Genomic DNA, 93,837 nt, shown 5'->3' on the forward strand with positions numbered 1-93,837 from the left:
TTGTGGGCACGTCGTTTGTGTATGAGCTGTTCAAGCGCCTGTTGTGCTTCGGCTGAAGGCTGCTCGCTAAGGTGCAGCGTGGTGTTGAACAGGCAGAAGGTGAACGGGTAGTCGTCTTGGAATGTCTTGTTGCTGAGCACGAGGGCTTCCTGCCTGCTATCAAAGTGATGGCATTTTACGTTTCATTACAAATTCATGACAATATTTTCACGCCAATTTCACGTCTATTTGTAACAAGAAATAAAAAAGCGCCCTCAATGGAAGGGCGTTTTTTGGTTCGGCGGTTGCTTAAAAAGGCGCAGGACACTCGAAGCGCAAGCGTTCGCCGCTTTGCGGGTGAGTAAAGCTCAGCATGCTCGCGTGCAGACATAGTCGTGGCCAGGCGGCCAGTGCTTGCTCGTGGGCATACAGTCCGTCACCCAGGAGTGGGTGGCCGATGGAAAGCATGTGCACGCGCAACTGATGGGAGCGGCCGGTGATCGGCGTCAATTCGACACGACACCAATCGCCGCAACGCTCCAGTACGCGCCAGAAGGTCAGGGCATTTTTGCCGAATTCATGGTCCACCACATGGCGTGGCTTGGTCGGCGGGTCGTAGCGCAACGGCAGATCGATGCTGCCACTGTCCAGTTCCGGTTGTCCCCAGCACAGGGCGGTGTAGGCCTTTTCGGTTTCGCGGTCGTGAAATTGCCGAGACAGCTCGCGATGAGTGTCCGGGTCACGGGCCAACAGAATAATGCCGGAAGTTTCCCAGTCCAGACGATGGACAATTCGCGCTTCCGGGTAGCCGTTTTCTTGCAGGCGGGTAATCAGGCAGTCCTTGTTGTCATCGGCCCGGCCAGGGACAGAGAGCAGCAGGGTCGGTTTGTTCACCACCAGTACGGCGGCGTCCTCATGGATGATGCTGATGTTGGACAGCGGCATTAAAACAGCCTCGTAACAAACGCCAACGGCGGCTCAGAACCTTCATTGTCCCGTGTAGGAGCTGCCGCAGGCTGCGATCTTTTGATTCTGTTTTAAAACAAGATCAAAAGATCGCAGCCTGCGGCAGCTCCTACAGGGGCTCAAAGATTCTGAGCCGCCGTGGCTCCTGTCTGATCGACTAGCGGTCAGGCAGGGTGATATTGAGTTCTAGAATCGAGCAACTGCCCTGGTTTTCCAGAGCGACGTGCACGTCATCGGACCCGATATTGACGTACTTGCGGATGACCTCGACCAATTCCTTCTGCAAGGCTGGCAGGTAGTCCGGTGTACTGCGTTGGCCGCGTTCGTGCGCCACGATGATCTGCAGACGCTCTTTCGCTACCGACGCGGTGCTGACCTTTTTGCTGGCACGAAAGAAGTCAAAAAGATTCATTATCTACCTCCAAACAGGCGCTCGAAGAATCCCTTCTTCGTTACATCGAGAAAACGATGCTCCACGTTTTTGCCCAGCAGACGATCGACCGCATCGCTGTATGCCTGACCGGCATCGCTCTGGTCGTCGAGAATGACCGGCACGCCCGAGTTGGAAGCCTTGAGTACCGCTTGGGATTCCGGAATGACACCCAGCAGGGCGACCGCCAGAATCTCTTTGACGTCTTCGACGCCGAGCATCTCGCCGTCACTGACTCGTTGCGGGTTGTAGCGGGTCAGCAGCAGGTGTTCCTTGATCGGCTCTTCGCCTTTTTCAGCGCGGCGCGATTTGCTGGCCAGCAGGCCGAGCATACGGTCCGAGTCACGAACCGAGGACACTTCCGGGTTGGTCACGATAATCGCTTCGTCTGCGAAGTACATGGCCAGGTGGGCGCCTTTTTCGATGCCGGCCGGAGAGTCGCAGACCACGTATTCGAAGTCTTCTTTCAGCGCCATCAACACTTTTTCCACGCCTTCCACAGTCAGCGCGTCTTTATCGCGAGTCTGACTGGCGGCCAGTACGTAGAGGTTTTCCAGGCGTTTGTCTTTGATCAGGGCTTGTTGCAGGTTGGCTTCGCCGTTTACCACGTTGACGAAGTCATACACCACGCGGCGCTCGCAACCCATGATCAGGTCGAGGTTACGCAAACCGACGTCGAAGTCGACGATAACTGTTTTGTGACCGCGCAGTGCGAGGCCGGTACCGATAGCAGCACTGGTGGTGGTCTTACCCACACCACCCTTGCCGGATGTAACCACGAGAATCTTGGCCAAGGTGTTTCACCCCTAAGGAAAAAGGACATTTAGCCCCTGAAAAACATCTCTAGAAAAACTACTGCAGTCGGACAGCCTTGGCTGGAATTCGGTCCAGAACGGCGCTTACCTCGGGTAAACACTGCTTATGGCCTTTTTCCTACTTCGTTTGAGCCGTTTTCGCTACGTTTTAGAGATGTTTGGAAAATGCGGCAGTATCCGTTAAAGCCGAATGATGTTCAACACATCGCCCGACAGGCTGACCTGTACACCCGCGCCCCACAAAGGGTCGCGACGCAGATCCTCCGAAACCTTGTAGTGGCCTGCGATGGAGACCAGTTCAGCGCTCATTTGCTGACAGAAAATCCTGGCTTTCGTGTCGCCTTTGACGCCGGCCAACACGCGACCACGCATCGGGCCGTATACATGGATGTTCCCGTCGGCGAGAAGTTCCGCCCCCGGGCTGACCGACGAGATCACCACCAGATCGCAACCCTGGGCATAAATCTGCTGCCCACCGCGTACGGGTGAGGTGATGATCTTCGTTGGCTTGATAGTCGGCTCCGGCGGTTTTTCCGGTTTTTTCTGGACTTGGCCTTCGAACGGGTCCAACGGACGCTCACGGGCGCCGGACGGTGGCAGCACCGGCAGGTCGACCGCGATGGCCGCGGCAATGTCTTCGATGCGGCTGGCACGGATCGCCAGGGTGCGCAGGCCATGCTGGCGGCAGACGCGCATCAGGCCCGGTAGATCGACCGCACCTTCGCTGGCCGGGAGTTTGTCCAGGGCCAGCACCAATGGCGCGTTACTAAAGAAGTTAGGCGCCTGGGCAACCTTGGCGGCCAGTTGACGATCGAGGTTCTCGAGGTCGTTACGGGCCAGTTCCAGCACCGTAATGGCGAGCATGCTGCCCTTCAGCTGGAACACGGGATCTTGGTCTAGCGGTTCGGTTTGGCTCATGGTCGGCATACAACGACTTGTCACTAAAAGTGCCGAGACTTATAACGAGAACGCCCGCGAGCCGCAAGCCGGGTCGAACGATGTAGAATGCGCGGCCATTGTCTTTCCGGAACCTTTAATGGATCGCCCGCGTTTTCGAACAGCATTTCTATCTCCACGTTTCTGGCCGCTGTGGTGTGGCTTGGGGCTGTTGTGGTTGATTGTGCAGTTGCCGTATCCGGCGTTGCTGTCGATCGGTCGCGCCCTGGGTACATTGATGTATCGAGTAGCGGGCGACAGACGGCGCATTGCCAAGCGCAATCTCGAACTGTGTTTCCCTGAAAAAACCGCTGCCGAGCGCAAGCGTCTGCTCAAGGAAAACTTCGCCTCAACGGGCATCGCGTTTTTCGAAATGGCCATGAGCTGGTGGTGGTCGCGCGAGCGTCTGGCGAAGCTGGCCCATGTCGAAGGCTTGGAGCATTTGAAAAAAGCCCAGCGCGAAGGCAAAGGCGTGATCCTGATGGCTGTTCATTTCACCACACTGGAAATCGGCGCGGCGTTGCTCGGCCAGCAGCACACCATTGATGGTATGTACCGCGAACACAAGAACTCGCTGTTCGATTACATCCAGCGAAATGGTCGCGAGCGGCATAACCTCGACTCATTGGCCGTGGAGCGCGAAGACGTGCGCGGCATGCTCAAATTGCTGCGCGCAGGCCGGGCAATCTGGTACGCACCGGATCAGGACTATGGCGCCAAGCAAAGTATCTTCGTGCCACTGTTCGGGATTCAGGCTGCGACCGTCACCGCCACCAGCAAGTTTGCGCGGTTGGGCAAGGCGCTGGTGGTGCCGTTCACTCAGGAACGTCTGGCGGACGGCAGCGGTTATCGGCTGGTGATTCATGCACCGCTCGAGGGTTTCCCCGGCGAAACCGAAGAGGCCGATTGCCTGCGGATCAACCAATGGATCGAAGGCGTCTTGCGCGAATGTCCGGAGCAATACCTTTGGGCTCATCGCCGCTTCAAGAGCCGTCCGCCGGGTGAGCCGAAGCTGTACGCAAAACGCGGTTGAACCACCGTCCTTATAAGCACCATGGAGTGTTGCGATGAGTCCTGCTGAACCGGTTACAGGGTTGATTCTTTCCGGCGGCGGGGCTCGGGCGGCCTATCAGGTGGGTGTGCTGGCGGCGATTGCCGAGCTGTTGCCGGTCGGCGCGAGCAATCCGTTTCCGGTGATCGTCGGCACCTCGGCCGGCGCAATCAACGCGGTCAGCCTCGCCAGTGGGGCGATGGATTTTCGGGGTGCGATTCAGCGTCTGACAGCCTTCTGGCAGGGCTTTCGCAGTCATCTGGTGCTGCGCAGCGACTGGCCGGGCGTGATCCACCAGGCCAGCCGTTTTGTCAGCCACAGTTTGCTCGGGATTGGCGCTCAGGTGCCGGTGGCCTTGCTCAACAGTTCGCCGCTGCGCGGATTGCTCGACGACAAACTGCAGATGAGCGGGATTGCCGAGGCCATTGCACAGAAGCAGTTGCAGGCGGTTGCGGTGACTGCGTTCGGCTACGAGTCCGGTCAGGCGGTGACCTTTTATCAGGGCGGCGGCACCATCAATGCCTGGTTGCGCCATCGGCGAATCGGCGTCCCCACGCAATTGACCGTCGATCACTTGCTGGCCAGCTCCGCCATTCCGTTGTTGTTCGCGCCAGTGAAAATCGGTGAAGAGTATTTCGGCGACGGCGCGGTTCGTCAGTCGGCACCGATCAGTCCGGCGCTGCACCTGGGCGCCAACCGAGTGCTGGTGGTGGGCGTCAGCGGCAACCCCCGCAGCGTCGACCCGGAACAACCGCTGCAGCGCGTCTACACCGGTCAGCAGCCGAGCCTGGCGCAGATCGGTGGGCACATGCTCAACAGCACGTTCATTGACAGCCTGGAAAGTGACATCGAGTTGCTGCAGCGGCTCAATCAGTTCAGTCATCTGCTGCCCGATGGCACGCCGACGCGCGCGCTGGGTGTGGCGCCGGTAGACGTGCTGGTGATTTCGCCGAGTCAGCCGATCGATGAGATTGCGGCGCGGCATCGGCAGGAATTGCCAGCGGCGCTGCGCCTGTTTCTGCGCGGGCCGGGGGCGACCAAGACGAGCGGGGCGGGGGTGCTGAGTTATCTGCTGTTCGAGGCGGGGTATTGCAGCGAATTGATTGATTTGGGGCGGCGGGATGCGTTGGCTAAGCGCGGGGAGTTGTGCCGCTTTCTCGGGTTGGCGGAGCCTGTGGTTCCAGTTTGAGATTTTTTGTGTTGCGGCCATTCGCGAGCAGGCTCGCTCCCACAGTTGAAATGTATTCCAATGTGGGAGCGAGCCTGCTCCGGGCGGCGTTCCGACGATGGCGTCCTTACAGACGCCGCCGGATCAGAAGTGAATCTTGACCAGGAAGCTGGTTACGCTCTGATCGGTTTTGAAGCCCTGGCTGTCTTCAATACCGTACTTGTTTTTCCAGTAGTCATATTCGACGCCGACGTACAACTGCTTTTCGCCAAGGTTCAGCGCCTTGCCCAAGTCGTACTTGACCTGTGGATTGAAGTGCAGGTTGGCGTGGTATTCGCCTTTTTTGTTGACGTCGTTGTCGACCACCCAGTCCATGAAACCGTCGATCAGGATGTTCGAATCACCCACCGGGATGGTGTAAGACCAGACCGGAGTGACCTGCCAGATATTGTCACCTGGGCGGTCGCCTTCGGTATGACGGTTGTAGAAGTTCAGCTGGAAGTAGTCGAAGCCCGGGATCGCCAGGTCGAAACCGGGACCGATCAAGTAGGACTCGGTATCGTTTTCACCGAACTCGTAGGTCATGGCCAGCAGTACGTCTTTGATCGGGCCGAATTCGAGCTTTTGGTCGAAGATCTTGCCGAACGACAAGCGTGGGCTGATCTCGCCGTAGTAGGTGTTCGAGCCGGCGTAGCTATCGTCCTTGCCGTTGTAGAAAATCTTGTCGACGAACATGAAGTTGTCGCCGTACTTCCAGCCATCGACGTGTTCGAAGGTCACCGTCTGCTGAATGCGCGGATTGACCTGGAAGTCCTTGCCATACAGGTAGGTCAGGCTGTTGTTCTGCCATTGCAGCAAGTCGCCGGCCATGGCCTGGCCCCCGGCCAGCAAAGATCCCGCCAGCATCAGGCTAGTGCACGTACGTTTCATTCGGTTGCTCCCAAAAAGTAGGTGGTTCCACGTTATTTTTCTAAGGTCGGCGCTCTGGTGTGGCGCCTTTTTCTGTAGCTGTAAAAAATCATCCAATCGGTCAGCTTCAGTGCTGTTGGCAAGAGCTGAGCCAAGGCTTTTGAAAAGCCAAAAAACTCCCGTTCGGCGGCTCAAGAGCAGTCGATTGAGAGTGGTTTTGGAGTGCCTTGGTACCGTCCAGCGCCGGGATAAGTTGGCTTGCTGGTCAGGAATTAAATCCGGGCTTTTTTTTAGACCAGATTCGGGCGGCCGCGGAGAATACTGACTCCTTGGCCAGGTCTCAAGTGCCCCGCAACAGCGCACCGACGACAGGTTTGGAGCACGGTTGCGGATCATCTAGAAATGCACCTTCACCAGCAGGCTGGTGGTGTTCTCGTTAGTGTCGAGGTTGGCGTTGTTTTCGATGCCGTATTTGTCTTTCCAGTAGCTGTATTCGACGCCGACGTACACCTGTTTCTCCCGCCAGCCCAAGGCCTTCCCCAGGTCATATTTGATCTGCGGGTTGAAGTGCAGGTTGGCGTGGTAGATGCCCTGTGAGTTCTGGTCGTTATCCACGACCCAGTCGATGTAGCCGTCGATCAACAGGTTCGAGTTGCCCAATGGCAGGGTGTAGGACCAGGCCGGCGTGATCTGCCAGACATCGCCGCCGGGACGCGAGCCTTCGGTCTGGCGATAGTAGAAGTTCAGGGTGAAAAAATTGAAGCCCGGTACCGCGAGGTCGAAACCGGGGCCGATCAGATAGGCCTCGGTGTCGTCTTCGCCATTCTCGTAGGTCATGGCCAGCAACACGTCCTTGATCGGGCCGAATTCGAAACGGCGGTCGAGGATTTTGCCGAAAGACAGGCGCGGACTGAACTCGCCGTAATAGGCGTGAACGCCTTTGTTCCGGTCTTTCTCGCCGTTGTAGTAAGTGCTGTCGACGAACAGGAAGTTGTCGCCGTACTTCCAGCGGTCGGCGTGCTCAAAGGTTATCGTCTGCTGGATCGACGGGTTGACCGCGAAATCCTTGCCGTACAGATAGCTCAGGCTGTTGGTCTGCCACAGCAGTAAATCGCCGGCCATGGCCTGACTGGCGGCCAACAGGCCACCGCCCAACAGCATGTTTGTCTGTGTCCGAATCATCTGTTGCTCCCTCTTGTTTTTATTGTTTGAGGCGCAGGCATCCACTGACCTGTGGGAGCAGGCCAGCTCCCACAGGTTTTGTGGTTTTAGTCAGTTAATGCGGGTGGGCGTGGCAGTCGTTGATGGCCGCGCGCTCGGCGCCGCCGAGGATGTTGAACAGCAGGTTCAGCGACAAAGCACTCAACGTCGCCATGGCAATACCGCTGTGAGTGATGGGACTCATCCACATCGGAAGGTGCGCGAAGAACTCCGGACGCACCACCGGAATCAGCCCCATGCCGATGCTCACCGCCACCAGCAACTGGTTGCGACGGTCACCGATGTCGGCTTCCTGAAGAATCTTGATGCCGGTGGCGGCGACCATGCCGAACATCGCAATCGCCGCGCCACCCAGTACGGCCGGTGGAATCGAGGCAACGAGGAACGCGGCTTTGGGCAACAGGCTCAACACCACCAGCAAACCACCGGCAACGATGGTCACCGAGCGGCAACGCACGCCGGTCATCTGCACCAGGCCGATGTTCTGCGCGAAAGAGGAGTGGGTGAAGGTGTTGAAAAAACCGGCGAAGAACGAGGCGCCGGCATCACACAACAAACCGCGACGGAGCATCCGTGGGCAGACTTCCTGACCGGTGATTTTGCCCAGGGCCAGGAACATCCCGGTGGACTCGACGAAGATGATCACCACCACCAGGCACATGGAAAGGATCGGTGCGAGTTCGAACTTCGGCATGCCGAAATGCAGCGGGGTCATGAATTGCAGCCACGGCGCCTGGGCCATGCCACTCAGGTCGACCATACCGATCAGGCCGCAGAGCACGTAACCCAGGCACATGCCGATCAGCACGGAAATATTCACCCAGAAACCGCGCATGAAGCGGTGGACCAGCAGAATGGTTGCCAGCACCAGCGCAGCGATGGCCAGGTAAATCGGTGAGCCGAATTGAGCAGCGCCAGCACCGCCACCCGCCCAGTTCACGGCAACGGGGAACAGCGATAAACCGATCGAGGTGATGACTGTGCCGGTCACCAGCGGCGGGAAGAAGCGTACGACTTTGGACATGAATGGCGCGATGATCATGCCGAAGAATCCGGCGGCGATGGTTGCACCGAAGATCCCTTGCAGACCGATGCCCGGCATGCCGGCCATGGCGACCATGCTGCCGACGGCGGCGAAACTGGCGCCCATCATCACCGGCATACGGATGCCCATGGGGCCGATTCCCAGCGACTGCACGATGGTAGCGATCCCGGCCACCAGCAGGTCGGCATTGATCAGGAAGGCGATTTCTTCACGAGTCAGGCCAGCGGCCTGTCCGATGATCAGCGGCACCGCGATGGCTCCGCCGTACATCAGCAGAACGTGTTGCAGGCCGACCAGGATCAGTTGCAAAAGGGGTAAACGCTGAATGGCGGGTGCGTCGGGGATGCGCGCTTTGGATAGCTCGGACATGCAACACCTCGGATCTTTTTTATTCTTGTGATTTTTGTATCAGGGGACCGCGTTGCGGCCATTCGCGAGCAGGCTCGCTCCCACACAAGCAATGCAAAACCTGTGGGAGCGAGCCTGCTCGCGAAGCTTTTCAACGGTTAGTTGGTTGGAGCTCCCTGAACAATCCACGCGCCGATCAGGTCACGTTCCTGCTGGGTCATCTGGGTGATGTTGCCCAGTGGCATGATCTGGCTGGTGACGGCTTGCGCCTGGATGCGTGCCGCGTTCTGGCGGATCTGCTCGGGGGTATCGAACATAACGCCGGCCGGTGCAGCACTGAACAGCGGGCTGGTTGGTTTGGCCGAGTGGCAAACCGCGCAACGTTCCTGAATCACACTGTGCACTTTGTCGAAACCGGGGCCGGCGTTGGACGCCTGAGCCGGTGCAGCGGCAGGCGCAGCAGGTTTCGCCGCTTCAGGTTTCACACCGCCACCGAGGGCAGTTTCCGGCAGCGGCTGGTACTCGATGGTGCCAGGTGCCTTGGCCACTTCAGGAGCGCTGGGCATCTGCGCCGGGCCAGTCACGTAAGCCAGGCAGATCATGCCCACAGCCGCAACGGGCAGGGTCCAGGCAAATTTGTGGCTGTCATGACGAGTGTTGAAGTAGTGACGCACCAACACCGCCAGCACCGCGATTCCGGCCAGGATCAGCCAGTTGTATTGGCTGCCGTAGGTGCTCGGAAAGTGGTTGCTGATCATGATGAACAGCACCGGCAAGGTGAAGTAGTTGTTGTGACGCGAACGCAGCAAGCCTTTGGCCGGCAGCGCCGGATCCGGCGTGCGGTTTTCGGCAATCGCGGCCACCAGTGCGCGCTGCGCCGGCATGATGATGCGGAACACGTTGCCGACCATGATGGTGCCGATGATCGCGCCGACGTGCAGGTACGCACCACGACCGCTGAACACTTTGCTGAAGCCGTAAGCGGCGCCAATGATCAGCACGAACAGGATGAAACCGAGCAGGGCAGGGCGTTTACCCAGGGCCGAGTCGCAAAGGAAGGAGTAGACGAACCAGCCGACGAACAACGAGGCAATGCCCAGCGCGACACCTTCAGGGCCGGTCAGGCTGCTGCCTGGTGCCAGCAGGTACAGCGTCGGGTTGGAGTAGAACACCACGCACAGCAGCGCGATCCCCGACATCCAGGTGAAGTAGGCTTCCCATTTGAACCAGTGCAGGTTGTCTGGCATGGTCGGTGGAGCCAGTTTGTATTTTTCCAGGTGATAGATACCGCCGCCGTGGATCGCCCACAAATCGCCCGCCAAGCCACTTTTCGGGTTGACCCGATTGAGGTTGTTTTCCAGCCAGACGAAATAGAACGACGCGCCGATCCAGGCCACGCCAGTAATCATGTGAACCCAGCGCACGCTCAGGTTCAGCCATTCCAACAGATGTGCTTCCACAGTCTTTACCTCTCGCCTGTCACTCTGTTGTCGAGTGATCAGACCTTCTCTTATTGGTGGGGGGCGAGGATCAAACGCTCATCCTCTTTGAAAAAATGCTCATCGCAGTTATTGCCTGTGCCACTGCGATCAACCACCAGGAAGTCATCCCGCTTTTCGATCGTCAGCACCGGATGGTGCCAAACGCCGCGATGGTAATTAATGCCCTGCCTGCCGTTGGTGACGAAGGCGCGGACCAAGCCTGATACAGGTTCATCGCCAAGTGGCGCGACCACGATCAGAAAGGGGTTGCCGAGCAGCGGAATGAAAGCCTGGCTGCCCAGCGGGTGACGCTCCAGCATGCTGACGGTCAGCGGCATGTCCTGCGCGTCGGCGCGGAAGATACTGATGATCGCGTTGTCCTCTGGCGTGGCGGTTTCAACCGTCGCCAGTTTGTGAAAGCGCATGGTCGAACCGTTGTTGATCATGAAGTGATCGCTGCCGTCGGTTTCGATCACGTCACCGAAAGGGGCGAAGGCTTCTTTGGTCAGCGGTTCAATCGTCAATGTGCGCATGCTGGTCTTCTTTTCCGAGTTCTGTGTTGTTGGTTCTATCGCCTTCGCGAGCAAGCCCGCTCCCACATTTGAAATGCGTTCCCATGTGGGAGCGGGCTTGCTCGCGAAAAGCGCGCCGCTTAATTAGCTACCTTGCCCAAAACGCGCAGGCGGCTCACTCCACCATCCGGGAACACGTTCAGGCGGATGTGAGTGATCGGGCCCAGCGCTTTGATCTGCTCGGCGAAGGTGTGTTCGGCGTGCATTTCCAGTTTCTGCGCCGGCAGCAATTCGCGCCAGAACAGCGATTGGGTTTCGATCTGGCTGTCAGTGCCGCCCTTCACGAACGCGCCCTGGATCGAGCAGGTGTCCGGGTAGTTGCCCTTGAAGTGCAGGGTGTCGACGATGACTTTCTCGATCTCGCCGGCATGACCCAGCGCGACGATGACCCAGTCATTGCCTGGCGTGCGACGACGTGCGGTTTCCCAGCCGTCGCCCATGTTGATGCCACGGCCCGGGTTGAGGATGTTGCTCATGCGACCGAAGTGTTCGTCGGAGCAGGCGAGGGCGCGGCCACCGTTCAGGGCTGCTGCCAGGTCAACTTGCTCGTTGTCGCCGACAGCGGACCAGTCGCGGAACGGAACACCGTAAACACGCAGACGGGCCACGCCACCATCGGGGTAGATGTTGAAACGCAGGTGGCTGAACGCTTGGTCGTTGTTGATTTCGTGGTAGTGGTGGCTGTTGCCTTGCAGCTCGACGGCGGACAGTACTTCAGTCCACTGGGTGTTGTCGTCTGGCTCGCCCGAGGCCAGGAAGCACGCTTCCAGGGAGGCCGACGGCGGGAAGTTGCCGGTGAAGAATGAAGTGTCGATGTCCACGCCTTTGATCGAACCCGGTACGCCCAGGCGGATCACCGCGCTGTCGTAGCCTTCGAAGCGCTTGCGGCGCGACTCCCAGCCGTCCATCCACTTGCCGTTGTCATCGAACACGCCCTCCTTCCACACAGCCGGGGTCGGCTGGAACAGGCGGTTGGCATCAGCGAACCAGTCATCGGTGACCGAGATGATTTTGGTGCCCAGGCGGGCGTCGGCCAGGTTGACGAACTTCTCGAAAGGTACGGCGTAAGCTTTCATTCTTCTTGTCTGCCTTTAATTAGTTGGCTTGGGATGCTTGCGAGGCCCTGGGTGCTTTTTGCGTTTGAGAGCACTCGGGCCAGGCTCGCTATAGGGTCAGTAATCGGAACAGGGCAATCTTGTTGATTTCCGCCAGCGCGCATTTGAACTCGGTGTCTTGCGGGTTGTGAATGCGCGTTTCGAACGCCGCGAGGATCTGATGCCGGTTGCTGCCTTTTACCGCCATGATGAAGGGAAACTTGAACTTGGCCTTGTAGGCGTCGTTCAGCTCGGTGAAGCGTTGAAACTCTTCGGCCGTGCATTGGTGAATACCCGCGCCAGACTGTTCTTCAGTGCTGGCTGCGGTCAGCTGGCCCTGGACGGCGGCTTTGCCGGCCAGGTCCGGGTGAGCGACGACCAGCTCAAGCTGGCTTTCGTGATCGGCACTCAACAGGATGTCGCTCATGCGCTGGTGCAGGGTTTCGATCTCGTCGATCGAAGCGTCCTGGCCCAGGTCGAAGGCCTTCTCGGCCACCCATGGCGAATGTTCGTAGATGTCGGCGAAGGCTGCGACAAACGCCTCGCGGCTCAGGGTCGATGGCTTCAGGGTTTGGAACTGGCTCATTTCGAGGCCCCTTGATACGGGTGGGTTTCGTGCCAGTGGCGAGCGATGTCGACGCGACGGCTGAACCACACCTGTTCATGACTTTTAGCGTATTCGATAAAGCGCTTGAGCGAGGCCAGACGCGCCGGACGGCCAATCAGACGGCAGTGCAAGCCGATCGACAGCATCTTCGGTGCTTCGGCGCCTTCGGCATACAGCACGTCGAAGGCGTCTTTGAGGTATTCAAAGAAGTCGTCGCCCTTGTTGAAACCCTGGACCTGGGTGAAGCGCATGTCGTTGGTGTCCAGGGTGTACGGAATCACCAGGTGCGGCTTGCCGGTCGGGTTGTTCGGTTCCCAGTAGGGCAGGTCGTCGTCGTAGGTGTCGCAGTCGTAGAGGAAACCGCCTTCTTCCATCACCAGTCGGCGAGTGTTCGGACCGGTGCGGCCGGTGTACCAGCCCAGTGGGCGCTCGCCGGTGATTTCGGTGAGGACGCGGATCGCTTCGAGCATGTGCTCGCGTTCCTGCGCTTCGTCCATGTACTGATAGTCGATCCAGCGATAGCCGTGGCTGCAGATTTCGTGGCCGGCATCGACCATCGCGCGGATCACGTCCGGGTGGCGCTGGGCGGCCATGGCCACGGCGAAGATGGTCAGCGGAATGTCGAATTCCTTGAACAGTTTCAGAACCCGCCAGACGCCGGCGCGGCTGCCATACTCGTAAAGGGATTCCATGCTCATGTTGCGCGCGCCTTGCAGCGGCTGCGCCGAGACCATTTCCGAAAGGAAGGCTTCGGATTCTTTATCGCCGTGCAGGATATTGCGCTCGCCGCCTTCTTCGTAATTGAGCACGAAGGACAAGGCGATACGGGCATTGCCCGGCCAATGTGGGTGAGGAGGGTTACTGCCGTAACCGATCAGGTCGCGTGGGTAGTCAGCGCTCACTGCAGTCTTCCTTCTTATTCGTTCGACTTGTTCAAGGTCAGATTTGTGAGGCGGCCTGCAGTGTGATGACAGGCTGGCGTCACAGCGATGGGCTGATTGTATACAACTTTATATCCACTTTGTAAGCCTGTTTTTTTGCATTTTTCAAAACTGTCATCTTCACATGTTATTGCAAGAAACCTGCCTGATTGGTCAGCTAATGGATGGAAGGTCCTTTGATCCTATGGTTCGGTGGCAGATTCGTCGGGAATCACTGAATCACGGGTATAGCGGTAAATATGTTGTTTTTATTGTGTACAATTTTTTTGAAAAGTGTCTTAATCAGTCGCTCGCCGCAGCTTTTCGTGCTCCGAATCGGTGCGGTCTCCTTTTCAACTGACTTCGGGAGGCGCGAGGTCTGACTGCTCCATGCAGGCAGGCGCGCAGAATCAATGGGACGTTTGACTACTCACGTTTTAGACGCTGCACACGGTTGCCCGGGCAGCTCGATCAAGGTCGAGTTGTACCGCGTTGAAGGTTCGCAGCTGGAATTGGTCGCCACTGCGATAACCAACAGCGATGGCCGGGTCGATGCACCGCTGCTGCAAGGCGATGACTACCGTTCAGGGGTCTATCAGGTTCAGTTTCATGCGGGCGATTACTACCGCGCCCGTGGCGTTCAGCTGCCAGAACCCGCGTTCCTGGATGTGGTGGTGCTGCGGTTTGGCATCTCTGCAGAGCAGGATCACTACCACGTGCCATTGCTGATTTCGCCGTACAGCTATTCGACCTACAGAGGAAGCTAGGACTTTCCCCCCAGAATCCTGCGCATATAGCTTCTTTGGTCTTTCGCCCGCTCACACTGCGGGCTTTTTTTTGCCTTCAGAAATGGGGTGCATGTGCCGACGCCTTCGCGAGCAGGCTCGCTCCCACAGGAGTACGCATTCCAATGTGGGAGCGAGCTTGCTCGCGATGCTTTTGCTCTTTAGCGGCTCAACAACGACGCCGCGCCCGCACCACTGAACAACCCCGCACTCACCCGGTTAAACCAGCTCTGCCCCTTGCCGCTGCGCAGATACCGCGCCGCACCATGAGCACCCAGCCCATAAGCCAACTTGCACAGCAAATCCAGCACGGTCCAGGTCGCAATCATCACCAGCAACTGCGGCAGGAACGGTTGCTCGGCACTGAGGAACTGCGGGAGGAAAGCGGCGAAGAACAGAATGTCTTTCGGGTTGCTGGCGCCCAACATGAACGCGCGCCCGAACAGTGCGCGAAAGCGTGGAACCGGCGCAGCCTGGGGCACTTCAGCGCCGTGGGAGGGCTGACGCGATTGCTGCCAGCTCTGCCAGGCCAGGTAGAACAGGTACAGCGCACCGACGATCTTCAAGGCGCTGAACAGCTGTTCCGACGCCAGCAGCAAGGCGCCCAAACCCAGCGCCGACGCACTGAGCAAGCAGATCGACGCAATCACGCCACCCAGAAACGCCGGGTAAGAACGGCGCAAACCGTAATTCAGACTGTTGCTGATCATCAGCAAAGACAGTGGCCCCGGGATCAGGATTACCACCAGCGCAGCGCCGCTGAACAGCAGCCAGGTTTCCAGACTCATCACTTTCCTCCATTTGCACAAAAGCCTCACCCGACGGGGTGAGGCTGTTTTGAAACACCGTTTTTGAAACGTAGACGGCTTACAAGAAAATGAACTTGGCGATGAAGATCGCGCAGAGCACCCACAGACTGATGGAAATTTCCTTGTGCTTACCGGTGCAGGCCTTCAGTACCACGTAAGTGATAAAGCCCAGCGCGATGCCGTCGGCGACCGAGAAGGTCAGGGGCATCATGATCGCGGTAACGATCGCCGGAATGCTGTCGGTCGCTTCGTCCCATTCGATGTGCGCCATGCCGCCCATCATCAGCATCGCCACATAAATCAGCGCACCGGCGGTTGCGTAAGCGGGGATCATGCCAGCCAGCGGTGCGAAAAACATTGCGGCAATAAATAGCACACCTACGGTCACTGCGGTAAGACCAGTCCGACCACCAGCGGCTACACCCGCGGCACTTTCCACGTAGCTGGTGACCGGCGGAACACCGACCATCGCACCGAATACGCTGGAAGCACTGTCGGCTTTCAGGGCGCGGGAGAGGTTTTCGATCTTGCCATCCGCGTTCACCAGGCCGGCGCGCTGAGCGACGCCCATCAAGGTGCCGGCGGTGTCGAACATGTGCACGAAGAGGAAGGCCAGCACCACGCTGATCATGCTGACGTTGAACACGCCCGCGATGTTCATGGCCATCCAGGTCGGCGCCAGGCTCGGCGGGGCGGACATGAGGCCCTCGTAGTGCACCAGGCCCAGGCCCCAACCCGCCAGGGTGACGGTGATGATGCTGATGAGGATCGCGCCGAACACTTTGTGATAGCTGAGTACGGCGATCATCAGGAAGCAGATGGCGGCCAGCAGCGGACCAGGTTCGCGCAGGGAGCCGAGCTTGATCAGGGTGGCCGGGCTGTCGACCACGATGCCCGCGGTTTTCAAGCCGATCAGCCCCAAAAACAGGCCCACACCGGCGCCCATGGCAAAGCGCAAACTGACCGGGATGCTATTGAGCAGCCATTCGCGGATCCGCGAAAAGGTCAGGAACATGAACAACACACCGGAAACAAACACCGCGCCAAGGGCGGTTTCCCAGTTGTAGCCCATGGTGCCGACCACGGTGTAAGTGAAGAAAGCGTTCAAGCCCATGCCCGGCGCCAGGCCAACCGGCCAGTTGGCGTACAGGCCCATCAGCAAGCAACCCAGCGCGGCGGCGATGCAGGTGGCGACGAACGCGGCCCCGTGATCGATCCCGGCGTCGGCCATGATGTTGGGGTTGACGAAGATGATGTAGGCCATGGTGATAAAGGTTGTCAGACCGGCAATCAACTCGGTCTTCACCGTGGTGCCATGCAAGCTGAGTTTGAAGATGCGCTCCAGCCAGCCATTGCGTAATGGCGGCGAGAGTTCCAGCGTAGGGGCTTCGGATTTGCGGCTTTCCACAGCGAATACTCCTCAAGAGTTTTATTGTTATTTCCAGGGCCGGACCCATGAGGGTGGCAGCGACCCTTTGAGGTACTTGCGATTTGTTGACCGCTTGGTCAGGAACTCGCACGAAGTGGATTATGCTTTTGTATACAAATAAAGCAAATAATGTTTTTGATTTTGTAGACGAAAAGTTTGTTGATCGGGATATATCGGCTATAGACGATCGGTTACTCGGTTGGCGCTTGGGATTTTCCTAAAGCCAGATTCACCGCCAGCCACCCATTCACCGCAGTCTCACCTGCCTCGGCAAACACCCGCTCCAGCAATTTCACCTGCTCACGGCGCAATGACTGCTCGAAACGCGCGCCATCGTCGGTCAGCTCCAGCAACCGCTTACGCTTATCGGTCTGGGACGCGACACTGTTCACCAAATGCATTTCCACCAATTGACGCAGCGGAATGTTCAGCGCCTGCTTCGTTACCCCGAGCAGCGCCAGCAACTCCTTGACGCTCAAGTTCGGGTAGCGCGCGATGAAAAACACAATGCGTTGATGCACCCGGCTCAAGCCACGACGCTCGAGCATTTCGTCGGCTTTCGCGGTGAACGCCTGATAACCGAAGAAAAACGCTTCCATCGCTTGTTGCTGAGTCGCGGGGTTTTTAAGGTCAAGCATATTGACGTATCCGTCCGGTCTGTCGTAATTTCGGTCAATCAGTTTGACTCATTTTTCTCAGGCCTCGCTACCGGTGACCCCATGGCATTTTCCGAACGTGTCTCGCGCCTTAAAAGTTCTTTGATCCGTGAAATTCTCGCCGCCGCCCAACGCCCGGAAGTGATGTCGTTCGCCGGCGGCTTGCCCGCCGAAGCCATGCTGCCAAAAGTCGAGTGGGCCGATATGCCGTTGTCCATGGGCCAATACGGCATGAGCGAAGGTGAGCCGGCGCTGCGTGAAGCGCTGGCAGCAGAGGCGCGGGCGCTGGGCGTACCCTGCGAGGCGAGTCAGGTGTTGGTGGTCAGCGGCTCCCAGCAAACCCTCGATCTGGCGGCCAAGCTGTACATCGACCAAGGCACCGAGATTTTGCTCGAAGCGCCGACTTATCTGGCGGCGTTGCAGATTTTTCAGCTGTTCGGCGCCGACTGCATCACTGTCCCGCTGGAGGCTGATGGCCCGAACCTGGCGCAACTGCGTACTCGTCTGGAAAAACACCGTCCGGCGTTCATCTACCTGGTCCCGACTTTTCAGAATCCTTCAGCCGTGCGCTACAGCGAAGCCAAGCGCGATGCCGTGGCAGCCTTGCTGGATGAGTTCGGCGTGACCTTGATCGAAGACGAGCCTTACCGCGAGCTGACGTTTGATGGCGGCAGCGCCACACCGATTGTCAGTCGCTTGAAAAAGGCCAGCTGGATCTACACCGGCACCGTGTCGAAAACCCTGTTGCCCGGATTGCGAGTCGGCTATCTGATCGCCAGTCCGGATCTCTTTCCGCACTTGCTGAAACTCAAGCAATCGGCCGACCTGCACACTAATCGCGTGGGCCAGTGGCAAGCGCTGCAGTGGATCGGCACCGACAAATTCCAGCATCACTTAAGCGAGCTGAGGGACTTCTACCGGGTTCGTCGGGACGCGTTCCAGTCAGCCCTGGAAACGCATTTTGCTGATTTGGCGGACTGGAACGTGCCGCAGGGCGGGCTGTTTTTCTGGCTGACTCTCAAGCAGCCGCTGGACACGCGTACGTTGCTCAAGGCCGCACTGGCAGCGGATGTGGCGTTCATGCCGGGCGAGCCGTTCTTCCCCGAACCGGACAGCAATCCGGGGCATTTGCGCTTGAACTTCAGCCACATCGACCCGGCACGGCTGGACGAAGGGCTCAAGCGGCTGGCAGCGGTGCTGCGTCAGGCTCAGGCAGCGCAAGCAGCTTGAAGCTGCAGGTAGGAGAGGGTGCAAAAACAAATAAACCGGCCAATGGGCCGGTTTATTTTTATCCGAAATCTGTACGGCTTCAGGCGGCGGCAAACCGCTTGTCCAGATAATCGATGATCACCTTGGACTCATACATCCAGGTCGTCTGGCCATTCTCTTCGATGCGCAGGCACGGCACCTTGATCTTGCCGCCCTGTTCCAGCAGGGCCTGACGATCCTGTTCATTGTTCTTCGCATCGCGCAACGCCACTGGCACGTTCAAGCGGCGCAGGGTACGGCGGGTTTTCACGCAGAACGGGCAGGCGTGGAACTGATACAGGGTCAGGTCCTTGGCCGCTGTGTTGATCTGAGCCTGAACCTCGGCAGGGCGCTGTTTTTTGCCCGGACGGGTAATGAAGTCGATGAAGATGATCAGTTGGCCAAGGCCGACACGAAGCGCTTTAACGAACACGGTATAAGCCTCACAGGGGCAAACAGAAGGCGCGCAGCTTACCTGATTTTTCACCGGCGAAAAAAAACCGGCGATGAATGCCGGTTTTCTTCTGCTGCGAATTACTTGATCAGGCTGAGAAACTCGCTGCGGGTGGCCGCGTTTTCGCGGAACTCACCCAGCATCACCGACGTGATCATCGACGAATTCTGTTTCTCCACACCGCGCATCATCATGCACATGTGCTTGGCCTCGATCACCACAGCAACGCCCAGGGCGCCGGTGACTTGCTGGACCGCATCGGCGATCTGGCGGCTGAGATTTTCCTGGATCTGCAGGCGGCGGGCGTACATATCGACGATCCGCGCGACTTTCGACAGGCCCAATACCTTGCCGCTCGGGATGTAGGCGACGTGAGCCTTGCCGATAAACGGCAACAGGTGGTGTTCGCACAACGAGTAGAGCTCGATGTCCTTCACCAGCACCATTTCGCTGTTGTCGGAGCTGAACAAGGCACCGTTGGTGACCTCTTCCAGTGTCTGTTCATAACCGCGGCAGAGGTACTGCATGGCTTTGGCGGCACGTTTTGGCGTGTCGAGCAGGCCCTCGCGGGAGACGTCCTCGCCCAATTGGCCGAGAATCGCGGTGTAGTTCTGTTCCAGTGTCACAGAGGCTGATTCCATACGGGTTTCAGAGGGGTACTGTTTCTGTCTGTACCAATTGTGTACCAATCAAGCTCTTTTCAATCTTCCCGGGCTCACCCCAGTCGGTGCTGGTGTTGATCCATCGGGTGCAGGTCGATAGCAATATCTGAACGCTATGACCGAGCTGAGTGGCAATAATCGCAGGGTTCATCCCCGACATGGGGCACATGGTAGCGTATGTGTGCCGGCAGTTGTATTGCCGGCGGGCGCGAATCCCCAAATCGGTCATTTCGGGTTTGCGCATCCCGCTACACCCTGGCGCCAAGGTGCAGCAGTGATGCTTCCCTGAAGCCTGTCTTGCTCATCAGACCGAACAGGTCGTATCAGGCGTGAGTGATCGACAGATCGCTGATGATGCAGACAGAACCGTCTAGCGGATCGGTAGTGTCGGAGTAATCGATCTGGTTGTACACGCCACCGTGGAAGGCGAGGGTTTTCGTGTCCCAGGTGTTGTCGAGGCGCATGATCGCGGAAGTGGATTTAACCCCGTTACAGCTAGCCGATACAGAGACGGCGCCGCTCGAATTGGCGTGAATGTTGATTTTGAAAAGTGCACCGAGCGGCACGTTCTCCAAAATCGTCGAGTTGACCGGATCGTCCTGGAGGTAACTGGTTCGGAACCCCATGGTGATTTTTCCTTTGTTCCAGAACACCTTTACCGGAGGTCGCTCTGAATCCTTCACATGGATCTGGCCGATCACGACTTTCTGTAGCGAGTTGACCTTCGTCAGTCGCATTTCTTGTCGGCTCCAGTGGTCCGCTGCGCTGGAGAACAGCCAGTAACCTGGCTCCTTCCACTCGCAGCGAGTTCGTAGCGTGCTCTTGCTCGAGGCTCCAAGTGTCGGCGCCGTCATCTGCAGCGAGCCATCGTCAAGCATTGAGATGACGTCGGGGCATTCGAGAAGTGCGCGCCAGCCGATGAGCTCAAGCGCAATCGGGTTGGTGTCGGAGATTGGAAGCGGGGTAGCGATGGTGAAATTGCTGATGTCTACAGTCATGGTTTTTGCCTCAGTCCATTGATGTCGCTTTTTGCTCTGGTGAGCCTTGCGTTTGATGCAGGCCTACATCCCACTGCCCACTCAGTGAATGGGCAGAAGTGATGCCTGGCAGCTTCCGATCGATTTCCCGTTGGCTCGGATACAAATATGGGTGTTCCCATATTTTGTGTCAATGGGTATTCCCATATTTTATTCCGTACCTATATTCCAGGTACAAAAAAACCCGCGCTTGGCGGGCTTCTCTTGGATGGGCGTCTTGTCCTGAATAAGGTTTACACGTTATGGCACTAAACGCTCACGAATCACCGCAACTCAGTTCACCGCGAATACATCGCCCACCAAAAGACATGACCCAGGATCGCAAGCTGCTGCTCCTGGATCTCGGCGAAGGTGTAGTCCTCGTCCGGATGCTCGTCACGGTTGAAGCTGCGGAGGCGGATGCCACTGGGCAGTCGGTAGACCTGTTTCACGCGGAGCTGGCCGTTGTGGTTGATCGCGTACATGTCGCCGTCGACGATGTCGCCCAGCGAGTTCTTTCCGACGTTCATGCCAACGGTAGCGCCGTCGCGCAGTACCGGGAGCATGCTGTTTCCGCTCACCACCACGCACTTGGCGTTGTTGAACTGCACGTTGTTGTGACGCAGGTCTTTCTTGAAGAAACGCAGCCGGGCGCTGTCGTTTTCTGCGATCACGAAACGGCCTGAGCCGGCCGCCAGTTCAACTTCACGCAGGAAGGGGACATAAACCTCGTCGTCATCCAGGGGCGTGCTGTCGTCCCAAGGCTGGATGTCTGACATTGAAACGCTTGGAGGGGGGCGATTCAACGGAACAGCATCGGACACCCCTTTAAGCATGTCACCGACACCTTCAGCCAGCCACATCGGTGAAACGCCACACACTGAAGCGATCTGGGCAGCAAAGGCTGTTGCCTTCGATTTCCCGCGCTCGAGGTCGGAGATTGAGGTTTGCGTCAGGCCTGCGCGTTCGGCAAGCTCGGTCTGATTGAGCTTGGCGTGTTGGCGGGCTGCTTTGAGTCGTTCTTTAAATTCCATCTGCGAAGTATTACGGGAGCTCCCATATCATTGCAAATCGTTATCCCGATAATTTGTCAGGCGACCGCTTTACTCGTCGCGACCTTCCATCATGGTTCGTTTGAGCATCACATAAACCGCTCCGGCGCCGCCGTGTTTCGCTTGGCACGAGGTGAAGCCGAGCACTTGTGAATGTTGGCGCAGCCAGGTGTTGACGTGGCTTTTGATCATCGGCCGCTTGCCGTCCAGACGCACGGCCTTGCCGTGGGTGACGCGTACGCAGCGGATTTCGAATTTGGTCGCTTCGGCCAGAAACGCCCAGAGGGTTTCCCGAGCCTTTTCCACGTTCATGCCATGGAGGTCGAGGCTGCCTTCGAACGGAATCTGTCCGATCTTGAGCTTGCGCATCTGGCTTTCCTGAACACCGTCACGCGCCCACATCAGCTCGTCTTCCGGGCCAACATCGATAACGAACTGATCGGACAGCCCGTCAACGGTGGTGGCATCGGTGCGTACGGTGGCGGCTTGTCGCAACTTGGCGATTTGTGCGCGGTCAGCCTTGGGTTTGCCGGTTTCGGCGCGATCGTGTTTGATCGGCTTGACGCCTTGGATCGCGCTTTTGAACAGGGAAAAATCGTCGTCTTGCATGTCAGCCTCCGCGAAGGGCGGCCAGTTTACCCAACTCGAGGCGAATGGGGCGCGAGAAAACACGCAGCACTCGGCTCAGTCGTGCTTTTTCATCAAATGCGGGGAGATGTTCAGTTCTTGCGACTGCCGCGAGCGGCGACGGCAGCGGCGCCACAGCCACACGCCGAGGTACAGCACGAACAGGCCAATCGCCAGAATCACTGCCGAACCGACCCGGTTGGTATTTAACTCGCCCAGGGCGGGCGCGTGGCCAAGCAGGCTGGCTATGCCTGCCATCGCCAGCAACACACCGCTCATCGACAGCAAGGCAGCAAATGCCGCGCCGATTCGAAAACGCCAGTTGCGTTGGCCTTTGGGCCGCAAGCGGCGAGCGTCAAAACCATCGGATAACTTCATTCCGACCTTCCTCAATGGGTATCGGCCCTTCGACCGGGAGTTGACCGGGATGTTCCTGAGGCTAAGACAATTACAGCAAATGATAGGTTTTTGCGGATGAGCGGCGGCATGGACCGCTCATCGAGCGTCAATCAGATCAGTTCGTGAGTCAGCGCGAGGGTGGCGAAGTTGTCCGCCATGATCGCCATTTCGGTCTGCTGAACGTGGTCTGCGCTCAATACGCCGCCCTTGTAAGGCAGGTCGCGAGTGGCGCAGGCGTCTTCCACCAGCGTGCAACGAAAGCCCAGGTTCTTCGCGGCGCGCACCGTGGTGCTGACGCTGGAGTGGCTCATGAAACCGCACACGATCAGGTCCAGCGAGCCGAGATTCTGCAGGCGTTCCAGCAGTTCGGTGCCGTGGAACGCACTCGGTAGCAATTTACCGATGATGGTTTCGTCGCCCTGTGGTTCCAGGCCCGGGATGAACTCACCGCGCTCACCTTGTGGATCGAACAGCCCACCAACGGTGCCGAGGTGGCGGACATGGACGATCGGCCGGCCGGCTGCACGGGCAGCGGCCACCAGTTGCTTGATGTTCGCGACGGCAGCATCCATGCCGATCAGGGCCAACGGGCCGCTGAGGTATTCTTTCTGGGCATCGATGATGACAAGGGTCGCATGGCTCAGAACGGCTGCTGCATAACCGCGGCCGCTGAGTTGAAACATCGTTTTTGGAACGGACATTCTGGGGCTCCTTCGAGTGGGGCTTTTGCGACATTGTCCTCTGGCTGAGCGCTTCTGTGAATCGCTACCATCGTAGGCGCCGTCTTTGCTGGCTCGCAGCCTTGTCAATAGGCTCGTTTTGTTCAATAGCCGGCCGAAAAAATAGAATAGTCCTACATTTGCGCCGGTAGTTTTCCCGCGTCGTCGAGACGCGTTTTGGCTGTTAGAATCGCCAGTCGTTTTTTTTGGAGTTTGCCCCGTGATCACTTCCCGACTTCGTACCCTGCGCGACCATATCCGTTGGGCCGTCAGCCGCTTCCATGGGGAGGATCTGTTTTTCGGCCATGGGACCGACAACGCCTGGGACGAAGCGCGTCAGTTGGTGTTGGGTGCCTTGCACTTGCCGTGGGAAATCGCCGACAGCTATCTCGACTGCAATCTTGAAGAAGACGAGCTGGTCAAGCTGCAACGCATGCTCAAGCGCCGTATCGAAGAACGCATTCCTACCGCCTACCTGTTGGGTGAAGCATGGTTTTGCAGCATGTCGTTCATTGTCGATGAGCGCGTATTGATCCCGCGTTCGCCGATTGGCGAACTGATCGAAAAACGTTTCGCGCCGTGGCTGGGTACCGCACCTGCGCGGATTCTCGACCTGTGCACCGGTTCCGGCTGCATCGGTATCGCCTGTGCCTACGAGTTCCAGAACGCCGAAGTGGTGCTGGCCGACCTGTCGTTCGAAGCGCTGGAAGTGGCCAACCAGAACATCGAGCGCCATGGCGTCGATGAGCGGGTGTACACGGTTCAGGGCGATGGTTTCGATGGTTTGCCGGGTCAGCGTTTCGACCTGATCGTGTCAAACCCGCCTTACGTCGATGCGGAAGATTTCGCCGACATGCCGGACGAATACCAGCACGAACCGGAGCTGGGCCTGGCCTGCGGTGATGATGGTTTGAACCTGGTGCGTCGCATGCTCGCCGAAGCGGCGGATCACCTGACCGAGAAGGGCTTGCTGATTGTCGAAGTGGGCAACAGCCAGGTTCACGTTGAGGCCTTGTACCCGGAAGTCGACTTCGCCTGGCTTGATTTCGAGCGCGGTGGGCATGGCGTGTTCATGCTGACGGCGGAACAGTGCCGCAACCATCAGGCGCTATTCGCTTCCCGAGTTTAACCCGTAACAATCGTTCCCACGCGGAGCGTGGGAACGATCAGGTCTGCGCGATCACCGGTGCGTGGCAATCCAGATCAACAACCCCGCCTGAAAAACCGCAAATGCCACCAGACAGGTAATGGTAAAGCGCAGTCCGGCGTCTTCGCGCTTGTACTTGCTGACCTTTTCTTCGTGTTTCTTGAGTTTGACTTCCTGCTCGGCGAGATTTTGCTCGGCTTGCTGGAGCATCTGCGCCGCCTCAAGAATTTCCACGACCTGCAGTTTTTCCGTACTCCAGTCACCCAACAGGTCGCCGACCTGCACTTCTTTGACGCTGCCCTTCAAATGCTGGGCGTCGGCGTAGATCACGTCGAAACCATGCATCCGCAAAAAGTGATCGCGGCGCAGGCGAGTGTCTTCGTTCAGCGCATCCTTGTTGTTCAGGTCTGTGCCATCGACGGTGTAGCCGGGCCATCTCTTTTTCGCCCAGGTAATGCCCTGAGCGGCCATGTAGCGACCGATGCCGCGGTTCATCGGTTCGATCTGCAAGCCGCTGTCAGGCCCGAAATGCACGCGCTTGGTGGCGTGATCGACCCACACGTCCAGATGATTCTGTTCTTTGCGCACGCGCTGGCCGGGCAGCGAAATGCTCATGCGCATCAGGCTGTGTTCCTTGTTGTTGCGCTCGGCGTAACCGAATTCAACAAAGCGCAGCGGCCGTCCACCGGTGTTGCGGTCGGTTTGCAATGGCGCCAGACGGAGCATCTTGTGGTGCTCGGCGTGGACGTCCGCCCACGGCAGTTCGACCACTGGTGGTGCGTCTTTTTCAGCAGTGGTGTCGGGTGAAGTCTGGGTATCAGTCATAACGGCGAGATCCTGTCCAAGCTCTGCTTGCCGCCAGTCATAGCGCTGGCGACAAAGGCTTATCGGCCGTTTTTTTCAGGACTGGAGGGTTAGGGGGCGTTCTCAACCAGTTTTCACGCCCCTAACACCGCTTAACTGGTGCGAAGTCCGTCAATAAACCCGAGGATTCGCGTGCCGAGTTCGGCCGCCAGCGGCAATTGCGGATCCTTATAAGAGGCCAATTGCCGTTTTACATCGTTGGGCACGATGCGCATCACGTGGTTCATGCCCTCGATCAGCGCCAGTTCGGCGTCCGGTTTGGCGGCCTTCAACAGCCTGGCGTCACCGACGCCGACCTGGATGTCGTTGCTGCCCTGGATGATCAGCGCCGGCATCTTCAACTTGGCGAACGCCGCCGCCGGGTCCTGGCGGAACAATGAAATCAGATACGGCTGCACGCTCGGGCGGAAAATCACCTGCAACTGCGGCGGCACGTTGTCGTCGGTGTGGCCGGCCTTGAGGCTGTCGAGCAATTCATTGCTGCGCAGCATCAGTGCTGGCGGCAGGCGATTGCTCAATTGCTGGCGTAGCACCTGATCGATCGGCCGGGCGCTGCCGGACATGGAGATGACCGCGGTGGCGTCCAGGCTCGGCGCCGCGAGGCTGGCGATCAAGGCGCCTTCGCTGTGGCCCAGCAGGATCAACTGGCCAAAGCGCGGGTCGGTTTTGAGTTTCTGACCCCAGGCCTCGGCGTCGGCCACATAGGCTTCCACCGACAGATTGCGTTCGTCCGGGGTCGCCGCAAGGCTCGCCGCCACGCCGCGTTTGTCATAACGCACGCTGGCGATGTTGTGTTTGGCCAGGACCCAAGCGAGACGCTTGAGGCTGTCGTTGCGTCCGCCGTCGGGGTTGTTTCCGTCACGATCCGTAGGACCGGAGCCGGAAATGATCAGGACAACCGGTACCGGCGTGTCGGACTTGGGCAGCAATAACGAGCCGAAAAGCTCACCGGTGCCGGTGTCCAATGTGATCGGGCGTTGCAGGACAGTGGCCTGTACAAAGCCGGTAAAGAGGGTAAGGCTCAAGGCTATAACTCGCAGCATCATCACGCCATCATGAACAAGGTGCCGGTTGGACTCGCAGGCACCCATAAGGTTCGAGGATGAACTAGTTGGGTAGCCTGCGTATACTGGCGCGCATTACGTATTTGGTTCGAATTCACGGAGCGTCCTGCATGTCCGGCAATACCTACGGCAAGCTGTTCACTGTCACCACCGCGGGCGAAAGCCATGGCCCGGCGTTGGTCGCCATTGTCGACGGCTGCCCGCCGGGCCTGGAGATCTCTCTGGAGGATCTGCAGCGTGACCTGGATCGCCGCAAACCCGGCACCAGCCGCCACACCACCCAGCGCCAGGAAGCCGACGAAGTCGAAATCCTCTCCGGCGTGTTCGAAGGGCGCACCACCGGTTGCCCCATCGGCCTGTTGATCCGCAACACCGACCAGAAGTCCAAGGATTACTCGGCGATCAAGGACCTGTTCCGCCCGGCCCACGCCGACTACACCTATCACCACAAATACGGCGAGCGCGATTACCGTGGCGGCGGTCGCAGCTCGGCCCGTGAAACGGCCATGCGCGTGGCCGCCGGGGCGATTGCGAAAAAATACCTGGCCACTCAGGGCATCGTCATTCGTGGCTACATGAGCCAGCTCGGCCCGATCGAAATCCCGTTCAAGACCTGGGATTCGGTGGAAGAGAACGCTTTCTTCAGCCCTGATCCGGACAAGGTCCCGGAGCTGGAAGCCTATATGGACCAGTTGCGTCGCGACCAGGATTCGGTCGGCGCGAAGATCACCGTAGTCGCTGAAGGCGTAATGCCTGGCCTTGGCGAGCCGATCTTCGACCGTCTCGATGCCGAACTCGCTCACGCGCTGATGAGCATCAACGCGGTCAAAGGCGTGGAAATCGGCGCCGGTTTCGCCAGCGTTGCCCAGCGCGGCACCGAGCACCGCGATGAAATGACCCCGCAAGGTTTCCTCAGCAACAACGCGGGCGGCATTTTGGGTGGCATTTCGTCGGGTCAGCCGATCGTCGCGCACCTGGCACTCAAGCCAACCTCGAGCATCACCACGCCGGGTCGTTCCATCGACATCCATGGCAACCCGGTGGAAGTCGTCACCAAGGGTCGCCACGACCCGTGCGTCGGCATCCGCGCCACACCAATCGCCGAAGCGATGATGGCCATCGTGCTGATGGATCACCTGTTGCGTCACCGCGGGCAGAACCTGGACGTGCGCGTGAGCACGCCGGTGCTGGGTCAGCTTTAATGGCTGACCTCAGAGCCGCTGCGGTCTGATGACGGCAGCGGCGCTCCCGTACTGGCGGCTCTCCAGTTTCTATCTGTTCTATTTCGCCTTGCTCGGTTCGACAGCGCCGTTTCTGGCGCTGTACTTCGATCACCTGGGCTTTTCCAGCGCGCGCATCGGCGAGCTGGTGGCGATCCCGATGCTGATGCGCTGCGTGGCGCCGAACATCTGGGGCTGGCTCGGTGATTACACCGGTCGACGCCTGGCCATCGTGCGTTTTGGCGCGGTGTGCACGCTGCTGACGTTTTCGCTGATCTTCGTCAGCAAGACCTATGCTTGGCTGGCGATGGTCATGGCCTTGCACGCGTTTTTCTGGCACGCGGTGTTGCCGCAGTTCGAAGTCATCACGTTGGCGCATTTGCAGGGCCAGACTAACCGTTACAGTCAGATCCGCCTGTGGGGCTCCATCGGTTTTATCATCACCGTGGTTGCGCTTGGCCGGCTGTTCGAATGGTTGAGCCTGGATATTTATCCGGTGGCGTTGGTGCTGATCATGGCCGGGATCGTGGTCAGCAGTTTGTGGGTGCCGAACGCCCAACCGGCTCAGGGCAATCGAATTGCGGGAGATGGGTTTCTCAAGCAATTGCGCAATCCCGGGGTGCTGGCGTTTTACGGTTGCGTGGCGCTGATGCAGATGAGCCACGGTCCTTATTACACCTTTCTGACCTTGCACCTGGAACGACTCGGGTACAGCCGTGGGTTGATCGGCGTGCTCTGGGCGGTCGGTGTGGTCGCCGAAGTCTTGATGTTTCTGGCCATGAGCAAGATCCTCGCGCGTTTCTCCGTGCGACGGGTGCTGCTGGCGAGTTTTCTGCTGGCAGCGTTGCGTTGGTTGTTGCTCGGTTCGTTCGCTGAGTTCCTTTGGGTGCTGTTGTTTGCCCAGGTGCTGCACGCGGCGACATTCGGCAGCTTTCACGCGGCTGCCATCCAGTTCGTGCAACGTAGCTTCGGCGCACGCCAACAAGGGCAGGGCCAGGCGTTGTATGCCGCACTGGCCGGCACTGGCGGCGCACTGGGCGCGTTGTATTCCGGCTACAGCTGGAATGCCCTCGGTCCCGCATTGACCTTTAGTATTGCCAGCCTCGCAGCCTTCGCGGCAGCCGTTATCATTGCCACACGTATGCAAGAGGACAGGCCATGAGCCTTACCCGTGAGCACCTCGCCCAGGAAATCATCGATGCCGGGCGTTTTCTGTATGGCCGCGGCTGGTCGCCGGCCACCAGCAGCAACTACTCGACGCGCCTGTCGCCGACTGAAGCGCTGCTGACGGTGTCCGGCAAGCATAAAGGCCAACTCGGCGTCGACGATGTGCTGGCTACCGATCTGTCCGGCAACAGCCTGGAACCGGGTAAAAAACCGTCCGCCGAAACCCTGTTGCACACCCAGCTCTACAACTGGCGCCCGGAGATCGGCGCGGTGCTGCACACGCATTCAGTGAGCGCCACGGTGCTGTCGCGCCTGACGCCGCAAGATTTCATCGAGTTCGAAGACTACGAACTGCAAAAAGCCTTCAGTGGTGTGTCGACCCACGAATCCCGGGTGCGTGTGCCGATTTTCGACAACGATCAGGACATTGCGCGCCTCGCCGCCAAGGTGCAGCCTTGGCTGGACGCCCATCCTGATTGCGTCGGCTATCTGATCCGCGGCCACGGTCTCTACACCTGGGGCGCGCGCATGAGCGATGCACTGCGGCAGATCGAGGCCTTTGAATTTTTGTTCGAGTGCGAGTTGAAGATGCGCTCGGTCTCGAACCATAAAGCATGAACCGTTAAGGAGTTGCCCTGATGAGCAGCCTGTCCGTTTACCACGTCTCAAGCCCTGATTTGCCAAACAAGGTGCTGACGCATTTCGAAGACATCGCCTCGACCCTGGCCGAGCAGGGCGTGCGTTTCGACCGCTGGCAAGCCGCGGCGAAAATCCAGCCCGGCGCCAGCCAGGAAGAAGTGATCGCCGCGTATCAGGAGCAAATCGACAAACTGATGACTGAACGCGGTTACATCACCGTCGATGTCATCAGCCTGAACAGCGATCACCCGCAAAAAGCCGAATTGCGCGCCAAGTTTCTCGACGAACATCGCCATGGCGAAGACGAAGTACGATTTTTCGTTGCCGGCCGTGGCCTGTTCACCCTGCACATCGACGATTATGTCTATGCCGTGCTGTGCGAGAAAAACGACCTGATCTCGGTGCCGGCCGGCACCCCGCACTGGTTCGACATGGGCGAGCATCCGCATTTCGTCGCGATTCGTCTGTTCAACAACCCTGAAGGCTGGGTGGCCAATTTCACCGGCGACGACATCGCCAGTCGCTTCCCGTGTCTTGAGGACTGAGGCGATGCCGATCAAAGCGATTCTCACCGACATCGAAGGCACTACGAGCGCGGTGAGTTTTGTGTTCGACGTGCTGTTTCCCTACGCCGCCAAACACTTTCCGGATTTTGTTCGCCAGCACGCCGCGCGTGCGGAGGTTGCCGAGCAACTGGACGCCGTTTGCCGGGATGCCAACGAGCCGAACGCCGACGTCGAGCGGGTGATCGACATTCTTCTGCACTGGATCGCCGAAGACCGCAAAGCCACGCCGCTGAAAGCGTTGCAAGGCATGGTCTGGGAACAGGGCTATCAGGCCGGAGAGTTGAAAGGCCACGTTTACCCGGACGCCGTTGAAGCGCTCAAACACTGGCATCAGGACGGCTTCAAACTGTTTGTTTATTCGTCCGGTTCGATTCAGGCGCAAAAGCTGATCTTTGGCTGCTCGGAGGCGGGGGATCTGTCACCACTGTTCAGTGGCTATTTCGACACCACCTCGGGGCCCAAGCGTGAAGCGCAGTCCTACGAGCGCATTACCCAGGCCATTGGCCTGGACGCTTCGCAGATCCTGTTTCTGTCCGACATCGTCGAGGAACTGGACGCGGCGCACACGGCGGGAATGGCTACGTGCGGGCTGGCCCGAGAGGGCGGGGAGTTGGCGGGGCATGTGACCGTCGACAGTTTTGCGCGGATCAACCCTTCGACGTTTTAAGGCATATAACACATACCTGTGGGAGCGAGCTTGCTCGCGATAGCGGTCTGTCAGTCAACTCAAGTGTTGAATGTTCAGCCGCCATCGCGAGCAAGCTCGCTCCCACAGTGTTTTAGGGGTTTAAACCGAGTGATACGTCGGCAGGGCAAACCGCTGCTGGCTTTGCAGCATGGAAATCTGTGGCAGTTCGCTGGCCTGTTCGGCGATGTCACGGCGAATGGCACTGATCACCCAGGACAACTGATCGCCAGCATGCAATTGCTGGTAGGAAATCGAGCGCTTGAAGACTTTGCCGTCGGTGCTGCTCAAGGTCAGCAGAATGCCGCCGTCCGGACGTGGCTGGGTGGTCACTTCGAAGTTGGAGAACAGGGACGAAAATTTTTCTTGGATCAGGTTCATGTCTATCAGCTCCGTTAGCTCTTGAATGGCAAGCATGCAGAGGTAGTTGCAGTGATTGTGCCAGCACCTGATTTTTTAAAAGTCCTTACATATCAATTAGTTAGTTTTTAAGTGATTTTGCACTTTCGTGCAATCTGCATGAATGGCCATCGTGCATCCTGCATTTTGCGTGGTCGACGTCGATTCGATGGAACCATTTGCCCCGCGCAAGCTCACGATTTCGAATGCCGCAGCCGTGGATACAAATCATTTCAAAAACCGCGTGTACAGCTCAGGAACCGCTGACGTATTTTCGGCCTCAATCAACGCCGCCCGAACAATAAAAAGATCGACCGGGAGCAACCATGAGCCGCACGCCGCACGACACGATTACCTGGGGCATGATGCTCCGCAAGCTGCCTTCCATTGCCAAAGCCATCCCTCGCGTGGTGAAGGGAATGAAAGCCGCCAACGTCAAGGACCCGACCCAACCGTGTGGCCTGGGCTGGAGCTTCGAGCAAGCGACGTTGCGCAATCCCGACGGCCCGGCATTGCTGCAGGGCGAGGTGGCGCTGACTTATTTTCAGGTCAACCAATGGGCCAATCGCATTGCCCATCATCTGATTGCCCAAGGCATCCGCAAGGGCGATGTGGTGGCGGTCTTTATCGAGAATCGCCCGGAACTGCTGGTGACGATTCTGGCGGTGGCCAAGGTCGGCGCGATCAGCGCCTTGCTCAATACGTCGCAGACCCGCGATACCCTGGCTCACAGCCTGAACCTGGTGGCACCCGCGGCGATCATTGTCGGAGAAGAGTTGGTCCCGGCGTTTTCGGCGGTCCGCGAACGGGTGTCGATCGAGGCGGCGCGCACCTGGTTCGTCGCTGATCAAGACACCTTCAGGCATCCGGGCATTGCGCCCGACGGGTTCATCAACCTGATGACCGCCAGTGCCGACAGCTCCAGCGCCAACCCCGCCAGCAGTCAGCAGGTTTTTTTCGACGACCCTTGTTTCTATATCTACACCTCGGGCACCACCGGCTTGCCCAAGGCCGGGGTGTTCAAACATGGCCGCTGGATGCGCAGCTCCGCGAGCTTCGGGCTGATCGCCTTGGATATGCGCCCGGAGGATGTCGTCTATTGCACTTTGCCGCTCTATCACGCCACCGGGCTGTGCGTGTGCTGGGGCTCAGCGATCAGTGGCGCCTCGGGCTTTGCCATTCGCCGCAAGTTCAGCGCCAGTCAATTCTGGAACGATGTGCGCAAGTACCGCGCGACCACCCTCGGTTACGTCGGCGAATTGTGCCGCTACCTGGTGGATCAACCGCCCAGCACCGACGACAGCCAGCACCGCGTGACGAAGATGATCGGCAATGGCCTGCGCCCCGGCGCGTGGGGCGAGTTCAAGACGCGATTCGGTGTGAATCACATCTGCGAGCTCTACGCCGCCAGCGACGGCAACATCGGTTTCACCAACATCCTCAACTTTGATAACACCGTCGGTTTTTCCCTGATGTCATGGGAGTTGGCGGCGTATGACCACGACAGCGGCGCGCCGATTCGGGATGCTCAGGGCTTCATGCGCAAAGTCGCCAAAGGCGAGCAGGGGCTTTTGCTGGCGAAGATCGACGACAAGGCGCCGCTCGACGGTTACACCGATCCACGGAAGACCGAAAAGGTTGTGCTGCACGACGTGTTCGAGAAGGGCGACCGTTACTTCAATACCGGTGACCTGCTGCGCAACATCGGTTTTGGTCACGCGCAGTTTGTTGATCGCTTGGGAGATACATTCCGCTGGAAGGGCGAAAACGTCTCGACCACCGAGGTCGAAAACATCCTTCTGCAACACCCGAATATTTCCGAGGCCGTGGCCTACGGCGTGGAAATTCGCAACACCAATGGGCGTGCGGGGATGGCGGCGATTACGCCAGCCGAGTCCCTGGCGACCCTGGATTTCAGTGAGCTGCTGGCTTTCGCCCGAGAGCAAATGCCCGCCTATGCGGTGCCGTTGTTCCTGCGAGTCAAAGTGAAAATGGAGACCACCGGCACCTTCAAATATCAGAAGACCCGCCTCAAGGACGAAGCCTTCGACCCCGGCAAAACCGGCGGTGATCCGATCTACGCCTGGTTGCCGGGAACCCAGACTTACGTGCAGGTCACTCCGCAGTTGCTGGCGGATATTCACGGCGGCGCTTTTCGTTATTGAATGCAGCGCTATTGAATGTGGCTATGGCCGTCCATGAGAAAAAAGAGGTGACAGCCTCGGGGCTGCTCGGGAAACTGTCGGCTTTGCGAATAACCGAACGTGGAGTGCCCAATGTCAGACCAAAGCCGCCAGATGTCCCCCGAAGAAGCCGCTGAATTTGCCGAACAGGTATTCAACAAGGCGCGCGAGGGCGATGCGGCCATGATGGCTGCGCTGTTGACCAAGGGCCTGCCGCCGAACCTGCGTAACCACAAGGGCGACACCTTGCTGATGCTGGCCGCTTACCACGGCCATGTGGAGACGGTAAAAGTCCTGCTCGAGCACAAGGCCGATCCGGAAATCCGCAACGACAACGGCCAGAGCCCGATTGCCGGCGCGGCGTTCAAGGGTGACCTGGCGGTGGTCAAGGCACTGGTTGAAGGCGGCGCGCAAGTGGAAGGTTCGTCCTTTGACGGTCGTACTGCGCTGATGATGGCGGCGATGTTCAATCGCGTCGAAATCGTCGACTACCTGATCAGCAAAGGCGCCGACCCGAAAGCCAAGGATGCCAATGGCGTCTCTGCGCTGGATGCCGCCAAGACCATGGGCGCGGTGGACACCACGGCGCAGTTGCAGAAGCTGCTTGGCTGATCTCCATCGTGTAGCAGCTGTCGAGCCTGCGAGGCTGCGTTCGGCTGCGAAGCAGTCGTGAAATCAGGCGATGCGGTGTTTCAGGAAGACCGCACATACAGGTTTTACGACGGCTGCGTCCGAACGCGGCCCGAACCGAACGCAGCCTCGCAAGCTCGACAGCTGCTACACACACACACACCGTCAATACACCCAAACCTCAACCCGCCGATTCTTGATTCGCCCCTCATCCGCGCTATTGGCCGCCACTGGCATCTCGGCGCCAAAACCACGAATCTCGCGAAACACCACGCCGCTTTTCACCAGTTCGCGCCGCACCGCCATCGCGCGCAGTTTCGACAGCAGATCGGCGCGGGCCGGATCACTTTTGGCGTCGCCAAACCCCACCAGCGTCACCTGCCGATTGATCTTGTCACGCTGCTTTATATAGTCGAGCACCCGCGACAGGTCCTGCCGGGCCTTGTTGTCCAGCGTCGCACTGCCTTCTTCGAAACGGAAATTCACTGTCAGTCGTTGGGCGTGGCGACTGAGCGCCTGATAACCCTCCGGCATCAATGCATTCGGCGTGACGGTCATGGCCTGGACGGTCTGGGCGATAAAACCATTGGCCGCGACAATCGCCTGACCCTTGCTGCTTTGGGCGAACGTCACCAGTGCGTCGGCCCAGGGATTTTTCCCATTGGGCGGCAGGTAAAAGAACAGCCGGCGGGACAGCGGATAGTCTTCCGTGGCAATCAGGCTGTTGAGCGGCAACATGGCTTGGGATTGGCCATCGGCAATCGCCACGGCTTTGGCCTGACGCACGTAAGGCAGGCCGATGAAGCCGATACCTTGCGGGTCGAGGCTGACCGCGTCGGACAATTGCTCGCTGGATTCGAAACGTTTCGCCGCGCTGCTCAGCGTTTTCCCACGACGGCTGAGGACCAATTCCTTGAACGTGTCGTAGGTGCCCGATTGGTCATCCCGCGCATAGAGATGAATCGTCCCACCGGTGCCGCCGAGTTCTTCCCAGGTTTTTGCCTCGCCACTGAAGATTCGCGCCAGTTGTTCGGTGTTCAGTTCACTCAACGGATTTTGCGGATGAAGGATGATCGCCAGACCATCGATGGCGATGACCTGCTCGGCGCCGGGGCTTTTAAAGTCGCCCAGGCGTGCAAGGTCTGTCCGTTCGCTGTCCTTGATCGGGCGCGAGGAGGCGGCGAGGTCGGCGGTGGCGGTTTTCAGGGCGGTGAAACCGGTGCTGGAACCGTGGGCCGCGATGTCCACCGCGACCCGGCGGCCCTGAACGGTTTCGCCGATGACGCGCAGTTCGTTGGCTTTGTCCGGGGCCTCGCTGTGAACCTTGAGCAGGCCCTGTTCGCGCATCAACCCCTCAACCAGCGCCGGACCCAATGCCGCGCCAATGGTGTTGGAACCCTGGATGCGCAGCACCGGGCCAGACTCGGGCGTCGGCAACGCGCCAGCCGACGCCGTCAGCGGCAGCCAGGCGCACAGCATCAACAGGAACAACACGCGCAGCGTCATGCCAGCACCTTATAAGCCAAAGGAAGTGCCGGGAGAATAAGTCAGTAAGGTTTCTGAAAGATGACAGATCAAAAGATCGCAGCGTTCCGCAGCTCCTACAATGGGTCGGCGTACTCCCTGTAGGAGCTGCGGAACGCTGCGATCTTTTGCTTTTAGCTCAATTCAAGCCAGATCGGCGCGTGATCCGATGGTTTTTCCATCCCGCGCAGTTCGTAATCCACCCCCGCATCCTTCACACGTGGCAACAACCCATGGGACGCCATGATCAAGTCAATCCGCAGCCCACGCTTGGGCTCATCCTCAAAACCGCGGCTACGGTAGTCGAACCAGCTGAAACGGTCGGCCACCTCCGGGTTCAAGTGACGGAAACTGTCCACCAGGCCCCAGTTTTTCAAGCGGGCCATCCACTCGCGTTCTTCCGGCAGGAAGCTGCATTTGCCGGTTTTCAGCCAGCGTTTCATGTTGTCCGGGCCGATACCGATGTCACAGTCTTCCGGGGAAATGTTCACGTCGCCCATCACCACCACCGGCTGATCGTTGCTGAACTGGCTTTCCAGCAGTTGCTGCAGATCTCTGTAAAAGCGCTCCTTGGCCGGGAACTTGGTCGGGTGATCGCGGCTTTCGCCCTGTGGGAAATAGCCGTTCATGATGGTCACCGGCACGCCATTGGCGTCGGCGAACGTGCCCCAGATGAAGCGGCGCTGAGCGTCTTCTTCATCGGTGGCGAAACCTTTGTGCAGCGCGATAGGTTCCTGACGCGAGAGCAGGGCGACGCCGTAATGACCTTTTTGACCGTGGAAATACACGTGATAGCCCAGCGCCTGAACCTCGGCCAGCGGGAATTGGTCATCGTGAACCTTGGTTTCCTGCAGTCCGATCACGTCTGGCTGGTGCTTTTCGATCAGCGCTGCCAGCTGATGCGGGCGAGCGCGCAGCCCGTTGATGTTGAAGGAGACGATCTTCATGGTCGGCAGTCCTGGCAAAAGGGCGATGCTAGCTGACATGTAGGAATGGGGCCAGTGTAGGGTGAGGGCATTCGTGTTTGTCCGTCAGCTTTGTATTTGGTAGTAATGGCCTCATCGCGAGCAGGTCGAATCGTCGCACCGTCGCTCCCACAGGTTAGGAGTCTGGTCTATAACTGGTGGGAGCGACGGTGCGACGATTCGACCTGCTCGCGATGGCGACATCACAGCCAACACTGATTCGGATCAGAAAGGAACTGTGCCAGCGCTATAGGCTCGTAACCAGAAGAGCGCAGTCATTTGAGCTGTGCCCCGGGGAGATCAACCGTTATGCCCGAACCCTCGACCGTCATCGCCGATATTCACATGCTCGACGGCGGCTATTCCCGCGAAGCACGTTCGCTGTTGTACCAGGCTTACCGGCATGAGCCGACGTTCGGCTACCTGTTCGAAGCGGAGCGCCCCGGTTATGAACAGCGGGTCCGCGCCACCGTGCGCGAACTGGTCAAACAACACTTTCTTCAGGACTTGCCGGCCATCGGTCTGTTGGTCAACGACCGGTTGATCGGCATCGCGCTGATCGCGCCGCCGCAACGTCGCCTGGGCATCACCGAAAGTTGGGCCTGGCGTCTGCGCATGGTGCTCAGCACCGGGTTTCGCTGCACCCGACGCTATCTTGAGTATCACGATGCCGTGATGGCTTGCGTGCCGTCCGACTCGGTGCACCTGCTGCCATTGCTGGGGGTTCATCCGCAATTTCAGGGCAAACACTTTGGCGAACAATTGCTGCAAGCGGTGCATAACTGGTGCGCGGTGGATGAACACTCCGAGGGCGTGATCCTCGATACCGGGAATCCTCGTTATCTGGAGTTCTATAAGCGTCAGGGCTATGAGGAAATAGGAGAAGTCGCCGTAGGACCGATCCGCGAACACGTGTTTTTTCACGCCAATCCTCAGGTGTTACAAACAGCAACGGCATAAAGGTAGAACTTTCACCGCACGCCAGGCTCTATCACGCTCCCAAGCTCGTGATAGCATCCGCGCCTATGAATTTTCCAGGAAGAATGACCAGCGGCGTGCTGATGCTGATTACCAGCTGCGCGGCGCTGGCGCAAAGTGAATTGGATGTGCGGATCAAACCGTCCAACGATGAACTGAAAGCCAATATAGAGGGCTATATCGGCAGCCTCGGCGATCGTGACGAAGAAGCCTTGCTGCGCTTCAGTCGCGGCGCCGAAGAACAGGCGCGCAAGGCGGCCCAGGCCTTGGGTTATTACCAGCCGCAGATCGACTCGGATGTGAAGGGCGGCAAGACGCCGCGCCTGGTGCTGAGCATCGATCCCGGCGAGCCGGTGCATTTGCGCAATGTCACTATTCGCATCGACGGCCCGGCCGCCTCCCTCAAATCCTTCCGTGTACCCAAAAGCGATGCGTTGAAAACCGGCGCCGTGCTCAACCATGGCCATTACGAAGATGCCAAGCGCCTGATTCAGAATCAGGCCTCGCGCTATGGTTTTTTCAGCGGTTACTTCAGCAGCCAGAAATTGTCGGTCGACCCGCGAGCCGGCGTTGCCGACATCGAACTGATCTACAACAGCGGCCCACGTTATTCACTGGGCAAGGTCAGTTTCGAAGGCGATACGCCGTTCGACGAAGACCTGCTGCTGCGCATGGTGCCCTTCAAGGCGGGCGCGCCTTATGACTCCGAACTGATCGCCGAACTCAATCAGGCCATGCAATCGAGCGGCTATTTCGAAAGCGTGCGGGTGGATGCGGCACCGACGGCGTCGAAGAACGATGTGATCCCGGTAGACGTCAAACTCGAAACCCGCAAACCACGGACCATGGGCCTGGGGCTGGGTTATTCCACCGACGTCGGCCCACGGATCAAGGCCAACTGGACCCGGCATTGGGTCAACCCTCAGGGGCACAGCTATGGCTGGGAGACCGAGGTTTCGGCGCCCCGGCAGAACGTCGGTGTGTTCTACGACATTCCCCTGGACCCGCCGCTGACCGACAAATTGCGGTTCGCCGCGGGTTATCAGAATGAAGAAATCGCCGACAAGGACTCCCTCAGCAAACTGCTGACCATCGGCCCCGAGTGGCACAGCAAGCTGCCCAGCGGTTGGCAGCGCGTGGTGTCGCTCAAGTGGCAGCGCGAGGAATACAGGCTCGGCGACGACTCGGGGCTCAGCACATTGCTGATGCCTGGCGTCAGCTATTCCTACCTTAAAAGTGACAACCGCATCGACCCGCACAACGGTTATCGCCTGGGATTCGAGACCAAAGTGGCCAAGGAAGGCTTGGGTTCGGACACCAACCTGATTTACGGCACCGCGTTGGTGAAAGGCTTGACCACGGTCTTCGACAAACACCGCTTCCTCGGGCGGGTGCAGGTCGGCGGCAGCGCCACCAACGGCTATAAATCGGTACCGCCGTCGTTGCGCTTCTTCGCCGGTGGCGATCAGAGCGTGCGCGGTTACGACTATCAGAGCCTGTCCCCGGAAAACTCCGAGGGCGACCGCATCGGCGGCCGTTACATGGTTGCCGGCAGCGTCGAGTATCAGTACTCCATTGCCGAAAAATGGCGGGTCGCGACCTTCATCGACCAAGGCAATTCCTTCAATACCCTCGAACTGCCGGACCTCAAGACCGGCGTCGGCATCGGTGTGCGCTGGGTTTCTCCGGTAGGGCCGATACGCCTCGACCTGGCCCATGCGATGGACGACGACGGCGGCATTCGATTGCACTTTTCCATGGGGCCTGAGCTGTGAATCGTGGTTTGAAAATAACGCTGCTGGCGATTCTGGCGCTGCTGATGCTGGTCGTTTTGGCCGTGGCCACAGTGCTGGGCACGGCAACGGGCAGTCGCTGGGCGCTGGGGTTCGTGCCGGGTTTGACCGTCGAGAATTTCCAGGGTCGTTTGGGCGGACAGTGGAGCGCCGACCATGTGCTGTGGCAGCAGGACAGCAGCCGGGTTGAGTTGAACAAGGTGATTTTCGCCTGGTCGCCGCTGTGCCTGACGCGCATGACCCTGTGCATCGAGCAATTGAAAGCCGATCAGGTCAGCCTGCAATTTCCGCCCGGCACGGAAGAAGAAAGCAGCGGGCCGATCAGTCTTCCGGATCTGAAGTTGCCCCTGGCCATCGAGCTAGGCGATGTCCAGGTCGGCAGCCTGATGTTCAACGGCAGCGAAGAGCTCAAGGGCCTGCAACTGGCGGCGCACTGGACGGCCAACGGTTTGCAGATCGATTCCGTTCATTTGCAAAGGGATGACCTGAGCCTGAATCTTTCAGGCCTGCTGCAACCCAGCGGGAACTGGCCGCTCAAGGCCGAAGGCAAACTGACTCTGCCAGCCCCCGGCACCGGGCCTTGGACGCTGGCCCTGAAGGTTGAAGGCGATCTGCTGAAAACCCTCAACCTGAAAGCCGACAGCAGCGGTTACCTCGACGGACAATTGACCGGCGAACTGCAACCGCTGGTGGAAAACCTGCCGGCCAAGGTGCGGATCACCGCTGACGGTTTCAAGCCTGGCGCCGATCTGCCGGACACCCTGCAGATCAACCAACTGGAGCTCACCGGCGACGGCGACCTGAAAAACGGTTACCAGTTGCTTGGCAAAGCCACGTTGCCCGCAGAACTTGGCCCGGTCGCGTTGTTGCTGCAAGGCAAGGTCGATGCCAATGGCGCTCAGATCGCCGGGTTGGACCTCACGGCCAACGACAAGCAAAGCCTCAAACTCACCGGCAAACTCGACTGGAGCAAAGGCCTGAGTGCCGATGCAAAAATCGACTGGCTGGATTTCCCGTGGCATCGCCTCTATCCGCTGATCGACGAGCCAGAAGTGGCGTTGCGCAGCTTCAACGGTGAAGTCTCCTACACCGACGGCCAGTACATGGGGCACTTCAACGCCGCACTCGACGGCCCGGCCGGGGCGTTCAGCCTGACCAGCCCGTTCAGCGGCGACCTGACGAAAATCTACCTGCAACAAATTCAACTCGAAGCCGGGCAGGGCAAGGCCGAAGGGCACCTGAACCTGCAATTCGCCGACGGCATTGCCTGGGACACCGCGCTGGACCTGTCGGCGATCAACCCGGCGTACTGGGTCGCGGAGTTGCCGGGCATCCTGGCCGGACCGTTGCGCAGCAAAGGCGAGATGAAGAATGAAAAACTCAGCCTGACCGCTGATCTTGACTTGAAAGGCAAACTGCGCGGCCAACCGGCAGTAATCCAGGCCAAAGCCGATGGCGGCGGCGAGCAATGGAACCTCAGTGCATTGCAGATTCGCCTCGGTGACAACAGCATCAACGGCAAGGGCAGCCTGCAACAGAAGCTCGCCGGTCAGATCGATATCAAGCTGCCGCGCCTGGCTCAGCTGTGGCCGCAACTACGCGGTCAGCTCAATGGTCGCATCGATGTCGCCGGGACGCTCAAGGCCCCGCAAGGCAAGCTCGGGCTGCAAGGCACGCAACTGGCCTTCGAAGACAATCGCCTGCAAAGCCTGAACCTGGACGCCACCCTCGACAGCGCGCAGCGTGCGAAAATCGACCTCAAGGGCAGCGGCATTCAGGCCGGTGAGACGTCACTGGGCACGCTGACCGCCAGCGGCCAGGGCGATATCAAAAACCAGAAACTCACCCTCGACCTGCAAGGGCCGAAGCTGAAACTCGCGCTCGGCCTCGACGGCAATCTGGACCAAGGCAATTGGCGCGGGCGCCTGGCCAGCGGCGATATCCAGGCCGGCGGTCAAGACTGGAAACTGCAAGGTCCGGCGAAGTTGGAGCGGCTGGCGGACGGCAAGATCAATTTTGGCGCTCATTGCTGGACGTCCGGCCCGGCCAGCCTGTGCGGTGAGGATCAGCGCCTGATGCCTGAGCCGAAGCTGCGTTATCACCTCAAACAGTTCCCGATCGACAGCCTGGCGCAGTGGTTGCCCAAGGATTTCGCCTGGAAGGGACGACTCAACGCCGACCTGCAACTGGACCTGCCGGCCAGCGGCCCGAACGGCCAGATCAGCATCGATGCCAGCGGCGGCACGTTGCGCATCAAGGAGAAGGACCAGTGGCTGGACTTCCCGTACCAGACCCTGAAACTCAACAGCAAACTCACGCCCAAGCGCATCGACACTGACCTCAATTTCGTCGGCGGCAAGCTCGGTGAGCTCATGCTCCAGGCGCAGATCAATCCGTTGCCGAAGGACAAACCACTGACCGGCTCATTCCGTTTGAACGGACTGGACCTGTCGGTCGCGCGGCCGTTTGTGCCGATGGTCGAGAAACTGACCGGACGCTTGAATGGTAGCGGCACGCTCGCAGGTACGCTGCTGGCGCCGCAGGTCAACGGCAATCTGTTGCTCAGCGACGGCGAGATTTCCGGGCCCGAACTGCCGATGGACCTTGAAGCGCTGCAACTTCAAGCCGTGATCGCTGGCGAAACCGTGCAATTGAACGGCGGCTGGAAAAGCGGCAAGGCCGGGCAGGGCACCTTGAGCGGCAACATCGCCTGGGGGCAGGCATTGGTGGTTGATTTGGCGCTCAAAGGTACGCAATTGCCCGTCACCGTCGAGCCGTATGCCAAGCTGGAAGTGGCGCCGGACCTGAAGATTTCGGTGAAGGACGACAAACTGGCGATCACCGGCAAAGTGCTGGTGCCGAAAGGCGAGATCACCGTGCGCGAGTTGCCGCCATCGACGGTCAAGGTGTCCGATGACACGGTGATCGTCGGTCAACAGACCGAAGAGGGCAAGCCGCCGATGGCCATGGCGATGGACATCGATGTGGTGGTCGGTCAGGACAAACTCAGCTTCGCCGGGTTTGGCCTGACCGCCAACCTGCAAGGTCATGTGCACATCGGCGACAACATGGACACCCGCGGCGAGCTCTGGCTCAACGATGGGCGTTATCGTGCCTACGGTCAGCGATTGACCGTGCGCCGGGCGCGTTTGCTGTTTGCCGGCCCGATCGATCAGCCGTATCTGGACATCGAAGCGATTCGCCAGACCGACGACGTGATCGCCGGCATTCGCCTGAGCGGCAGCGCCGAGCAGCCGACCACACAGATTTTCTCCGAGCCGGCCATGAGCCAGGAGCAGGCGTTGTCCTATCTGGTGCTGGGGCGTCCGCTGAGCAGCAACGGTGAGGACAACAATATGCTCGCCCAGGCCGCGCTCGGGTTGGGCTTGATGGGCAGTTCGGGGGTGACCAGCGGGTTGGCCAAGAACCTGGGCATTCAGGACTTCCAGCTCGACACCCAGGGCAGCGGCAACGCCACCAGCGTAGTAGCCAGCGGCAATATCTCCGAGAAGCTCAGCCTGCGTTATGGCGTTGGCGTGTTCGAGCCGGCCAACACCATCGCCTTGCGTTACAAGCTGAGCAAGAAGGTCTACCTCGAAGCGGCGGGCGGCGTGGCCAGTTCGCTGGATATCTTCTACAAGCGGGATTTTTGATTTAACGCTCACTCAAAATGCTCTTCTTTCTCTTCATGCAATAACGACATGAGGTGGGGAAGGAGAGTTTTTTGTGTGGGAAGTTTTGCTGTTGAACGTAAGGTAAGTTGTAGATGATTGAACACTTAATTGTTTTTGGTCGTAGGGCGGAAGTGTTTGTGTGGTGGGGAATATCTGGTTTTGTTGATTTTGCTAAAATTAAAGTTTGTGGTTGATGAATGATTTATATATTCAAGTTGTTGATATAAAAAGAAAAAAGTTAATTTTTAATAGCTAAAGCTATTCTTTTTGTTGCGGTTGTGGAAGTCTGAAGAGACACATCTTGAAGTCTTCTGGTCATGTGTTTGCTGTTCTTTGAAATGTGCGTCTGTATTAGGATGAGCCATCGCAATTGATGCGATCTGTTGATTTATCTGCCTGGGCTGATAACAAGTCGAAGATGGATGATGACTAACCCTAAAGTGCAAACATGGAGTAACAAGCATGACCGGTATTACCAAGAAAATTTCCGCTGGCGTAGTTGTAATGATGGCTCTGATGGCTAACGCCTATGCCGACAATGCCTGCCCGACTGTGAATTCTATCCAGCAAACAGCATTGAGCGGTGGCGGTTTTGCTTACACCGCCGCTGCGGCGAATGGTCTGCAATGGACCGGTGAAAACCCGGTGGCTGTTGAAGCGGATCTGAAAGCTGTAGCGTTCAAAGAAGCGTATATCGTTAACGCGAAGAACTATGCGGCCTGTGACTACGTGGGTCCAAAACATGAAAGCGTGCGAATGGCGCTGAAAACCACTGGCGCAGTGAAGCCGGCAGGTGCTGCGTGGACCAACGAGACCCAGCCCGATGGAAGTGTGTTGCCTCGTTGCGCTGGCGTGGCGCCAGAGCAGTGCAAGTTTAAGTAAGCGGGGCCAGTGTCGACTCAGTTAAAGGCTGGGTCGACCGGTGCGGCGACATTTGTAAGACAAAAGCAAAAAGATCGCAGGCTTCGCCAGCTCCTACGGGTGTCCTCAAACCTCCCGTAGGAGCTGGCGAAGCCTGCGATCTTTTTTTGCGTCAAAACCACCACTCATCAACAAAATAGAAAGCAACCTAACTATTACGTTGACATTCGCTGCCTAGGCAGTAACATCTCGACATACATTCTCTGCCTAGGCAGCTAATTGGTGGACAGATGAAACATTTCACCCCAGACGCATTCCACACTTGCCATCTCGGCCTCCTGCTCGGGCGCGCCGCGCTGCTCAAGGACCGGATCATCGACACGCATATGGAACCCCACGGCATCACCGCCGCGCAGTTCAAAGTGCTGATCATCATGGCCCAGTTCGGCGTCGATACCCCGGCCGAGCTGTGCCGTCACCTGTCGCTGGATAGCGGATCGATGACCCGCATGCTCGACCGTCTGGAACAGAAAGGCTTCCTCGCCCGCCAACGCTCCGAAGCGGATCGCCGTCAGGTTCAGTTGGTGCTGACCGAACAAGGCCAGCAGTTGACTGACCGCCTGCCGGAGATCGGCGCCGACGCCATGAATGAACTGGCTGGCGCGATCACCCCAGAGGAGTTGCAGACCCTGGAACAGATCCTGAAGAAAATTTTGGTGGCAGCCGGTGACTCGATCACCCTGCTGCGGGTAGGTGACAAATGAGCAGTAAAACCCTGCGTACAGGCCTGAGCCTGGTGCTGGCGGCCATGACCCTGGCCGGTTGCGCCAGCTACAGCGGCCTGACCACCGAAGGCAAAAGCCTCGATGCGAAAAACCTCAAGGCCGGGCAATCCCTCAGCGGCGTGACCCTGTCGCCCGCAGCCTGGCCGAAAAGTGACTGGTGGAAAATCCTCGGCGACCCACAGCTCGACGGCTTGATCCGCGAAGCCCTGCACGACAGCCCCGACATGCAAATCGCCGACGCCCGGGCTCACCAGGCCAGCGCCGCCGCTTATGCAGCGGATGCCGCGCGCATGCCAACCCTCGATGCCAGCGCTGGCGTCAGCCGTTCGCGTCTGGCCCGGGATCAGGACCCGAGCGGGCAGGGCGGCACTTATTCCACCGTGCGCAACATCGGCGCCAGCTTCAATTACAACTTCGACCTCTGGGGCGGTCAGCGTGATGCCTGGGAAGCTGCACTGGGCCAGGCCCGTGCTGCCGAAGTCGATCAACAGGCCGCTCAGTTGACCTTGTCCGCCGACGTGGCTCGCGCTTACAGCGATCTGGGTCAGGCGCACATCGTCTATGACCTGGCCAGTGAAGACCTCAAGCGCACCAGGCAAATGCTCGACCTGAGCCAGCGCCGCCTGAGCTCGGGGATCGACAGTCAGTACCAGTTCCAGCAAACCGAGAGTCTGGAAGCCACGTCCGAAGCCAGCCTGATCGACGCCGAAAAACGCCTGCAAAGCGCGAAAATCGCCTTGGCCGTCTTGCTCGGTAAAGGCCCGGATCGCGGCAACGAAATCGCCCGGCCGAAAATCCTTCAGGCCAGCGCCGTCGCGTTGCCCTCGGTGCTGCCGGCCGAGTTGCTCGGTCGTCGTCCAGACCTCGTGGCCGCCCGTTGGCGGGTTGAGGCGGCGAGCAAGAACATCGACGCCGGCAAAACCCAGTTCTATCCAAACTTGAACCTTAGCGCTGCGGCCGGTGCCGAATCTTTGCTGGGCGACGCGATGTTCGGTTCGGCCAGTCGTTTCTTCAACATTGCGCCGACGATTTCTGTGCCGATTTTCGACGGTGGCCGCCTGCGTGCCAACCTTGATTCCCGCGATGCCGATTACGACCTCGCCGTGGCGCAATACAACAAAAGCCTGGTGAAAGCCCTGGGGGATGTCAGCGACACCATCAACCAGTTGCGCGATATCGGCCGGCAGATCGGCGCTCAGCAGCACGCCACCGACATTGCCCAGGATTCTTACAACACCGTGGTCCAGCGGTACGGTTCCGGCATCGGGAATTACCTGGACGTGCTCAGCATCGAGCAGCAATTGCTCCAGGCCCAGCGTCAGCTGGCCAACCTGAATGCCGAGCAGATCGACCTGTCGATCCAATTGATGCAGGCGCTGGGCGGCGGCTACCAGGGCGAGACCCTGACCGCAGCCAACGCAACCCCAGCCACGCAGCACAACTAATTCAAGGTATTTGTCATGGCCACTGCCGAAACAACAACACCAACCCCTGACAACGCTCAAGACACGAGCAATTCGCGCAAACGCAAAGTCATGCTGGTCGTTCTGGCTATCGTGGTAGTCCTCGCCGGTGTCGGCGTCTGGGGTTATCACGAATTCTACGGTCGCTGGAACGAAAGCACCGACGACGCCTATGTAAACGGCAACGTGGTGGAAATCACTCCGTTGGTCACCGGCACCGTGGTCAGCATTGGCGCCGACGACGGCGACCTGGTGCACGAAGGTCAGGTGCTGATCAACTTCGACCCGAACGACGCCGAAGTCGGTCTGCAAAGTGCCCAGGCCAATCTGGCCCGCACCGTGCGTCAGGTTCGCGGCTTGTACAGCAACGTCGACGGCATGAAAGCCCAGGTCAACGCCCAACAGGCTGAAGTGCAAAAGGCTCAGGACAACTTCAATCGCCGGAAAAACCTCGCCGCTGGCGGCGCGATTTCCCAGGAAGAACTGTCCCACGCTCGCGACGACCTAACCTCGGCGCAAAACGCCTTGGCCAACGCCAAACAGCAACTGAAAACCACCAGTGCTTTGGTCGATGACACCGTGGTTTCGTCGCACCCGGACGTGATGTCCGCAGCCGCGCAATTGCGTCAGGCGTACTTGAACAACTCCCGCAGCACCTTGATCGCGCCGGTGACCGGTTACGTGGCCAAACGCTCGGTACAACTGGGCCAACGCGTCCAGCCGGGCACCGCGTTGATGGCGGTCATTCCGCTGGATCAGCTGTGGATCGACGCCAACTTCAAGGAAACCCAACTGCGTGACATGCGCATCGGTCAACCGGTGGACATCGAGGCCGACCTCTACGGTAGCGACGTGAAGTTCAGCGGCACCATCGACAGCCTCGGCGCCGGTACCGGCAGCGCGTTTGCCCTGCTGCCCGCGCAGAACGCCACCGGTAACTGGATCAAGATCGTCCAGCGGGTGCCGGTGCGGATTCACATCAACGCCGAAGAGCTGGCCAAGCACCCGTTGCGGGTCGGCCTGTCGACTCAGGTCGATGTAAACCTGCGCGACCAGAGCGGCCCGGTGCTGGCGCAACAACCGCCGCAAAAGGCCTCGTTCAGCACCAATGTGTATGACCGTCAGTTGGCCGAGGCCGACGCGATGATCACTCAGTTGATCCACGACAACAGCGCTGCGGTCAGCAAAACCGTTCAACGCTGATTCGCCAATCCCTCAGCGGCGCCCGTTAAAAGGCGCCGCGCCAGCCGAGTTCCAAAGGATTCGCGATGAGCAATAACGCCTCTTTCACGCCGCCCAGCCTGCTGCTCAGCACCATCGGCCTGTCGCTGGCGACCTTCATGCAAGTGCTCGACACCACCATCGCCAACGTGGCGCTGCCGACGATTTCCGGCAACCTGGGCGTGAGTTCGGAGCAGGGCACTTGGGTGATTACCTCGTTCGCCGTGAGCAACGCCATCGCGCTGCCGCTGACCGGTTGGCTCAGCCGACGTTTCGGCGAGGTGAAGCTGTTTCTCTGGGCGACGATTCTGTTCGTGCTGGCTTCGTTTCTTTGCGGTATCTCGACCTCGATGCCGGAGCTGATTGGCTTTCGGGTGCTTCAAGGCCTGGTGGCAGGTCCCCTTTACCCGATGACTCAAACGCTGCTGATTGCCGTCTATCCGCCCGCCAGGCGCGGCATGGCCCTGGCGTTGCTGGCGATGGTCACGGTGGTGGCGCCGATTGCCGGCCCCATCCTCGGCGGCTGGATTACCGACAGCTATAGCTGGCCGTGGATCTTCTTCATCAACGTGCCGATCGGTGTTTTCGCGGTGATGGTGGTGCGCCAGCAACTCAAGGCGCGGCCGGTGGAAACCAGCCGTCAGCCAATGGATTACGTGGGTTTGATCACGTTGATCATTGGCGTCGGCGCGTTGCAGGTGATCCTTGACAAGGGTAACGACCTGGATTGGTTCGAGTCGAACTTCATCCTCATTGGCGCGGCCATTTCGGTGATAGCGCTGGCGGTGTTCGTGATCTGGGAAATGACCGACAAACACCCGGTGGTCAATCTGCGGCTGTTCGCTTACCGCAACTTTCGCATCGGCACGATTGTGCTGGTGTTGGGTTACGCCGGGTTCTTCGGGATCAACCTGATTCTGCCGCAATGGCTGCAAACCCAGATGGGTTACACGGCGACCTGGGCGGGGCTGGCGGTGGCGCCGATCGGGATTCTGCCGGTGCTGATGTCGCCGTTTGTCGGCAAGTACGCGCACAAATTCGACCTGCGGCTGCTGGCCGGCCTGGCGTTTCTGGCGATTGGCCTGAGCTGCTTCATGCGTGCCGGGTTTACCAATGAAGTGGACTTCCAGCACATCGCCCTGGTGCAGCTGTTCATGGGGATTGGCGTGGCGCTGTTCTTCATGCCGACCTTGAGCATTCTGATGTCGGACCTGCCACCTAGCCAGATCGCCGACGGCGCGGGCCTGGCGACGTTCCTGCGGACGTTGGGCGGTAGCTTTGCGGCCTCGTTGACGACGTGGATATGGATTCGCCGGGCGGATCAGCACCACGCCTATATGAGCGAAAGTATCAGCACCTATGAGCCGGCTACCCGCGAGGCGCTGAACAGCTTGGGCGGGGCGAGCAATCCGGCGTATGCGCAACTGGATCATGTACTGACCAGTCAGGCGTACATGCTCTCCACCGTGGATTACTTCACGTTGCTGGGGTGGGCATTCATGGGTTTGATTGTGCTGGTGTGGCTGGCGAAACCGCCGTTTGCGGCGAAGGCGGGGCCGGCTGCCTCCGGTCACTAGAGTCTGGTGAAGAACCAATGTGGGAGCGGGCTTGCTCGCGAATGCGGTGTAACAGTCAACTAAGCTGTTGAATGCTAATCCGCCTTCGCGAGCAAGCCCGCTCCCACATTGGTATTGTGTTTGGCCGTTAGTTTGCGGGGGCTGCTAGCTGTGGCGGCGGGGCGAAATCGAACGGTGCCAACGCAAACCCTTGCTCATCCACCTGCAACGCCCACCCCTGACGATCCCAATCCCCCAGCACAATGCGCTTGGCCGCTTGCTCGCCAATCTGCAACTTGTGAATGGCCGGGCGATGGGTGTGCCCATGGATCAAGGTTTTCACGCCAAAGGCCTGCATGATCCGCGGCACTTCTTCCGGCGTGACATCCACAATGTCATTCGCCTTCATCCGCGTCTGGGCACGGCTTTCACTGCGCAGCTTGCGCGCCAGTTTATGCCGGGTGCCCAAGGGCAGATGCCGCAGGATGAACAGGGTGATCGGGTTACGCAGATAGCGACGCAGCTTCATATAGGCTTCGTCGCGGGTGCAGAGGCTGTCGCCGTGCATCAACAGCACCGGCTCACCGTAAAACTGCACGACACTCGGGTCTTTCAGCAATGTGCAGCCGGCCTGTTTGCAAAAGGCCTGGCCGAGCATGAAGTCGCGATTGCCGTGCATCAGAAAAATGGCCGTGCCGCTGTCGCTGAGTTCGCGCAGGGCCTGGCAGATGGAACGCTGAAAGGGCGTCATGGCATCGTCGCCAATCCACGCCTCGAAAAAGTCGCCCAGGATGTACAACGCACTCGCCGAGCGGGCGCGTCCGGCGAGCAAATCCAGAAACGCCCGGCTGATGTCCGGGCGCTCCTCTTCCAGATGCAAGTCTGAAATCAGCAGTATCACTCAATGATCTCGGCTTTCTCGATGATCACGTCTTCTGCTGGTACGTCCTGGTGGCCGGACTTCATGGTGGTGGAAACACCTTTGATCTTGTCCACTACGTCGGTGCCTGCAACGACTTTGGCGAATACCGCGTAGCCCCAGCCCTGAGTGGTCTTGGCGCTGTGGTTCAGGAAGCTGTTGTCAGCCACGTTGATGAAGAACTGGGCGGAAGCCGAATGCGGCTCCATGGTGCGAGCCATGGCAACGGTGTACTTCTCGTTCGGCAGGCCGTTGTCGGCTTCGTTCTGGATGCTTGGGCGCTTGTCTTTCTTTTCTTTCATGCCTGGCTCGAAACCGCCGCCCTGGATCATGAAGTTACCGATGACACGGTGGAAAACGGTGTTTTCGTAGTGACCGGCTTTGACGTACTCGATGAAGTTGGCCACGGTGATCGGGGCTTTCTCAGCGTTCAGTTCCAGGACGATGTCGCCATGGTTGGTGGTCAGTTTGACTTGGGTCATGATCGGGGACTCTTTTTAAAAAAAGCGTTTTCTGGGAATTCGTGGGTTTCGGGGCGTTGAAGCCCTCAACCGGTCCGGCCAATTTTGGCCAAGATGCGCAGTTTAGCGTGCCAAGCGCGAATTTCGAGGCGGTTTTTCATTTGCATCCGATTAAATGCAGCCGTTTTTTGCCCTGCGCTGTCAGCGACTTGACGGCATCGGCTATGATAAGCCCCTTTGTTTTAACAGCCGCTTTGATTTGGCCAACTGGCCGCGCACTTGTACGTTCAAGGATCCTATGAGCAAGCCCACTGTCGACCCTACCTCGAATTCCAAGACCGGCCCTGCCGTGCCGGTCAATTTCCTGCGCCCGATCATCCAGGCGGACCTGGACTCGGGTAAGCACACGCAGATTGTCACCCGTTTCCCGCCTGAGCCCAACGGCTACCTGCACATTGGTCACGCCAAGTCGATTTGCGTGAACTTCGGCCTGGCCCAGGAATTTGGCGGCGTCACGCACCTGCGTTTCGACGACACCAACCCGGCCAAGGAAGACCAGGAATACATCGACGCGATCGAAAGCGACGTCAAATGGCTGGGCTTCGAATGGTCCGGTGAAGTGCGCTACGCCTCGCAGTATTTCGACCAGTTGCACGATTGGGCCGTTGAGCTGATCAAGGCCGGCAAGGCCTACGTCGACGACCTGAGCCCTGAACAGGCCAAGGAATACCGTGGCACGCTGACCGAGCCGGGCAAGAACAGCCCGTTCCGCGATCGTTCCGTGGAAGAAAACCTCGACTGGTTCGCCCGCATGAAGGCCGGTGAATTCAAGGACGGCGCACGCGTGTTGCGGGCCAAGATCGACATGGCCTCGCCGAACATGAACCTGCGCGACCCGATCATGTATCGCATCCGTCACGCTCACCACCACCAGACCGGTGACAAGTGGTGCATCTACCCGAACTACGACTTCACTCATGGTCAGTCGGACGCCATCGAAGGTATCACTCACTCGATCTGCACCCTGGAATTCGAAAGCCATCGTCCGCTGTACGAGTGGTTCCTCGAGAACCTGCCCGTGCCGGCGCAACCGCGTCAGTACGAATTCAGCCGTCTGAACCTGAACTACACCATCACCAGCAAGCGCAAGCTCAAGCAACTGGTCGATGAAAAGCACGTTCTTGGCTGGGACGATCCGCGCATGTCCACGCTGTCCGGCTTCCGCCGCCGTGGTTACACGCCTGCGTCGATCCGCAATTTCTGCGACATGGTCGGCACCAACCGTTCTGACGGCGTCGTCGATTTCGGCATGCTCGAATTCAGCATCCGTCAGGATCTGGACCAGAACGCTCCGCGCGCCATGTGCGTGCTGCGTCCATTGAAGGTGGTGATCACCAACTACCCGGAAGACCAGGTCGAGAACCTCGAACTGCCGCGTCATCCGCAGAAAGAAGAACTGGGCGTGCGCAAGCTGCCGTTCGCCCGTGAGATCTACATCGACCACGATGACTTCATGGAAGAGCCGCCAAAAGGCTACAAACGCCTGGAACCCAACGGCGAAGTGCGTCTGCGCGGCAGCTACGTGATTCGCGCCGACGAAGCGATCAAGGACGCCGATGGCAACATCGTCGAACTGCGTTGCTCCTACGACCCGGAAACCCTGGGCAAGAACCCTGAAGGCCGCAAGGTCAAAGGCGTGGTTCACTGGGTGCCGGCTGCGGCCAGCGTCGAGTGCGAAGTGCGTCTGTACGATCGCCTGTTCCGTTCGGCCAACCCTGAGAAGGCCGAAGACAGCGCCAGTTTCCTGGACAACATCAACCCTGACTCGCTGCAAGTCCTCACCGGTTGTCGTGCTGAACCCTCGCTGGGCAATGCACAGCCGGAAGACCGTTTCCAGTTCGAGCGCGAAGGTTACTTCTGCGCGGATATCAAGGACTCGAAACCCGGTCATCCGGTGTTCAACCGTACCGTGACCTTGCGTGATTCGTGGGGCCAGTGATTCAAGGAACCTAAAGTGCTTACGATCTACAACACGCTCACCAAGAGCAAAGAAGTCTTCAAGCCGCTGGATGGCAACAAGGTGCGCATGTACGTCTGCGGGATGACCGTGTACGACTACTGCCACCTGGGCCACGGCCGCAGCATGGTCGCGTTCGACCTGGTGACCCGCTGGTTGCGGTTCAGCGGCTACGACCTGACTTACGTGCGCAACATCACCGACATCGACGACAAGATCATCAATCGGGCCAACGAGAACGGCGAGTCGTTCGAAGCCTTGACCGAGCGCATGATCGCGGCGATGCACGAAGACGAAGCGCGCCTGAACATCAAGAAGCCCGACATGGAACCGCGCGCCACCGGGCATATCCCCGGTATGCACGCGATGATCCAGACCCTGATCGACAAGGGCTACGCCTACGCTCCGGGCAATGGCGACGTGTATTACCGCGTCGCCAAGTTCATGGGCTACGGCAAGCTGTCGCGCAAGAAAATCGAAGACCTGCGCATCGGCGCGCGGATCGAAGTCGACGAGTCCAAGCAGGACCCGCTGGACTTCGTATTGTGGAAGGGCGCCAAGCCGGGCGAGCCGAGCTGGCCTTCGCCTTGGGGCGACGGTCGGCCGGGCTGGCACATCGAGTGCTCGGTGATGTCGACTTGCTGCCTCGGCGAGACCTTCGACATTCATGGTGGCGGCAGCGACCTCGAGTTCCCGCACCACGAAAACGAAATCGCCCAGAGCGAAGCGGCCACCGGCAAGACCTACGCCAACGCGTGGATGCATTGCGGCATGATTCGCATCAATGGCGAGAAGATGTCCAAGTCCTTGAACAACTTCTTCACCATTCGCGACGTGCTGGAAAAGTACCACCCGGAAGTCGTGCGTTACCTGCTGGTGTCGAGCCACTACCGCAGCGCGATCAACTATTCGGAAGACAACCTCAAGGACGCCAAAGGCGCACTCGAGCGTTTCTACCATGCGTTGAAAGGCCTGCCAAGCGTGGCGCCTGCTGGCGGCGAAGCCTTTGTCGAGCGTTTCACTCAGGTGATGAACGACGACTTCGGCACGCCGGAAGCCTGCGCGGTGCTGTTCGAGATGGTTCGCGAGATCAACCGTCTGCGCGAGAGTGATCTCGATGCGGCGGCGGGTCTGGCGGCGCGCTTGAAGGAATTGGCTAGCGTGCTGGGTGTGTTGCAGCTCGAAGCCGATGACTTCCTGCAGGCCGGTGCCGAAGGGCGGGTTGATGCGGCTGAGGTTGATGCGCTGATTGCTGCGCGTCTGGCGGCTCGTGCTGGTAAAGACTGGGCCGAATCCGACCGTATCCGCGACCAGCTCACCGCCATGGGCGTGGTGCTGGAAGACGGCAAGGGTGGCACGACCTGGCGTCTGGCTGACTGACCGCTGCGTTTGCTACAAACAAAACCCGCCTTGTGCGGGTTTTTGTTTGCCCACTGATCGTTCCCACGCGGAGCGTGGGAACGATCACTCGGACTGGCGTAACCGTTTATAGAGGGTGTTGCGACTAACCCCCAGCCGTCGGGCCAAGTGCGAGATATTGCCTCCCGCCGCCTGCAACTGCCGATTCAAATCCTCGGCATCATTCAAATCCACCGCCATAGGCTCCGGCAAATCCACCGGCTCCATTTCCAGATCGACAAAAAAATCATCCGGCAAATGCTCCGGCCGCACCGGTTGTTCCTCGGCCATGGCCAGCGCTACCTGCATCACGCTGCTGACCTGGCGCAAATTCCCCGGCCACGGGTGGCGCCCGAACAGCTCCAACACTTCGCGACTCAATCCCGCCCATTGGCTCGGCTCGCGGTGCTGTTCCCACAGACGTTTGAACAAGGCCTCTTTGTCACTGCGTTCTCTTAACGGCGGCAGTTCCAGGGTCAAACCACCAATCCGGTAATAGAGATCTTCACGAAACCGCCCCAACTGAACCTGTTCGCGCAACGAGCGGTTGGTCGCGGAAATAATCCGTATATCCACCGGGAACAACTCGCTGCTGCCCACCGGTTGCACGCAACGCTCCTGCAACACTCGCAGCAGTCGAGCCTGAGTCGGCAACGGCATATCGCCGATTTCATCAAGGAACAGGGTGCCTTTGTCGGCCTTGCGGATCAGCCCGATGCTGCCTTTCTGGTTGGCACCGGTGAACGCACCTTTCTCGTAGCCAAACAGTTCGGATTCCACCAGTTCGGCGGGGATCGCTGCACAGTTGACGGCGATGAAGGGTTTTTTGCTCCGCGAACTGGCCTGATGCAGGGCTTTGACGAAGACTTCCTTGCCGACCCCGGTTTCGCCGTGGATCAACAACGGAATGTCTTTTTCCAGCAACCGCTCGGCCTGGCGCACGGCTTTTTCCACGCGGCTGTCACCGAAATGCAGGGTGTTGAGGCTGATCGCTTCGGACGCTGCCACCACCGGCTCGGCAAAGACGCGCGGCTGAATGGGCATTTGTTTCGGCCGCTTCAACAGGCACTGGAAGCGGTTGCGTCCCGAAGTTTGCAAAGCGAAGGGCAGGCCATCCGGCTGGTTCAACAACTCCAGCAGTGAGACTTTGAACAGGCTTTCGACACTGACCCGCGAAAGGCTGATGCCGAGCAGATTGTCGGCCCGGCGGTTGGCGGACAGCACCTGACCGGTTTCGTCAAAGATCAGCAGTCCGGCCCACTGGCTGTCGAGGTTGTTCAGTCCGGTGTTGAAGGTCAGTTGAAAATGCTGGCCATGGAACAGGTTGAGGATCAGCCGGTTTTCCACGGTCTGACTCATCATCTTGACCATGCCGAGGGTGTGGGACGGCGGCAGGTAACTGTCGCTGGACACATCCAGCACCGCGATGACCTTGCGTTCAGCATCGAAAATCGGTGCGGCGGAACCGGTCATAAAACGGTTGGCTTTCAGAAAATGTTCATCGTGCTCGATGTGCACCGCCTGCTCGCAGGCCAGCGCGGTGCCGATTGCATTGGTGCCGCTGCAGCGCTCCATCCAGCTGGCACCGGCGCTGAAACCGCGGGTCAGGTTCGGCTCGATAAAACGCTGGGTGCCCCAGGACGTCAGCACCTGGCCCTGATTGTCGGCGAGCATGATCAGGCAGTTGGAGTTGCTGAGGATGTTCTCGTAATACGGCAGGACTTCCTGGTGAGTGGTTTGCACCAGTGAGTGCTGGCTCTCCAGCAATTGCGCAATGCCCTCGGCCGGCAACTGATCGAACGCCGGGGCGCTCTGATGATTGAGGCCGAACGCGCGGCAACGGGACCAGGAGTCCTGAATGATGGCGTCGTGGGAGAGCGGCAAGGCGGGTGCGGCCATGGCAATCGATCTCTGAGCATTATTATTGTTATGAGTAACGCGATTCATGTAGCAGCTGGCGGAGCCTGCGTTCGGCGACGCAGTCGTCGTAAAACCTGTTTGCGCGGTCATCCTGATACACCGCGCCGCCTGATTTCACGACGACTGCGTCGCCGAACGCAGGCTTCGCCAGCTGCTACAAGGGTGTGCGCGATTCAGAATTTCCCGCAGCAAAAGCATCCGTAGAGTGTTGTTCACTATTGTTCATTGTCAACGGTTGGATTGTTCAATTGTTCAGTCGAGGTTGTTCATTTCTGTTCAGCAACGAACGCGGTTTTTCTCCAACTTCAAGGATTCTCAAGCTGGATCAACGGCTTGCATTTTCTGGCACGAATGTCGCTCTGTAGCTCCGGTCGCTTGACTCCAATAATAAAAAGGCCGAGCCATGTCATTAACCCTGGAGCACGTCAGCCGCACCGTCGAGGGCCAGACCTGGATCGACGATGCGTGCCTTAGTTTCGAAGCCGGATCCTTCAACGTTTTGCTCGGGCGTACGCTGTCCGGCAAAACCAGTCTCATGCGCCTGATGGCCGGTCTGGACAAGCCCGACAGCGGCCGCATCCTGATGAACGGCGTCGACGTTACCCAGCGTCCGGTGCGTTTGCGCAACGTGTCGATGGTCTATCAGCAGTTCATCAACTACCCGACCATGACGGTGTTCGAGAACATCGCCTCGCCCTTGCGCCAGGGCGGTGTGTCCAATGAGCTGATCCAGAGCAAAGTGCTGGAAACCGCGAAGATGTTGCGCATCGAGAAATTCCTCCAGCGCCATCCCCTCGAACTCTCCGGCGGCCAGCAACAGCGCACGGCGATGGCCCGGGCGCTGGTCAAGGATGCCGAACTGATCCTGTTCGATGAGCCGCTGGTGAACCTCGACTACAAACTGCGCGAAGAACTGCGTCAGGAAATGCGCGAGCTGTTCAAGGCTCGCCACACCATCGCCATCTACGCCACCACCGAACCCAACGAAGCCCTGGCGCTGGGCGGCACTACCACCATTCTTCACGAAGGTCGGGTGATTCAGAGCGGCAAGTCTTCCGAGGTGTATCACCAGCCGCAAACCGTGCTGGCGGCGGAGCTGTTCTCCGAGCCGCCGATCAACCTGATGCCGGGGCGTATCGCCGGCAACGAAGTCAGCTTCGCCAATTTCGTGCACTTCCCGCTCAACGTCGATCTGCGGCCGGTGGGCGAGGGCGAGTTCCGCTTTGGCGTACGGCCTAGCCATATTTCGCTGGTGCCGAGCAACGACGATGACCTGGAACTGGCGGTGACCGTCGAGGTGGCCGAGATCAGCGGGTCGGAAACCTTCCTCCATGTGCGCAACGAACATTTCCTGTTGGTGCTGCACTTGCCCGGCGTTCACGAATACGACGTCGATGCGCCAATTCGTATCTATATCCCGACCCATAAACTGTTTGTCTTCGATATGCAGGGGCGGCTGGTCCAGGCGCCCGGTCGCCGTATCGCGAGGGTTGCCTGATGGCCGAAATCCGTTTGCAGCACCTTGCCCACAGTTACACCCGCACGCCGACCGGCCCCGAGGATTATGCGATTCGCGAGATGGACCACGTGTGGGAGCAGGGCGGTGCATACGCGCTGCTCGGGCCTTCGGGCTGCGGCAAGTCGACCTTGCTCAACATCATTTCCGGATTGCTCAGTCCGTCTCAGGGCCAAGTGCTGTTTGACAGCAAAGTGGTCAACGATCTGACCCCGGAGAAGCGCAACATCGCCCAGGTTTTCCAGTTTCCGGTGGTCTACGACACCATGACGGTGTTCGACAACCTGGCCTTCCCGCTGCGCAATCAGGGCATGGCCGAGGCGAAAATTCACAGCAAGGTGCAGGAAATCGCCGAAGTCCTCGACCTCCAGACACTGCTGAGCAAGAAGGCGCGCAACCTCACCGCCGATGAAAAGCAGAAAGTCTCCATGGGCCGTGGGCTGGTGCGCGATGACGTGTCGGCGATCCTGTTCGATGAGCCGCTGACGGTGATCGACCCGCACCTGAAGTGGAAGCTGCGGCGCAAGCTCAAGCAGATCCACGAGCAGTTCAACATCACCATGGTCTACGTCACCCACGATCAGCTGGAGGCCTCGACCTTCGCCGACAAGATCGCGGTGATGTACGGCGGGCAGATTGTGCAATTCGGTACGCCGCGAGAACTGTTCGAGCGGCCGAGCCACACCTTTGTCGGCTATTTCATCGGCAGTCCGGGGATGAACCTGATCGAGGTACAGCCGCAGCCAGGCGGTGTTGGTTTCGCCTCGACTCATTTGCCGCTTTCCGATCCGCAGCAGAAACGCGTTGCCGAGTCCGAGTGGAAAACCCTGAAGGTCGGCATCCGTCCAGAGTTCGTGCATGTGTGGGACGAGCCGTTTGATGAGGCGATGCAGGCACAGGTCGTACACGTCGAAGACCTTGGCACCTACAAGATCATGACCCTGAACCTCGACGGCGCGCCTTTGAAAGTGCGCCTGGCCGAAGACAAACCAGTGCCTGAGGGAACCGCCTACATCAGCTTCCCGGCTCAATGGCTGATGGTGTATGCCGACGAATACCTCCTGGAGACGTAGCCATGAACAAGGTGCAGAACAACAAGGCCTGGTGGCTGGTGTTGCCGGTGTTTTTGCTGGTGGCGTTCAGTGCGGTGATCCCGATGATGACGGTGGTCAACTACTCGGTGCAGGACATCTTCGACCAGTCCAGCCGCTACTTCGTCGGCGCCGACTGGTACAAGCAAGTGCTGCTCGATCCGCGCCTGCATGACTCTTTGCTGCGCCAGTTCATCTACTCCGGCTGTGTGCTGCTGATCGAAATCCCGCTGGGCATCGCCATCGCCCTGACCATGCCGATCAAAGGCCGCTGGTCATCGCTGGTGCTGATCATCCTGGCGATTCCGTTGCTGATTCCGTGGAACGTGGTGGGGACGATCTGGCAGATCTTCGGTCGGGCCGACATTGGATTGCTCGGCGCCAGCCTCAAGGCCATGGGCCTGAACTACAACTACGCGGCCAACACCATGGACGCCTGGGTCACGGTGCTGGTGATGGACGTCTGGCACTGGACGTCGTTGGTGGCGCTGTTGTGTTTTTCGGGGTTGCGGGCGATTCCGGACGTGTACTACCAGGCGGCGCGGATTGATCGGGCATCGGCCTGGGCGGTTTTCCGACACATCCAGCTGCCCAAGCTCAAGAGCGTGCTGTTGATCGCGGTGATGTTGCGGTTCATGGACAGTTTCATGATCTACACCGAGCCGTTTGTGCTGACCGGTGGTGGTCCGGGGAATGCCACGACCTTCTTGAGTCAGACCTTGACCCAGATGGCGGTAGGGCAATTCGACCTCGGCCCGGCGGCCGCTTTCTCGCTGGTGTACTTCCTGATCATCCTGTTGGTGTCCTGGCTGTTCTATACGGCCATGACTCACTCTGACGCCAACCGCTGAGGTCTGCCATGAGTAAAAGAAAGCTCATTCCACTGCTGATCTACATCCTGTTCCTGCTGGTGCCGATCTACTGGCTGCTGAACATGTCCTTCAAGAGCAACACCGAAATCCTCAGTGGCCTGACGTTGTTTCCACAGGATTTCACCTTCGCCAACTACAAGGTGATTTTCACCGATCCGAGTTGGTACACCGGTTACCTCAACTCGCTGTACTACGTGAGCCTGAACACGGTGATTTCGCTGAGCGTGGCATTGCCGGCCGCGTATGCGTTCTCGCGCTATCGGTTCCTCGGTGACAAGCACCTGTTCTTCTGGCTCCTGACCAATCGCATGGCACCGCCGGCGGTGTTTTTGCTGCCGTTCTTCCAGCTGTATTCCTCGATCGGTTTGTTCGATACACACATCGCCGTCGCGTTGGCTCATTGCCTGTTTAACGTGCCATTGGCGGTGTGGATCCTTGAGGGCTTCATGTCCGGCGTGCCGAAGGAGATCGACGAAACCGCTTACATCGACGGGTACAGTTTTCCCAAGTTCTTCGTGAAAATTTTCGTGCCGCTGATTGGCTCCGGGATCGGTGTGACGGCATTTTTCTGCTTCATGTTTTCCTGGGTCGAGCTGCTGCTGGCGCGAACCCTGACGTCGGTCAACGCCAAACCGATTGCGGCAGTGATGACGCGCACGGTCTCGGCGTCCGGCATCGACTGGGGCGTGCTGGCGGCGGCGGGGGTGTTGACCATCCTGCCGGGCATGCTGGTGATCTGGTTTGTTCGCAACCACGTGGCCAAGGGCTTTGCCCTGGGCCGGGTCTGAGGAGCTGATGATGGAATGGATGAGTTGGACCGGCCCTACGGCGGCGTTCTTCAGCGTCATTGCCTTGATCCTGGTGGGCATGACGACCTGGGAACTGCGTTCGCCGAGCATTCTTCGGCGTGGTTTGTTGCCGATTGCCACCACCCGTGGCGATCGGTTGTTTATCGGTCTTCTCGGCAGCGCCTACCTGCATTTGCTGGTAATCGGCGTCACCGACTGGAGCATCTGGGTGGCGTTCGCGTTGTCCCTGGTGTGGCTGTTGGCTGTGATGCGTTGGGGCTAGTCGAATCGCTCGGCAAAGTTGCTCCGAAACCCTAATAGGAGGTCTCTATGTTCGACAAAAACAATAAGCTGCGACATAGCGTTTCATTGGCAGCCATGCTGGCACTCAGCGGGCTGAGCGCTGCAGCCTGGGCGGATGCCTATGAGGACGCCGCCAAGAAATGGATTGGCAGCGAATTCAAACCGTCCACCCTGACGGCCGATCAACAGCTCGCAGAATTGAAGTGGTTTATCAAGGCGGCCGAACCGTTTCGCGGGATGGACATCAAGGTGGTCTCGGAAACCCTGACCACTCACGAGTATGAGTCGAAGGTGCTGGCCAAGGCCTTTACCGAGATCACCGGGATTAAAGTGACCCACGACCTGCTGCAAGAAGGCGACGTGGTGGAGAAGCTGCAGACCGTGATGCAATCGGACAAGAGCATCTATGACGGCTGGGTCAATGACTCTGACTTGATCGGCACACACTTCCGTTACGGCAAGACCGAAGCGATCACTGACTTGATGGCCAATGAAGGTAAAAACTTCACCTCGCCGACCCTGGACCTCAAGGACTTCATTGGTCTTTCCTTCACCACCGCTCCCGACGGCAAGCTTTATCAATTGCCTGATCAACAGTTCGCCAACCTGTACTGGTTCCGCGCCGACTGGTTCGAGCGCCCGGACCTGAAAGCCAAGTTCAAGCAAAAGTACGGTTACGAGTTGGGCGTACCGGTGAACTGGTCGGCCTATGAAGACATTGCCAAATTCTTTAGCGAAGACGTCAAGGAAATCGACGGCAAGCGGGTCTACGGGCACATGGACTACGGCAAGAAGGACCCGTCCCTGGGCTGGCGTTTCACCGACGCCTGGTTCTCCATGGCGGGTGGCGGCGATAAGGGCTTGCCTAACGGTTTGCCGGTGGACGAGTGGGGTATCCGTGTCGAGGATTGCCACCCGGTCGGCTCCAGCGTAACCCGTGGCGGCGACACCAACGGCCCGGCGGCGGTGTTTGCGACCACGAAATACGTCGATTGGCTCAAGGCTTACGCGCCACCGGAAGCGGCGGGCATGACCTTCTCCGAATCCGGTCCCGTACCTTCCCAGGGCAACATCGCCCAGCAGATCTTCTGGTACACCGCGTTCACGGCCGACATGACCAAACCGGGCCTGCCGGTGGTCAACGCCGATGGCACGCCGAAATGGCGCATGGCGCCATCGCCGCGCGGTCCGTATTGGGAAGAGGGCATGAAGCTGGGGTATCAGGACGTGGGTTCGTGGACGTTCATGAAGTCCACGCCTGAGAAACAGAAACTGGCTGCCTGGCTCTATGCGCAATTCGTGACCTCGAAAACCGTGTCGCTGAAGAAAACCATCGTTGGCCTGACCCCGATCCGCGAGTCGGACATCAACTCGCAAGCCATGACCGACCTGGCACCGAAACTCGGTGGCCTGGTCGAGTTCTATCGCAGCCCGGCCCGTGTGCAATGGACTCCGACCGGGACCAACGTGCCGGATTATCCGCGTCTGGCGCAACTGTGGTGGAGCCACATCGCCGAAGCCGCCAGCGGCGACAAAACCCCGCAACAGGCGCTCGATGGTCTGGCCAAGGATCAGGACGCGATCATGACCCGTCTGGAACGCTCGAAGGCTCAAGCCACCTGCGCGCCGAAAATGAACCCGGAACGCGACGCGCAATACTGGTTCGATCAGCCGGGCGCACCGAAGCCGAAACTGGCCAACGAGAAGCCCAAGGGCGAAACCGTGAGCTACAACGAACTGCTGAAATCGTGGGCGGATGCGCGTAAGTAAACAGCTGGACTTTGAAAGGCGAACGGCACCGTAAGGTGCCGTTTTCTTTTGTGCCAGAGAGGGCCCCTTCGCGAGCAAGCCCGCTCCCACAGGGGATCTGTGGCGAACACACTATTTGCGAACAACCCCGAACCACTGTGGGAGCGGGCTTGCTCGCGAAGGTGCTTTCCCAGACAACAAATCTCTCAAGCCAAGGCAACCATCCTCAAAAACACTGATTACCCGTGGCAAGGGAGCTTGCTCCCGCTCGGCTGCGAAGCAGACGCCAAAACCTCTGGCCGCGGTGGTTTATCTGATTCACATGCCTCAATAGATTTGGGTCTGCTGCGCAGCCGAGCGGGAGCAAGCTCCCTCGGCACAGGATTTTGTTGTTGCCGATTCTTTGCAAGAAACTCCAAACCGTCCATGAGCTCAGCAAAAATATCACGCTTCATTTTTTGATCTCTCCCGATATCCGATCACCGAACTTATCGGTAAATGCCTTGAGTCGGATGTCGGCCATTACCTACTGCCACGCAGGCATCTTCCGAAAGACGGGAATAAAAAGATCAAAACGCAAAAACGGCACCCGAAGGTGCCGTTTCTGTTTTCTACCGAGTGTCGCTTATGCGATCAACCCGCCAACCCGGCCTGCTGAACCAGGACCAGCAATGGCTGCGGATACAGACCCAGGAAGAACGCCACCAGAGCGATCGCCAGCAGCATCACGCCGCCTGCACGTTGTTCCCAGTGCAGTTGCGCATCGTGGCGACGCAGGTTCGGTTCGATCAGGAACAGGGTGACCATGACGCGCAGGTAGTAGAAGACGCCGATGGCGCTGCCCAGTACCAGGGAACCGACCAGCCACCATTGGTGCGACTCGACACCGGTAGCGATGATGTAGAACTTGCCGATGAAGCCCGCGGTCAGCGGGATACCGGCCAGGGACAGCATCATCACGGTCAGTACGGCGGTCAGGTACGGACGGCGCCAGAACAGGCCGCGGTATTCGTACAGGGCATCCGCGTCACGGCCGTTGTACGGCGAGGACATCAGGGTGATCACGCCGAACGCGCCGAGGCTGGTGATCACGTAGGTGACCAGGTACACGCCGATGGCTTCCACGGCCAGACCCTTGCTCGCCACCAGGGCGATCAGCAGGTAACCGAAGTGAGCGATGGACGAGTAACCCAGCAGACGCTTGAGGTTGCTCTGGGTCAGTGCCAGCAGGTTACCGAACAGGATCGACGCGATGGCGATGATGGTCAGCACGTCGCTCAGTACACCGCTGCTCGCCGCGGGCGAGATCTGGAACAGACGCACCATCACGGCGAACACGGCAACCTTGGAAGCGGTAGCGAGGAACGCGGCCACCGGTGCCGGAGCACCTTCATAAACGTCCGGGGTCCAGAGGTGGAACGGTACCAGCGACAGCTTGAACGCCAGACCGATCAGCATCATGCCCAGGCCCAGTTGCGCCAGCGAGCTTGGCAGACCAGTCGCCGCCAGCGCCTGGCCGATACCGACGAAGCTCAGGCTGCCCGAATCGGCGTAGAGCAGGGCCATACCGAACAACAGGAACGCAGAACCGGCGGCCGACAGCACCATGTACTTGATACCGGCTTCCAGCGAACGCTTGTTGAAGAAGGCGTAAGCCACCAGACCGTAGACCGGTACCGAGAGCAGTTCCAGACCGATGAACAACCCGGCCAGGTGCTGCGCGCTGACCAGTACCAGGCCACCGGCGGCGGCCATCAGGATCAGCAGGTAAAGTTCTTCACGGTTGCCCGGGTAACCCGAACCGCCATCGCCGAGGTAGGCGTGGGCGAGGGTCACACAAGCGAGGGTGGCGACCAGGATCAGCGCCATGTACAAGCAAGCGAAGCTATCGATTTGCAGCAGTGGAGTCACAGCCAAAGGCGCGACTTTCAGGGCTGGCAGGATCGACAGCAACGCCAGGTTCAGACCCGCCACGGAAATCAGGAAGGTCTGCGAGTGGTTGCGGCGCCAGGCGATCGCCAGCATCACCACGATGATCGTGGCGCTGGTGATCAACAACGGCGCAAGCGCGATAAAGTGTTGAGTCGTGAATTCCATAGCGCTCTTACCGGGCCGAAGCGAGTTGAGTGAAGGCGGTGCCGAGCCATTGCTGCACGCCATGCATCGTCGCAGCAGAGGTATCGAGGAACGGTTGCGGGTACACGCCGATGAAAATCAGCAACGCTGCCAGACCGACCACCATGATCAGTTCGCGACCATCCATGCCATGCAGCACCGCGTCCGATTTGGACGGGCCGAAGTAGGCACGGTGGATCATGATCAGCGAGTAGACCGAACCGAACACCAGACCGGACGTCGCGAGGATAGTGATCAATGGAGCGCTCGGGAACGTGCCGATCAGGATCAGGAACTCACCCACAAAGTTACCGGTCGCCGGCAAGCCCAGGGACGCGGCGGCGAAGAACAGGCTGACGGCCGGCAGGTAAGCGATCTTCGACCACAGGCCACCCATTTCACGCATGTCGCGGGTGTGGGTGCGCTCATACAGTTGACCACTGAGGATAAAGAGTGCCGCCGCCGACAGGCCGTGCGCCAGCATCTGCATCACCGCGCCCTGCAGCGCCAGTTGGCTGCCGGAGTAGATGCCGATCAACACGAAGCCCATGTGGGAAACGGAGGAGTAGGCGATCAGACGCTTGATGTCGGTCTGGGCGAAGGCCAGGAACGCACCGTAGAAGATCCCGATCAGACCCAGGGTCATGGCGAACGGCGCGAACTCGGCCGAAGCATTCGGGAACAGCGGCAGGGCGAAACGCAGCAGACCGTAAGCAGCCGTCTTCAGCAAGATACCGGCCAGGTCGACCGAACCCGCGGTCGGTGCCTGGGCGTGAGCGTCAGGCAACCAGGAGTGGAACGGCACCACTGGCAGCTTCACCGCGAAGGCGATGAAGAAGCCGAGCATCAGGATGTACTCGGTGGTCAGCGACATCTTGGTTTTCAACAGGTCGGCGTAGTTGAAGGTAATCACGCCGGTGTCGTTGAAGTTGACCAGGACCAGACCCAGGATCGCCACCAACATGATCAGGCCGGACGCCTGAGTGAAGATGAAGAACTTGGTCGCCGCGTAGATCCGGGTTTTCTTGCCGTCCGAAGAACTGTGACCCCAGAGCGCGATGAGGAAGTACATCGGCACCAGCATCATTTCCCAGAAGAAGAAGAACATGAACAGGTCGAGGGCGAGGAACACGCCGACGACACCGCCCAGGATCCACATCAGGTTCAAGTGGAAGAAGCCAACGTGACGCTGGATCTCTTTCCACGAGCAGAGTACCGAGAGGATACCCAGCAGACCGGTCAGCAGGATCATCAACAGCGACAGGCCGTCGAGGGCCAGGTGCACGCTGATGCCGAAGCGCTCGATCCAGATGTGCTTGAACTCAAGCGCCCAGGTCGGATCGGCGCCAGGGGCCGGAGCAAATGAATAATTACCGTGGGCCCACAGCCAGAGGCCGAGCGCGAGTTCCAGGGTCATGGTCAACAGCGCAATCCAGCGGGGGAGGGTAGCGCCGAAGCGCTCACCCATCCAGCACAGCAGGCCGCCGATGAAGGGGATCAGGATTAGCCAAGGCAGAATCATGACGGGCTCAATTCCTTTCGCAAGTTCGCAAGGTTCATATCAGACCGCTACCAGCACGATGGCGCCGATGACCAGCACGGAGCCGGCTGCCATCGATGCCGCGTACCAACGCAGTTGACCGGTTTCGGTACGGCTCAGGGCGGTGTGACCACCTTTGGCCATACGCGGGATCAGACCGATGGTCTGGTCGAGCGGGTCTCTGCGCAGTGCGTGGCTGATCGCAAGGTATGGCTTGACGAACAGTTTGTCGTAGATCCAGTCGAAGCCCCAGGCAGCGAACCACCAGGCCGAAAGGAAGCGGCCGATGCCGCTGTTGGCGATTGCAGTGACGAAACGACGCTTGCCGAGGAACAGCAGCGCGGCCAGCAGGATACCGGACAGGGCGATGGCGCCCGACGCGATTTCCAGACTGTGCTTGGCTTCGCCGCCGGCATGGCCGACGCTTTCCGGCAGCACACCGTGCAGCGGTGGAACGATCATCGCGCCAATGGCGGTAGACAATACGATCAGCACCGACAGTGGCAGCCAGTGAGCGATGCCGTGACCGGCGTGCGCTTCGGTCTTCACTTCACCGTGGAACGCGATGAAGATCAGGCGGAAGGTGTACAGCGACGTCATGAACGCGCCGACCAGACCTGCGTACAGCAGGCCGTGGTTGCCGCTGGCGAACGCTTCCCAGAGGATTTCGTCCTTGGAGTAGAAGCCTGCGGTGACCAGTGGCAGGGCCGACAGGGCCGCGCCGCCGACGATGAAGCTGGCGTAGGCCAGTGGCAGTTTCTTCCACAGGCCGCCCATCTTGAAGATGTTCTGCTCGTGGTGGCAGGCAACGATCACCGCACCGGACGCAAGGAACAGCAGCGCCTTGAAGAAGGCATGGGTCATCAGGTGGAAGATCGCGCCATCCCACGCACCAACGCCCAGCGCCAGGAACATGTAGCCGATCTGGCTCATGGTCGAGTAGGCGAGGATACGTTTGATGTCGGTCTGAACCAGTGCGGCAAAACCGGCGAGTACCAGGGTCACACCGCCGACAACGCCAACCAGGTGCAGGATATCCGGTGCCAGGGAGAACAGACCGTGAGTACGGGCGATCAGGTAGACACCGGCGGTCACCATGGTTGCAGCGTGGATCAGTGCCGAAACCGGAGTAGGACCGGCCATCGCGTCCGCCAGCCAGGTTTGCAGCGGCAGTTGCGCGGACTTACCGACAGCGCCGCCCAGCAGCATCAGGGTGGCCATGACCATCCAGAAGTCGCCAGCCTGGAATTTCTGCGGCGCCAGCACCAGCAGTTCCTGGATGTTCAGCGTGCCCAGTTGCGCGAACAGGATGAACAGGCCGATGGCCATGAACACGTCGCCGATCCGGGTGACGATGAAGGCTTTCAGTGCCGCGTTACCGTTGTTGCGGTTGCTGTAGTAGAAACCGATCAACAGGTACGAGCACAGGCCCACGCCTTCCCAACCGAAGTACAGGAACAACAGGTTATCGCCCAGAACCAGGAACAGCATGCTGGCGATAAACAGGTTGGTGTAGGCGAAGAAGCGCGAGTAACCGGCTTCACCGCGCATGTACCAGGACGCGAACAGGTGGATCAGGAAGCCGACGCCGACCACCACACCGAGCATGGTCAGGGACAGACCATCCAGGTACAGCGCGAAGTTAGGCGTAAAGCCTTCCACCGCCATCCACTGCCACAACACCATGGTGTAGTGACCACCTTCAGGTGGCGCGACGTTGAATTGCCAGATCACATAAGCCGTGACGATGGCAGACAAGCCGATGGAACCGACGCCGATCAGCGCCGACAGGTTTTCCGAGAGGCGACCGCGTGAGAACGCCAGCAGCAGGAAACCTATGAGAGGGAATACGAAAGTCAGATAGAGAAGATTCATCCGCGCATCTCGCTGGCAGCGTCGATATCGAGAGTGTGGAAGCGGCGATACAGCTGCAACAGAATCGCCAGGCCAATACTGGCCTCGGCGGCTGCCAGGCTGATCACCAGGATGAACATGATCTGTCCATCCGGCTGCGCCCAGCGGCTACCGGCAACGATGAACGCCAAAGCGGAGGCATTCATCATGACCTCCAGGCTCATCAGCACGAAGAGAATGTTGCGGCGGACCATCAGGCCGACCAGACCGAGGCAGAACAGGATGCCGGCGACCGCCAGACCATGCTCCATAGGGATAGCAGGCATCGTCATTGCTCCTTGGCTTCGTTGCGGCCCAAGTGGAACGCCGTGACGGCTGCGGCGAGCAGCAACATCGAGGCGAGTTCGACCACCAGCAGATAAGGACCGAACAGGCTGATGCCCACGGCCTTGGCGTCTACGGTGGTGTGGCCGATGGCCTGACCGCTGTCGTGGCTGAACAGCACGTACAGCAGTTCAACCAGCAGCAGGGCGCCGAGTGCGACCGGGCCGAGCCAGATGCCGGGCTTGAGCCAGACGCGCTCTTGCTGAACCGAGGCGGGGCCCAGGTTCAGCATCATCACCACGAACACGAACAGCACCATGATGGCGCCAGCGTAGGCGATCACTTCCAGCACACCGGCAAACGGTGCGCCGAGGGCGAAAAACGTCATCGCCACGGCAATCAGCGAAATGATCAGGTAGAGCAGGGCGTGCACGGGGTTGGTGTTGGTGATCACGCGAAGCGTGGACACAACAGCGATACCCGATGCGAAATAGAAAGCGAATTCCATCTTTCTTCCTTAAGGCAGCAAGCTCTTCACGTTGATCGGTTCGGCTTCATTCTGCGCGGAGCCTTTTGGCTTACCGGCAATCGCCATACCTGCAACACGATAGAAGTTGTAATCAGGGTTTTTGCCGGGGCCGGAGATCAGCAGATCTTCTTTCTCGTACACCAGGTCCTGACGTTTGAACTCGGCCATCTCGAAATCCGGTGTCAGCTGGATCGCGGTGGTCGGGCAGGCTTCCTCGCAGAGGCCGCAGAAAATGCAGCGCGAGAAGTTGATACGGAAAAATTCCGGGTACCAGCGACCGTCATCGGTTTCAGCTTTCTGCAGCGAGATGCAACCGACCGGGCACGCCACGGCGCACAGGTTGCAGGCTACGCAACGCTCTTCACCGTCGGGGTCGCGGGTCAGCACGATACGGCCCCGGAAGCGCGGCGGCAGGTACACCGCCTCTTCCGGGTATTGCAGCGTGTCGCGCTTGCGGAAGGCGTGGCCAAAAATCATCACCAGGCTGCGAAGCTGGGTGAAGAAGCCATGCACGATGTCAAATATGTACTTCATGATTCTCTATCCTCACTGAGCCGCGACGGCGGGCGTGTTGAGCAACACGATCGCAGCGGTCACCAGCATGTTGACGAGGGTCAGCGGCAGGCAGAACTTCCAGCTGAAATCCATCACTTGGTCATACCGTGGGCGCGGAATCGAGGCGCGCAGCAGGATGAAGAACATGATGAAGAACGCGGTTTTCAGTGCGAACCAGATGAACGGGATCTGCGGCAGAATGCCGAACGGACCGTGCCAGCCACCGAAGAACAACGTCACCAGCAGCGCCGAAATCAACACGATGCCGATGTACTCACCGACGAAGAACATGCCCCATTTCATGCCGGCGTATTCAATGTGGTAACCGTCGGCCAGTTCCTGCTCCGCTTCCGGCTGGTCGAACGGGTGACGGTGAGTCACGGCGACGCCGGCAATGAAGAAGGTCAGGAAACCGAAGATCTGCGGGATCACGAACCACAGGTTCTGCGCCTGGTATTCAACGATGTCGCGCATGTTGAACGAGCCAACCTGGATCACGATGCCCATCAACGACAGGCCCATGAACACTTCGTACGACACGGTTTGTGCCGAGGCCCGCAAGCTGCCCAACAGGGCGAACTTGTTGTTACTCGACCAGCCGGCGAACAGCACCGCGTAGACCGACAGACCGGCCATGGCGAAGAAGAACAGGATGCCGATGTTGATGTCCGCCACACCCCAGGTCGGGGTGATCGGGATGATCGCGAAGGCAATCAGCAAGGCGCTCATGGCCACGACCGGCGCCAAGGTGAAGATCACTTTGTCGGCGAACGGCGGGGTCCAGTCTTCCTTGAAGAACATCTTGATCATGTCGGCCGCAATCTGGAACGCGCCGAACGGGCCAACGCGGTTCGGACCGTAACGGTCCTGCCAGAGGGCGAGCAAACGACGCTCGACCCAGCTCAGCAACGCGCCGCACACCACGACGGCGAGCAGAATCACGATGGCCTTGAGGACCGCGATGATCACGTCAATCACTTCAGGCGTGAACCAGGTCATTGAGCTGCCTCCTGCAGACCGTCAACGGTTTTGCCAAAGATCGCGGGCGGAATGCCGGCGATACCGGCCGGCAATGCGACCAGACCGGCACCCAGCTCTTCGTTGATGCGCAGCGGCAGACGCAGGGTCTGGCCAGCAACGCTCAAGCTCAGCAGGGCGCCGTCATTGACACCCAGACGGTCGGCTTCGGATTTGGCCAGCGACACGTAAGCGGCCGGGATGCGTTCCTGAACCGGTGCGGCTTTGGAAGAGTTCTCTTCGCTGCCGAACAGGTGGAAGAACGGCACAACCTGCCAGGTGCCCGGAGCCGGGTTGAACGCACGCGGAACACTGGCGAACCAGTTCAGCGAGTCGCCGGTGCTTTCGATCAGGCGGGTGCCCGGGTCGCCAGCGCGGATGTGACCACCGACTTCGTCCTGGAACTTGTTCCAGGCTTGCGGCGAGTTCCAGCCCGGAGACCAGGCGAATGGCACTTGCTGACGCGGTTCGACCGAGCCCGAGTAACCTTCCATGGAGAACGAGAACGCGGTGTCGTTGTCCTGGGAGGTACGCGGTTCGTGCACGCTGATGTCGGCGCGCATGGCGGTACGACCGGAGTAACGCAGCGGTTCGCGAGCCAGTTTCAGGCCTTTGATGCGGAACGCGGCGGACGGTGCGGCGCTGACAATGCCGGCCAGTTGCGGAGTGCTTGCGGCACAGGCAGCGGTGACGTGGTCCAGTTGGGTCCAGTCGATCGGCTGGTTCAACAGGGTGGCGCGCAGGGCATGCAGCCAGCGCCAGCCTTCGTGAACCATGATGCTGGCGTCGAGGTAAGTCGGGTCGAAGACCTGGAAGAAGCGCTGGGCGCGGCCTTCCTGGCTGACCAGCGTACCGTCGCCTTCAGCGAAGCTGGCAGCTGGCAGAACCAGGTGCGCGCGATCGCTGGTGGCGGTCTTCTGATGGTCCGCCACGATCAGCACTTTCGCGGCGATCAGGGCAGCATCGACACGGGCTTTGTCGGTTCGGGTGTACAGATCGTTTTCCAGCACGACGATGGCGTCGGCCTTGCCGTCGATCACCGCTTGCAGGGCTGCGTCGACCGATTCACCACCGAGCATGGCCAGGCCGAGGCTGTTGGCCTCTGGCACGATCAGGCTGATGGAACCGTTCTTCTCGCGCAGCTTCAGGGCTTTGGCGATGTTTGCCGCGGCTTCGATCAGCGCCTTGGAACCCAGCGAGGTACCGGCAATGATCAGCGGACGCTTGGCGGCGAGCAGGGCGTCGGCAATGCGCTTGGCCAGCTCAAGGGCTTCAGCGTCCAGACCTTCAACGGCAGGCGCGCTGGCGTCGAGGGCGTGAGCCACGGCGAAACCGATGCGGGCCAGGTCGTCTGGCGCAGCGTGTACGCATTCTTCAGCAATGTCGTCGAGCTTGGTTTCAGCCAGGCTGGCGATGAACAGCGGGTTCAGAGCGTTCTGACCGATGTTCTTCACCGCAGCGTCAAGCCAAGGCTGAACGCGCATGGCGTCGGCCATGTCTTCGGCTTTGCCTTTGACCGATTGACGCAGGGACAGGGCCATGCGCGCGGCGGTCTGGGTCAGGTCTTCACCGAGGACGAAGATCGCATCGTGGTCTTCGATGTCGCGCATGTTCGGGATCGGCAGCGGGCTGTCTTTCAGCACCTGCATGACCAGACGAATGCGTTCCAGCTCGGCAGCTTCGATACCGGAGTAGAAGTGCTCGGCACCGACCAGCTCGCGCAACGCGTAGTTGCTTTCGAGGCTGGCGCGTGGCGAACCGATACCGACGATGTTGCGACCGCGCAGCAGGTCGGCGGCTTTATCCAGCGCTTCGTCGAGGGTCAGCTTGGCGCCGTTGGCCAGCAATGCCTGACGCGGGCGATCCTTGCGATTGACGTAGCCATAGCCGAAACGGCCACGGTCGCACAGGAAGTACTGGTTTACCGAACCGTTGAAACGGTTTTCGATACGACGCAGTTCACCGTAGCGCTCGCCCGGGGAGATGTTGCAACCGCTGGAGCAGCCATGGCAGATGCTCGGCGAGAACTGCATGTCCCACTTGCGGTTGTAGCGCTCGGAGTGAGTCTTGTCGGTGAACACACCGGTCGGGCAGACCTCGGTGAGGTTGCCGGAGAACTCGCTTTCCAGGGTGCCGTCTTCAACGCGACCGAAGTACACGTTGTCGTGGGCGCCGAATACACCAAGGTCGGTGCCGCCGGCGTAGTCCTTATAGAAGCGTACGCAGCGGTAGCAAGCGATGCAGCGGTTCATTTCGTGGGAAATGAACGGGCCCAGTTGCTGGTTCTGGTGAGTACGCTTGGTGAAGCGATAACGGCGCTCGTTGTGGCCGGTCATCACCGTCATGTCTTGCAGGTGGCAGTGACCGCCTTCTTCACAGACCGGGCAGTCGTGAGGGTGGTTGGTCATCAGCCATTCAACGACGCTGGCGCGAAACACTTTCGCTTCTTCGTCGTCGATGGAGATCCAGCTGCCGTCGGTGGCGGGGGTCATGCAGGACATGACGATCCGACCACGCTTGTCGTTTTCGTCGGTGTACTGCTTGACCGCGCACTGGCGGCAAGCGCCAATGCTGCCTAGGGCTGGGTGCCAGCAGAAATAAGGGATATCGAGGCCTAGCGACAGACATGCCTGTAACAGGTTGTCTGCCCCATCGACTTCGAGCTCTTTGCCGTCTACGTGGATAGTGGCCATGGTTCAAAGTTCTTCGTTGGCCCGGTGTCAGCGGGCGTGGCTAATGGAATCTTGTTATTCGCGTGAATCAACACAGCCGTTTACGGCGTCATCACACGAAAAGCTGCGGGCACGGACCCTTCGCTTTTTTAAGCGTTTACGCGCCGACTACGATCGGCCTTGCCAGAGGCGGGACGACGGCGCTGGTAGGCGCGATGCCGGCTTCGAACTCATGGCGGAAATATTTGATTGCGCTGCCCAACGGCTCCACGGCGCCCGGTGCGTGAGCACAGAAGGTCTTGCCTGGGCCGAGGAAACCGACCAGACCCAGCAGGGTCTCGATATCGCCGGCTTGCCCTTCACCGTTCTCGATCGCACGCAGAAGCTTGACGCTCCACGGCAAACCGTCACGGCACGGGGTGCAGAAGCCGCAGGATTCGCGGGAGAAGAACTCTTCCATGTTGCGCAGCAGGGAAACCATGTTGACGCTGTCGTCCACCGCCATGGCCAGGCCGGTACCCATACGGGTGCCCACTTTGGCGATGCCGCCGGCGTACATTTGTGCGTCCAGGTGTTCCGGCAACAGGAAACCGGTACCGGCGCCGCCTGGCTGCCAGCACTTGAGCTTGTAACCGTCGCGCATGCCGCCGGCGTAGTCTTCGAACAACTCGCGACCGGTGACGCCAAACGGCAGTTCCCACAGGCCGGGGTTCTTGACCTTGCCGGAGAAGCCCATGAGCTTGGTGCCCATGTCTTCGCTGCCTTCGCGGGCCAACGATTTGTACCAGTCCACGCCGTCGGCAATGATCGCCGGCACGTTGCACAGGGTTTCAACGTTGTTCACGCAAGTCGGCTTGCCCCACACGCCAACGGCGGCAGGGAAGGGCGGCTTGGAGCGCGGGTTGGCGCGGCGACCTTCGAGGGAGTTGATCAGTGCGGTTTCTTCACCGCAGATGTAACGCCCGGCGCCGGTGTGGACGAACAGCTCGAAATCGAAGCCGCTGCCCAGGATGTTTTTACCCAGCAGGCCCGCTGCCTTGGCTTCTTCCACGGCACGGTTCAGGTGCTTGGCGGCGGTGGTGTATTCGCCACGCAGGAAGATGTAGCCACGGTAGGTTTTCAGCGCGCGGGCACTGATCAGCATGCCTTCGATCAGCAGATGGGGCAGTTGCTCCATCAGCATGCGGTCTTTCCAGGTGTTCGGTTCCATCTCGTCCGCGTTGCACAGCAGGTAGCGGATGTTGATGGATTCGTCTTTGGGCATCAGGCCCCACTTAACACCCGTGGGGAAGCCTGCACCGCCGCGACCTTTAAGACCGGAGTCTTTCACGGTCTGGACGATGTCGTCCTGAGCCATGTCGGCGAAGGCTTTGCGCGCAGCCGCGTAACCGTTCTTGGCCTGGTACTCGTCGAGCCATACGGCTTCGCCGTCGTCACGCAGACGCCAGGTCAGCGGGTGAGTCTCGGCCGAACGCTTGATGCGGTTGGCTGGACCGAAGGAAGTCAGGGTCATACGTAGCCCTCGAGCAATTTGGCAACGCCGGCAGGCTGCACATCACCGAAAGTGTCGTCGTCGATCATCAACGCCGGCGCCTTGTCGCAGTTGCCGAGGCAGCAGACCGGCAGCAGGGTGAAACGACCGTCGGCGGTGGTCTGACCCAGGCCGATGCCCAGATTGCTCTGGATTTCGCTGACTACGGACTCATGGCCACCGATGTAGCAGACCATGCTGTCGCAGACGCGAATGATGTGACGGCCGACCGGCTGACGGAAGATCTGGCTATAGAACGTCGCCACCCCTTCAACGTCGCTGGCCGGGATGCCGAGGATCTCGCCGATGGCGTACAGAGCGCCATCCGGCACCCAGCCACGTTCCTTCTGGACGATCTTCAGGGCTTCGATCGACGCCGCGCGCGGGTCTTCGTAGTGATGCAGCTCGTGCTCGATGGCCGAGCGCTCGGTTTCGCTCAGGGCGAAACGGTCTGTCTGGATAAGCGTGCTGTTCATGCTTAGCGGTCCACGTCGGCCATAACGAAATCGATACTACCCAGGTACGCGATCAAGTCCGCGACCATGCTGCCTTTGATCACCGAAGGGATCTGCTGCAGGTGCGGGAAGCTTGGGGTGCGAATCCGGGTGCGGTAGCTCATGGTGCCGCCATCGCTCGTCAGGTAATAACTGTTGATGCCCTTGGTCGCTTCAATCATCTGGAAGGATTCGTTGGCCGGCATGACCGGGCCCCACGAAACTTGCAGGAAGTGCGTGATCAAGGTCTCGATGTGCTGCAGGGTGCGCTCTTTTGGCGGCGGCGTGGTCAGCGGGTGATCCGCCTTGTACGGGCCTTCCGGCATGTTGCGCATGCACTGCTCGATGATCTTCAGGCTCTGGCGCATTTCTTCGACACGCACGATGCAACGGTCGTAGGCATCGCCATTGGCCGCCAGCGGCACTTCGAATTCGAAGTTCTCGTAACCGGAGTACGGGCGAGCTTTACGCAGGTCGAAATCGCAACCGGTCGAACGCAGGCCGGAACCGGTGACGCCCCATTCCAGGGCTTCTTTGGTGTTGTAGGCGGCGACGCCGATGGTCCGGCCACGCAGGATGCTGTTGTCCAGTGCGGCTTTCTGGTATTCGTCCAGACGCTTTGGCATCCACTCGATGAAGTCTTTCACCAGTTTTTCCCAGCCGCGCGGCAGGTCGTGAGCGACGCCACCGATGCGGTACCAGGCCGGGTGCAGACGGAAGCCGGTAATGGCTTCGATCACCGTGTACGCCTTCTGACGGTCGGTGAACGTGAAGAACACCGGGGTCATGGCGCCGACGTCCTGGATGTAAGTCCCCAAGAACAGCAGGTGGCTGGTGATCCGGAAGAACTCGGCCATCATGATGCGGATGACGTCGACCTTCTCAGGCACCTTGATGCCGGCCAGCTTCTCGACCGAGAGCACGTACGGCAGGTTGTTCATCACGCCGCCGAGGTAGTCGATACGGTCGGTGTACGGAATGAAGCTGTGCCAGGACTGACGCTCGGCCATCTTCTCGGCACCACGGTGGTGGTAACCGACGTCCGGTACGCAATCGACGATCTCTTCACCGTCCAGCTGCAGAATGATGCGGAACGCACCGTGCGCGGAAGGGTGGTTAGGACCGAGGTTGAGGAACATGTAGTCCTCGTTCGCCCCGGAACGCTTCATGCCCCAGTCTTCAGGCTTGAAGCGCGCGGCTTCTTCCTCAAGCTGTTGCTTGGCCAGGGTCAGGCTGAACGGGTCGAACTCGGTGGCACGGGCCGGGAAGTCCTTGCGCAGCGGGTGACCTTCCCAGGTCGGCGGCATCATGATGCGGGTCAGGTGCGGGTGACCGGCAAAGTTGATGCCGTACATGTCCCACACTTCACGCTCGTACCAGTTGGCGTTCGGCCAGATGCCGGTCACGGTCGGCACGCTGAGGTCGCTCTCGGACAAGGCGACCTTGATCATTACGTCACTATTACGTTCGATCGACATCAAGTGATAGAACACAGTGAAGTCGGCGCCGTTAGGCAGCCCTTGACGCTTGGTGCGCAGACGCTCGTCCACGCCGTGCAGGTCATAGAGCATGACGTACGGCTTGGGCAGGTTGCGCAGGAAGGTCAGGACTTCGACGAGTTTGGCACGGGCAACCCAAAGCACCGGCATGCCGGTGCGGGTAGGCTGGGCGGTGAACGCCTCGGGGCCAAAACGGTTGTTCAGTTCGACGACCACATCCTGGTCGTCTGCCTTATAAGGCGGGATGTACAGAGCACTGCCTGTAGTCATGGTTATTTATCGCTTTCGGTCAACGTAAAGAATGAAGCCAGGTTCTCGTTCTATAAAAGAAGCAGGTCTGGATCAGACTTCGTCGGGGCTGCGCAGGTTGGTGACTGCGATTCGCTGTTCGCGGCGCTGTTCCTTTTGCGAAGGCATCTCGGCGCGGTACACGCCTTGATCACCGACGACCCAGGAAAGCGGACGACGCTCCTGTCCAATCGACTCTTGCAAGAGCATCAAGCCTTGCAGAAAAGCTTCAGGGCGGGGCGGGCAGCCAGGCACGTAGACGTCCACGGGCAGGAACTTGTCCACCCCTTGAACGACTGAGTAGATGTCGTACATGCCACCGGAGTTGGCGCACGAACCCATGGAGATAACCCATTTAGGTTCGAGCATTTGCTCGTAGAGACGCTGAATGATCGGCGCCATCTTGATGAAGCAGGTACCGGCGATAACCATGAAATCCGCCTGACGCGGCGATGCCCGGATAACCTCGGCGCCAAAGCGCGCGATGTCGTGGGGCGCCGTGAAGGCGGTGGTCATTTCCACGTAGCAGCACGAAAGACCGAAGTTGTACGGCCACAGGGAGTTCTTGCGCCCCCAGTTGATCGTGCCGTTAAGCACGTCTTCGAGCTTGCCCATGAAAATGTTTTTGTGAACTTGATCTTCTAACGGATCGGAAACGGTTTCCCGTTCGCCAATCGGATACTGCTCGTTAGGAGCATCGGGGTCGATCCTGGTGAGATTGTATTGCATTGCCAAAGCCTCATTGTTTCAGCTTCGCTTGCCGCTTAAGACGAGCTGCCGGAGCCCAGTCAAGGGCGCCCACTCGAAATAGGTAGACAAGGCCTGCCAACAGAATTGCTATGAAAACGAGAGCTTCGACGAATCCGGTCCAGCCGCTTTCGCGGACGGACACAGACCAGGCAAAGAGAAAAAGGGCTTCGATATCGAAGATCACGAACAACATCGCGACCAGATAGAATTTGGCTGAGAGCCGCAAGCGGGCGCCACCTGTAGGTAGCATGCCGGATTCGAACGGTTCGTTTTTGCTGCGGCCCCAGGCTTTTGACCCGAGGAGGCTGGAGACGCCGAGCATGAAGGCACAAAGGCCGACGACGCCCAGAAGGAAAATGGCAAAGCCCCAGTTGTGGGCCATGAGTCCTGTCGCTTCGGGCATGCTGGTAATCCTTAACAGAGAGCAAAGGTCTCTGAGCTTGAAAAGAAACAAAGCAGTGACGATATGTCGCAGCAATCAATCCCGCTGATTTTATGGCACAACACCGTGCAAGTAAAATTCCTATAGCGAAATTATTTATAGGAATAAGGACATAGCGCACCTCCAAAACCCCGCAGCCCATGCGGTTCGGGCATTAGCCGGGATTTCATCAATATTGTTTTGTTGGGAATGTAACGAACATAGTTACGGCTAAATGATAATCAATATTGTTTGCGGTGGTTTTTAAACTGTTTAATGGGGTGAGAGTCAGGAAGTTGTCTTATATGTGCGTAACAACAAGTAGCGAGCAGGATCGTTTTACCTTCTTTTCCTGATCGAAAAACTGCTCTGAATCAATGATTTTGAGCGCGTTGTGTGAGAGCGGGCATGTGAAATCTCAGGCAAAAAAAACGCCCCGAACCAGTCGGGGCGTCAGATGTGCGGCGTTGCGGTTAGCTTTCTATTCGGTCCGCAACGGCCGTTTGCTCAGGTGAATCAGATCAGTGGAACTGTTCTTCTTCAGTCGAACCGGTCAGCGCGGTTACCGAAGACGAGCCACCTTGAATCACAGTGGTCATGTCGTCGAAGTAGCCGGTGCCCACTTCCTGCTGGTGAGCCACGAAGGTGTAGCCCTTCGAAGCGTCAGCGAACTCTTGCTCTTGCAGCTTCACGTAGGCAGTCATGTCGTTACGGGCGTAGTCGTGCGCCAGGTTGAACATGCTGTGCCACATGTTGTGAATGCCGGCCAGGGTGATGAACTGGTGCTTGTAACCCATGGCGGACAATTCGCGCTGGAACTTGGCGATGGTCGCGTCGTCCAGGTTTTTCTTCCAGTTGAAGGAAGGCGAGCAGTTGTACGACAGCAGTTGGTCCGGGTATTCCTTTTTGATCGCTTCGGCGAAGCGACGAGCCTCGTCCAGATCCGGCTTGGCGGTTTCGCACCAGATCAGGTCGGCGTACGGAGCGTAAGCCAGGCCGCGAGCGATCGCCTGGTCCAGGCCGGCGCGCACTTTGTAGAAGCCTTCCTGGGTGCGTTCGCCAGTCACGAACGGCTGGTCGTACGGGTCGCAATCGGAAGTCAGCAGGTCAGCCGCGTTAGCGTCGGTACGCGCCAGGATGATGGTCGGCGTACCGGCAACGTCAGCCGCCAGACGGGCAGCGGTCAACTTCTGTACAGCTTCCTGGGTAGGAACCAGTACCTTGCCGCCCATGTGGCCGCATTTCTTCACGGAAGCCAGTTGGTCTTCGAAGTGAACGCCGGCGGCGCCTGCTTCGATCATGCTCTTCATCAGTTCGTAAGCGTTCAGTACGCCGCCGAAACCGGCTTCAGCGTCAGCCACGATTGGAGCGAAGTAGTCGATGTAGCCTTCGTCGCCCGGGCCTTTGCCGGCTTTCCACTGGATCTGGTCAGCACGACGGAACGAGTTGTTGATGCGCTTGACCACGGTTGGAACCGAGTCCACCGGGTACAGCGACTGGTCCGGGTACATCGATTCGGCGGAGTTGTTGTCCGCAGCGACTTGCCAGCCCGACAGGTAGATCGCCTGGATACCGGCTTTAACTTGTTGTACAGCCTGGCCGCCGGTCAGGGCGCCCATGCAGTTGACGAAATCTTTATCAGGACGGAAGGACGGCTTGGCGCCCTGGGTTACCAGGTTCCAAAGCTTCTCGGCGCCCAATTTTGCAAAGGTGTGCTCAGGTTGAACCGAGCCACGCAGGCGGACGACGTCAGCAGCGGAGTAAGCGCGTGTCACGCCTTTCCAGCGTGGGTTTTCAGCCCAATCTTTTTCGAGGGCTGCAATTTGCTGTTCGCGTGTCAGTGCCATGGAGATAAACCTCGTCGCATAGGTCTGGGGTGGAAAATTCCTGCTCCTGCCAAGTGCGCATTGAGACGTGCGTAAAAGGCTGCTCGCTGACCAGAAGCTTAGGTGGTCAAGTCGGATTCGGCGGGGATGGCGACGGGATGAACGATGGGCTCGAGGGGAAGTGAGCAGGTAAGGGCGAACTGTCGAGCGCATTCGGGCGTCGTGGGCCTTGGTGCGAACTTCAGTGTGGAGCCGGGTTACCTAATTACGCTTCCGTCCCTCGGGACAACTTCGTTCCAGTCGGCAACCTCGTCAAACACACCTTGTGGGCGGTACAGACACGAAGCGGCTCGCGGGGTAGGTGCGAACGGCGCCTCGAAGGCCCTTGCCAGGGCCCCTGATTAGCGGGAGCGAGGCCATCATGCCTTCGCTTTTTTGTATCGTCAAACGTTTTGTAGTGCTTTTTTTATGGCACTACATCTTTGGTCTAATACGACTAATCAGTCAGTTTTCGGTGGTTTAGTCCAAAGTATCGACTTTCACCCGCAGGGTCATGTCATCGCGACCCTGAGTCGAGTAGCTGCGGGTCTGGCCCTGTTTGTCGGCCTGAGTCTGGCGGTTTACGCCAGCCAGGGTGATCCATTCACCCAGTCGTCCCGTGACAGTTGTGTCGGTACTTTGTACATTCACTACATCGGGACGTTCCTGGCTCATTCGGTCACGATTGGTGCTGATCGCCAGGTGAACGATATCGCCGGTGACGCTGGCGGTGACGTAGAAACCCTGGGTGACGTTGCGGTATTCGGTCTGGCTTCGCAGATCGCCGTAGGAATCGGTCTGAGAGCTGGTGAGCGGCACGCTCTGGCCGACCTGGATCAGGGCCGGCGAGCCTTCGCTGGCCTGGATCTGCTGAATTCCGCCGTCACGGCTGTCGGTGCTGCGATTGATGATGCGGGTCTGGCTCGGTTTCGTGCCGTTTACCGAGTAACCTTGATCGCCCTGGAAGTTGTTTTCGTTGGTGTCGACAGTGATCAGCAGACGTTTGGCGGCTACATCGAGTTGCGTGATCAAGGCTTTAAGTTCGTCGATCTTGCGCTGATCAGCATTAACGATCAGTTGGTTGCCGTAGGCGCTGACCTGGCCATCCTTGCCGATGAAATCCTGGGCCATCGGCAGCATGTCGGCACTGGTGCGGTAGTTCAGTGGCACGATCTCGGTGGCGGCGATGGCCGAAAAACTGCAGCTCAGCAGCAGCGTGGTGAGCAGGGTGCGTAGGGACATATCCGTTATCTCCGACATCTTGAAGTGTTGATATTGCCAGTTTGTCGGCCCGGCGTGGGGCAAGTTGAATCGTAGACAGCAAAACGCCCCGGCATCCGAAGATGGCGGGGCGTTTTGTGTGTTCTTGCGGGCCTCATCGCGGTGTTATGCCGAATGCCGCACCATGTCCACATGCGGAATGCCTGCTTCCAGGAATTCCTCACTGACCAGGCTGAAGCCCAGGCGCTCATAGAACGCCGTGGCCTGTACCTGTGCGCTCAACATCTGCTGCTTGAGCCCGCGCTTCTCGGCTTCACCGATCACCGCGTGCATCAGCGCATCGCCGACCTTCAAGCCGCGCCAGTCTTTCAGCACCGACACCCGGCCGACGTGGCCATCGGGCAGCAGGCGGGCGGTGCCAATCGGAAAGTCGCCTTCGAAGGCCAGAAAATGCACCGCCGTTGCGTCATCAGCATCCCATTCCAGCTCAGGAGGAACGGATTGCTCGGCGATGAACACCGTCTCACGAATGCGCCGGATCTCGGCGATGTCCTTCTGCCAGTCTGCGACACGAACGTGGATTTTATTCATCAGCAAACCCCAGGCTGCCTTGCTTGACCAGCTCGCACAGCAGGCCGCGGCCGTCTTCGTCGTTCAGCCAGTCACCGAGGTTATCGGTGTGCAGGGCGTCGGCAGCGCAGATCAATTTCAGCAGCTCGCGCAGTTTGCCCGGCAGGTAACGGCTCTGGCCGCTGGCGAACAGCAGCAGGTCGTCATCGACTTCGGACCAGGCCATGCGCGCGCTCGGGTTGCGGATCAGCACAGCGCCTTGTTCCAGGCTGGCGAGGAAGTCTTCTTCTTCGACTTCTTCCGGGCCGACGATCAGTTCCGGGTAGCGCGGCTCGGTCATGTACTGGCCGAACCAGGTCAGCAGCAGGCGCTCGTCGCTCATGTGCTCGGCCAGCAAAGCTTTCAGGCGATCAAGGGCGTCGTGCTGAATCTGGTGCGGATCGACCGCCGGCAGTGCGTCGGCGTCGGTGTAACGCTCTTCGTCAGTCAGGAACTGGCTGAGGAAGTCAGTGAAGTGAGTCAGCACTTCAGAGGCGCTCGGGGCGCGGAAGCCGACCGAGTAGGTCATGCAGTCATCCACCGCAACGCCGCAATGGGCCAGGCGTGGCGGCAGGTAGAGCATGTCACCGGGTTCCAGGACCCACTCATCGGTGGCTTCGAAGTCGGCGAGGATGCGCAGGTCCGCGTGCGGCAGCAGCTTGCTCTCGGAATCGCACATCTGGCCGATTTTCCAGTTGCGCTTGCCGTGACCCTGCAGCAGGAACACGTCGTAGTTGTCAAAGTGCGGACCGACGCTGCCACCTGGGGCGGCAAAGCTGATCATCACGTCGTCGACGCGCCAGCTCGGCAGGAAGCGAAAGTTTTCCAGCAACTCGCTGACTTCTGGCACGAATTGATCGACCGCTTGCACCAGCAGGGTCCACTCGGTTTCCGGCAACTTGCTGAATTCGTCTTCGGCAAACGGGCCGCGACGCATTTCCCAAGGACGCTCGCCGTGCTCGATCACCAGGCGCGATTCAACTTCTTCTTCCAGCGCCAGGCCGGCCAGTTCGTCTGGGTCGATCGGGTTTTCGAAATCAGGGATCGCCTGGCGAATCAGCAGTGGTTTTTTCTGCCAGTAGTCACGCAGGAATTCGCGCGCCGTGATGCCGCCCAGAAGTTGAAGAGGAATATCAGGATTCATGTGTAACCTATTGAAAAAATGCACTTTTCAGACGGGAATAAAAACGCCCGGCGCTGCCGGGCGTCTCAAAAGGGTCAAGCGGTCGATCAGATGCGTTTGGCTTGCTCTACAGCGTTACCGATGTAGTTCGCCGGGGTGAGCAGTTTCAGCTCGGCCTTGGCGGCGGCTGGCATGTCCAGACCGTCGATGAAAGTTTGCAGTGCTTCAGGGCTGATGCCCTTGCCACGGGTCAACTCTTTCAGTTTTTCGTACGGGTTTTCGATGTTGTAGCGACGCATCACGGTCTGGATTGGCTCGGCCAATACTTCCCAGCACGCGTCCAGGTCGGCAGCAATCTTCTGAGCGTTGAGCTCGAGTTTGCTGATGCCTTTGAGGCTGGCTTCGTACGCGATCACGCTGTGGGCGAAGCCGACACCGAGGTTGCGCAATACGGTGGAGTCGGTCAGGTCGCGCTGCCAGCGGGAAATCGGCAGCTTGCTCGCCAGGTGCTGGAACAGTGCGTTGGCGATGCCCAGGTTGCCTTCGGAGTTTTCGAAGTCGATCGGGTTGACCTTGTGCGGCATGGTCGACGAACCGATTTCGCCAGCGATGGTGCGCTGTTTGAAATAGCCCAGGGAGATGTAGCCCCAGATGTCGCGGTCGAAGTCGATCAGGATGGTGTTGAAGCGCGCGATCGCGTCGAACAGCTCGGCGATGTAGTCGTGCGGTTCGATCTGCGTGGTGTACGGGTTGAAGCCCAGGCCCAGCTCGTCTTCGATGAAGGCGCGGGCGTTCTCTTCCCAATCGATCTCAGGGTAGGCCGACAGGTGAGCGTTGTAGTTGCCGACAGCGCCGTTGATCTTGCCCAGCAGCGGAACGGCCGCGACTTGAGCGATTTGACGCTCCAGACGGTAAACCACGTTCGCCAGCTCTTTGCCCAGGGTAGTCGGCGAGGCCGGTTGACCGTGGGTGCGCGACAGCATCGGCACGTCAGCGAAACGGATGGCCAGTTCGCGGATGGCTTCAGCGGTCTGGCGCATCAGCGGCAGCATCACGTCATCACGGCCTTCGCGCAGCATCAGGGCGTGGGACAGGTTGTTGATGTCCTCGCTGGTGCAGGCAAAGTGGATGAATTCGCTGACAGCAGCCAGTTCCGGCAGCTTGGCCGCTTGCTCTTTGAGCAGGTATTCGATGGCTTTGACGTCGTGGTTGGTGGTGCGCTCAATCTCTTTGACACGCTCGGCGTGCTCCAGAGCGAAGTTTTCCGCCAGGGTGTTCAGCACAGCGTTGGCTTCGGCGGAGAACGCCGGCACTTCGCTGATACCTGGGTGAGCGGCCAGGCGCTGGAGCCAGCGCACTTCAACCAGAACGCGAGCACGGATCAGGCCGTATTCGCTGAAAATTGGGCGCAGGGCCTGGGTTTTGCCGGCGTAGCGGCCGTCAACAGGGGAAACCGCAGTGAGCGAAGAAAGCTGCATGGGGTGTTCTCGGACAGTCGGGCAACGAAATGGGGCGCGTATCATACATGAAAAAATCCGCCGGTCCGTTGCCAACTGACCAGCGTCTTACGCGTTACAAATTACAAAGGGTCTTGCAGGCGCGGTTCAGCTGCTGCGCATCAGCGGGTAAAGCTCTTTCAGCAACTTGCGACGGCTGATCACCAGCTGCCAGCGATGACCGCCCAACTGCCGCCACAGGCGCGCCGAACGAATTCCGGCCAGCAACAGGGCGCGGATCTTCGAAGCGTTGCTCGGTTGTTGCAGGTTGCGCATGTCGCCATGGACCTGAATTCGCTGGCGCAAGGTGCTCAGGGTGTCCTGATACAGGGCGCCGCACGCTGCAATCACGTTTTCGTGCGCCGGGCCGAAGTGCTCGACCTGGGACTGAATCTGCGGCAGACGCTTGCCGATCACATCGAGCATGTCATTGCGCTTGGCCAATTGACGCTCCAGACCAAGCATTGCCAGCGCATAGCGCAGCGGTTCGCGCTGAAGGGTGCTCGGGTCGCGTTCCAGGGCGCCAATCAATGCGCGGTAGCCTTCACGCAGATTGATGTCGTCGCCGCCGTAGACTTCCAGGGTGTCTTTTGGGTCGCGAATCAGCAGGCTGCCGAGCATGCACGTCAGGCCGGCTTCGGTGGTCTGGCCGGTCTTGGCGATCTTGTCGACCAGCACGGCGGCGAGAAACACACCGCCCAGGGCCGTCAGTTGCTCCTGAGTCGGGTTCATTGCTGCTCGCCTTGAGCCGTGCCTTTGCTGGTCCACGGCTCCGCGACTTCGATCACGCCGCCGCCGAGGCAGATTTCACCGTCGTAGAACACCACGGACTGGCCTGGGGTGACCGCGCGTTGCGGGTCATCGAAGGTCACGCGGTAGCCGGTGGCGGTTTTTTCCAGGGTGCACGGCTGGTCGCTTTGGCGATAGCGGACTTTGGCGGTCAATCGGCGTGGTTCGCTCAGGTCGATCGGGTTGACCCAATAGATGTCCGAGGCGAGCAGGGCGCGCGAGAACAGGTACGGATGGTCATTGCCCTGGCCAACGATCAATTCGTTGTGTTCCAGGTCTTTGATCAGCACGTACCACGGCTCGTCACTGGCGTCTTTCAAGCCGCCGATGCCCAGGCCCTGACGCTGACCGATGGTGTGATACATCAAGCCGTGGTGGCGGCCGATGACTTCACCTTCGGTGGTCTTGATCTCGCCTGGCTGGGCCGGCAGGTATTGCTTGAGGAAGTCGCTGAAGCGGCGTTCGCCGATAAAGCAGATCCCGGTGGAATCCTTTTTCTTCGCGGTGGCGAGTTCGTGTTTCTCGGCAATCGCGCGGACTTCGGGTTTTTCCAGCTCGCCGACCGGGAACAGGGTCTTGGCGATCTGTTCGCCGCCGACGGCGTGCAGGAAGTAGCTCTGGTCCTTGTTCGGGTCCAGGCCCTTGAGCAGCTCGGTGCGACCATCGATGTCGCGGCGACGCACGTAGTGACCGGTGGCGATCAGGTCGGCGCCGAGCATCATGGCGTAGTCGAGGAACGCCTTGAACTTGATCTCGCGGTTGCACAGGATGTCCGGGTTCGGCGTGCGACCGGCCTTGTATTCGGCCAGGAAGTGCTCGAACACGTTGTCCCAGTACTCGGCGGCGAAGTTGGCGGTGTGCAGCTTGATGCCGATCTTGTCGCACACGGCCTGGGCGTCCGCCAGGTCATCCATGGCGGTGCAGTATTCCGTTCCATCGTCTTCTTCCCAGTTCTTCATGAACAGGCCTTCCACCTCATAACCCTGCTCGATCAGCAGGAGAGCGGAAACGGAAGAGTCCACGCCGCCGGACATGCCGACAATGACGCGCTTCTTTTGTGTGTCAGAAGGGGCTGGATCACGCATAGGGATTCAATGAGTGTCTTGAAAAAGGACGCGATTCTAACAGGCCGAAGCCCGCAAGGCTAAAGAGAAGGGCGGATCAGTTCGAGGCCGAAGAGTTTGCCGTCCAGATAATCATCAATACAGCGGATGATCAGCTCACTGCGCCAGTTTGCGCGCTGTGCCAGCAGTTCGTCACGCGTCAGCCATTTTGCGCCGACGATGCCGTCGTCCAGCTGATAGTCGGGGTGATGTTTGAGCGGTTTTGCGGTGAAACAGACCCGCTGATACGTCACGCCGTTGCTTGGGGCGGTGTAGAGGTAAATGCCCACCACGCCAGTCGGCTCGACGTCCCAGCCGGTTTCCTCGAGGGTTTCGCGTACGGCGGCCTCGATCAGGGTTTCGTCCGGGTCGAGGTGGCCGGCGGGTTGGTTGAGCACCGTTCGTCCGTGCTTGGTTTCTTCAACCATCAGGAAACGACCGTTGTCTTCGACGATGGTGGCGACGGTGATGTGGGGTAGCCAATCCATGAAGCATCCTCGATTTTTATAGTGGAACACGGTCAATGTGGGAGCGGGCTTGCTCGCGAATGCGGTGGGTCAGCCAGCATGATTGTTGAATGATAAACCGCATTCGCGAGCAAGCCCGCTCCCACATTGGTCCAGTGTTCACATTGAAAGTGTGTGAACGCCACAAACACAAACCCCGGCGCAGGGCCGGGGTTTGTGATGTTCCCTTACAACCTTAAACCAGCGCAGCGATCGCGGCGTTGAAGGTGTTGCTCGGGCGCATGGCCTTGCTGATCAGCTCGGCATTGGCATGGTAGTAACCGCCGATGTCCACTGGCTTGCCCTGAACGGCGTTGAGCTCGGCAACGATGGTTGCTTCGTTCTCGGTCAGGGTCTTGGCCAGTTCGCCGAACTGCGCTTGCAGTGCAGTGTCTTCGGTCTGGGCAGCCAGGGCTTGAGCCCAGTACAGCGCCAGGTAGAAGTGGCTGCCGCGGTTGTCGATGTTGCCGACTTTACGCGATGGCGACTTGTTGTTGTCCAGGAACTGGCCAGTAGCCTGATCCAGGGTCTTGGCCAGAACCAGCGCCTTAGGGTTGTTGTAGGTAACACCCAGGTGCTCAAGGGAAGCGGCCAGGGCCAGGAACTCACCCAGGGAATCCCAGCGCAGGAAGTTCTCTTCCAGCAGTTGCTGAACGTGCTTCGGAGCCGAACCGCCGGCGCCGGTTTCGAACAGACCGCCGCCGTTCATCAGCGGAACGATCGACAGCATCTTGGCGCTGGTGCCCAGTTCCATGATCGGGAACAGGTCAGTCAGGTAGTCGCGCAGTACGTTGCCGGTCACCGAGATGGTGTCCTTGCCTTCGCGGGTACGGCCCAGAGTGAAGGCCATCGCGTCGACTGGCGACATGATGCGGATGTCCAGGCCGGAGGTGTCGTGATCCTTCAGGTAAGCCTGAACTTTCTCGATCACTACGCCGTCGTGGGCGCGCATTGGGTCCAGCCAGAAAATCGCTGGAGTGGCGCTTGCGCGAGCACGGTTGACGGCCAGTTTGACCCAGTCCTGGATCGGCGCGTCTTTGGTCTGGCACATGCGGAAGATGTCGCCGGCTTCAACCGACTGTTCCAGCAGCATGCGGCCAGCGCCATCGGAAACCCGAACTACGCCGTTGGCCTTGATCTGGAAAGTCTTGTCGTGCGAGCCGTACTCTTCGGCTTTCTTCGCCATCAGGCCAACGTTTGGCACGCTGCCCATGGTGGTTGGATCGAAAGCGCCGTGCAGCTTGCAGTCTTCGATCACCGCCTGGTAGATGGTGGCGTAGCAGCGATCCGGGATCACAGCCTTGGTGTCGTGCAACTGACCGTCAGTGCCCCACATTTTGCCGGAGTCACGGATCATCGCCGGCATCGAGGCGTCGACGATAACGTCGCTCGGCACGTGCAGGTTGGTGATGCCTTTGTCGGAGTTGACCATGGCCAACGACGGACGATCGGCGTAGACCGCCTGGATGTCCGCTTCGATCTGCGCTTGCTGCTCAGCCGGCAGGGCTTTGATGCGAGCGTACAGGTCGCCGATGCCGTTGTTCAGGTTGAAGCCGATCTGCGCCAGCACGTCAGCGTGCTTGGCCAGTGCGCCTTTATAGAACTCGGCAACGATCTGGCCGAACATGATCGGGTCGGAGACCTTCATCATGGTGGCTTTCAGGTGAACCGACAGCAGCACGCCTTTGGCTTTGGCGTCTTCGATCTCGGCAGCAATGAAGCTGCGCAGAGCGTTTTTGCTCATGACTGCGCAATCGAGGATCTCACCGGCTTGCACGGTGGTTTTTTCTTTCAGGACGGTGGTGGTGCCGTCTTGAGCGATCAGTTCGATTTTGACGGCGTCAGCGGCGTCGATCAGGGCAGCTTTTTCGCTACCGTAGAAATCGCCGGTGCTCATGTGCGCGACGTGGGACTTGGAGTCCGCAGCCCAGGCGCCCATTTTGTGCGGGTGTTTGCGCGCGTAGTTCTTGACCGACAGCGGTGCACGACGATCGGAGTTGCCTTCGCGCAGAACCGGGTTCACGGCGCTGCCCTTGATCTTGTCGTAACGCGACTTGGCGAGCTTGTCGGCGTCGCTGGTCACGGTTTCCGGGTAGTCAGGCAGTGCGAAGCCCTGGGCTTGCAGTTCCTTGATCGCGGCTTGCAGTTGCGGAACCGAGGCGCTGATGTTCGGCAACTTGATGATGTTGGCTTCAGGCGTAACGGCCAGGTCGCCCAGTTCGGCGAGGTGGTCGGCTACGGCTTTGTCACCCAGTTGCTCGGGGAAGCTGGCCAGGATGCGCCCTGCAAGAGAGATATCGCGGGTTTCCACGGCGATATCAGCGGAGGCGGTGAAGGCCTCTACGATAGGCAACAGTGAATAGGTGGCGAGGGCGGGAGCTTCGTCGGTGAAGGTATAGATGATCTTCGAGCGGGTGGGCATATTCGGATTAACTCTCTCTTCTTTGCTAAAGCGTGCGCAGAAAAACTCGAGGGGCGCCGGGTAAGCGCGTTCGTTCAAAGTCATCCATGAGCCGAATGTCGAGATTTCTTCGCGGTGATGTTGGGTGCATCAGTCGAGCGTCAAGCGGGTGGGCTGCGGTAACAACCCGGCTTTTTCAGGCCCAAAGCCTCGTAATAGAGAGGTCGGCCATCGTGACTCTGTGGTCAGCGGGCGGCATTATACATAGGTAGCTGGCAATCTGCCGATGGTTCATATGCAACGATTGTCGTCCATTGGTCTAAAGGTCGCAGGGGCGAGTGGGGCGTAGAGTCTTGCACCGTGCTTGAGTTTGGCGCTTTTCCCTTTGCTTTCAGGCTTGTAGGTCGCGAACTGTGCAGCTTTGCGGCAGATGGTTGGAACATAGGGTTTGCGTGCCGATTTAACTGGGGTACGCTCGAACGAAGCCAGATGTTCAATCCAAACAATGGAGTTCAGCATGGGATACAAGAAGATTCAGGTTCCAGCAGTCGGCGACAAAATCACCGTCAACGCGGACCATTCTCTCAATGTTCCTAACAACCCGATCATCCCCTTCATCGAAGGTGATGGTATTGGCGTTGATATCAGCCCGGTCATGATCAAGGTTGTCGATGCTGCTGTTAAGAAGGCTTACGGCGGCGAGCGCAAAATTTCCTGGATGGAAGTCTACGCCGGGGAGAAAGCGACTCAGGTTTACGATCAGGACACCTGGCTACCCCAGGAAACCCTGGACGCAGTTAAAGATTACGTGGTTTCCATCAAGGGCCCTCTGACCACCCCGGTCGGTGGCGGCATCCGTTCCCTGAACGTGGCCCTGCGTCAGCAACTCGACCTTTATGTCTGCCTGCGCCCTGTGCGTTGGTTCGAAGGCGTGCCTAGCCCGGTCAAGAAGCCAGGCGACGTCGACATGACGATCTTCCGTGAGAACTCGGAAGACATCTACGCCGGTATCGAGTGGAAAGCCGGTTCGCCGGAAGCGACCAAAGTCATCAAGTTCCTTAAAGATGAAATGGGCGTCACCAAGATTCGTTTCGACGAAAACTGCGGTATCGGCATCAAGCCGGTTTCCCTGCAAGGCACCAAGCGTCTGGCGCGAAAAGCGCTGCAGTATGTGGTCGACAACGACCGCGACTCGCTGACCATCGTGCACAAAGGCAACATCATGAAGTTCACCGAAGGTGCCTTCAAGGAATGGGCCTACGAAGTGGCAGCTGAAGAATTCGGCGCGACCCTGCTCGATGGCGGTCCGTGGATGCAGTTCAAAAACCCGAAAACCGGCAAGAACGTTATCGTCAAAGATGCCATCGCCGACGCCATGCTCCAGCAGATCCTGCTGCGCCCGGCCGAATACGATGTGATCGCGACCCTGAACCTGAACGGCGACTACCTCTCCGACGCCCTGGCGGCGGAAGTGGGCGGTATCGGTATCGCACCGGGTGCCAACCTGTCTGACACCATTGCGATGTTCGAAGCGACCCACGGTACTGCGCCGAAGTACGCTGGCAAGGACCAGGTCAACCCAGGTTCCCTGATCCTGTCCGCAGAGATGATGCTGCGTCACATGGGCTGGACCGAAGCGGCTGATCTGATCATCAAAGGCACCAACGGCGCGATTTCGGCCAAGACAGTGACCTATGACTTCCACCGTCTGATGGAAGGCGCGAAGCTGCTGTCTTCTTCGGCGTTTGGTGATGCGCTCATCTCGCATATGTAAGCCGCATATGTAAGCGAATCAGCATTAAAAAAAACCGCCTTCGGGCGGTTTTTTTATGACTGGATGACGGGTTGCGTCAACTCGACACCGTTTCTTGCTGGGTGGCAGCGGCCTGTTCGTTCTCGGTCGTGGCAGCCCCAATCTTGACTGCGTGCAGCCCTTTGGGTCCCTGGACGATCTCGAAGCTTACGAGTTGCCCGGCCTTGAGAGTCTTGTATCCGTTCATTTCAATGGCCGAATAGTGTGCAAAGAAATCAATAAGATGACCGTCTTCGTCACGGCCTTCTCTGGCATCGGTGTTAATGAAACCGAACCCCTTGGCATTGTTGAACCATTTCACCTTACCGACTGACATACCCATATCCCTCTGCAACAGACTCCATCACTGGAGTATCATCCAGTTCATCCGCAGTCATTTCCTGGAAATAAGATTGACTCCGCGGACCTTTTTTACCCACTGTGGGCTCTATTGGTTGTAACACCGATTTCCCGATAGTCAAGGTGACCGGGCAGTCGGAGTTGAAAACGTCCATAGCCGCCCCCACCACTGTATTTGCACAACTGACGAACCTTTCTTTCCATGCATGCAATCAGCCAGATTCGACTAACATTCAATCAGGATCGCCCTGATTCACACGACGACGATTCCGCAGGCATTGCTGTTCAGGAGGCAAAGCCTGCTTTACAGGCGCCGCCGATGTACAAGGTGGTTTTGTTTAATGATGACTACACACCGATGGATTTCGTCGTCGAAGTGCTCGAGGTGTTTTTTAACCTGAATCGCGAGCTGGCGACCAAGGTCATGCTGGCCGTCCACACAGAAGGACGGGCAGTATGTGGAGTGTTTACCCGCGACATCGCCGAGACTAAGGCCATGCAGGTCAACCAGTACGCCAGGGAAAGCCAGCATCCGCTACTCTGTGAAATCGAGAAGGACGGTTAATCGCCGACCACTTGGGTATGAGGTGAAGCTATGTTAAACCGCGAGCTCGAAGTCACCCTCAATCTTGCCTTCAAGGAGGCACGTTCGAAGCGTCATGAGTTCATGACCGTCGAACACCTCCTGCTGGCCCTATTGGACAATGAGGCTGCCGCCACCGTTTTGCGTGCCTGCGGCGCAAACCTCGACAAACTCAAGCACGATCTGCAGGAGTTCATCGACTCCACCACGCCATTGATCCCCGTTCATGACGAGGATCGTGAGACCCAGCCAACCCTGGGCTTCCAGCGTGTTCTGCAACGTGCTGTCTTTCACGTACAGAGCTCGGGCAAACGCGAAGTGACTGGCGCCAACGTACTGGTCGCGATCTTCAGTGAGCAAGAGAGTCAGGCAGTGTTCCTGCTGAAACAGCAGAGCGTTGCGCGCATCGATGTCGTCAACTACATCGCACACGGCATTTCCAAAGTGCCGGGGCATGGCGATCACTCTGAAGGTGAACAAGATATGCAGGACGACGAGGGCGGTGAGTCTTCTTCTTCAGGCAATCCTCTGGATGCTTATGCCAGCAACCTCAACGAACTCGCGCGCCAGGGTCGAATCGATCCATTGGTAGGCCGTGAGCTGGAAGTCGAGCGCGTTGCGCAGATCCTGGCGCGTCGTCGCAAAAACAATCCGTTGCTGGTGGGCGAGGCGGGTGTGGGTAAAACCGCGATTGCCGAAGGCCTGGCCAAACGCATTGTCGACAACCAGGTGCCGGACCTGCTGGCCAACAGCGTGGTGTATTCCCTCGATCTGGGGGCCTTGCTGGCCGGGACAAAATACCGCGGCGATTTCGAGAAACGCTTCAAGGCGTTGCTCAATGAGCTGAAAAAACGTCCGCAGGCGATCCTGTTCATCGACGAAATCCACACCATCATTGGTGCGGGTGCCGCGTCCGGTGGCGTCATGGATGCCTCGAACCTGCTCAAGCCGCTGCTGTCGTCGGGTGATATCCGTTGCATCGGTTCGACCACGTTCCAGGAATTCCGCGGGATCTTCGAGAAGGACCGTGCTTTGGCCCGGCGCTTCCAGAAGGTCGACGTGTCGGAGCCTTCGGTGGAAGACACCATTGGCATCCTGCGCGGCCTGAAAGGTCGTTTCGAAGCGCACCACAACATCGAATACAGCGATGAAGCGTTGCGTGCGGCGGCGGAACTGGCCTCGCGCTATATCAATGACCGGCACATGCCGGACAAGGCCATCGACGTCATCGACGAGGCGGGCGCCTACCAGCGTCTGCAGCCAATCGAGAAACGCGTGAAACGCATCGAAGTGCCTCAGGTCGAGGACATCGTCGCGAAAATCGCGCGGATTCCGCCTAAGCACGTCACCAGTTCCGACAAAGAGCTGCTGCGTAACCTTGAGCGTGACCTGAAGCTGACAGTATTTGGCCAGGATGCCGCAATCGACTCGTTGTCGACCGCGATCAAACTGTCCCGTGCCGGCCTCAAGTCGCCTGACAAGCCAGTCGGTTCGTTCCTGTTCGCAGGGCCTACCGGTGTCGGTAAAACCGAAGCGGCGCGTCAGTTGGCCAAGGCGTTGGGCATCGAACTGGTTCGCTTCGACATGTCCGAGTACATGGAGCGCCACACCGTATCGCGTCTGATCGGTGCGCCTCCAGGTTATGTCGGGTTCGATCAGGGCGGTCTACTGACCGAAGCCATCACCAAGCAGCCTCACTGCGTGCTGTTGCTCGATGAGATCGAGAAGGCGCATCCGGAAGTCTTCAACCTGCTGCTGCAGGTGATGGACCACGGTACGCTGACCGATAACAACGGGCGCAAGGCGGACTTCCGTAACGTGATCGTCATCATGACGACCAACGCCGGTGCCGAAACGGCAGCTCGCGCTTCGATCGGTTTCACCCATCAGGACCACTCGTCCGATGCGATGGAAGTGATCAAGAAGAGCTTCACGCCGGAGTTCCGCAACCGTCTGGACACCATTATCCAGTTTGGTCGCCTCAGTCATGAGGTCATCAAAAGCGTGGTGGACAAGTTCCTTACCGAGCTTCAGGCGCAGCTGGAAGACAAGCGCGTGCAGCTGGAAGTGACGGACGCAGCGCGCGGCTGGCTGGCAGTGGGTGGCTACGACACGGCAATGGGTGCTCGACCAATGGCGCGTTTGATTCAGGACAAGATCAAGCGTCCGCTGGCGGAAGAGATCCTCTTTGGCGAACTGGCCGACCATGGTGGTGTGGTTCACATCGATCTCAAGGACGGCGAGCTGACCTTCGACTTCGAGACCACGGCTGAAATGGCCTGACGGCTGTTGCTGTAAAGCAAAAGGCGCCTTCGGGCGCCTTTTTTGTTGTCTATGAGATTGGGTGTGTATCCGTTGCTGCGGTAACGGCTGCTTAGGGTTTCGCCCTTACGGCGACTCACTTTTTTTACAAGCCCCTCCGTGTCAGGCTACCTGTCGCCCTTGTTGATTGACTCAATCATTCAAGAGGGCGAAGGTGCATAACAATGTCCAAAATGGGCAAGCGATACGAAAGCGACTTCAAAGACTGGGTCGTTCTGCAAATGATGCCGCCCCTCAATCGATCAGTGGCAGAACTTGCCGT

General features: G+C 59.0%; 85 protein-coding genes (1 of these 85 cut by a window edge). 31 read left to right on the forward strand and 54 right to left on the reverse strand.

The features are described from left to right. The 5 genes from ASC74_RS06910 to minC form a co-directional block, all read right to left on the reverse strand. A protein-coding gene (locus ASC74_RS06910; RefSeq protein WP_056740352.1) for a hypothetical protein crosses the window boundary here: on the reverse strand, positions 1–140 show its start. 703 nt of this gene lie to the left of the window's left edge; 140 of the gene's 843 nt are visible here — the first part of the coding sequence; it begins with the start codon at positions 138–140; its stop codon lies beyond the left edge, outside the window. Positions 141–288: 148 nt separating this feature from the next. Then, complete coding sequence (locus ASC74_RS06915; protein ID WP_056740354.1) at positions 289–924, reverse strand: RluA family pseudouridine synthase; 636 nt, start codon at positions 922–924, stop codon at positions 289–291. Between the two features lie 178 nt (positions 925–1,102). Then, positions 1,103–1,357: a cell division topological specificity factor MinE gene (gene minE, locus ASC74_RS06920; RefSeq protein WP_007898843.1), complete on the reverse strand. Its 255-nt coding sequence runs from the start codon at positions 1,355–1,357 to the stop codon at positions 1,103–1,105. Then, on the reverse strand, positions 1,357–2,169 hold the full coding sequence (gene minD, locus ASC74_RS06925) for a septum site-determining protein MinD (RefSeq protein ID WP_056740357.1): 813 nt from the start codon (positions 2,167–2,169) through the stop codon (positions 1,357–1,359). The genes minE and minD overlap by 1 nt, the downstream gene beginning before the upstream one ends. A 201-nt stretch (positions 2,170–2,370) precedes the next feature. Beyond that, positions 2,371–3,108, reverse strand: a complete 738-nt coding sequence (gene minC, locus ASC74_RS06930; RefSeq protein WP_056740462.1) for a septum site-determining protein MinC — start codon at positions 3,106–3,108, stop codon at positions 2,371–2,373. Between the two features lie 118 nt (positions 3,109–3,226). Between minC and ASC74_RS06935 the strand changes: the two genes are divergently transcribed. Continuing rightward, complete coding sequence (locus tag ASC74_RS06935) at positions 3,227–4,159, forward strand: lipid A biosynthesis lauroyl acyltransferase (protein WP_056740359.1); 933 nt, start codon at positions 3,227–3,229, stop codon at positions 4,157–4,159. A 34-nt stretch (positions 4,160–4,193) separates the two neighbouring features. Further along, the gene (locus ASC74_RS06940; protein ID WP_056740361.1) at positions 4,194–5,366 is read left to right on the forward strand and encodes a patatin-like phospholipase family protein; all 1,173 of its coding nucleotides are present in this window, start codon (positions 4,194–4,196) and stop codon (positions 5,364–5,366) included. A 123-nt stretch (positions 5,367–5,489) separates the two neighbouring features. Here ASC74_RS06940 and ASC74_RS06945 read toward each other — a convergent pair whose 3' ends face one another. From ASC74_RS06945 to puuE, 8 genes are all read right to left on the reverse strand, one after another. Continuing rightward, a complete protein-coding gene (locus ASC74_RS06945; RefSeq protein ID WP_056740363.1) occupies positions 5,490–6,275 on the reverse strand; it encodes an outer membrane protein OmpK in 786 nt (261 codons plus the stop codon). Positions 6,276–6,650: 375 nt separating this feature from the next. After that, entirely contained in the window at positions 6,651–7,436 is a 786-nt protein-coding gene (locus tag ASC74_RS06950; RefSeq protein ID WP_056740365.1) for an outer membrane protein OmpK, read from the reverse strand. Positions 7,437–7,530: 94 nt separating this feature from the next. Next, positions 7,531–8,889 (reverse strand): nucleobase:cation symporter-2 family protein, encoded by a 1,359-nt coding sequence (locus ASC74_RS06955; protein WP_056740367.1) that lies wholly within the window; start codon positions 8,887–8,889, stop codon positions 7,531–7,533. A 137-nt stretch (positions 8,890–9,026) separates the two neighbouring features. Then, a complete protein-coding gene (locus tag ASC74_RS06960; protein WP_056740369.1) occupies positions 9,027–10,328 on the reverse strand; it encodes a urate hydroxylase PuuD in 1,302 nt (433 codons plus the stop codon). Positions 10,329–10,378: 50 nt separating this feature from the next. Further along, positions 10,379–10,882 (reverse strand): ureidoglycolate lyase, encoded by a 504-nt coding sequence (locus tag ASC74_RS06965; protein WP_007960046.1) that lies wholly within the window; start codon positions 10,880–10,882, stop codon positions 10,379–10,381. Positions 10,883–11,001: 119 nt separating this feature from the next. Then, entirely contained in the window at positions 11,002–11,997 is a 996-nt protein-coding gene (gene alc / locus ASC74_RS06970) for an allantoicase (protein ID WP_056740370.1), read from the reverse strand. A gap of 88 nt (positions 11,998–12,085) precedes the next feature. Continuing rightward, positions 12,086–12,601, reverse strand: a complete 516-nt coding sequence (gene uraD / locus ASC74_RS06975; RefSeq protein WP_056740372.1) for a 2-oxo-4-hydroxy-4-carboxy-5-ureidoimidazoline decarboxylase — start codon at positions 12,599–12,601, stop codon at positions 12,086–12,088. Beyond that, positions 12,598–13,524: an allantoinase PuuE gene (puuE, locus tag ASC74_RS06980; protein WP_046047506.1), complete on the reverse strand. Its 927-nt coding sequence runs from the start codon at positions 13,522–13,524 to the stop codon at positions 12,598–12,600. Before puuE ends, uraD begins: the two co-directional genes overlap by 4 nt. 431 nt (positions 13,525–13,955) lie before the next feature. On the opposite strand from puuE, the gene uraH reads away from it, so the two are divergent. Continuing rightward, a complete protein-coding gene (gene uraH, locus ASC74_RS06985; RefSeq protein WP_008146146.1) occupies positions 13,956–14,309 on the forward strand; it encodes a hydroxyisourate hydrolase in 354 nt (117 codons plus the stop codon). A 179-nt stretch (positions 14,310–14,488) separates the two neighbouring features. On the opposite strand, the gene ASC74_RS06990 is transcribed toward uraH, so the two are convergent. The 3 genes from ASC74_RS06990 to ASC74_RS07000 all read right to left on the reverse strand — a co-directional run bounded on the left by ASC74_RS06990 (position 14,489) and on the right by ASC74_RS07000 (position 17,203). Further along, positions 14,489–15,115, reverse strand: coding sequence for a LysE family translocator (locus ASC74_RS06990; RefSeq protein ID WP_008146144.1), 627 nt, complete (start codon positions 15,113–15,115; stop codon positions 14,489–14,491). Between the two features lie 79 nt (positions 15,116–15,194). Then, positions 15,195–16,544, reverse strand: coding sequence for an NCS2 family permease (locus tag ASC74_RS06995; RefSeq protein WP_056740374.1), 1,350 nt, complete (start codon positions 16,542–16,544; stop codon positions 15,195–15,197). A 212-nt stretch (positions 16,545–16,756) separates the two neighbouring features. Further along, positions 16,757–17,203: a MarR family winged helix-turn-helix transcriptional regulator gene (locus ASC74_RS07000; RefSeq protein WP_056740376.1), complete on the reverse strand. Its 447-nt coding sequence runs from the start codon at positions 17,201–17,203 to the stop codon at positions 16,757–16,759. A gap of 81 nt (positions 17,204–17,284) precedes the next feature. Here ASC74_RS07000 and ASC74_RS07005 point away from each other — a divergent pair, with 81 nt between their 5' ends. Next, the gene (locus tag ASC74_RS07005; protein ID WP_056740378.1) at positions 17,285–18,451 is read left to right on the forward strand and encodes an aminotransferase-like domain-containing protein; all 1,167 of its coding nucleotides are present in this window, start codon (positions 17,285–17,287) and stop codon (positions 18,449–18,451) included. 79 nt (positions 18,452–18,530) lie between these two features. Here the strand turns inward: ASC74_RS07005 and ASC74_RS07010 are convergent, their stop codons facing one another. From ASC74_RS07010 to ASC74_RS07045, 7 genes are all read right to left on the reverse strand, one after another. Beyond that, the gene (locus tag ASC74_RS07010) at positions 18,531–18,902 is read right to left on the reverse strand and encodes a glutathione S-transferase N-terminal domain-containing protein (RefSeq protein WP_056740381.1); all 372 of its coding nucleotides are present in this window, start codon (positions 18,900–18,902) and stop codon (positions 18,531–18,533) included. 101 nt (positions 18,903–19,003) lie between these two features. Then, positions 19,004–19,549: a GTP cyclohydrolase I FolE gene (gene folE / locus ASC74_RS07015; protein ID WP_010456659.1), complete on the reverse strand. Its 546-nt coding sequence runs from the start codon at positions 19,547–19,549 to the stop codon at positions 19,004–19,006. A 359-nt stretch (positions 19,550–19,908) separates the two neighbouring features. Further along, positions 19,909–20,583, reverse strand: a complete 675-nt coding sequence (locus ASC74_RS07025) for a polysaccharide lyase family 7 protein (protein ID WP_056740385.1) — start codon at positions 20,581–20,583, stop codon at positions 19,909–19,911. A gap of 317 nt (positions 20,584–20,900) precedes the next feature. Next, positions 20,901–21,635, reverse strand: a complete 735-nt coding sequence (locus tag ASC74_RS07030) for an XRE family transcriptional regulator (RefSeq protein ID WP_056740388.1) — start codon at positions 21,633–21,635, stop codon at positions 20,901–20,903. A 69-nt stretch (positions 21,636–21,704) separates the two neighbouring features. Continuing rightward, positions 21,705–22,262, reverse strand: a complete 558-nt coding sequence (locus ASC74_RS07035) for a Smr/MutS family protein (protein ID WP_056740389.1) — start codon at positions 22,260–22,262, stop codon at positions 21,705–21,707. 75 nt (positions 22,263–22,337) lie between these two features. Further along, positions 22,338–22,658, reverse strand: coding sequence for a hypothetical protein (locus tag ASC74_RS07040; protein WP_056740391.1), 321 nt, complete (start codon positions 22,656–22,658; stop codon positions 22,338–22,340). A 131-nt stretch (positions 22,659–22,789) separates the two neighbouring features. Next, the gene (locus tag ASC74_RS07045) at positions 22,790–23,380 is read right to left on the reverse strand and encodes a cysteine hydrolase family protein (protein WP_033057146.1); all 591 of its coding nucleotides are present in this window, start codon (positions 23,378–23,380) and stop codon (positions 22,790–22,792) included. Positions 23,381–23,618: 238 nt separating this feature from the next. Between ASC74_RS07045 and prmB the strand changes: the two genes are divergently transcribed. Then, positions 23,619–24,527 carry a 50S ribosomal protein L3 N(5)-glutamine methyltransferase gene (gene prmB / locus ASC74_RS07050; protein ID WP_056740393.1) on the forward strand — a complete coding sequence of 303 codons (909 nt, stop codon included), beginning with the start codon at positions 23,619–23,621 and terminating at the stop codon, positions 24,525–24,527. 51 nt (positions 24,528–24,578) lie between these two features. Here prmB and ASC74_RS07055 read toward each other — a convergent pair whose 3' ends face one another. Both ASC74_RS07055 and ASC74_RS07060 read right to left on the reverse strand, forming a co-directional pair. After that, positions 24,579–25,370 (reverse strand): hypothetical protein, encoded by a 792-nt coding sequence (locus ASC74_RS07055; protein WP_056740395.1) that lies wholly within the window; start codon positions 25,368–25,370, stop codon positions 24,579–24,581. 131 nt (positions 25,371–25,501) lie between these two features. After that, complete coding sequence (locus ASC74_RS07060; protein ID WP_056740397.1) at positions 25,502–26,500, reverse strand: alpha/beta hydrolase; 999 nt, start codon at positions 26,498–26,500, stop codon at positions 25,502–25,504. An 83-nt stretch (positions 26,501–26,583) separates the two neighbouring features. Here ASC74_RS07060 and aroC point away from each other — a divergent pair, with 83 nt between their 5' ends. From aroC to mtnC, 5 genes are read left to right on the forward strand one after another with little or no spacing between them, the layout of a single operon-like run. Then, positions 26,584–27,675: a chorismate synthase gene (aroC, locus tag ASC74_RS07065; protein WP_046047494.1), complete on the forward strand. Its 1,092-nt coding sequence runs from the start codon at positions 26,584–26,586 to the stop codon at positions 27,673–27,675. 28 nt (positions 27,676–27,703) lie between these two features. Next, positions 27,704–28,855 carry an MFS transporter gene (locus ASC74_RS07070; protein ID WP_056740398.1) on the forward strand — a complete coding sequence of 384 codons (1,152 nt, stop codon included), beginning with the start codon at positions 27,704–27,706 and terminating at the stop codon, positions 28,853–28,855. Continuing rightward, the gene (locus ASC74_RS07075) at positions 28,852–29,478 is read left to right on the forward strand and encodes a methylthioribulose 1-phosphate dehydratase (RefSeq protein ID WP_056740400.1); all 627 of its coding nucleotides are present in this window, start codon (positions 28,852–28,854) and stop codon (positions 29,476–29,478) included. The genes ASC74_RS07070 and ASC74_RS07075 overlap by 4 nt, the downstream gene beginning before the upstream one ends. Before the next feature lie 20 nt (positions 29,479–29,498). Continuing rightward, a complete protein-coding gene (locus ASC74_RS07080) occupies positions 29,499–30,044 on the forward strand; it encodes a 1,2-dihydroxy-3-keto-5-methylthiopentene dioxygenase (protein WP_056740402.1) in 546 nt (181 codons plus the stop codon). 4 nt (positions 30,045–30,048) lie between these two features. Further along, a complete protein-coding gene (gene mtnC / locus ASC74_RS07085) occupies positions 30,049–30,732 on the forward strand; it encodes an acireductone synthase (RefSeq protein ID WP_056740404.1) in 684 nt (227 codons plus the stop codon). 120 nt (positions 30,733–30,852) lie between these two features. Here the strand turns inward: mtnC and ASC74_RS07090 are convergent, their stop codons facing one another. Next, the gene (locus ASC74_RS07090; protein ID WP_008146103.1) at positions 30,853–31,131 is read right to left on the reverse strand and encodes a DUF3509 domain-containing protein; all 279 of its coding nucleotides are present in this window, start codon (positions 31,129–31,131) and stop codon (positions 30,853–30,855) included. Positions 31,132–31,475: 344 nt separating this feature from the next. Between ASC74_RS07090 and ASC74_RS07095 the strand changes: the two genes are divergently transcribed. Together ASC74_RS07095 and ASC74_RS07100 are read left to right on the forward strand one after the other, a co-directional pair. Further along, positions 31,476–33,314, forward strand: a complete 1,839-nt coding sequence (locus ASC74_RS07095; RefSeq protein WP_056740406.1) for a long-chain-acyl-CoA synthetase — start codon at positions 31,476–31,478, stop codon at positions 33,312–33,314. Between the two features lie 111 nt (positions 33,315–33,425). Continuing rightward, positions 33,426–33,944, forward strand: a complete 519-nt coding sequence (locus ASC74_RS07100; protein ID WP_056740408.1) for an ankyrin repeat domain-containing protein — start codon at positions 33,426–33,428, stop codon at positions 33,942–33,944. A gap of 183 nt (positions 33,945–34,127) precedes the next feature. Here ASC74_RS07100 and ASC74_RS07105 read toward each other — a convergent pair whose 3' ends face one another. Beyond that, a complete protein-coding gene (locus ASC74_RS07105; protein WP_056740410.1) occupies positions 34,128–35,468 on the reverse strand; it encodes a substrate-binding domain-containing protein in 1,341 nt (446 codons plus the stop codon). A gap of 152 nt (positions 35,469–35,620) precedes the next feature. Beyond that, positions 35,621–36,433, reverse strand: a complete 813-nt coding sequence (gene xthA, locus ASC74_RS07110; RefSeq protein WP_056740412.1) for an exodeoxyribonuclease III — start codon at positions 36,431–36,433, stop codon at positions 35,621–35,623. A gap of 327 nt (positions 36,434–36,760) precedes the next feature. Between xthA and ASC74_RS07115 the strand changes: the two genes are divergently transcribed. The 8 genes from ASC74_RS07115 (at position 36,761) to ASC74_RS07150 (ending at position 48,803) form a co-directional block, all read left to right on the forward strand. Further along, positions 36,761–37,411, forward strand: coding sequence for a GNAT family N-acetyltransferase (locus ASC74_RS07115; protein ID WP_056740414.1), 651 nt, complete (start codon positions 36,761–36,763; stop codon positions 37,409–37,411). A gap of 65 nt (positions 37,412–37,476) precedes the next feature. After that, positions 37,477–39,204, forward strand: a complete 1,728-nt coding sequence (locus tag ASC74_RS07120; RefSeq protein ID WP_056740416.1) for an autotransporter assembly complex protein TamA — start codon at positions 37,477–37,479, stop codon at positions 39,202–39,204. Further along, positions 39,201–42,875: a translocation/assembly module TamB domain-containing protein gene (locus ASC74_RS07125; RefSeq protein ID WP_056740418.1), complete on the forward strand. Its 3,675-nt coding sequence runs from the start codon at positions 39,201–39,203 to the stop codon at positions 42,873–42,875. The genes ASC74_RS07120 and ASC74_RS07125 overlap by 4 nt, the downstream gene beginning before the upstream one ends. Positions 42,876–43,358: 483 nt before the next feature. Continuing rightward, on the forward strand, positions 43,359–43,778 hold the full coding sequence (locus ASC74_RS07130; protein WP_201784086.1) for a DUF3757 domain-containing protein: 420 nt from the start codon (positions 43,359–43,361) through the stop codon (positions 43,776–43,778). A gap of 269 nt (positions 43,779–44,047) precedes the next feature. Further along, positions 44,048–44,521, forward strand: coding sequence for a MarR family winged helix-turn-helix transcriptional regulator (locus ASC74_RS07135; protein WP_046047482.1), 474 nt, complete (start codon positions 44,048–44,050; stop codon positions 44,519–44,521). Next, positions 44,518–45,987, forward strand: coding sequence for an efflux transporter outer membrane subunit (locus ASC74_RS07140; RefSeq protein ID WP_056740421.1), 1,470 nt, complete (start codon positions 44,518–44,520; stop codon positions 45,985–45,987). The genes ASC74_RS07135 and ASC74_RS07140 overlap by 4 nt, the downstream gene beginning before the upstream one ends. Positions 45,988–46,002: 15 nt before the next feature. Beyond that, on the forward strand, positions 46,003–47,208 hold the full coding sequence (locus ASC74_RS07145) for an HlyD family secretion protein (RefSeq protein ID WP_056740422.1): 1,206 nt from the start codon (positions 46,003–46,005) through the stop codon (positions 47,206–47,208). Positions 47,209–47,273: 65 nt separating this feature from the next. Further along, on the forward strand, positions 47,274–48,803 hold the full coding sequence (locus ASC74_RS07150) for a DHA2 family efflux MFS transporter permease subunit (RefSeq protein WP_056740424.1): 1,530 nt from the start codon (positions 47,274–47,276) through the stop codon (positions 48,801–48,803). 127 nt (positions 48,804–48,930) lie between these two features. Here the strand turns inward: ASC74_RS07150 and lpxH are convergent, their stop codons facing one another. Then, positions 48,931–49,683, reverse strand: a complete 753-nt coding sequence (gene lpxH / locus ASC74_RS07155; protein WP_046047478.1) for a UDP-2,3-diacylglucosamine diphosphatase — start codon at positions 49,681–49,683, stop codon at positions 48,931–48,933. Continuing rightward, positions 49,680–50,183 (reverse strand): peptidylprolyl isomerase, encoded by a 504-nt coding sequence (locus tag ASC74_RS07160; RefSeq protein WP_033057103.1) that lies wholly within the window; start codon positions 50,181–50,183, stop codon positions 49,680–49,682. The genes lpxH and ASC74_RS07160 overlap by 4 nt, the downstream gene beginning before the upstream one ends. Before the next feature lie 277 nt (positions 50,184–50,460). Between ASC74_RS07160 and ASC74_RS07165 the strand changes: the two genes are divergently transcribed. Both ASC74_RS07165 and cysS read left to right on the forward strand, forming a co-directional pair. Further along, positions 50,461–52,161 carry a glutamine--tRNA ligase/YqeY domain fusion protein gene (locus ASC74_RS07165; protein ID WP_056740465.1) on the forward strand — a complete coding sequence of 567 codons (1,701 nt, stop codon included), beginning with the start codon at positions 50,461–50,463 and terminating at the stop codon, positions 52,159–52,161. A 15-nt stretch (positions 52,162–52,176) separates the two neighbouring features. Further along, entirely contained in the window at positions 52,177–53,559 is a 1,383-nt protein-coding gene (gene cysS, locus ASC74_RS07170) for a cysteine--tRNA ligase (RefSeq protein ID WP_056740426.1), read from the forward strand. 84 nt (positions 53,560–53,643) lie between these two features. Here the strand turns inward: cysS and ASC74_RS07175 are convergent, their stop codons facing one another. Next, on the reverse strand, positions 53,644–55,476 hold the full coding sequence (locus tag ASC74_RS07175; protein WP_056740427.1) for a sigma-54-dependent Fis family transcriptional regulator: 1,833 nt from the start codon (positions 55,474–55,476) through the stop codon (positions 53,644–53,646). Between the two features lie 424 nt (positions 55,477–55,900). Here ASC74_RS07175 and ASC74_RS07180 point away from each other — a divergent pair, with 424 nt between their 5' ends. From ASC74_RS07180 to ASC74_RS07205, 6 genes are read left to right on the forward strand one after another with little or no spacing between them, the layout of a single operon-like run. Further along, positions 55,901–56,995 carry an ABC transporter ATP-binding protein gene (locus ASC74_RS07180; RefSeq protein ID WP_046047475.1) on the forward strand — a complete coding sequence of 365 codons (1,095 nt, stop codon included), beginning with the start codon at positions 55,901–55,903 and terminating at the stop codon, positions 56,993–56,995. Next, the gene (locus ASC74_RS07185; protein WP_056740428.1) at positions 56,995–58,086 is read left to right on the forward strand and encodes an ABC transporter ATP-binding protein; all 1,092 of its coding nucleotides are present in this window, start codon (positions 56,995–56,997) and stop codon (positions 58,084–58,086) included. Before ASC74_RS07180 ends, ASC74_RS07185 begins: the two co-directional genes overlap by 1 nt. A 2-nt stretch (positions 58,087–58,088) precedes the next feature. After that, positions 58,089–58,955 (forward strand): carbohydrate ABC transporter permease, encoded by an 867-nt coding sequence (locus ASC74_RS07190; protein ID WP_046047473.1) that lies wholly within the window; start codon positions 58,089–58,091, stop codon positions 58,953–58,955. 8 nt (positions 58,956–58,963) lie between these two features. Further along, positions 58,964–59,764 carry a carbohydrate ABC transporter permease gene (locus tag ASC74_RS07195; RefSeq protein WP_046047472.1) on the forward strand — a complete coding sequence of 267 codons (801 nt, stop codon included), beginning with the start codon at positions 58,964–58,966 and terminating at the stop codon, positions 59,762–59,764. A 10-nt stretch (positions 59,765–59,774) separates the two neighbouring features. Beyond that, positions 59,775–60,047: a DUF2160 domain-containing protein gene (locus tag ASC74_RS07200; RefSeq protein ID WP_008146061.1), complete on the forward strand. Its 273-nt coding sequence runs from the start codon at positions 59,775–59,777 to the stop codon at positions 60,045–60,047. 47 nt (positions 60,048–60,094) lie between these two features. Then, a complete protein-coding gene (locus tag ASC74_RS07205) occupies positions 60,095–61,837 on the forward strand; it encodes an ABC transporter substrate-binding protein (protein WP_056740430.1) in 1,743 nt (580 codons plus the stop codon). Between the two features lie 612 nt (positions 61,838–62,449). Here ASC74_RS07205 and nuoN read toward each other — a convergent pair. The 22 genes from nuoN to ASC74_RS07315 all read right to left on the reverse strand — a co-directional run bounded on the left by nuoN (position 62,450) and on the right by ASC74_RS07315 (position 88,539). Continuing rightward, entirely contained in the window at positions 62,450–63,913 is a 1,464-nt protein-coding gene (gene nuoN, locus ASC74_RS07210) for an NADH-quinone oxidoreductase subunit NuoN (RefSeq protein WP_056740432.1), read from the reverse strand. Between the two features lie 7 nt (positions 63,914–63,920). Next, a complete protein-coding gene (gene nuoM, locus ASC74_RS07215) occupies positions 63,921–65,453 on the reverse strand; it encodes an NADH-quinone oxidoreductase subunit M (protein ID WP_046047467.1) in 1,533 nt (510 codons plus the stop codon). Positions 65,454–65,492: 39 nt separating this feature from the next. Next, positions 65,493–67,346: an NADH-quinone oxidoreductase subunit L gene (gene nuoL / locus ASC74_RS07220; protein ID WP_056740433.1), complete on the reverse strand. Its 1,854-nt coding sequence runs from the start codon at positions 67,344–67,346 to the stop codon at positions 65,493–65,495. Then, a complete protein-coding gene (gene nuoK, locus ASC74_RS07225) occupies positions 67,343–67,651 on the reverse strand; it encodes an NADH-quinone oxidoreductase subunit NuoK (protein ID WP_007946416.1) in 309 nt (102 codons plus the stop codon). The genes nuoL and nuoK overlap by 4 nt, the downstream gene beginning before the upstream one ends. A gap of 2 nt (positions 67,652–67,653) precedes the next feature. After that, on the reverse strand, positions 67,654–68,157 hold the full coding sequence (gene nuoJ, locus ASC74_RS07230) for an NADH-quinone oxidoreductase subunit J (RefSeq protein WP_046047465.1): 504 nt from the start codon (positions 68,155–68,157) through the stop codon (positions 67,654–67,656). Positions 68,158–68,166: 9 nt separating this feature from the next. After that, positions 68,167–68,712 (reverse strand): NADH-quinone oxidoreductase subunit NuoI, encoded by a 546-nt coding sequence (nuoI, locus tag ASC74_RS07235; protein ID WP_200889382.1) that lies wholly within the window; start codon positions 68,710–68,712, stop codon positions 68,167–68,169. A gap of 12 nt (positions 68,713–68,724) precedes the next feature. Continuing rightward, positions 68,725–69,732 carry an NADH-quinone oxidoreductase subunit NuoH gene (gene nuoH, locus ASC74_RS07240; protein ID WP_008146046.1) on the reverse strand — a complete coding sequence of 336 codons (1,008 nt, stop codon included), beginning with the start codon at positions 69,730–69,732 and terminating at the stop codon, positions 68,725–68,727. Beyond that, positions 69,729–72,443, reverse strand: a complete 2,715-nt coding sequence (gene nuoG, locus ASC74_RS07245) for an NADH-quinone oxidoreductase subunit NuoG (RefSeq protein ID WP_056740435.1) — start codon at positions 72,441–72,443, stop codon at positions 69,729–69,731. Before nuoG ends, nuoH begins: the two co-directional genes overlap by 4 nt. Before the next feature lie 136 nt (positions 72,444–72,579). Continuing rightward, positions 72,580–73,935, reverse strand: coding sequence for an NADH-quinone oxidoreductase subunit NuoF (gene nuoF, locus ASC74_RS07250; RefSeq protein WP_008146041.1), 1,356 nt, complete (start codon positions 73,933–73,935; stop codon positions 72,580–72,582). After that, positions 73,932–74,429 carry an NADH-quinone oxidoreductase subunit NuoE gene (gene nuoE / locus ASC74_RS07255; RefSeq protein ID WP_008146039.1) on the reverse strand — a complete coding sequence of 166 codons (498 nt, stop codon included), beginning with the start codon at positions 74,427–74,429 and terminating at the stop codon, positions 73,932–73,934. The genes nuoF and nuoE overlap by 4 nt, the downstream gene beginning before the upstream one ends. A gap of 2 nt (positions 74,430–74,431) precedes the next feature. Beyond that, complete coding sequence (gene nuoC / locus ASC74_RS07260; RefSeq protein ID WP_056740437.1) at positions 74,432–76,216, reverse strand: NADH-quinone oxidoreductase subunit C/D; 1,785 nt, start codon at positions 76,214–76,216, stop codon at positions 74,432–74,434. A gap of 72 nt (positions 76,217–76,288) precedes the next feature. After that, positions 76,289–76,963, reverse strand: a complete 675-nt coding sequence (locus tag ASC74_RS07265) for a NuoB/complex I 20 kDa subunit family protein (RefSeq protein WP_008146035.1) — start codon at positions 76,961–76,963, stop codon at positions 76,289–76,291. A gap of 10 nt (positions 76,964–76,973) precedes the next feature. Beyond that, positions 76,974–77,387 (reverse strand): NADH-quinone oxidoreductase subunit A, encoded by a 414-nt coding sequence (locus ASC74_RS07270; RefSeq protein ID WP_008146033.1) that lies wholly within the window; start codon positions 77,385–77,387, stop codon positions 76,974–76,976. 539 nt (positions 77,388–77,926) lie between these two features. Next, positions 77,927–79,252, reverse strand: a complete 1,326-nt coding sequence (gene aceA, locus ASC74_RS07275) for an isocitrate lyase (protein WP_033057066.1) — start codon at positions 79,250–79,252, stop codon at positions 77,927–77,929. 498 nt (positions 79,253–79,750) lie between these two features. Further along, the gene (locus ASC74_RS07280; RefSeq protein ID WP_056740439.1) at positions 79,751–80,512 is read right to left on the reverse strand and encodes a secretin N-terminal domain-containing protein; all 762 of its coding nucleotides are present in this window, start codon (positions 80,510–80,512) and stop codon (positions 79,751–79,753) included. Positions 80,513–80,656: 144 nt separating this feature from the next. Beyond that, a complete protein-coding gene (locus ASC74_RS07285) occupies positions 80,657–81,082 on the reverse strand; it encodes a GNAT family N-acetyltransferase (RefSeq protein WP_056740441.1) in 426 nt (141 codons plus the stop codon). After that, positions 81,075–82,244 (reverse strand): ribosomal protein uL16 3-hydroxylase, encoded by a 1,170-nt coding sequence (locus tag ASC74_RS07290; protein ID WP_056740442.1) that lies wholly within the window; start codon positions 82,242–82,244, stop codon positions 81,075–81,077. Before ASC74_RS07290 ends, ASC74_RS07285 begins: the two co-directional genes overlap by 8 nt. 86 nt (positions 82,245–82,330) lie before the next feature. Continuing rightward, entirely contained in the window at positions 82,331–83,701 is a 1,371-nt protein-coding gene (gene purB, locus ASC74_RS07295) for an adenylosuccinate lyase (RefSeq protein WP_027925117.1), read from the reverse strand. 126 nt (positions 83,702–83,827) lie between these two features. Further along, positions 83,828–84,451 carry a high frequency lysogenization protein HflD gene (gene hflD, locus ASC74_RS07300; RefSeq protein WP_046047459.1) on the reverse strand — a complete coding sequence of 208 codons (624 nt, stop codon included), beginning with the start codon at positions 84,449–84,451 and terminating at the stop codon, positions 83,828–83,830. After that, on the reverse strand, positions 84,448–85,593 hold the full coding sequence (mnmA, locus tag ASC74_RS07305; RefSeq protein WP_056740444.1) for a tRNA 2-thiouridine(34) synthase MnmA: 1,146 nt from the start codon (positions 85,591–85,593) through the stop codon (positions 84,448–84,450). Before mnmA ends, hflD begins: the two co-directional genes overlap by 4 nt. 59 nt (positions 85,594–85,652) lie before the next feature. Next, positions 85,653–86,099 carry an NUDIX hydrolase gene (locus tag ASC74_RS07310; protein ID WP_056740445.1) on the reverse strand — a complete coding sequence of 149 codons (447 nt, stop codon included), beginning with the start codon at positions 86,097–86,099 and terminating at the stop codon, positions 85,653–85,655. Between the two features lie 214 nt (positions 86,100–86,313). After that, positions 86,314–88,539: an NADP-dependent isocitrate dehydrogenase gene (locus ASC74_RS07315; RefSeq protein WP_056740447.1), complete on the reverse strand. Its 2,226-nt coding sequence runs from the start codon at positions 88,537–88,539 to the stop codon at positions 86,314–86,316. A 496-nt stretch (positions 88,540–89,035) separates the two neighbouring features. Here ASC74_RS07315 and icd point away from each other — a divergent pair, with 496 nt between their 5' ends. Beyond that, positions 89,036–90,292, forward strand: coding sequence for an NADP-dependent isocitrate dehydrogenase (icd, locus tag ASC74_RS07320; protein WP_010458895.1), 1,257 nt, complete (start codon positions 89,036–89,038; stop codon positions 90,290–90,292). 76 nt (positions 90,293–90,368) lie between these two features. Here icd and ASC74_RS07325 read toward each other — a convergent pair whose 3' ends face one another. Next, positions 90,369–90,647: a cold shock domain-containing protein gene (locus ASC74_RS07325; protein ID WP_056740449.1), complete on the reverse strand. Its 279-nt coding sequence runs from the start codon at positions 90,645–90,647 to the stop codon at positions 90,369–90,371. Positions 90,648–90,872: 225 nt separating this feature from the next. Here ASC74_RS07325 and clpS point away from each other — a divergent pair, with 225 nt between their 5' ends. Both clpS and clpA read left to right on the forward strand, forming a co-directional pair. Next, on the forward strand, positions 90,873–91,235 hold the full coding sequence (gene clpS, locus ASC74_RS07330) for an ATP-dependent Clp protease adapter ClpS (protein ID WP_046032480.1): 363 nt from the start codon (positions 90,873–90,875) through the stop codon (positions 91,233–91,235). A gap of 30 nt (positions 91,236–91,265) precedes the next feature. Next, positions 91,266–93,536 carry an ATP-dependent Clp protease ATP-binding subunit ClpA gene (clpA, locus tag ASC74_RS07335; protein WP_033057050.1) on the forward strand — a complete coding sequence of 757 codons (2,271 nt, stop codon included), beginning with the start codon at positions 91,266–91,268 and terminating at the stop codon, positions 93,534–93,536. The last annotated feature ends 301 nt before the right edge of the window (positions 93,537–93,837 follow it).

The sequence above is a fragment of the Pseudomonas sp. Root329 genome (assembly GCF_001424925.1).
GTDB classification, from domain to species: domain Bacteria; phylum Pseudomonadota; class Gammaproteobacteria; order Pseudomonadales; family Pseudomonadaceae; genus Aquipseudomonas; species Aquipseudomonas arabinosi.

Excerpts from the sequence above, each read along its gene's own strand:
- ASC74_RS06915 (WP_056740354.1), bottom strand. The coding sequence starts at position 924 with ATGCCGCTGTCCAACATCAGCATCATCCATGAGGACGCCGCCGTACTG.
- minE (WP_007898843.1), bottom strand. The coding sequence starts at position 1,357 with ATGAATCTTTTTGACTTCTTTCGTGCCAGCAAAAAGGTCAGCACCGCG.
- minC (WP_056740462.1), bottom strand. The coding sequence starts at position 3,108 with ATGAGCCAAACCGAACCGCTAGACCAAGATCCCGTGTTCCAGCTGAAG.
- ASC74_RS06935 (WP_056740359.1), top strand. The coding sequence starts at position 3,227 with ATGGATCGCCCGCGTTTTCGAACAGCATTTCTATCTCCACGTTTCTGG.
- ASC74_RS06940 (WP_056740361.1), top strand. The coding sequence starts at position 4,194 with ATGAGTCCTGCTGAACCGGTTACAGGGTTGATTCTTTCCGGCGGCGGG.
- ASC74_RS06945 (WP_056740363.1), bottom strand. The coding sequence starts at position 6,275 with ATGAAACGTACGTGCACTAGCCTGATGCTGGCGGGATCTTTGCTGGCC.
- ASC74_RS06950 (WP_056740365.1), bottom strand. The coding sequence starts at position 7,436 with ATGATTCGGACACAGACAAACATGCTGTTGGGCGGTGGCCTGTTGGCC.
- ASC74_RS06955 (WP_056740367.1), bottom strand. The coding sequence starts at position 8,889 with ATGTCCGAGCTATCCAAAGCGCGCATCCCCGACGCACCCGCCATTCAG.
- ASC74_RS06965 (WP_007960046.1), bottom strand. The coding sequence starts at position 10,882 with ATGCGCACATTGACGATTGAACCGCTGACCAAAGAAGCCTTCGCCCCT.
- alc (WP_056740370.1), bottom strand. The coding sequence starts at position 11,997 with ATGAAAGCTTACGCCGTACCTTTCGAGAAGTTCGTCAACCTGGCCGAC.
- uraD (WP_056740372.1), bottom strand. The coding sequence starts at position 12,601 with ATGAGCCAGTTCCAAACCCTGAAGCCATCGACCCTGAGCCGCGAGGCG.
- uraH (WP_008146146.1), top strand. The coding sequence starts at position 13,956 with ATGGGACGTTTGACTACTCACGTTTTAGACGCTGCACACGGTTGCCCG.
- ASC74_RS06990 (WP_008146144.1), bottom strand. The coding sequence starts at position 15,115 with ATGAGTCTGGAAACCTGGCTGCTGTTCAGCGGCGCTGCGCTGGTGGTA.
- ASC74_RS07000 (WP_056740376.1), bottom strand. The coding sequence starts at position 17,203 with ATGCTTGACCTTAAAAACCCCGCGACTCAGCAACAAGCGATGGAAGCG.
- ASC74_RS07005 (WP_056740378.1), top strand. The coding sequence starts at position 17,285 with ATGGCATTTTCCGAACGTGTCTCGCGCCTTAAAAGTTCTTTGATCCGT.
- ASC74_RS07025 (WP_056740385.1), bottom strand. The coding sequence starts at position 20,583 with ATGACTGTAGACATCAGCAATTTCACCATCGCTACCCCGCTTCCAATC.
- ASC74_RS07030 (WP_056740388.1), bottom strand. The coding sequence starts at position 21,635 with ATGGAATTTAAAGAACGACTCAAAGCAGCCCGCCAACACGCCAAGCTC.
- ASC74_RS07035 (WP_056740389.1), bottom strand. The coding sequence starts at position 22,262 with ATGCAAGACGACGATTTTTCCCTGTTCAAAAGCGCGATCCAAGGCGTC.
- ASC74_RS07040 (WP_056740391.1), bottom strand. The coding sequence starts at position 22,658 with ATGAAGTTATCCGATGGTTTTGACGCTCGCCGCTTGCGGCCCAAAGGC.
- ASC74_RS07045 (WP_033057146.1), bottom strand. The coding sequence starts at position 23,380 with ATGTCCGTTCCAAAAACGATGTTTCAACTCAGCGGCCGCGGTTATGCA.
- ASC74_RS07055 (WP_056740395.1), bottom strand. The coding sequence starts at position 25,370 with ATGACTGATACCCAGACTTCACCCGACACCACTGCTGAAAAAGACGCA.
- ASC74_RS07060 (WP_056740397.1), bottom strand. The coding sequence starts at position 26,500 with ATGGGTGCCTGCGAGTCCAACCGGCACCTTGTTCATGATGGCGTGATG.
- aroC (WP_046047494.1), top strand. The coding sequence starts at position 26,584 with ATGTCCGGCAATACCTACGGCAAGCTGTTCACTGTCACCACCGCGGGC.
- ASC74_RS07070 (WP_056740398.1), top strand. The coding sequence starts at position 27,704 with ATGACGGCAGCGGCGCTCCCGTACTGGCGGCTCTCCAGTTTCTATCTG.
- ASC74_RS07075 (WP_056740400.1), top strand. The coding sequence starts at position 28,852 with ATGAGCCTTACCCGTGAGCACCTCGCCCAGGAAATCATCGATGCCGGG.
- ASC74_RS07080 (WP_056740402.1), top strand. The coding sequence starts at position 29,499 with ATGAGCAGCCTGTCCGTTTACCACGTCTCAAGCCCTGATTTGCCAAAC.
- mtnC (WP_056740404.1), top strand. The coding sequence starts at position 30,049 with ATGCCGATCAAAGCGATTCTCACCGACATCGAAGGCACTACGAGCGCG.
- ASC74_RS07090 (WP_008146103.1), bottom strand. The coding sequence starts at position 31,131 with ATGAACCTGATCCAAGAAAAATTTTCGTCCCTGTTCTCCAACTTCGAA.
- ASC74_RS07095 (WP_056740406.1), top strand. The coding sequence starts at position 31,476 with ATGAGCCGCACGCCGCACGACACGATTACCTGGGGCATGATGCTCCGC.
- ASC74_RS07100 (WP_056740408.1), top strand. The coding sequence starts at position 33,426 with ATGTCAGACCAAAGCCGCCAGATGTCCCCCGAAGAAGCCGCTGAATTT.
- ASC74_RS07105 (WP_056740410.1), bottom strand. The coding sequence starts at position 35,468 with ATGACGCTGCGCGTGTTGTTCCTGTTGATGCTGTGCGCCTGGCTGCCG.
- xthA (WP_056740412.1), bottom strand. The coding sequence starts at position 36,433 with ATGAAGATCGTCTCCTTCAACATCAACGGGCTGCGCGCTCGCCCGCAT.
- ASC74_RS07115 (WP_056740414.1), top strand. The coding sequence starts at position 36,761 with ATGCCCGAACCCTCGACCGTCATCGCCGATATTCACATGCTCGACGGC.
- ASC74_RS07120 (WP_056740416.1), top strand. The coding sequence starts at position 37,477 with ATGAATTTTCCAGGAAGAATGACCAGCGGCGTGCTGATGCTGATTACC.
- ASC74_RS07130 (WP_201784086.1), top strand. The coding sequence starts at position 43,359 with ATGACCGGTATTACCAAGAAAATTTCCGCTGGCGTAGTTGTAATGATG.
- ASC74_RS07135 (WP_046047482.1), top strand. The coding sequence starts at position 44,048 with ATGAAACATTTCACCCCAGACGCATTCCACACTTGCCATCTCGGCCTC.
- ASC74_RS07140 (WP_056740421.1), top strand. The coding sequence starts at position 44,518 with ATGAGCAGTAAAACCCTGCGTACAGGCCTGAGCCTGGTGCTGGCGGCC.
- ASC74_RS07145 (WP_056740422.1), top strand. The coding sequence starts at position 46,003 with ATGGCCACTGCCGAAACAACAACACCAACCCCTGACAACGCTCAAGAC.
- ASC74_RS07150 (WP_056740424.1), top strand. The coding sequence starts at position 47,274 with ATGAGCAATAACGCCTCTTTCACGCCGCCCAGCCTGCTGCTCAGCACC.
- ASC74_RS07160 (WP_033057103.1), bottom strand. The coding sequence starts at position 50,183 with ATGACCCAAGTCAAACTGACCACCAACCATGGCGACATCGTCCTGGAA.
- ASC74_RS07165 (WP_056740465.1), top strand. The coding sequence starts at position 50,461 with ATGAGCAAGCCCACTGTCGACCCTACCTCGAATTCCAAGACCGGCCCT.
- ASC74_RS07175 (WP_056740427.1), bottom strand. The coding sequence starts at position 55,476 with ATGGCCGCACCCGCCTTGCCGCTCTCCCACGACGCCATCATTCAGGAC.
- ASC74_RS07180 (WP_046047475.1), top strand. The coding sequence starts at position 55,901 with ATGTCATTAACCCTGGAGCACGTCAGCCGCACCGTCGAGGGCCAGACC.
- ASC74_RS07185 (WP_056740428.1), top strand. The coding sequence starts at position 56,995 with ATGGCCGAAATCCGTTTGCAGCACCTTGCCCACAGTTACACCCGCACG.
- ASC74_RS07190 (WP_046047473.1), top strand. The coding sequence starts at position 58,089 with ATGAACAAGGTGCAGAACAACAAGGCCTGGTGGCTGGTGTTGCCGGTG.
- ASC74_RS07195 (WP_046047472.1), top strand. The coding sequence starts at position 58,964 with ATGAGTAAAAGAAAGCTCATTCCACTGCTGATCTACATCCTGTTCCTG.
- ASC74_RS07200 (WP_008146061.1), top strand. The coding sequence starts at position 59,775 with ATGGAATGGATGAGTTGGACCGGCCCTACGGCGGCGTTCTTCAGCGTC.
- ASC74_RS07205 (WP_056740430.1), top strand. The coding sequence starts at position 60,095 with ATGTTCGACAAAAACAATAAGCTGCGACATAGCGTTTCATTGGCAGCC.
- nuoN (WP_056740432.1), bottom strand. The coding sequence starts at position 63,913 with ATGGAATTCACGACTCAACACTTTATCGCGCTTGCGCCGTTGTTGATC.
- nuoM (WP_046047467.1), bottom strand. The coding sequence starts at position 65,453 with ATGATTCTGCCTTGGCTAATCCTGATCCCCTTCATCGGCGGCCTGCTG.
- nuoL (WP_056740433.1), bottom strand. The coding sequence starts at position 67,346 with ATGAATCTTCTCTATCTGACTTTCGTATTCCCTCTCATAGGTTTCCTG.
- nuoK (WP_007946416.1), bottom strand. The coding sequence starts at position 67,651 with ATGCCTGCTATCCCTATGGAGCATGGTCTGGCGGTCGCCGGCATCCTG.
- nuoJ (WP_046047465.1), bottom strand. The coding sequence starts at position 68,157 with ATGGAATTCGCTTTCTATTTCGCATCGGGTATCGCTGTTGTGTCCACG.
- nuoI (WP_200889382.1), bottom strand. The coding sequence starts at position 68,712 with ATGAAGTACATATTTGACATCGTGCATGGCTTCTTCACCCAGCTTCGC.
- nuoH (WP_008146046.1), bottom strand. The coding sequence starts at position 69,732 with ATGACCTGGTTCACGCCTGAAGTGATTGACGTGATCATCGCGGTCCTC.
- nuoG (WP_056740435.1), bottom strand. The coding sequence starts at position 72,443 with ATGGCCACTATCCACGTAGACGGCAAAGAGCTCGAAGTCGATGGGGCA.
- nuoF (WP_008146041.1), bottom strand. The coding sequence starts at position 73,935 with ATGACCCTGACTTCCTTCGGTCCAGCCAACCGCATCAAGCGTTCGGCC.
- nuoE (WP_008146039.1), bottom strand. The coding sequence starts at position 74,429 with ATGAACAGCACGCTTATCCAGACAGACCGTTTCGCCCTGAGCGAAACC.
- nuoC (WP_056740437.1), bottom strand. The coding sequence starts at position 76,216 with ATGACTACAGGCAGTGCTCTGTACATCCCGCCTTATAAGGCAGACGAC.
- ASC74_RS07265 (WP_008146035.1), bottom strand. The coding sequence starts at position 76,963 with ATGCAATACAATCTCACCAGGATCGACCCCGATGCTCCTAACGAGCAG.
- ASC74_RS07270 (WP_008146033.1), bottom strand. The coding sequence starts at position 77,387 with ATGCCCGAAGCGACAGGACTCATGGCCCACAACTGGGGCTTTGCCATT.
- aceA (WP_033057066.1), bottom strand. The coding sequence starts at position 79,252 with ATGGCACTGACACGCGAACAGCAAATTGCAGCCCTCGAAAAAGATTGG.
- ASC74_RS07280 (WP_056740439.1), bottom strand. The coding sequence starts at position 80,512 with ATGTCCCTACGCACCCTGCTCACCACGCTGCTGCTGAGCTGCAGTTTT.
- ASC74_RS07285 (WP_056740441.1), bottom strand. The coding sequence starts at position 81,082 with ATGAATAAAATCCACGTTCGTGTCGCAGACTGGCAGAAGGACATCGCC.
- ASC74_RS07290 (WP_056740442.1), bottom strand. The coding sequence starts at position 82,244 with ATGAATCCTGATATTCCTCTTCAACTTCTGGGCGGCATCACGGCGCGC.
- purB (WP_027925117.1), bottom strand. The coding sequence starts at position 83,701 with ATGCAGCTTTCTTCGCTCACTGCGGTTTCCCCTGTTGACGGCCGCTAC.
- hflD (WP_046047459.1), bottom strand. The coding sequence starts at position 84,451 with ATGAACCCGACTCAGGAGCAACTGACGGCCCTGGGCGGTGTGTTTCTC.
- mnmA (WP_056740444.1), bottom strand. The coding sequence starts at position 85,593 with ATGCGTGATCCAGCCCCTTCTGACACACAAAAGAAGCGCGTCATTGTC.
- ASC74_RS07310 (WP_056740445.1), bottom strand. The coding sequence starts at position 86,099 with ATGGATTGGCTACCCCACATCACCGTCGCCACCATCGTCGAAGACAAC.
- ASC74_RS07315 (WP_056740447.1), bottom strand. The coding sequence starts at position 88,539 with ATGCCCACCCGCTCGAAGATCATCTATACCTTCACCGACGAAGCTCCC.
- icd (WP_010458895.1), top strand. The coding sequence starts at position 89,036 with ATGGGATACAAGAAGATTCAGGTTCCAGCAGTCGGCGACAAAATCACC.
- ASC74_RS07325 (WP_056740449.1), bottom strand. The coding sequence starts at position 90,647 with ATGTCAGTCGGTAAGGTGAAATGGTTCAACAATGCCAAGGGGTTCGGT.
- clpS (WP_046032480.1), top strand. The coding sequence starts at position 90,873 with ATGCATGCAATCAGCCAGATTCGACTAACATTCAATCAGGATCGCCCT.
- clpA (WP_033057050.1), top strand. The coding sequence starts at position 91,266 with ATGTTAAACCGCGAGCTCGAAGTCACCCTCAATCTTGCCTTCAAGGAG.